This is a genomic window from Sphaerisporangium aureirubrum (assembly GCF_042658925.1).
GTDB classification, from domain to species: Bacteria; Actinomycetota; Actinomycetes; order Streptosporangiales; family Streptosporangiaceae; genus Sphaerisporangium; species Sphaerisporangium aureirubrum.
In genome coordinates, this window is sequence record NZ_JBHSRF010000035.1 from 1 (window position 1) to 84,785 (window position 84,785).

Consider the following 84,785-nt stretch of genomic DNA (forward strand, 5'->3'; position numbering starts at 1 on the left):
ACCACTACATCATGATCCACACCGAACAGATCTCCGGACGACGCCTCACCTGAGCGGCACACTCCAGGTGAGCACCGTCCCACCCCCCGCCGGGGACCGATCGGTCATGCGCATGGGCGGACGCCACGAGACCGGGATGTCGCCGGCCCGGCCGGGAGCCCGACGGCGGGGCTGCGGCGTTCGATCATGAGGACGTCGCGCCAGACGCCGTGATGGAAGCCGATGCGTTCGCGGGTGCCGACGACGCGGAAGCCGGCGGCCTGGTGCAAGGCCAGGCTGGCGGTGTTCTCGGGGAAGACGCCGGACTGGATGGTCCAGACGCCGGCGTCCTCGCTGGCGGTGATGAAGGCGTTCAGGAGGGCGCGGCCGATGCCGCGGGAGTGGTGGGCGGGGTGGACGTAGACGCTGTGCTCGATGACGCCGGCGTAGACGGGGCGCGCGGAGACGCGGGAGGCGGCCACCCAGGCGACCACCTGGCCGGTCCCGGTGTCGGTGACGACGTAGCGGAGGTGCGGGAGTCTGGCGGAGGTGAAGTTCTCCCAGGTGGGAACCGTGGTCTCGAAGCTGGCGTGGCCGGTGTCGAGGCCGATCCGGTAGACGTCCAGGACCTGCTCGGCGTCGGTGTCGCGCATGGGGCGGATTTCGAGGCCCTCGGCGATGGGGGGCTTGGTGGCCTGGACGATGGCCGAGTGGACGCCGTCGCCGTGGTGAGCGGTCAGGGTGATGGTGATGCCGGTGAAGCCGGCGTCCAGGAGCAGGGTGCGGTACTGGGTGACGGTCAGGGAGCCGGCGGTGCAGCCGATGCGGTCCTCGGTGCGGCGGCGGGGTTCGTCGTCGGTGGCGGTGTCCTCGGTGACGACGTCGCTGACGCCGAAACGGCCGCCGGGGCGTAGCACGCGGAACGCCTCGGCCAGGGTGGCGGGCTTGTCGTCGGACAGGTTGATGACGCAGTTGGAGATGATCACGTCGACCGTGCGGCCGGGCAGGGGCACGTGTTCGATGGTGCCGTGCAGGAACTCGGCGTTGGTGACACCGGCCTGCCCGGCGTTGCGGCGGGCGAGTTCCAGCATGTCGGGGCTGGCGTCCAGGCCGTAGGCCTTGCCGGTGGGGCCGACGCGGCGGGCCGACAGCAGGACGTCGATGCCGCCGCCGGAGCCGAGGTCCAGCACGGTGTCACCCTGGCGCAGGTCGGCGACGGCCACGGGGTTGCCGCAGCCCAGGCTGGCGCGCAGAGCGCCCTCGGGCAGGGCGGCGGTGTCGTCGTAGCCGACGGCGCCGAAGCAGCCCTCACCGAAGGAGCCGGGATCGCAGTCGGTGACGTCCTGGCCGGTCATCGCGGTCCTGGCGAGCCTGGAGTAGCGGTCGACGATCTCCTCATGCGCCACGAACGGCCTCCTCAGTCGCAGGTGGGGGCGGCGGGGACCGGGTTGCCCATCACCACGTCGGCGGCGGTGGGGAAGCAGCGCACGCAGGCGTCGTTGATCCGGTAGAACGACGCCGCGCCGCGCCGTTCGACCAGGACGAAGCGGACCTCGGCCAGGATCTTCAGGTGGTGGGACACGGTCGACTGCCCCACCCCGGACGCGGCCACGATCTCACCGACGCTCATCGGCTCCCGGCGCCTGGCCAGCAGCGACACGATCTGGATGCGGGTGGCGTCGGCCAGCGCCCGGAACCAGCTCGCGTACTCCTCGGCGTCGGGCCGCGCCAACGGCCCCTCCTCAGCTATCATCGATAATCGACGATATACGATGATAGCTGAGGAGTCCACACCTGGCCAGGTCACGGCGGCGTCATCGGCACAGGCGGCCCCACAGGGCCACCCACTGATCGGGGTGGACGTACCCGACGACGGCGTCGCGGGGGATCTGCGCGGCCCGCAGTGCCGCGTCGACCCCGTCGTAGCGGGTCCTCAGTGAGGCCCGTACCGAGCCACCGGTGCCGCCGAAGCACAGTTCGACCAGCTCACGGTAGGAGCGCGGGCCGTGCACGAGCGGCTCGGGTCTGCGCTCGATCCGCAGGATCGCCGAATCGACCGACGGCACGGGGCGGAACGCCTGCCTGCGGATCGTCTCGCCGAGCCGCCAGTGGAACCACGGCCACGACCGCACCGTGACCAGGCTCCACCGGCCGTAGTCGCCGCTGCGCTTGCGGGCGTACTCGCGCTGGGTGAGCAGCGTCGCCGAGGTCAGCGACGGCGCGTGCAGGCACCAGTCGACGATCTTCGACGTGATCGAGTACGGGATGTTCCCCACGACGGCGAACGGCTCGCGCGGGGCCCGGGCGCGGGTGAAGTCGCCCCTGACCACGTCGATCCGGGAATCGCCGCGGGTACGCGCGGCCAGGCGTCCGGCCGGCCGGGGGTCGATCTCGTACCCGACGACACGCGCGCCCGCCTCGGCCAGCGCGAGGGTGAGCACGCCCTCGCCCGCGCCGGGCTCCAGCACGAGCCCTTCCGGCGCGGCGGCCCTGACCATGAGTTCGACGGCATGCCTGTCGACCAGGAAGTTCTGCGAGAACGTACGCCGCGCCCGATCGGCGGGCGTGCGGCCGCCGCCGCTGCTGCTCCTGGCCTTCTTCTGGGTGTGTGAATAATTTCCGTGCGCGAGATTCTGCGCCACAGCACTGCCCTTCCGGGTCCTCGAGAATGTCGGGTCTCGAAGGGCCCTGGGCGCGCCGCAGACGCGCCGGCCTCAGATCAGGCCGGGATCAGGCTGGGATCACCGCGTCCACCGGCGGGCCAGAGCCCGGCCGCGGCGGATGCGGATGAAAGCGGGGCAGCAGAACATGGATGCCATGCGCGTCACTGTAGGCAGCGGCCGACCAGGCAGGCAAAGGATTAACGTGACGCGCGCGCACCGGACCACCGGCCTCACGGATCGGAAGTCAGAATATTAACCCGGAATCACCGTCGATGATCAACCGTGGTTCGGACCCGTTGACATATTCGTCAACCGCGCTCTCAGCCGGCGTATCAATCGCTCATTAGAGTCGCGCCGAAGGCCAAGAGCGCACGACGAGAGCGGGGGTCGGTCGAATGAGGTTCCGATTAGGGAACGTAATGCTCACGGCGACGATTGTCGCCGGGTCGGTGCTGGTGAGCGCCACGCCGGCCACGGCCGCGCTGGATACTACCGGACAATGGGGATCGCTGCTCCCCTGGCCGGTTGTTCCGATAAACAGCGCGTTGACGGCGGATGGCAAACTGATGACATTCGGCACGGACGGCGGCGGTGTTCAGGGCGGGCAATGGAACTTCGACGTCTGGAATCCGGCGACGAATACCCATGTCACACCCGCGAATACGACGTTCACGGATCTATTCTGTTCGGCGCAGGTGTACGACCCGATACGCGACGTGGTGTTCACCGTGGGCGGTGACGACAACCTCGATGTGAGCGTCGCCGGGCCGTCCGGTGTGACCAGTTACTCCGCCGCGACCGGCATCCTCGACGAGGCGCCGATGAACATGCCCCGGTGGTACCCCACCGCGACCGTGATGCCCAGCGGGGAGATCGTCGCCGAGGGCGGTTCGCTGCTGGGCCCGGACGGTCCGGGCGTGCCCACGCCGGAGAAGTACGCGCCGGGCGCGGGCTGGTACACGCTGGACGGCGCGACCAGCGCCTACGCGTACGGCGACGACCAGAACCGCTGGTGGTACCCGCGCTCGTGGGTCGCGCCCAACGGCAAGATCTTCGGCATCACGGGCTCGAACATGTACTACCTGGACCCGCGGGGAAACGGCGCGGTCACGGCGGCGGGCACCTTCCCGGGCGGCAACATCGGCGCCACGTCGACGGCCGTCATGTACCGGCCCGGGAAGATCCTCCAGGTCGGCGGCGGCGCGTACAGCAATGGAGGCGGCGGAGCCGGTTCGACGGCGGCCACCACGGTGGACATCAACGGCGCCACGCCGGTGGTGGCCGGTGCGGCGCCGCTGACGTTCGGGCGGCACTGGGCCACCTCGACCGTGCTGCCCACGGGCGACGTGCTGGTGACCGGTGGTTCGTCGGGCAACAACGAGGAGGTGGGGGTGGCGCATGAGCCGGAACTGTGGCACCCGGAGACCGGCAGCTGGAGCGTGCTCCCCGCCGAGACACAGATGCGGCTCTACCACTCCTCCGCCACCCTGCTGCCGGACGGGCGGGTCCTGGTCGGCGGCGGCGGCGCGCCGGGCCCGGTCACCAATCTCGACGCGCAGATCTACTCACCGCCGTACCTGTTCGACGGGAACACCCCGGCCCCCCGGCCGGTGATCTCCGCCGCGCCCGCCACGCTGACCTACGGCACGGCGTTCAGCGTCACGACCAGCGGGCTGCCGGCCTCGGGCGCCCGCGCGACGCTCGTCCGGGCCAGCGCGGTGACCCACTCGTTCAACAGCGGCCAGCGGTTCCTGGAACTCCCCATGACCGGCACCGGCGCCACCCGCAGCGTGACCGCGCCCGCAAGCGCCATCGTCGCGCCGCCCGGCCTGTACCTGCTGTTCGTGATGGACGCCACCGGTACGCCGTCGGTGGCCAAGCTGGTCAACATCAACCCTCCCGGCGGCAGCGGCGCCCCGGCGAAGGTGTTCGACCCGTTCGAGGACGGTGCCGTGGCCCCCTCCGGCGGCTCCATCGCTTACTCGACGGGCGGCACCTTCGGCCCGTGGACGGTGACGAACGGGCTCTCCCGCGACCAGGCGGCCGCGCACGGCGGCCTCGGCGGCACCGGTCACCACATCGACCTGGAGGACAACGGGCAGGTGCGGCGCACCGTCACCGGCCTCACGCCGGGCACCACGTACACGCTGACGCTCAGGTACGCGCGCTCCCGGGCGGTCACCGGCACGGTCTCGGCCAACGTGGCGATCGCGGACCTCGACAGCAACTGGTCGGCGGCGAACCAGTCCGGAAGCGGCTTCGGCCTGCTCTCCAAATCGTTCACCGCCACGGCCGCCTCGCACACGCTGACCGTGCGCGGAGTCTCCAGCCCCTCGGCGGCGGACGGCATGATCGTGGACGATCTGACGATCGTGCCGACCGGGGTCCCCGCGCTCGCGCCGCTGCTCGTCGACGGCATGGAGGGCGGCGACAAGGCCGACTACGGCGGCTGGATCGAGTACGCCCCCGGCGGCGGCTTCGGCCCCTGGTCGGTGACCGCCACCGTGTCCCGCGACCAGGCCGCCCACCACACGGGCTTCGGCTACGTGGGCCACCATCTGGACCTCGACGACGACGGCCAGGCGCAGCGCACCGTCTCCGGGCTGGTCCCGGGCACGACGTACCGCCTCTCACTGCGCTACGCCCGCCACATCGCCGTCACCGGTCCGGTCTCCGCCAACGTGTCCATCGCCGGCCTGAACCACACCTGGTCCGCGTCCAACCCGTCCGACGGACCATGGCAGACCCTCGCCCTGACCTTCACCGCGACCGCGTCCAGCCACCCGCTGACACTGCGGGGGGTCTCCAGTACGGACGGCTGCTGCGGCATGGTCACCGACAGCCTGGTGATCTGGCGCGGCCCCACCGCGTTCAGCGGCCAGTCGGCGCTCGCGCCTTCGAGCACCACCCGATCAGCCGCCCCGGCACAGCACCACCACTGAACGACGGCACCACGTCGCCCCGGACCATGCCCGGTCCGGGGCGACGTGGTCACCAGGCCATCGCCCCCTGACGGTCGCGGAAGGTGCCGGTCGGCCCGTCCGGCCCAATGGTGGCGAGTTCGACGATCGCGTCGGTTCCCTCGGTCACCGTCTGCGGGCCGCTGTGACCGTTGAAGTCGGTCGCGGTGTAGCCCGGGTCGGCCGCGTTCACCTTCACGTCCGGCCAGGCCTTCGCGTACTGGGTCGTCAGCATGGTCACGGCGGCCTTCGACGACGTGTAGAGCGGCGTGACGATCCTCGACTCGACGCGCGCGGCGTCGTGGGTCGCGGCGAACGACCCCATGCCGCTCGACACGTTGACGATGACCGGGTTGGCCGACCTCCGCAGCAGGGGCAGGAACGCGTGGGTCACCCGGACGATCCCCACGACGTTGACCTCGAACACCGCGCCGGCGTCGGCGGCCGTGATCTGGTCGGCGGGGTTGTGGGTCCCGTGGATGCCCGCGTTGTTGACGAGGACGTCGACGAGGCCTTCGTGAGCCTCGATGTCGGCGGCGGCCGCGGCCACGGACGCGTCGTCGGTCACGTCGATCTGGACGAAACGGGCACCGAGCGCGTCGGCCGCCGCCTGGCCGCGCTCGGGGTCGCGGGCGCCGACGAGGACGGTGTGGCCGGCCTCGATCAACCGGCGAGCGGTCTCGTACCCGAGGGATCTGTTGGCTCCTGTGATGAACGTCGTGGTCATGTGTCCACTCTCCGGCGGTGCGGAGAGCGGAACCAGTGCCCTCCGCGACGGTGGGACAGCCAGTACCAGGCACGACGGCGGCCCGGCGGGGCATGATGGTCTCGTGGACGAGACCCTTGGCACGGCGTTGCGCCGCTGGCGCGACCGGCTGTCTCCCCTCGACGTCGGGCGCACCGTGCGGCCCGGACGCCGGGCGGCGGGGTTGCGGCGCGAGGAACTGGCCGAGCTCGCGGGGCTGTCGGTCGACTATGTGGTGCGGCTGGAGCAGGGGCGCGCCACGAGCCCTTCGGCGCAGGTCGTCGCGAGCCTGGCCAGGGCGCTTCAGCTGGAACCCGTGGAGCGCGATCACGCCTTCCGGCTGGCCGGCCTCCTCCCGCCACGGGAGGGAACGATCTCCACGCATGTGCCGGCGGGAGTCCAGCGGGTGCTGGCGCGCCTCGGAGAGTTCCCGGTGGGCGTGTTCAGCGCCGACTGGACTCTGCTGTCCTGGACCCCCGCGTGGGCGGTGCTGCTCGGCGACCCCGGCGCGCGGACGCCGATCGAGCGGAACCTGGTGCGGGCGGTCTTCGACCTGGGGCCGAGAGGGCTCGCGTCCTGGCCCGTCCTCAACGAGGGCGACGCCCTGAAACCCGCCCTCGTCGCCGACCTGCGCACGGCCCTCGTCGACCACCCACGTGACCGCGGACTGATCGACCTCGTCACAGACCTGCGCTCCATCAGCGGGGAGTTCGCCCGGCTGTGGGACGAGGGCGCGGTCGGCCGGCACGTCTCGGCCCGCAAGACCATCGTGCATCCCCAGGTCGGCGAGGTGACATGCGACTGCGACGTGCTCACCGTCCCCGGCTGCGACGTCCGGCTCGTCGTCTACACAGTGGCCGCGGGTTCCGCCGACGCGGAAAAGCTGGAGTTCCTGCGGGTCACGAACGGCGTCCCCACCGAAGTCGATCGATAACCGGCCGCGTCAATGGCCGCGCGCCGGCCGTCCCACGAACAGTCACACGATCGGCGGGCGCCCCGCGACGGTCAGCCGCACCACCGTGCCCCAGGACATCGGCCGGCGCGCCCCGTGGCCACCCTTCATGCCCTCCCACAGCCCGGCGAACCAGACGGCGAGGTTCGCGCGCGACCGGATCCGGGCGACGCTGAGCAGGGTCCAGCTCACCAGGTAGACCGGGATCAACAGGGCAGGCAGGCGGCGGTACGCGAGCCAGACGCGGTTACGGGCGACGAGGCGGTAGAACGCGGCGTGCCGGGCGGGATCGGTGGCGGGGTGGTGGACGACGACGCCGGGCGCGTACCAGCCGGTGCGTCCGAGGTCCCACAGTCTCCAGCTCAGGTCGATGCCTTCGTGGAACAGGAAGAACCGGCCGGGCCAGCCGCCGGCCCGCTCGTAGTCGGAGCGGCGCACGAGCACCACGCCTTCGGCCATGACGGTGATGGTGCCGTGCCGGGTGGCGTCGCCCGCGCGCAGGCGCGGGACCCAGCGCCGCAGGGTGACGCCGCTGTGCGGGTCGGCGATGCGTGGCTGGATGTAGGCGGCTTCGGGGTGGTCCCGGGCTTCGGCGACGAGCCGGGCGAGGGTGTCCGCGGTGGGCAGGACGGCGTCGTTGTCGAAGAAGAAGAGGAACTCGCCGCGGCCCGGCCCGGCCAGCGCCTCCGCCCCGGCGTTACGGCCGGCGGGGATGCCTTCGTTGACGGCCAGCGTCACGGTGCGCACGCCCGCGGGCACGTGGTCGGGCTCGACACCGTTGCCGACGACGACCACGCGCAGTTCGACGTCCTGCTGGGCGAGGAGGGAGTCCATCGCGTGCCGGAAGGCGTCAGGCCGGTCGTTCATGGTGAGAACCACCACGTCGATGGTCGTCGTGCTGGTCATGATGTCTCACAGACGGATGTAGGACTCAACTGCGGGAGCGGCGCACCTGCCGGAGACGTGCGCGGTGGTCTCGCGGTGCGTCTCGTTCGCCTGACGGCCACCCTAGCGCCACACCGGGTTCACCTCTCCGGAATGGGGACCGAGCTCGGGGGCATGTCTCCAGCTGGTGATTCTCATGTCACACCGCGATCGCCGTGGCAGTATCGGGGGGTGCGGGAGCAGCGATACACCGCCGGTAGCCGGTCGGCTGGGCGGGGGCGCGTATTCGTGCCGGTGCCGTTCGATCCGGATGCGGTTTGGGCACCCAAGGCGGTGCATCGTGTGGCGGGCACGCTCAACGGCGTGGCCGTTCGTGCGGTGATCACCGAACATGACGGGGAACGCGGTTTTCTGCTCGGTCCCGCCTGGGTGCGGTGCGGGGTGGAGCCGGGTGTGCGGGTGACCGTGGTGCTGGCGCCGGAGGGCCCGCAGCGGGGCGATCTCGCCGAGGATGTGGCCGCCGCGCTGGAGGCCAGCCCGGCGGCGGGGGCGTTCTTCGATTCTCTCGCCCAGTTCTACCGGCGGGGGTATCTGCGCTGGATCGACGGCACGAAAGGCCGCCCTGAGACGCGGGCACGGCGGATCACCGAAATGGTCGGCCTACTGGAGGCCGGGAAGAAGCAGCGTCCCAGAACCTGAAGCGCGTGGACGAGGACGGGTCTAGGCGGGGCGGCGGTTCACCAGGGCGTGGGCGAGGACGACGGTGATGACGCCGGCGAGCACCACCGAGAGCAGTCCGACGCGCAGGCTGGTGAGGTCGGCGACGAAGCCGACGAGGGGTGGGGAGAGCAGGAATCCTCCGCGTAGGAGCCAGCTGACGATGGTCAGGCCGGTGCCGGAGGGTAGGCCGGGGAGTTCGTCGGCGGTGTGCATGGCGGCGGGGACCAGGGTGGCGAAGCCGAGGCCGGCCAGGGCGAAGCCTGCCAGGGCGGTCGGGACCGACGGGAAGGCGAGGGCGGCGCCCATGCCGGCGGCGGCCAGGGTGGCGCCGGCGCGGGCGACGGTGCGCTGGCCGAAGCGGTCCACGACGCGGTCGCCGGTGAGGCGTCCGATGGTCATGGCGGCCTGGAGTGCCACGACGGCCAGGCCGGCGGTGGCGGCGTCGGCGTGCAGATCGCCGCTGAGGTAGAGCGCGCCCCAGGAGGACCCGGCGTCCTCGACGAGCGCGCCGCAGGCGGCCAGCACGCCGAGCACGGCGAGCAGCCGCACGGCCGGGGCGGTGAACGAGCGGCGCGCGGCCGGGCGGCTGCCCGCGGCGGGGAGGCCCTGGGCCTCGGCGGTGCGCTCGGCGTCCTCGGGACCGGGCAGCAGGAAACGCAGGGCGACGACGGCGACGACGCTGAACAGTACCGCGGAGATGCTCAGGTGGACCGCGAGGGGGATGCGGAGGCCGGCGGCGGCCGAGCCCATCAGGCCGCCCAGGACCGCGCCGATGCTCCACACGCCGTGCAGCGAGTTGAGGATGGAGCGCCGGTAGAGCCGTTGGACGCGCAGGCCGTGGGCGTTCTGCGCCACGTCGACGACCGCGTCGAGGGCGCCCACGACGAACAGCGCGCAGCCGAACGCGATCCAGTTCGGCGCGAAGGGGATGACCAGCGTCGCGACGGTCATCACGACGATTCCGAAGGCCGCCACGCGCGCGGAGCGGAACCGGCGGATCGCGGCGCCGGCGAGCAGCCCCGCCAGCAGCGCGCCGATCGGGAATCCGGCCAGCGCGGTGCCGAAGACGGCGTTGCTCACCCCGAGGTCGGCCTTGATCTGCGGGTAGCGCGGGACGACGTTGAAGAACACGGCGCCGTTGGTGAGGAACAGAGCGGCGACGGCGGCGCGTGCCAGGCGTGCCTGGCGGGTGGGCGTGGTGAGGGGGACGGCGGCGGTGGGCATCGACTTCCGATCACGTGCGGGGGCGAGAGGATCGACGCGTTCACCGGAGACGGCGGGATCGTCCGCCGCGACGACGCTCACCGGGAGATCCCCGGTGACCACCGCGCCCGCGCCAAGCCCCCGCCGAACGCCAAATACCGCCGAGTTCGCGTAGAAAACCAGCTATCTGCGGCAAAAATACCACTTTGACCCCGACAAGGCCGCGATGCGCCCGGCGCTAGACGTGAGATCGGCCACGCCGTCCAGGGCTTGCAAATTTGGTTAGGCTAACCTAACTTAAGGGGCGATTTCCCCCTATTTGAGATAGGAACACCGCATGCGCACGTCGCGTCGGGTTCTCGTCGTGGCGGCTTTGGGCCTTGGGCTCGTCGGTTGCGGCGCGCAGAACTCCCCCGATACACAGCCCTCCCCCTCGTCCGGCGGGTGGTCGTTCACCGACGGGTCCGGTGAGACGGTCAAGGCCGACAAGATCCCCACCCGGATCATCGCGCACGCGGGTGAGGCGGCCGCGCTGATGTCGTTCGGCATCAAGCCGGTGGGCGTCTACGCCGACGAGCCGATCAAGACCGACGCCAACCTGAAGGACGCCGATCTCTCCGGGATCGAGATCCTCGGCCAGGAGTGGGGAAAGATCGACGTGGAGAAGGCGGCCGGGCTGCGGCCGGACCTGATCGTCGCGGACTGGTGGCCGGCGGAGAAGGCGCACAGCGGCCTGGAGGAAGGGGTCGACGAGAAGAGCAAGAAACTCGCCGAGCTGGCCCCGGTGGTGGGCGTCAGCCAGGGCAAGTCCATCGAGGACCTGGCCGAGGGGTACGAGAGCCTCGCCAAGAGCCTGGGCGCCAAGGTGGACGCTCCCGAGGTCGCCGCGAACAAGAAGCGCTTCGAGGAGTCCGTCGAGAAGTTCAAGGCGGCGGTCACCGCCAAGCCCGGCCTGACGGCCCTCGGCATGTCGCCCGCCGACGACAAGGTGTACGTCGCCAACCCGGAGTACGCCCCCGAGCTGCTGGACTTCCAGCGCTGGGGCCTGAAGGTGGTCAACCCGGACAAGCCGGACTCCGGTTTCCCGTACTGGGAGAGCCTCAGCTGGGAGAACGCCGACAAGTACCAGCCGGACCTGATCCTGTGGGACGGCAGGTCCTTCACCCCCACGGTCAACGCCGAGTGGGGCACGAAGCAGCCCACCTGGTTCAAGATCAAGGCGGCGAAGGCCGGTGCGGTGGCGGCCTGGCCGGCGTACTGGTTGCACACGTTCGGCGACTTCGCGACCGAGGTCGACAAGCTCACCGAGGCGATCAAGGTCGCCGACGAGAACCTCGGCGACTGATCCCTCTCCATGCCCAGCACGCTCTCACTACGACGGGCCCCGGTCCTCGGGCTCGGGCTCGCCGCGCTCTGCGTCCTGCTCGCCGCGGCGGCGTTCCTCAGCGTGACCCTCGGTTCGCGTGACATCGGCCTGCCCGACGTCCTGCGGGCACTCGGCGGCCTCGGCGGCGATGGGTCGATCACCAGCACGGTGACCCTGGAGCTGCGTGTGCCGCGCACGCTCCTCGGCATCCTGGTGGGCGCCGCCCTGGGCGTCGCGGGCGCGATCCTGCAGGGCGTCACGCGCAATCCGCTGGCCGACGCCGGGATCATGGGCATCAACTCCGGCGCGGCCGTCCTCGTGGTCTTCGCGATCACGGTCCTCGGGATCCGGGGCGTGGGCGTGTACGTGTGGTTCGCCTTCGCGGGCGCGATCATCGCGACCCTGCTGGTGTACGCGATCGCGTCGCTGGGCCGCGAGGGCGCCACCCCCGTCAAACTGGCCCTGGCCGGCGCGGCGGTCACCGCCGGCCTCGGCTCCGTCACCTCGGGCATCGTCATGACCAACGTCGACGCGCTGAACGAGCTGCGTTTCTGGCAGGTCGGCTCGCTCGCCGGCCGGTACGCGCCGATCCTGACCGGGGTCGCGCCGTTCCTGCTCGCGGGCCTGGTCGCGGCGCTGGGCCTCGGCAGGGCGCTCAACGGGCTCGCGCTCGGCGAGGACGTCGCGCGAGGGCTCGGCCAGCGGGTCGGGCTCACCAGGGCCGTCGCCTTCGGGATCGTCGCGGTGCTCGCCGGGGCGGCCACGGCGGCCTGCGGGCCGATCGTCTTCATCGGACTGGTGGTGCCGCACCTCGCGCGGGTGCTCTGCGGCCCGGACCACCGGTGGATCCTGCCGTACTCGATGCTGCTGGCGCCGATCGTGCTGCTGCTGTGCGACGTGCTCGGCAGGGTCGCGGGCGCCCCCGGGGAACTGCAGGTCGGTGTGGTCCTCGGGGTGCTCGGCGCGCCGGTCTTCGTCCTGATCGTGCGCTACAACCGGCTGTCGGAGGTGTGACCGGCATGGCCACAATGACCGTCTCCGACGCCCTCGGCGCCACGCGGCGCAGACGCACGGCACGGATCGCGGTGGTGACCTTCGCGCTGGCCGCGGCCGTCGCCACCCTGTTCGTGGTGACCATGATGGTGGGGAGCATCCGCCTCTCCGCCGCCGAGGTGATCGGATCGCTGCTGGGCACGATCGACGACCCGAGCGTCGACTTCGTCGTCCTCGGCCTGCGGCTCCCGACCGCCGCGAGCGCGCTGGCCGTCGGGCTCGCCCTCGGCGCGTCCGGCACGATCTTCCAGCACCTGCTCCGCAACCCCCTCGCCTCACCCGACTTCGTGGGCATCTCCTCCGGCGCGAGCCTGGCCGCCGTCACCGGAATCGTGTTCCTGCACGTCAGCGGGATCGCCGTCACCGGGCTCGCGCTGGGCGGGGCCGTCGTGGCCGCGCTGCTGATGTATCTGCTCGCCTGGCGCGACGGCGTGAGCGGCTACCGCTTCATCCTGATCGGCATCGGCGTGTCGGCCTTCTTCGAGGGCTTCACCGGGTTCGTGCTGACCCGTGCCCAGTTGTACGAGGCACGCCAGGCGATGCACTGGCTGACCGGCTCCGTCGGGCAGGCCGGAGACACCGAGCTGCGGCTCCTGCTCGGCGCGCTGGTCGTGCTGCTCCCCCTGGCCATGCTGCTGCAACGGCAGCTACGCGTGCTCGAACTCGGCGACGACGCCGCGCGCGGACTCGGCGCGCCCGCCGAGCTCGCCCGCGCCGGTCTGCTGGCCACCGCCGTGGTCCTGGTCGCGCTGGCCGTCGCGGTGGCCGGCCCTCTCGTCTTCGTCGCGCTCGTCGCGGGGCCGATCGCCAACCGGCTGCTGGGGCCCGCCACCGGAGGCGTCGTCGCCGCGGCCCTGGTGGGCGCGGCGGTCCTGCTGACCGCCGACCTCGTCGCCGTGCATCTGCTGCCGACCGCGCTGCCCACCGGTGTGGTCACCGGCGCGGTCGGCGCGCCGTACCTGTTGTGGCTGCTCGCCACCACGAACCGACAAGGAGCAGGCGGATGAGCCGTCTCCGCGCCGAAGGCCTGTCCCTGGGCTACGACGACCGGGCCGTCATCACCGACCTCGACGTCTCCGTGCTCGACGGGAAGTTCACCGCGATCGTGGGCGCCAACGCCTGCGGCAAGTCGACGCTGCTGCGCGGCCTCGCCCGGCTCCTCAAGCCACGCGAGGGGGCCGTGTATCTCGACGGCAGAGCCCTCGCCGAGCTGAGCACGCTGGACGTGGCCAAGGTGCTCGGCCTGCTGCCGCAGACCCCCGAGGCGCCCGACGGCATCACCGTCGCCGACCTGGTCTCCCGCGGCCGCTACCCGCACCAGGGCTGGTTCCGCCGGTGGACCGACCGTGACCACGAGGCGGTGACCCGTGCGCTGACCGCGACCGACACGGCCGATCTGATCGACCGCCCGCTGCGGGCCCTCTCCGGCGGGCAGCGGCAACGGGTCTGGGTCGCCATGGCACTGGCGCAGGACACCGATCTGCTGCTGCTGGACGAACCCACCACGTTCTTGGACATCAACCATCAGGTGGAGCTGCTACGGCTGTTGCGCAGGCTCAACGCCGAGTCCGGCAAGACCATCGTCGCCGTCCTGCACGACCTCAACCTCGCCTGCCGCTTCTGCGACCACATCATCGCCATGGACGGCGGCGCCGTCGTCGCCGAGGGTCCCCCCACCACGGTGGTCACCGCCGAACTGGTCGAAAAGGTCTTCGGCCTCTCCTGCCTGATCATCCCCGACCCGGTCGCCGGAACCCCCATCGTGGTGCCCGCCTAGCCTCAGCCGCCTGAGCCGGCCGGTTCTTCCGCACGTCCGGGCGGGGTGGGGTCACCGGCTGACACCACCCCGGCCCGGCGGAAGGGACGTCACGAGATGGTGAGGGTGCCGTTCGCGTTGCGGGCGCAGGTGACCGTCGTGCGGGGGGCGGCGTTGAGGGCGCCGGTCAGGCATTGGCCGAGGACGGTGTGGCCCGCGGCGCTGGGGTGCCATGACTCCTGGCAGGTCTGGAAGTAGGTGACGCAGGTGTTCGCCAGCCGCTGGATGCCGATCTTGTCCCAGCCGGACAGGCTCGTGATGAACGTGCCGGACGGGCCGTCCTGCACCCGGAGCGGCGTGGCGAGCGTGCCCGTCGGGCTGCCGGGGTTCTCGCAGAGCCGGGCCCCGTCGAAGGCCTTCTGGACGTCCAGCACGCGCAGGTCGGCCGCGGGGCGTTCGGCCGCCAGCGTGGTGTAGGCGTTCCTGACCAGGGAGCCGAGGTTCTGGGAGAACACGTGGCCGGGGGCGAGGCTCGCGCGGTGGATCGGGCAGCCGGCGGCGTACCGCTCGGCGCCGAGGGCGCGGAACTTGTCGCGGGTGTCGGTGCGGCTGTCCTCGTCGCGGTACTGCTCGGCGACGTCGAGCGGCATCGGGTTGGTGTAGGTCTGCAGGACCACACGGTGGACGCCGTCGGCGTCGACCTGGGCGAGGGTGTCGAGGATCTGGCGCAGGGCGGCGGTGGTCTCGGCGGTGGCGGCGGCGACCTCGGCGTCGGTGGCCAGGTCGGAGACGGTGCAGGGCTCCTGCGGCACCTCGCCGTTCAGGTAGGCCCAGAACTCCCACCAGCCCGTCCAGGCGTCGGCGATGAAGCGGTTGGCGCACAGCGAGGCCACGTCGCCGAAGGTGAACTGCGTGTTGTTGGAGCCGAGGCCGACGAGGACGACGTCGATGTCGTGGGTCTGGGCGACGGCGCGCAGCTGGTCGAGCTGCGAGGCGACGGAGCGGCCCGAGGCGCGGGCGCTAGAGGGGTTCGCGACGTCGGCGGGCTGGCCGCCGGAGCACGCGAGGTTGAAGCGGTCCTGGATGCCGGGGAGAGAGGCCTTGAACAACGAGGCGTTCGCCGACCGGTGACAGAAGTAGGCGTTGCTGTTGGGCGCCGACCAGCCGGGGAAGGCCTGCGCCGTCCCGGAGGCGTCGACGACGGGCTGGTAGTTCCCCGCGCCCTCTCCACTGACGAAGCTGTCGCCGAGCGCGACGGCGGCGGTGGGCAGTACCGCCTGCGCCGCTCCCCCCTGGACGATTTGGATGCCGGCCACGCTCACCAGGAGCGCGGTCATCGCGGCCACACGACGGAGAACCCTCACGACTCCCCATTTCCCACTAAACCTGCCTGAAATTATGGATAGCTAGACCACAACACGCCGCGCCGATGGCGTCAAGATCTCCATCGGGCCCGGCCGCTTCATCTAAGAGATCGCGGATCACGGTGATCGTCAAGCATGCGTTTGCTTGCTCACACTGAGCCACCCGTCGGAAGATCACATCGCGCCCGAAAAGGATCTCCATGACCTGAGTGTTCCGGTGGGCGCCACGGGGTACGGGACTTCGATGGGCTGAGCGGTGGCTCAAGAAACCCGCCTTTCCCGGTGGTGAGAGGCTTGATCGACGGATGCGGGTGGTCACATGCGGGCGGCGGCGTGGTAGGCGCCGGTACGGCGCGGATGCTCGCCGGGCTGCTCGAAGCCGGTCACGCCGCGGGACTGGAGCAGGTGCCGTCGCTGGCCGGCGAACACGCGGCCGAGGCCGGCATCCACGACGTGCGGGTGTACCTCGTCGACCTCCAGCAGGACGTGCTCCGCCTCCTGGCCGCGCCTGAGCTAGCCGGTGAGGGCGACCCCTTCGAACTGCGCATCGAGACGACGTCGGCCGGGCGGGCCTTCCAGGAGGCACGCATACTGGCCCTGCCCGGTGCCGGCGGCCGGCCGCACCAGTGGTGGGTGCCTCTGCTCGACGGCACCGAACGGCTCGGCGTACTGCGCGTCACGGCCTGGGACGCCGCCGAGCCGGCCGAGGAGGAACTGCGGGCCCTGGCGTCGCTGGTGGGGCTCCTGCTGGTGAGCAAGCGTGCCCGCAGCGACGCCTATGCCCAGCTCGTGCGCACCCGGCCGATGCACGTGGCCGCGGAGATGCAGTGGAACCTCATGCCACCGCTGACCTTCGCCGACGAACATCTGGCGATCAGCGCGATGCTCGAACCGGCTTACGAGATCGGCGGAGACACCTTCGACTACGCCGTCACCGATCAGCACGCGAACCTCGCGATCTTCGACGCGATGGGCCATGACGCCTCCGCCGGGCTGACCGCCTCCCTGGCGATGGCCGCGTGCCGCAACAACCGCCGCCGGGGCGTCGACCTGATCGAGACCAGCGAGGCGATCGAACGCGTCCTGATCGAGCAGTTCGGCCAGGCCACCCGCTTCGTCACCGCGATCCTGGCCGATCTCGACATCTCCACCGGCACGCTGAACTGGGTCAACCGCGGCCACCACCCCCCGGTGGTGATCCGGGGCGGCCGCTGGACCACTCCCCTGCGCTGCCCGCCCGCCCATCCGATGGGGCTCGACCTGGGCCTGCCCGTCACCTTGTGCCACGATCGGCTGGAGCCCGGCGACCGCGTGCTGTTCTACACCGACGGAATCACCGAGGCCCGCGACCCCACGGGCCGCGAATTCGGCCTCGACCGTTTCGTCGACTTCGTCATCCGCCACACCGCCGACTGCCTACCGATCTCGGAGACCCTCCGCCGGCTGATCCACAACATATTGGAGTACCACGGCGGCCACCTCCAGGACGACGCCACCGTCCTGCTCGCCGAATGGCACGGCCCCAGCCACGGGCCCTAGCGCAGCACAGGCAGCACCTTGGCGCCGAAGGTGTCGATGAACGGCAGCAGATCCTGGCCCACGTGGTGCAGGTAGATGCGGTCGAAGCCCAGAGCCGCGTAGCCGCGTAGCCAGTCGATGTGCCGGTCGAGGTCCGCCGAGACGTTCACCACACCGCGCACCTGCTCCATGGTCACGTGCTCGGAGACCACGTCGAAGTGCTCCACCAGCTCCAGGTCCCAGCAGATCGGCGGCCCGAAGACGTTGCTGCGCCACTGGTCGTGCGCGATCGCCTCCGCCTCGGCCTCCGTCGGCGCCCAGCTCAGGTGAACCTGCAGGCAGACCGGCCCGCGTCCCCCCGCGTCGCGGTACGCCGCGATCATCTGACGCAGGTGGTCCTCGGGCGCGTTGACCGTGATCAGGCCGTCCGCCCACTCCGCGCACCGGCCCGCCGTACCGGTGCTGACCGCCGCGCCGATCAACGGCGGCGGCGTCTCCGGCCGCGTCCACAGCCGGGCACGGTCCACCGTCACCAGCCCGTCACGGGTCACGTCCTTCCCGTCGAGCAGATCCCGGATGACGTCCACACACTCACGCAGCCGAGCGTCGCGAACCTCCTTACGCGGCCACGCCCCACCGGTGACGTGCTCGTTGCTGTACTCCCCACTACCGAGCGCGGCCCAGAACCGCCCCGGAAACATAGCCCCCAGGGTCCCGATCGCCTGCGCGATGATCGCCGGGTGATACCGCTGCCCCGGCGCGTTCACCACCCCAAACGTGAGCCCGGTCGCCTGCAACGCAGCCCCAAGCCACGCCCACGCGAAAGCCGACTCCCCCTGCCGCTCACTCCACGGCGAGAAGTGATCCGAACACATCGCAGTGCCGAACCCGGCCCGCTCCGCGGCAATCATCGCCCCGAGAAGCTCAGCCGGCGGGATCTGCTCGTGAGACGCATGAATTCCATACTCCGTCATGCACGCCGCGACTACCCCACACAACCACGACCAACCCCGACAGTGCCGACGACACCGTTGCGACGGCACGCTGTTCCAGGGTCACACAGCAGGTTTTCAGTCGAGGTCGGTGATGAATTCGGTGAGGATCTCGGCGAACTCCTGCGGGGCTTCCAGCTGGGGGGAGTGGCCGACTGCCGGGAGCACTTGTACGGCGTGGCGCCACAGGGTGGGGATGGTGAGGGTGCGTAGGTAGTCGAGGCTGACCAGTTGTTCGGCCTCGCCGTGGAGTACTGCGATCGGCTGGGGCAGGTGTGCCACGATGTCGATCTCGTCGGCGAAGTTTCCGGCGCCGATGCTGGCCAGCAGGGCGGCGCGGGCCGTGCCGTCGGTGGCGAGGATGTCGGTGACGAGTTCGTCGAGTGGGAGGGATGATCCTGGGGCGAGCTGGCTTTTGGCGAAGGACAGGGCCGACTCGGTGTCGATCTCGGCGGTGAACGTGACGTTCAGCGCCGGGTTCGGTAGGAACGCCTGGCCGAGTTGTTCCGCGCTGGCGACAGGTGGGGTGCCGAAGACGACGAATCCCGGGGTCTCGGGCAGGTTCGGGGCGGCTTCGAGGGCGATGTGCCCGCCCAGGCTCCAGCCGACTATCACCGCGTCATCGGCGCCCAGCTCTTTGATGAAGCCGGTGAGGATCGCCGCGTAGCCCGGCAAGGAGTAGACGTCGTCCCGCGCCGCGACGCTCGACCGCCCGTGCCCGGGCAGGTCAAGGGCCAGGCATCGGAACCGCTCCCCGAAGGCGCCTGTCAGCAACGCGTCCCAGGTCCGAGAGGACGCGGAATTGCCATGAACGAAGACGACAGACCGCCCGGCACCCCCGGACGCCACATAGGCGATGTCCTGCTCAGCGACTCTGACAACATCGTGCCCGCTCATCGCCAGCCTCCCGTACTCGGAATACCAGGCAGCAGTCTGTCATCCGACATCACGACATGGAACAACTGCAGTGTGACAGCGCGACCACGATGACTGCTTCTGGATCCATCAGTCGGGGAGATCAAGGTCGGAAAGGCGGGTGGGGCAGGTTGCTTGTTGTAGGAGTGGGTGGGTTTGGAGGATTTGGCGGGCTTGGGTGCGGGCTAGGTTCCAGCCGTTCCAGGAGTCGGGGGCGTTCAGGTTGTTCGCTGCTATCACGTCTCGGAGGACGCAGGTGCGGGTTGGTTCGGGGAGACGGTTCAGGGCGGGGACCGCTTCGGATCCCAGGGAGCCGAGGTAGTCGTGGTCCAGGCGGTCTACGCCGCGGACGGCCATCTGGGTTTCGGCTACCCGGGCGTCGGGGTTCCAGACGGCGAAAGCGAAGACGGTCAGGCCGGTGAGGAGGACCAGGGAGCGGAAGAACCAGTTCGCGTGGCCGATCATCAGGCGTGCGGCGCCTGCGGTCAGGACCAGGACGAAGACCGCGGCCAGCCACCAGATCGATACCTCTACGGTGGCGCGCAGGCGGGACAGGCCGTAGGCGTCGGTGTAGAGGGCCAGGCGGTGGAGTGCTGAGGCGAGGATGACCAGGGTGAAGGCGCAGAGGAGACCTAGGAGGGCGGCCGGGAGCCAGCGGTCGGCGGGGCGGGTGGGGCGTAGCAGGGCCGCTGTGGCCGTGACGATTCCCAGGACGAAGACGCTTACCGTGACCAGTTCGAAGAAGCCCGATCTGGCGTACTCGGCGTAGGTCAGGCCGGCCGTGGAGAGGACACGGCGGCTGCCGCCGAACAGCACGGTGATCTGTACGGCCACGAACGACGCGAAAAGGAGGTTCAGGGCCACCAGGGGGATCACCCATACGCCGCGGTCGATGCGGACCCGGAGGTCGGGGCTGGCCGGTTCGGCGACGGGGCGGAGCGCCACCAGGACGCCCGCGGCGGCCAGGGCGGCGAACACCAGGAAGAGGAAGATACGGAAGGGCAGGTTGTCCGCCCAGCCCGGCGTCTGCAGCAGGTCGCTCACGAACGACGAGAACACGGCGTCGGCCGAGCTGAACAGCAGGCCGAAGACGCTCAGGAAGATCACCGTGATGCCGGTGCCGGCGAGCACCGGAAGCACCTTGCCGCTCCTCCCCAGGCGCTTCAGCGGGATGGAGAGGAACCAGGGCAGCAGGAGCGTGGACACAGCGACGGAGGCTCCGCCCGTGATCACCCCCAGCCAGCCTCTCCCCGCGCCGGACACGGCCAGCGCCCCGATCGCGAACGCCAGCAGCAGCGCGGGAGCTACCAGCCAGTCTGCGTCCCGGAAGATCGTCACCGACACCAGGGCGTACGCCAGGAGGCCGGCACCCACCGTCCAGAGGTTGAGCCGGCCGCGTCGCACCGGGAGCATCGCGGGGAAGACCGCCGCTCCCATCGCGACCGCGGTCAGTACCAGACCCAGCCCTGTCGAGGGGTCCGGCACGGCCACGGCGGCGACGAGACCCACGAACGCCGCGGCCGGCAGGAGCCAGCGAGGCACGCCGGGCAGATCGGGACGGGGGAACAGGGGCGGTGGCACGTACACAGGCGGGGACGCGGAGTGGGCACCGGTGTGGAGCACCGGGGCGGCACCGGTCGCCACCGCGCCGGCCGGATGGCTCACGGCTGGATGGCTCACGGTCGGCTGACTCCCCGCTGGACCTCCAACCGGACTCCCCGCCGGACTACCAACCGGGCTTCCAACCGGAGGACTCCCTACCGGACTCCCGGCCGGAGCACTCCCAGCCGCAGCACTCCCTGCCGGACTCCCGGCCGGAGCACTCCCGGCCGGAGCGGTGGCTACCGGTGTGCTGGGGGTCGGCTCGTTCTGCGGTGGATCGGCGGCGGCCGAGTCGTCCTGTTCCGCCATGGGTCCTTTCATTGCGACTCCTGTCGTCGTATCCGGTCCTGGGGCCGGGGCCGAGACGGGTGGGCTCGTCGGGGCGGGCAGGGATGCGGTCTCTTCCGGCACGCTTGCCTCCCTCGGTGCGCTTGGCTCCGCGGTGCCGGAGTCGTGCGGCGCCATGTCCGGCCCGGAGCTCGCACGCATCTCGCCGGCGGCCGGCGGGGGGTTCAGGAGCGGGCTGTCCACGGGGGACCCCACCTCGTCGTCGTCGGCCGGAGCGGGGGGGAGGACGGTTCCCGCGATCGCGGCGGGCAGGGCGACGACCATCCGGCATCCCGGCGCGCCGGCGGCCCCCGCCGGCGTCGGTGCGTCGGTGACGTAGACGGAGCCGTCGTGGAGTTCCACGATCTCCTTGGCGATGGCGAGCCCGAGGCCGGCGCCTCCCGCGTCGGTCGCGCGGCCGGCGTCCAGGCGGGAGAAGCGCTCGAAGACCCGGGTCCGTTCGCCCACCGGAATGCCGGGGCCCTGATCGATCACGCTGATCTCAAGGGTCGGCCCCTTCAGCTGGGACTCCAGCCGGACCGTCCCCCGGGGAAGGCTGTGCCGTACGGCGTTGTCCAGCAGGTTGGCCAGGACCTGCGCGAGCAGGGCGGGATCGGCGGAGACGAACGTCTCGGAGACCTCGCTGACCACCGTGACGTCGTCCCGGCCGAGTGCGGCCTCGGACGCGGCCTGGCGGCACAGGGACGCGAGATCCAGCACCTCGGGCTCGATCAGCCGGACCCCGGAGTCGAGCCGGGACAGGTCGAGGAGCTGGGCGGTCAGGCGGCCGAGCCGCTGGGTCTGGGCGAGGGCGGTGCCCAAGGTGTCGAGGTCGGGCGGGGAGACGCCGTCCACGACGTTCTCCAGCACGGCCTGGAGGCCGGCGATCGGCGTCCTCAGCTCGTGGCTGACGTTCGCCACCAGGTCGCGGCGCTGCCTGTCCACCTCGCCGAGGTCGGCGGCCATCGCGTTGAACGCCCGGGCGAGCTCGCCCACCTCGTCCCTCGACGTGGCCGAGACGCGCAGGCCGTACCGGCCCTTGGCGATCGTCTGGGCGGCCGCGGCCATCTCGCGCAGTGGACGGGTCATGCCCATGGCGAGGAGCTGCACCATGATCAGCGCGAGCACGGCCGCGACGGCGATCCTGGCGTCGCGTGACCAGCCCGCGTTGATGCCGACCTCGTTCACGACGAACGCCGTCACCACGGCGAGCATGATCACGATGGCCAGCTTGACCTTGATCCGTCCGAGGAAGTCGAGCGGTCTCATCTAGCGTGCCTCCTTCCGGGCGGCGGCGATCACGAACGGACCAGCGCGTATCCGACTCCGTGCACCGTTCTGACCACATCGGGGCCGAGCTTGCGGCGCAGCGCGCGGACATGGCTGTCGACCGTCCTGGTCGCGGCGGCCTCCGAGAAGCCCCAGACGTCCGACAGCAGTTGCTCGCGCTCGAACACCTGGCCCGGCCGCTCGGCGAGCGTGCGGAGCAGGTCGAACTCGGTTCTGGTCAGCTGCGCCTCGATTCCCCGCACGAACACCCGCCGCTCCGCCGTGTCGATCTCGACGTCGCCCACACGGATCACCGTGTCCTCGTGCGCCAGCTGGCTGGCCCGCTCCACCCGCCGCAGCAGCGCGTGGATCCGGGCGACCAGTTCCCGCATGCTGAACGGCTTGATGATGTAGTCGTCCGCTCCCACGCCCAGGCCGACCAGCACGTCGGTCTCCTCGCCGAGCGCGGTCAGCATGAGCACGGGGACGGGACGGGCCGCCTGCATGCGCCGGCAGACCTCCAGCCCGTCCAGGCCGGGGAGCAGCCGGTCGAGGACCACGACGTCCGGCTCGGCCTTGGCGTACGCGGCTAATGCCTTCTCGCCGTCGCCGGCGACCCGCACGTCGAATCCTTCGGCGACCAGCCTGAGCTGGACTGCCTTCGCGATCGTCTGGTCGTCCTCGACGAGGAGGACGCGCCGCTGCTGGGGGGTGCCCATGGACGGAAGCGTAGGGCCCGGCCGTGCAGACGAACGGTACCGCTATGTGCAGATCTGGTGCATCGATGCGCGCGACGGCGACCAGGGCGGGCGGCCCGCGGCTCAGCGCGCGGGGCCGACCAGTGCCTGCACCACCGCTATGCCGACCCGAGAGCGGGTGGTCCGCCAGACGTGCCGGTACTCGTACGGCCAGGCGTAGACGGGGCACTGTTCGCTGGTGAGGGTGGACACCCGGGGCTCGTCGAGGTCGGTGGCGGCGTGGTGGTACAGCAGGCCGATGCGCGGGACGATGATGCCGTAGTCGAAGACGCGGCCGAGGGGGTTCTCCTCGGCGAGGACCGTCTCGATCGGCACGTCCTCCAGGGGGTATTTGTCGGGGAGGACGTTCTGGAGGGAGAGGAAGAGGTCGGCGCCCCGGCGGCGGGGATCGCCCAGGAGTGCGCCAAGGACGGCGAGCCGTCCTAATGCCAGTTTGGGGCGGATGAGCAGGCTGTGCGCGTAGAGGACGCGCAGTAGTGCGACGTCCATGAAGAAGCGTTCCAGCGGGGTCTCGAGCTGGACGAGTTCGCGGTGGTTCAGGTACCCGGCCACGATGCTGGCGTTGTGCGCGCGGTACCAGGCTTCGGGGGCCGGCCGTCGCAGGAACGCCGTCCAGTGCCGTACGGCGGTGGAGCTGGGCTCGCCGGGCGCGCCGTTGAACAGCAGGTCCGCTTCGGCGGCGTCGCGGAGCAGGGATTCGTTGACGGCACGCCACCATGGACTGCCGGGGGCCGGGGCGGTGGGGGGTGCCAGCAGGCCTCGCTGGAGCTGCCAGCGCATGAAGGCCACCTCGGCGCGCCGGTAGGAGCGGATGGTCCGCCCGGCGATGCGCTGGTCGTAGAACCTCGCCGCGAGGCGGAGGCGGCGGGCGGGGTCGTCGCGTACCTCGGCGACCATCTCATCCGCGCGGCGGGCGGCGCTCGCCGACGCCCCTCGGCTCGACATGCGAGGAGAATACCGAAGGCCGCCCCGCGCGCGAACGGTGCTCTCAGTGCTTGGCGGCGTCCACGGCGTCGCGGACGGTGGCGACGCCGGCGGGGGTGCCCGGGGACTCCCAGAAGTTCTCGGTGTCGGTGGGGCGGGCGAGGTTCTGCAGGTGGACGAAGTAGATGTTGTTGAAGGCCTTGACGACCCTGGACGTGGGCAGGTGCCGCTGGAGCAGGCCGCTGGACGTGGCCGAGTCGTCGTCCAGCTCGGGGAACCTCCCGTCCCGGTCGGGGTAGTAGTTGTTGGTGTCGATGACCGGCTTGCCGGCGAGCGGCTCCACGGGGACGTCGCGGTAGGCGCGCAGCGGGACGCTGACGACCACCAGGTCGCCCGCCGCGCCGGCCTCGGCGGCCGTCGCGGCGCGGGCCTTCGGGCCGAGCTCGGCGACCAGGTCCTTCAATGTCTCCGGGCCGCGCGAGTTGCTCAGTACCACGTCGTAGCCTGCGGCGATGGACAGCCGGGCGACGGTGCCGCCGATGTTCCCGCTGCCGATGAGAGCGATTGTCGTCATGAGGGGGGTAACCGGCGCTACCGGCCCGGCATGTCGCACCAGGGACGGGGGTCACGTCGCGGACGGCCGCCGCGGGCCTCTGTGGACCCCCGGCGGGCCGCCTGCCCGGCGGGGGTCCGGCGCTGGGGAGCCGTCAGAGTTCGGAGACCCAGTAGGGGGACACGTCCAGCCAGCCGTTGCCGCTCGCGCCGTTCAGGCGGCCGCCGCTGGAGGTGGACAGGGTGTACCAGGAGTCCACGTAGTCGGGGTCGTCGGTCCACCAGGACGTGGGGATGGCGGCGATGATCGCGTTGACCAGGGGGATGTAGACGCCGGCGTCGGCGATGGTCAGCAGGGCGGTGATGATGGCCTGGGCGAGCTGCTGGTAGTTGGTGTCGCCGTCGTCCTCCATCATCACGACGTCGGCCAGGTTGTACTTGTAGCCGTTGAAGTGGACCAGGAGCTGGTTCGGGTAGTAGGTCGTGCCGTCGTTGTCCAGGTACGGCATCTGGACGATGTTGACGGTGGCCTTGCCGTCCAGGCCGAAGCCGCTGACGATGCTGTAGATCTCGGCGGATCCCTTGATCCACGGCTCCTCGTCGTCCGACAGCCGGACGGCGTTGACCTTGGTGGCCCAGTACCCTCCGGCGGACCGGGCGGTCGCGAGCGGCCGGGCCGCGGTCACGCCCCTGGCGGACAGCGTCCTGCGCATGAGGTCGATCCCCAGGGTCAGCGCCCTGGCCACGTCGACCTCGACCACCAGTACCGGCCGTGCGGGGGCCTTGGCCGGGTCGAGGACGACCTTGCCGCCGAGCGGGTCGTAGGCGGTGATCGAGGCGGCCTCGTCGTCGGTGGGGGCGGCCGCGACCAGCGGCACCTCGCCGCGGGATAGGCCTGTGCGCATCGCGTCGGTGGCGACGCGCAGCCGCAGCAGCGAGCCGCCGTTCGCGGGGAGGCCCTTGGCGGCCAGCACGGCCTGGTTGGCCGTGCGGGTGGCCTGGGCGAGGCCGGTGTCCGCGGTGAGCGCCAGCAGGTCCGCGGGCGCCGAGGCGGTGGCCGACACGGCACGGTCGCGGACCTCGCGGCCGGCCAGGGCGGCGGCGACCTGGGCGGCGAGGCGTTCGGTGACGGCGGGCACCGTGTCCGCGGCGGCGGGGGCCACGGGTGCCGGATCGGCGGGAGAGGCCAGGGCGGTTCCGCTGGACAGGGCCAGTGCGACCACCGTGGCGACGGCGGCCGTGAGGACTCGGGTCACGAGTCTTCTCCTTCGGTCAGGGTTCCGGCCGGGTGGGTGTCCTGGCCGGAGCAGCGAGACAGATGGAGAGTGACAAGTACCGACAATTCGATACATGTAGAGACCTGTCGACGACCGAGCCGTCCTTTCGTATGGCTTTACGCTTTCCCGACCGGCTCAGTCAGCGAAAAATAGACAGTCAGTTCGCGCTACAGGTCAGTAGAAGACCGGCGGCCGCGTGTGGCCGGTCTCTCAGCCCGCCGGGGGGTGGGTTCGCTGGTAGTGGCGCCGGGCCTTCATCCGGTTGCCGCACGTGGCCATGGAGCACCAGCGGGCCTTGTTGGTCTTGCTGCGGTCGAGGAGGAAGAGCCTGCATTCGGGGTTGGCGCAGGGTCTGAGCCGTCCCGGCCTGGTCTTCTCCAGCGTGTCCCAGGCCAGGATGATCCTGACGCTCATCGCCTGCTCGGGGGGGACGTCGAGCGACCATTCGACACCCTGCCCGGCCATGGCCGGACGGTAGGCGGCGCCTTCCAGGAACGGGGCCAGGGCGCTCGCCGGGAGATCGCCGCGAAGGACCCCCTGTAACGCGTCCCTGGCCTGCCGCACGGTGTCGTGCTCCCGCGGGGACCCCTCGCCGCCGCGCGTCCGCAACCAGGTGTGCGCGGCGGCGGGATCGGCGAGGAGATCCTGCCGCGTGCCGTCGAGGACGGGGGTGCTGTTGAGCACGTCCAGCAGCAGGTCTTCGTCTTCCCGTGTGGCCTCCACGATCAACCCTAACCCCCTAGATATGTTTGACAGGTTAGCAACCCTTCTGGTTCAGTCTAACCACTGAAGCGGAGATAAGGGGTTAGCCATGGTCAACGTCCACCACCGTTACGCGACCGTGCAGGGCAGGCGGCTGTTCTACCGGGAGGCCGGACCCTCGGACGCGCCCACCCTCGTGCTGCTGCACGGCTTCCCGGCCAGTTCGTTCATGTTCCGCGACCTCATCCCGGCGCTGGCGGACCACTACCACGTCATCGCCCCCGACCACCTGGGCTTCGGGCTGTCCGACGCGCCTCCCGTGGAGGAGTTCGAGTACACCTTCGACGCCCTCACCGGACTGACCAAGGGCCTGCTGGACCAGCTCGGCGTCTCCCGCTACGCCGTCTACGTCCAGGACTACGGCGCTCCGATCGGCTGGCGGCTCGCGTTGAACGACCCGGACGCGATCACGGCGATCATCACCCAGAACGGCAACGGCTACGAGGCGGGCTTCGTGCCGAGCTTCTGGGCACCCATCTGGGACTACCACCGCGAGCAGACCCCCGAGACCGAGGGGGCGGTCAGGCAGGCGCTCACGCTGGACGCGATCAAATGGCAGTACGTCACCGGCGTACCCGACGAGACCCTCGTCAGCCCCGACACCTGGCACCACGACTTCGCCCTGGTGTCCCGCCCCGGCAACGACCGCGTCCAGCTGGCCCTGTTCCTGGACTACGCCACCAACCCTCCGCTCTACCCGCACCTGCACACGTACCTGCGCGAACGCCGGACGCCCCTGCTGGCCGTCTGGGGCGAGGGCGACGAGATCTTCGGCCCGGCCGGCGCCCTCGCCTTCGCCGACGACCTTCCCGGCGCCCGGATCCACCTCCTCGAGGGCGGCCATTTCCTCCTGGAGACCGCCCTCGACGAGGTGACCCGGCTGATCAAGGACTTCCTTGGAAAGAGCTAGGGGTCAGCGGCGGGTCAGCAGCGGATGCCAGCTGCCGGGGCGCTGGCTGTCGAGCATCTCGCCGGAGAGCCGGACGCTCTTCGAGCCGTCCAGAGTGACGACCACCAGGCGGGCGTCGAACTCGTCCCGGCACGTGCCGAGGCACTGCAGGGCGACGAGGTGGCCGTCGTCGGCCCACGCGCGCAGTTGCAGCATCTCCTGGCGGCCGACCACCTGGCCGGAGGCCACGTCGGTCACGAAGGTCTCCGGTCCCCTCGGTCCCTGTGCCCTCAGCTTTTCGAGGTCCTCCGGCGACAGCGTCCGGACGGCGTCGGGGATCTTCTGCTGGAGCACTCCGGCGTACAGCCTTCCGTCGGGGGAGTAGTCCACCTCGCTCGACGGATTCACGTCGCGCTCGGGCGCGTCGTGCGGGCGGCCGTCGAGGTCGTAGTAGAGCCTGTCCGGCTGCTCGGGCTTCGTGGGCCGCATGGCCCTCGTGAGGTTCGGCCCGCTGACCAGAGTGCCGTCCAGGTTCCACCGGAAGGGGGCGCTTTCGGGCTGGCCGATGGCCTCTCCGGCTACCGGGTGGAAGGTGGCCGTCGCCGACGCGGCGTCCACGATGTGGAAGCCCAGCCGACGGAACCGCGGCACGCTCCAGCTGTTGCCGCCGTCCCTGATGCCGGTGCGGATCGACGGGTCCTTGTCGAAGCTCGTGACCAGGATCCTGCTGCCGTCGGGGGACCAGGACACGTAGGTCGCGGGCTGCTCCAGGGCGACCCATCGGAGCTCCCGGGTCGTCATGTCGAGAATGCCCACGCGCCGGGCGGGCAGATCGCGCTCCAGTACCGCCGCGTACTTCATGCCGGGGGCGACGTCCAGGTTCGACCAGTCCGTCATCTCGTAGGTGCCGGTGCGGGGGTCGTACAGGTACCAGGTGTCGTGGCCGCGGTCGCTGTTCTTGCCGATCTTCTCGGTGCCGGAGACGTAGTAGGCGGAGACGGCGATCCGCCCGGCGGTGATCAGCCTCTTCGGCGGGGAGTTCTCGGGATCGGTCTGGATGTCCAGCGACGCCGGCAGGTCCGCGGGCGTCACCTCGGTGGGCGGCGACACCGGGGTGGTGACGTCGACCGGTGTGGGGACGGGGTACCGCGGGGACGCGGGGTCCGGCCTGGCGGGCGGCCCGTCGAGCAGGCGGGGGACGAGCATGCCGACGGTCACCACGACGACGGTGGCCGCGGCGGCGAGCATCATCGTGATCGAACGGCGGCGGGCGCGGGGGGCGCGGCCGGCCAGCGCCCGGTCGGCCAGGCCGTGCGGGACCTGAGCTTCGGCCGCCCAGTCCTCCAGCGTCTCAGGCAGCAAGGAGTCCGGGATCATGAGGTGACCTCCTTGAACGGGGGGCGGCGCGGGGCGTCGAGTTCGGCCAGTTCGGGGGCGAGGACGCGTAACCGGGCGAGCGAGCGGTGGACCGTGCTGCGGACGGTGCCGACCGAGCAGCCCATGACCTGGGCGACCTCGCCCTCCGGCAGATCCGCGAAGAAGCGGAGCACCAGCGCGGCGCGCTGGCGCGCGGTCAGTCTGGCGAGGGCGTGCCGGAGCACGAGCTTCAGCTCGGCGGCGTTCATGTCGTCGCGGGCCGGTATGTCCGGCGCCTCGGGGACCACGGTCTCCCGCCGCCGCGCGGCGAGGCGCCACCAGCTCACCTGCTGGCGGTACATGGCCCGGCGGACGTAGGGCTCTGGGTCGTCTATACGCGTCCACCGCGCCGCGGTGCGTATCAGCACCGTCTGCAGCAGGTCTTCCGCCGCGTGCTGGTCGCCGCCGGTCAGCAGGTAGCCGAGCCTCATCAGTGCCGGCGAGCGCGACGCCACGAACTCGCGGAAACGTCGCTCGTTGGCAACGTCCACGATCACCTCCGGAGGATTGGATGTCCTCCTTCTGACGCCACCATCCTCTCTTTTCTATGCCTCCCCGTCCCGCTTCCGCTCAGGGGTGAACCGTCTCAGTGCCGGGTCATGCCCGGGTCCACCTTTGGTTGGCGGATCCGTTGCAGGTGGCGACGGTGACGCCGGAGGTGTTGCCGGTACCGGTGACGTTGAGGCAGAGGTTGTTGGCGGGGGTGGTGACGGTGCCGTTGGAGTTGAAGGTCCAGCGCTGGTTGGCGTTGGTGTGGCAGTCGTAGAGCTGGACCCTGGTGCCCGAGCCGGCGTTGGTCGGGGAGTCCAGGCACTTGCCGAGGATCTGCAACTGGCTCGCCGAGGTGTAGGTGAACCTCTGGTTCGGGTTGGTGTGGCAGTCGTAGATCTGCAGCTGGGTGCCGTTGGCGCTGGCGCTGTTCGGGGAGTCCACACAGCGGCCGGCCCCCTCGTTACGCAGCCGGAACGTGGTCGCGGGCGTCACGGTCGGGGTCGGGGTGACGGTGGGCGTGACGGTCGGGGTCACCGTGGGCGTGACGGTCGGGGTGGGGGTCGGCGTCGGCTCGCCGCCCATCACGACGGTCGTGAGCGAGCGCGGCCTGAGGGAGACCACCCCACCCGTGATCGTGGCGGGCGTCATCGAGTTGGCGTTGTCGGTGACGTAGGCGGTGGTGCCGGGCGGCAGGCTGTCATAGGCGACGGCCGAGTTGCCGGTGTTGAGCACCGTGACGACCTTCGAGCCGTCGGCGTTGAGGAACGCCGACGCCCTCAGCGCCGAGTTGCTCGACGTCGCGCCGATCCGGACCGCGTCCGGCCGGATGAACCGGCTGTACGCCGCCATCGCCCACAGCCGCTTGGACACGCGGTACGTCCGCGCGGACGGATCGATCTGGATCAGCGCCCGGGTGGTTCCCTGCGAGCCTCCGAGCCAGTAGACATAGGCGCTGACGTTGCCGACGGTGAGCGCCTGGTGGACGGCCTGGGCGATGGCGAAGCCGTCGTTGCCGCTGCCGTCGTCCCAGTTCTCGTTCCAGGTGCTGCCGTCGGGGGTCCACTCCGACATCCAGGCGCGCTTGCTCCCGGGCTGCGGGCTCGTTATCTGGCTGGCGTAGGTGTGACCCGTGTAGGTCGTCACCCAGCGGCGGGCCTCGGCGTCGGCCTCGATGGCGTTGCTGTACGACTTGGCCTGGTCCCAGCCGAAGGCGTCACAGCAGGCGAGCTTCACGTCGGTGGCCAGCGGGCCGAGTATCTTGACGAAGGCGGCGGCCTGGGCCGGGGTGAAGCGCATGGACTCGTAGGTCGCCGTGTAGTCGGGTTCGTTGGTGAACCCCAGGTCCGTGATCGGGACGCCTTCCTGGGCGTAGAACTTCGTGAACTGCACCAGGTACCGGGCGTAGGCCGCGCGCCACTCGGACCTGAGGTTGCCGCCGTTGTTCTCGCTGTTGTTGTCCTTCATGTACCCGGGAGCGCTCCAGGCGTCGGCGTAGAACCGCTTCACGCCGTACGACTGCGCGGCCTTGGCCACCCACACCTGCGCGCCGTCGTCGCCGTCCCACACGTACCTCGGTGCCGCGTCGGGCCCGCCCGGGTTCTGCGGCTGAATGGAGATCATCTTGTCGTACGGAGCGCCGGCCGGCGAGGCGCCGATGCCCAGGCGCAGGATGCTGAGCCCGGCGCCGGTGGCGCGATCGAACCACAGGCGGAAGACGTCGTTCTGCTGCGCCGCCGAAAGGTTTCGGAGCAGCTCGCCCCGGCGGAACGCCGTGGAGACGCCGAAGCCGTCGATCGCTTGGTAGCGCACGCCGTCCGACACGGTGATGACCGGCGCGGCCGCGGCCTGCCCTGCCACCAGTGACGTGCCGAGAAGAACGGTTGCCATGGCGATCCGTATCACGGACCCTCCCGAAATCGTGCCATCCGGACACTGGTAGCGGGTGGAGCTGGTCTGGCCGAGCAGCGCCGGTCGCCGGTGATGACCACAGCGTGGTGCGCTGACAGACCGGGTGACCGGGCGGCGCGTCTCGCTTGGGGACCAAGTGTGGGAAGGGCCACGGAAAGCGTCAAGGCTGAGCCCCGAAAGTTGCGGTGCCCTGAATCCTCGCGCGCGCTGTGACGTGTGGAGATGCCATCCGGTGTCATTGAAAGTATCAGCGGCCACCCCGCCGGCATGGCGTGGAGGCCGGGTGGCTCACTCGCCGGTCAGCGACATCCCCGAGCGGGCGACGATGTCGCGCAGCGCGTCTATGTGGGCCTTGTACGCCCGGCGGCCCGCCAGGGAGAGCTTGAGCCAGGTCCTGGGGCGCTTGCCGACGTGCCCCTTGCGGATGACGACGTAGCCGGCCGTCTCCAGCGCGGCGGCGTGCTTGGACATCACCGAGTCGCTGACCTCGACCTCGTCGCGGACGAAGGCGAACTCGGCCTCCTCCACCGCCGCGAGCAGCGACATGATGCGCAGCCTGGCCGGAGCGTGGATCACCGGATCGAGCTCGCCCATCAGCCCGCCTCGATCGTCGCCGCCATGCGCCGCGTGATGCGCCGGGCGACCGGCGGCCCGGTGACCGCCATGTACACCGTCATGACGAGGGCGGCGAAGGTGCGAGCGTAGGGCACCTCGACGGCCGAGAGCGCCAGAGCGAGGACGAAGCACAAGACGAGCGCCGTCACCAACCAGGCCCCGAAGATCCCCAGAACCCTCCAGGTGACCAGCGCCCGATGCGGACGCTGATGCCCGAGCAGCACCAACGCCAGCACCAGCCCGATCAGCGCCACCGTCAACACCCCGATCCCCGTCCTCATCACCCCCACCGAGGTACCCGGCTCGGTGAAGAACTGAATCCCGGTGACGTAAAGCCCGACCCCCGTGGTGTACCAGGCCGGGAACCACGGCCGCGACCTGATCAGCCGAGCCTGCGAAGCACGAATCTCACTCAGCGTCCGCGCGGCGTCTTCCGGAGTGATATGCGCGGCATCTTCGGGGGTGGCGTCCATGCCAACTCCTCTCTTTCCACTCTCTTTCCACTTAGGAAAGTACTTTCCACTTTCCACCCCGTCAAGTACTTTCCACAAGCTTCCTCCGCGCGAAGCGCGGCCTGTACCTCACGCGCGTAGCGCGGCCTGTACCTCACGCGCGAAGCGCGCCCGCTACCTCCGCGCGTAGCGCGCCCTATACCTCCGCGCGTAGCGCGCCCTCTGCAAGGAGCATGCGGCGGCCGCCCCAACGGCCCGGGTCGGAGTTCGTCCCCTACCGGCGCCGGGACGGCGAGACGGTGTACGGCGAAGTCGGCGCCGTCGTACGGCGGGACACCGGCCCGCCGGTACGCGTCGCGGTGGGGCACGGTGAGCCCGGCAGGACCCGGGGGTGCGGGGGTGTCCCCCGCAGGAGAACAGCCCTTGCGTCCTTCCGCGCGAAGCGCGCCCTCGGCAAGGACCATTTCACCGGCGCCGCACATACGCGGGGTTGCCCGCCGTACGGCGGCGCCGACTTCGCCGTACAACGTCCCGCCGACCCGGCGCCGGTAAACACAACCACCAGACGGCGACGAGAACCGGAGTCGTGCGGCGGGTGTGGAGCCGGGCGGGCGATGTGAATGGAACAGCGGGCTACGGGGCGCGACACGTCGCGGTGGAGCTTGGTGAGCCAGGCAGGGGCCGGTTATTCGCTGTATGGCGGCGTGGTGGTTGGGCGGGTGGGGATCAGGGTTTCGATGCCGTCCAGGATGCGGTCTAGGCCGAAGGTGAAGTGGGGGGTGGGGGTTGTCGGGGAAGGGGGGGTGTCGGGGTCGCCGAAGACGCCGGCGGTGAGGAGTTCGGCGAGGGCGGGGAAGCGTGTGGGGTCGATCAGGCGGGTGAGCATGGCTTCGTACGCCGACGCTGGGGTCTCTCGCTGATCGGGGGTGGTGCGCAGGTCGTTGGTGGAGAGTTGCGCGTGGCCGCGGACGTAGTGCATGACCAGCAGCAGGACGGACATCTTCTCGTGGGGTGACAGGGCGGTGCCGCCGAGGGTGCGCAGGCCGGCGTCCATCCAGGCGAGCTGGCCCGGCTCCAGGGGCGGCGGGCCCACGGCGGTCGTCTGCAGGATCCACGGGTGACGGTGGTAGACGCCGGCCAGTTCCAGAGCCCACCGATGGAGCTGGCCGCGCCAGTCGGACGGCGCGACCGGGATGTCGGGCGGCGGGCCCGGGGCGGCGTCCAGCATGAACGTCCGCAGCTCGTCCTTGTTGGCGACGTGCCGGTACAGCGACATGGTGGCGCAGCCGAGCCGCTCGGCCAGGCGGGCCATGGACAGGGCGGGCAGGCCGTCGGTGTCGGCGATGGCGATGGCGGCGGCCACGATGCGGTCGAGGCTCAGCGGCTGGGCCGGGCCCCGCGCGCGGCGTTCGGCGCGGTGTCCCCACAGGACTTCCAGCGTGCGGGGCAGCTCGCCACCGGTCTTCTCGCTCATCGGCACGATCCTATCGCGGTGCGTATCACCCACGCTTTGCGTATTACATACGCACTGCGTATCAGATACGCTCCAGCGTATAACCTACGCATCCCCCTCCCGAACAGGAACCGAAATGGTCACCACCACGGAGAACCCACCCCCCTCATCCACCGAAGACCCGCCCGCCAGGCGCGTGCCTCCCCCGCGCTGGTGGCGGCGCCCCTGGATGGCGCCGCTCGGCTTCGTCGCCGTCATGTTCCTGGCGTTCTCCGTGCCGCCGTACCTCACCGGCGACCCGGCCGCCTCCCGCGTGCCGCAGCCGGCCGGGTTCACCGCGCACTACCCCCTGCTGGTGGCGCACGTCGTGTTCGCGTCGATCGCGATGCTGACCTGCTTCATGCAGGTATGGCCGTGGTTCCGGCAGCGGTACCAGGTGGCGCACCGGTACATCGGCAGGGTCTACGTCTTCGGCGGCGTGCTCCCGGCCGGCCTGGCGGGCCTGGTCGTCGGTGCGGGCACCCCGTACGGGCCGGCGATGGCGGCCAGCAACGTGATGCTGGCGCTGCTCTGGCTGACCTGCACCGTCGCGGGCTACCGGATGGCCCGGCAGCGGCGTTATGTCGACCACCGGCGCTGGATGCTGCGCAGCTTCGCGCTGACCTTCTCGATCATCACCAACCGCGTCTGGTCCGTCATCCTCTTCCTCGCCCTGAGCCCCCAGCTGGAGACGACCTTCAAGGGCGACGAGACCATGTTCACCTGGGCGATAGCCAGCACCGGCGGCTGGCTCGGGTGGACGGTGCCCCTGCTGATCGTGGAATGGTGGCTGGAGCGCGGCGACGCGTCCAGGCGCCGGGCCCGCTCCAGGCAGCGGGCGTAGATCCCGGCGCGACGGCCGCCGGTCCGGGCGCGCCCACTCCCGCCTAGCTCCCGCCCGCGCGGAGTACCTCCCCCAGGCGCCGGCGCCGGCGGCGTGCCGACTCGATGGGGACCACCACCGCGACCGCCACCAGCGGCGTGACGGTCAGCAGGCCGAGTGTCCACCACGACAGCACGGGAGCGGGGTCGGCGGCCTGGCCGGTGAGCAGGCGTAGTTCGAGCGGGGCGAACGTCAGGTTCGCGAGCAGCACCCCGAGCAGGGGGCCGGCCAGGGCGGCGACCACCACCGGCGGCAGCAGCTCCCCGGCGGCGACCCAGCGGGCGTCCCGTGGCCGCAGGCCGAGGGTACGGAGCCGGGTCAGGGTCTGCCACCGGTCCGGCGCGCTCGCGGCGGCACCGAGAGCGAGACCGAGCAGTCCGAGGGCCAGCAGGGTCGCGGCGGAGGCCCATGCCAGTTGGAGCAGGCCCGAGGTCAGCGGGGCCGCGCGGCGGGCGTCCAGCACGGCGGAGAGCAGCACGGGTTTCGCGTTGGCGGCGTTCGCGGCGGCGGCCCGGCCCGCTCCGGGGCCGGTCATCCACACCGTGTTGGGGACGACGGGCATGCCGGCGGCGGCGATGGTCGCGGCGTCCACGAGGACGACGTCGGCGGCGTCGCCGACGGAGGGTGCGGTGCCGACGGCGGTGAGCCGGATGGAGGGCAGGCCGGCCCGGAGCAGTTCCAGCCGCATACCGGGACGCAGGTCGCCGTCGCCGGAGAGCACGAGCGCGGGGACGGCGCCGTTCACGGCTCCGGTGAGCCGGGTGAGGGCGGGCGTGTCCGGCAGCGGGGTGGCGGCCAGCAGCCGCCGGTACGCGGGGACGTCCACGATCACCAGGCGCGGGGCGGCGATCGACGAGCCGGAGACGACGCGCGCGCTCTCGGTCACCTGCGCGGGCAGGACCTGCCGGACTCCCGGCGCGGCGGCGACGCGCCGGGCGAGCGCGGGTGTGGAGGCCGCGGCGGCGGGAGCGACGTCGAGGCGGGCGTCGGCGCCGACGGTGCGCCACGCGCCGTCCGCCAGGCCCTGATAGGCGGTGGCGCCGAGGGTGAACGCGAACGACGCCAGCGCGACGGAGGCCACCATGACCAGCAGCGGCAGCACGCGTGCGGACGTCGCGGCGGCGCGCGCGGCGCCGAACACCGCCAGCGGGCGGCGCGAGCGCAGGGACCGGGTCAGTGCGAGGCGCGTCCCGGCGGGCAGCAGCCGCAGCAGGACGAGCGCGCCGGCGAGGACGCCGAGAGCGGGCGCGCTCGCGGGCAGCGCCGCGCCGCCGTCGGGGTCGGGCACGGCACCGGCGGAAGGGGGCGGGAGGATCCCGCGCTGGTGCAGCGCCACGAAGGCGGCGGCCGCGGCGATCACAACCGCGGCCTCCAGAGTGGCACGGCGCAACCGGCCGGTGTGACGGGCCGAGCGGCGCGCGGACCGGTTGGCGGGGACACGCCGGTCACGGGTGGCACGAGCGGCGGCGAGCGTGCCGAACGCCGGGCCTGCGACGACCGCGGCGACCACCACGGGGACCACCCACCCGAGGGCGGCGCCCGGACCGAGCACGCCGGCCAGCGCGAGCCCGGCCGCGGCGGACAGCAGCGCCACCGCGGCGGACTCCAGCAGCAGCTCGGCGCCGAGGTCGGGCAGGGCCGCCCCCCGCTGCCTGGCGGCGGCCAGCGCCGGAGCGCGCCGGCCGACCAGCAGGTCGGCGGCGAGCAGCAGGACCAGGATCGCGACGACCAGGACGGCGGCGAGCAGGACGGACGCCTGCGCGGACGCCGCGTCGATCTGGACCGCGACGTCCCGCAGCACGGCGTCGAGCCCCGTCTGCCACTTCAACGTGCTGTCGAGGTCGGCGGAGGAGCCTGAGGCCGCCTTGCCCGCGACCACGGTCGCGGCGATCGCGCGGGCGGATTCCCAGGTGAGCACGCCGGGGTTGGGGGCGAACCACGCGGTGCGCTCCAGCTGGTCCTGCTCCATGGCGAGGCGGGCGTCGGGCAGGGAGTCGGGCGACAGCAGGCCGCCGAACCGGGTGATGCCGGGGCCGTCCATGCCGGCGGCCGGACGCAGCAGCCAGGGCGCGAGCCGCCAGGCGGGGTCGGTGGCGTCCGCCGCCCGGAAGATGCCGCTGACCGTGACGTCCTTGACGCGCCTCTGGTCGTCGACGAGCGGGATGCGGGCGCCGGGACGCACGTTGAGGGCACTGGCGCCCGCCTCCGACAGGCCGACCTGCACCGGCCAGGGCGGTCCCGCGTAGGGGATCTCGGTGCGGCTGTCCAAAGCGGACACCGAGGCGCGGGGTGGGCCGCCCGCGATCCAGGTCACGGCCGGGCCGCCGCCGGCGGCCTTGTCGTTCGCGAGGTAGGTGAGCCGGAAGCTGCGCGGCGCGTCACCGTTGGTGATCTTGAGGGTGGTGCTGTCGACGACGGCGACGGACGGGCGCAGCGCGGCGCGCAGGCGGGGGCCGAGCGCGTCCGCGGCTCTCTCGCGGAAGTCGTCGATGCCGCTCGCGAGGGCGGGATCGCGGACGCGACCGCCGAAGGGGCCGTCGTCGCGTTCCCAGCGGGCACGGACCAGGATGTCGGCGGCCCCGTCGGCACGGCGGACCGCGTCCCGGACGGCGTCGTCGGCGGTCGCGTGCAGCAAGGGCGGCACGGCCCCGGCGAGCAGGGTGACGACCGCGACGACGGCGCCGGCCAGCAGCAGGGACCCCGCGTCGGCGCGGGCACGGCCCCGGACGCTCGGCCAGTGCAGGGCGGGTGGCCGCAGGGCGGCGGGCCACCTCACGACGCCACCCGCAGGTGCGCGACGTCGGCGCGGCGCGCCTGGACGGTGACCACGGCGGTCACCGCGAGCGCGCACCCGGCCAGCAGCAGCGCGAGCAGGGCGGACTCGGCCGCCCACGGCCAGTTGGGCAGGACGGACGGGACGGGCGCGGCGCCGATGTCGGAGCGGATGAGCAGGGGAACGACGACGTGGGTGGCGAGCGCCCCGACGACCGCGCCCGCCGCGAGCAGGGGCAGCAGGATGCCGACGTGCTGGCTGAGCAGCACGGTGCGGATCTCCCGCCGGAACATCCCGAGGCCCCGCAGCCGCGCCACCTCGAGGGCGCGGATCTGGATGTCGCAGGTCACGTGCAGGACGACGCCGGCGAGCAGCAGCAGGGCCGCGGCGGGGACGAGCAGCCAGAGCACGGCGGGCAGTCCGGCGCGCAGCGGGTCGACGGTGAGGCGGGCGGTCTCGGCGGCGCGTGTGGTGACGGTGCCGAGGTGGAGGCCGTCGACGCGCGCGGCGGCGCCGGCGGTGGGATTGCCGACCCACCAGGCGTCCGCCGGGAAATCCAGGTTGCCGCTGAAGGCGAGGGACCGGGAAAGGGTGTCCAGGTCGGCCAGGACGGCGGCGGCGGCCGGGGCGGACGGGATCGCGGGAAGCACCTCGCTGACGGTGACCGGCACGGGCGTGGTGCCGACGGTGAGGCTGAGCTGCGAGCCGCGCTCGGCGCCGACCCCCTCGGCGAACCGGGTGGAGACGGCGACGGGTACCGGGCCGGGGTCGGGGAAGGCGGTGGCGACGAGGGTGCGGGCAGCGTCGGGTGGCCCGGTGAGCTCGATGGTCGTCGTCATCTTCAGCTGTGCGCCGGCGGGGGTGCCGGTGAGGGCGACGGCCGGTTGGCCGAGCTGCCCGGAGGCGGGTTCGATGGAGGTGGCGGTCCATGGCGCCGTGGCGGCGGAGGCCCCGGGCATGGTGAGCGTGACGGCGACACGGCTTTCGCCGACACTGATCGGGAACTCGTCGATGGCGCCGGAGGAACCGATGCCGACGTCCCGGCCCCCGGTCGGGTCCGCCGCGAACGGAAGGGACACCGCGACCACCCGCAGCCCTTCGGCCGTCGCGCAGTCCGGCAGCGGGTGCGCCCTGCCGTCGAGCGGGACGGGTATGCCTGCGCAGGTGGTCCGCAGGCCCGTGGCGTCCTGCAGCAGCAGCCGTGGGATCACGGCGAGCCGGGCCGGGCCGGTCGCCTTCCCGGTCAGGGTGAGCGCGGCGCCGGCCGGGACGGCGACGCCGGCGACGGGGGCCTTGGGCGCGAGGGTGGCGCCCACGGCCACCCAGTCGCGGCCGTCGTCCAGCCGCCCGCGCAGCAGTGCCTTCGCGCGGGCGGTGTCGACGGCGACCAGCCGCGGCGTGTCACCGGCGGTGCCGAGCCACTGCCCGACCGCGATGCCGCGGTCGGTGGCCGGGCTGACCGCTCCCCCGGTGGCCGCGACGACCGTCGCGCCCTGCCCGGTGACCGGCGGGGCGGCGAGGGCGACGGCGAGGTCCGTGCCGACGGACATGTCGGCCTGGTCGTGCTGCGAGCGCTGCCACGTGGCGTCGAAGCCGATCCCGAACGTGCCCGCCGCGCAGGCCAGGCCGATCAGCAGGCCCGCGGCGACCGCCTGCGGGCGGCGCGCGGCCTCGAACGCGGCCAGCGGGATCACCAGCCCGCGGGCGCGGCGGGCCAGCCGGTCGACGCCGCGCAGCGCGGGCAGCACCACGCGCAGCGCCAGCGCGGGGCCCGCGGTGAGGAGCAGCGCCGGAGCGAGCACGCGGACGACGTCGGCGCGGGAGCCGGAGCCGGAGGGCTGAGCGTTCAGTTGCCACCAGCCGGCGGCGGCGAACGCCACGAGCAGCAGGTCGGCGCCGGAGCGGGCCAGCAGCTCACGCCGGTCGCGACGGCCACTGGCCACGGGGGCGGGCCGGACCGCGAGGACGACGAGCAGCGCCGCGAGCGCCAGCGCCCCGCCGGCGACGGCGAGCACCTGGACGCCGGTCACGGCCGGGCCGGCGGTCAGCCCGGCGGCCGACATCGCCGGCAGGTGGGTCAGGGCGGCGTGCAGGGCGGACGAGGCGGGGATCGCGAGCGCGGCGGCGAGGGCGGCGAGCGCGACCGCCTCGACGGTCGCGGCGGCGGCGAGCTGGCGCCTGCTGGTGCCGAGGGCGGACAGCAGGGCGGTCTCGTCGGCGCGCACGCCGGCGGTGAGCCGCCCGGCGAGGGCGAGGGCGGTCGCGGTCAGGACGACGCCGAGGAGGGCGACGGCGAGCACGGTGGCGGCGGTGACCTGCTGCTGGTCGCGGGCGCTGAGCAGGGTCAGCGGCAGCCGGGAGGCGATGCGCTCGATCCGCACACGGTCGCCGAGGGTGCGCGCCAGCAGGCGGTCGGCACCGAGCATGGACGCGGCGACGGCGTCGAGGTCGCGGCGGGTGGGAGCGGACAGGTCGGGGTTGGCGACGACCTCCATCCGGTCGATGGTGGAGCCGCCGGCGAGCATGTCGGCGAGGTCGACGACGAACGGCCCGTAGGCGTGGACCGGCCCCGCGGAGCGGCCGTCGTTGAAGGCGAGGTCGTAACCGGCGCCGGCGAGGGGGTCGCGGTCCCAGCCGGTGCCGAGCAGCGGGCGGACGACGCCGACGACGGTCACGTCGACCGCCGGGGCCGGGTCGCGGGACAGCTCCGCGCCGAGCTGGACGCGGCTGCCGAGGGTGAGGCCGAGCAGCCGCGCGGTGGACTCCAGCACGACGGCCTCCATCGGCGCGGCCGGTCGCGCGGCGTCGGCCGTGGGCCGGGGCCAGCGCCCGGTGGTCAGCTGGGCGCGGGACGGCAGGTGTTCCAGCCCCGACAGGTAGGTCCTGACCGGGACGCCGCCGTCCACGGCACGCGACGGCAGCGACCGCAGCACCGACGACGCCTGCGCGGACGTCGTCACGGCGAACGGGGCGAGCGAGGAGGTCAGCACGCGGCGGGTGTCGCCGACGACGGATCGCGCGTTGGGGCCGAGGACGGTGACGTTGTAGGCGGTGACCCTGACGTCGTCGGGAGTGGCGCGGGACGCGGCGGCCTCCAGGGCGCGCTCGGCGGTGCGGGTGAGGAGAAGGGCGCAGGTGCCGAGCAGGGTGGGGCCGACCATGACGACCGCCAGGAGAGCCGCCAGCAGCGGCCACTGCGCGCGGGCGCGGCGGCCGAGCAGCCTCAGCACGGGCCGCTCGGGACGGTCACGAGGCTTCCCGCCCGTCGATCTGCCCATCGGACAGGTGCCCGTCGGCGATCCGGATGACCCGGTCGGCCAGCGCGATCATCACCGGGTCGTGCGTGGACACCAGCACCGTGACGCCCTCGGACTCCACCACGCCGCGCAGCAGCGCCATCACCGAAAGGCCCGTCTCGGCGTCCAGCTGCCCGGTCGGCTCGTCGGCGATCAGCAGCCGGGGCGACGCGGCCAGGGCCCTGGCGATCGCCACCCGCTGCTGCTGGCCGCCGGACAGCTCGCCCGGACGCTGCTCGGCGTGGTCGGCCAGGCCCACCAGGTCCAGCAGCAGCTCGACCCGGCGCTCGCGCTCCACCCGGGGGACGCGAGCCAGGCGCAACGGCGCGCCGACGTTCTCCGCGGCCGACAGCACCGGGATCAGCCCGAACGTCTGGAACACGTAGGAGACCTTCTCGCGCCGCAGCAGGGACAGGCTGTCCTCGTCGAGGGAGGTGACGTCGGTGCCGTCGACGTGGACGGTGCCGGCGTCCGGGCGGTCCAGGCCGCCGATGACGTTGAGCAGGGTGGTCTTGCCGGAACCCGACCGGCCGACGAGGGCGACCATGGTGCCGGCGGCGACGTCGAAGGACACGTCCCGCAGGGCGTGGACGGCGGTCGGGCCGCTGCCGAAGCGCCGGTGGACGCCGCGCACGGTGAGCAGCGGCCTGGTGATGGAGGCGGCGCTCATGCGCGGCCGTCGAGGTCGGGGCGGATCGCGACGTGGTCGGCCTCCAGCGCCAGCCGCACCCGCCTGGTCATCGCCAGCGCCTCGCGGTAGTCGCGCGGCACCTGTACCCGCCCGGCCCGGTCCATCACGGCGTACTCCTCGGCGATCACGTGGGTGCCGCCGTCGTCGCGGGTGGCGGTGCGGCGCAGCACCTCGCTGCTGGTGCGCCCGTCGCGGATCGCGACGGTCCGCTCGACCTGGCCGCTGACCTCGGGGTCGTGGGTCACCACGACGACCGTGACACCGAGCTGCTTGTTGACGTTGCGCAACGCCCCGAAGACCTCGGCGGAGGTGGCGGTGTCCAGCTCGCCGGTCGGCTCGTCGGCCAGCAGGACCCGGGGCTCGTTGGCGAGGGCCACCGCGATGGCGACCCGCATCTGCTGCCCGCCGGACAGCTGCGCGGGACGCCGGTCGGCGCAGTCGCCGACGCCGAGGGTGTCCAGCAGCTCGGCGGCGCGGGCGCGGCGGACGCGGGCCGGGGTGCGGGTCGCCGTCATCGGCAGGTCGACCATCTGCCGCGCGGTGAGGTAGGGCAGGAGGTTGGCGGCCGTCTGCTGCCGGACGAACCCGACGGTGTGCCGCCGGTAGTGCACGCGGTCGGCGCGGGACATCGCCAGGAGGTTCCACCGGTCGACGCGCGCCCGTCCCGCGGTGGGCGCGTCGATCCCGGCGAGGATGGACAACAACGTCGACTTGCCCGAGCCGGACGCCCCGACGATGGCGACCATCTCGCCGCCGTCCACCATCAGGTCCAGCCCCTGCAGCGCCTGCACCTCGACCGATCCGGACTGGTAGATGCGTACCAGGCTCTCGCAGACGATCAGCGAATCCCGTCCGAACTCAGGCGCCTTCTGAGGCGGCTGCGGCAGGGACAGCGGTGTTATGGACATCCCCCTCCTCCGGTCCGGCCTCGGGCCAGAACTGTATAGCCCTCGTCCGCGCGGGCGCTATCGGGCTTCCGTCCCGCGAAAGACCTCCCTGCCCGGAGCGCTCAACGCCGATTCGCGGGGTAGTCGTCGCGGTATGCCTACCAAGGTCGCGGTCATCGCGCATCAGAAGAAGACGCTCGGCGGCGGGCTCGACCGCCTCAGGGTGGCCCTATCCGAGTACGACGTGGGCGAGCTGCTCTGGTACGAGGTGCCGAAGAGCAAGAAGGCGCCGAAGAAGGCGAAGAAGGCGTTGAAGAAGGGCGCCGAGCTGGTCTTCGTCTGGGGCGGCGACGGGATGGTGCAGCGTTGCGCCGACGCCATGGCGGGGTCCGGGGTGCCGATGGCCATCCTCCCGGCGGGGACGGGGAACCTCTTCGCGGGGAACATGGGCGTCCCGGAGGATCTCGACGAGAGCGTGCGGATCGGCTTCGAGGGGCGGCACAGGAAGCTGGACCTCGGGGTGCTGAACGGTGAGCACTTCGCGGTCATGGCCGGTGCCGGGTTCGAGGCCGAGATGATGGCCGACGTCGACGGCGCCGCCAAGGGCAAGCTCGGCCGCCTCGCGTACTTCCGGGCCGCGGTCCGGCACGTCGGGGGGTCGCCGGTGCCGATGGAGATCGAGATCGACGGCGTGACGTGGTTCAAGGAGGAGGCGAGCTGCCTGATGCTCGGCAACGTCGGCACGATCACCGGCGGCATCGAGGCCTTCGACGACGCCCGTCCCGACGACGGCTGGCTGGAGGTGGGGGTCTCCACCGCCAAGGGCCCGATCCAGTGGGCGCGGGTGTTCGGCACGATGGCGACGGGCCGCTCCGAGGACTCCCCCTTCCTCCGGATCACCAGGGCGAGGGAGGTCACGGCGAGGTTCGCCACCGCGCTGACCTACGAGCTGGACGGCGGCGACCGCGACGCCACGACCGAGCTGAAGGCGACGGTCGCGCCGGGCGCGCTCACCCTTTGCGTCCCCGAGCACGCCGGGCCCCGGGACGCGCCGGAGGAGAGCACGGCCGGGTAGCGGCAAATCGAGTTGCGGGTCCGCCGCCCCGGCGGGTAGAACTCGGGCACCGGACACGAGCGTCCGTGCCACGCGGCACGCACCGAGCACGAAAGGAGGGCAGGCGATGACCAGTGAGTCCATCGAGCGCCGGCCCTCCCGGGCGGACCTGAACCGCTGACCCGGGGGCGGCCACTGCGCTAACTCGCAAGGAGAGCGTCTTGACCGCAGCAGTACCGCAGTACCCTCTCGGCCTGACCGTCCGCCCGATCACCGGGGCGGACGAGGCCGGGCTGTTCAACGAGCTTGCCTACGCATTCAACGACGAGATCGCCGACGACCTGAGCACCGGTCGCCGCAGGCCCGAGTGGCTCTGGGTCGCCCTGCACCAGGGGCGGGTCGTGGCCCGGGCCGGCTGGTGGTGCCGCCCCGGTGACCGGGAACCCCTCCTGTTCGACGTCTTCGACTGCGCCGAAGGCCACGAGGCCGCGGGCCGCGCGCTGCTGGAGACGGCACTGGCCGCGGTCGTCCCCGAGGGCGCCAGGCCGCCGCAGTACGTGCGTTTCGTCCCCGGCGGCTGGCGGGACGACCCCGCCGTACGGCCGGTCGTCGACACCTTGGTCACGCTCGTCGAGGGCCAGGGGGCCAAGCTCTTCGTGGAGCGCCTGCGCTACCAGTGGAACCCCGGCACGGCTCTCGCGGCCCCGGACGAGCGGCTGACGTTCCGGCCGGTCACCGGCCGGGAAGAGCTGGTCGCCCTGATGACCGAGATCCTCGACGGCACGCTGGACGCGCACAGCCGGCGCGACCTGCTGACCATGACACCCCGCCAGGCGGCGGAGGAGCAGTACGAGGACGAGATGACCAAGTACGCCACCCCCCGCGACTGGTGGCGCGTCGCCGTCCTGCCCGGCGGCGAGCCCGTGGGCTTCGTCATCGCCGCGAAGAACAGCTACAACGCGATCATCGCCTACATCGGCGTACGCCCCGCCCACCGCGGCCACGGCTACGTCGACGCGCTGCTCACCGAAGGCACCCGCATCCTCGCCGAGACCGGCGTCCCACGCATCCGCGCCGCCACCGACCTCGGCAACACCCCTATGGCGGCCGCCTTCGCACGCGCGGGCTACGACAACTACGAGCGCGAGATCCACTACGCCTGGTCCTGAACACGTCCCCGGCGCGGCGGCGTCCGCCGCCGCGCCGTTCCCCTGACACCGTGGGCACCCTCGCCGGGGGACGGTCCATAACACGGTAGTAGGGGAGAACTGGCGTATCCCCGGGGCGGCTCGCCGAGGTTACGTTGGCGGGAGCCCTACCCGAGGACTCCGTCGATCACCGGCACACCCCGCCGATGATCCTTTCGGCGCGCCTCGCGGTGGTCACCCCCGACCGAGGAGACCCCGATGCGCTTCCCAAGGTTCCTCCGCTCCCTCTCGGCCCTGCTTCTGGGACTGGCCTTCCTGGCCACCGTGTCGCCCGCGCCGGCGTCCGCGCACACCGCCGTCGCGGTGCGCGTGCTGCGGTACGACGCCAGCCGGGCCGCCGAGTTCCGCACCGTGGTGGACCAGGCCGCACAGGTCTGGAACGCGAGCGTCACCAACGTACGGCTCGTGGCGGGCACGCCCGCCGACTTCGTGGTGCTCGCCGACAACAACTGGCCCCGCGCGCAGGTCACCGGCCTGGGCCGCGGCACCATCTGGATGGGCAGGGAGGCGACCGCCCAGGGCTACTACCCCCTGCGCATCGCCACCCACGAAATGGGCCACATCCTCGGCCTCCCCGACCGCCGCACCGGCCGCTGCACCGACCTGATGTCCGGTTCCAGCGCCCCCGTCAGCTGCACCAACGCCAACCCCAGCTCCGCCGAGCGCACCCAGGTCAACGCGAACTTCGCCGACTCCGCCCCCTTCGCCGAGTTCGACAAGCTCTACGTCGACCGCCCGGACACCGCCGGCAGCCTGGTCCCGGCACCGTAACGGAGGTCACCGGCGCCCCCGGAGTTCCGTCCCGCGCGGCCGGGAGTCCGGGGGCGCCGCCATGGGCGGGGAAGGTCCCGCCGCGCTCGCCGGAGCTGAAACTTTCAGGTCGTTGGACCGTTTCCGAGCTGCCCCAATGCGGGTGGAGGAAGCGGGGAGGGGCGGCTGTTGACAGCGGGCGTGGGGCGGCTGACGATCCAGCTCAAGCCGCTCCGCTCCCGCCCGGTCGTCCGGGCAGGTGAGACGTGCGGTCCGGAACGTCGACCCGGACCCCGAGCGTCCACTTCCTCACGGCCGGAAGGGCAGACCATGCGACTTCTCAAGCGTCTCGCGGGCATCGGCACGGCGGGGCTGCTGGCGACCGCCCTGTGGGGTGGCACCGCGCACGCCATGGGGCCCCTGGCGAGGTTCTCCTGCGACGTGGACCTGACCACGGCCAGCTCGTGGCCCACGGGGTGGGTCGGGGGCATCACCATCAACAACACCGGGACCGAGCCTTTCTCCGGGTGGGTGCTCCAGTTCGAGCTCGCCGCCGGGCAGAGCGTGAGCTCGGCCTGGGTCGGAACCCTCACCCAGGCGCTGCCGATCGTGCAGGTGAGGGCCCCCGTCTGGGCCAGCGGCATCGCCGCGGGGAGCTGGGCCGAGATCGGCTACGTCCTCATCCACACCGGCGTGAGCGACCCGCCGCGGAACTTCACCCTGAACGGCGTGGCCTGCACCATCTGAGACGGCCCCACCTGGTACCGGCCGCCCGTGACGGGCGGCCGATGACTTCACGCGGCGTTCCCCAAAACCGCGGCTACACCCTTCCCGCTGAGTTTCCGCCTGCTTTCTGACGGGCGCAGGCCGGCGCCTCTCGGTGATCACAGCGGCGCGTCCGTGGAAGTTACATGCCCACGAGTCCCGGATAAGGCTCCCACGAGCCAGATCCGGCCCCTCATTTGACACTAGCGTTTACCGCCGTCATCAAATCGTCCTACGTTCCGCTACGGACCGCGAACGTCGACGGAGGGGGCCAGGCCCGCCCGCACCTCGCCAAGGCACGAATCCACGCCTCGAAATCCGAGAAAAGGAGTTCTCGCCTAAAACTCAGCCGAATGCCCTGAAACCGGCGTTGTTAGCGCCAACATCCGATCGTGAATCCATGGAAGTACACAGTTGAGGGAGAGGCGATGCGCCTATCTCGGTTACGTCTATTAGTCGCGGCCATTGTTTCGGTGGCGGCGGCCGTCACGGTCGGCGCGGTCCTGCCGGCCGTGCACGCCGCGGCGGCCGGGTGCCGGGTCACCTACACGGTGAGCTCGCAGTGGCAGGGGGGTTTCGGGGCCGACGTCAGCCTGACCAACACCGGACCTGCTTCCTGGCAGGCGCCACCGGCCCGCAGCTGACCGACGACCTCGCCAGGCAGGCCGCCGCCGACTCCACGCGGAACGTGACCTACGGCGGCACGTTCCGCCTCCGCCCCAACGAGGTTCAGGACGGCTGCCACGCCAACACGACGGGCCAGCAGTCGCTCGGCAGGCAGGTCATCGGGTTCTGGGGCTGACACTCGATCCCGCCGGCCGATCTGTTCGCAGGTGCGAACGCTCCCGCGGGGCGGAGGGCGTCACCGCACGCGGGCCGGGCTCGTCGATTCCCTGATGACGAGGTCGACGGCGAGGTCCAGCCGGATCGGCGCCAGGCTCGGGTCCTCGATGACGGTGTTGAGCACGCGGATGCTCTCGGCGGCCATCTCCTCGAGGGGCTGGTGGACGGTCGTCAGGGCGGGTGCCGCGGTGACGGCGGCGTCGAGGTCGTCGTAGCCGACGACCGAGACGTCCTCCGGGACGCGCAGGCCGCGCTCGACGCACGCCTCCAGGACTCCGAGCGCCTGGAGGTCGTTGCCGGCCACGAACGCGGTCGGCGGGTCCGGCAGGTCGAGCAGGGCGTGCGCGGCGCGGCGCGCCGGGGGGAACTGGAAGGGGAGCGAACGGCGGAGCGCGCGCTCGGGGCGGATCCCGGCGTCGCGCAAAGCGGCCAGGTAGCCGCCGAAGCGGGCCTGGCAGCAGGTCATGTGGAGCGGTCCCGACAGAAGCGCGATGCGTCTGTGGCCGAGGCCCGTGAGGTGGCCGGTCGCCATCGCTCCCCCGCGCCATTGGGTCGCGCCCACCGCGTTCATCTCCGGCGGGGAGTCGCCGATGGTGTCGACGACCACGGTCGGGATGCGGGCCAGCGCCAGCCGTCCGGCGACCTCCGGCGGGACGGGGGAGACCGCCAGGACGATGCCCCTCGGCCGGTGCGTGATCAGGTTTTCGAGCCAGCCGAGGTCCGCGCCGACGTGGTTCACCGTGAGGGAGAACGGGGAGTCGCGGATCATGCTCCAGAAGCCGCGCAGGAGCGGCGCGTTGACCGCGTTCACGATGGCGCCGAACACGACCTCGATCGCCTCCGTGCGCGGCCTGCGCCGGTGCCACTCGTATCCCGTCGCGCCCACCGCCGCGAGGACGCGCCGGCGAACCGCGTCCGACACCCCCGGCCGCTCGTTGAGAACCTTCGACACGACGCTCTGCGAGACGTTCGCGACCTCCGCCACCGTCACCATCCGCACGGCCGTCCCGGGGCGCGCCGCCTTCCCCCGGGGCCTGTCTACGCTCATGGCGTCCCGCCTTCCCTGGGTGGGGCGGTGCTCTCCCGCACGACGAGCGACGTCCCGAGCTCGACCCTGCGTGCCCGCGCCGATCCGCGCCGGGACTGCTCCTGGACGATGAGACGCACGGCCTCGGCCGCCATCTCCGCCATGGGCTGGCGGACCGTCGTGAGCGGAGGGGCGAGCATCGCGCAGATCGCCGCGTCGTCGAACCCGACGACGGAGAGGTCGTCAGGCACGCGTAACCCTCGCCGGAGAGCGGCTTGGTACACCCCCGCGGCCTGCACGTCCGAGCCGGCGAAGATGGCGGTGGGTGCGGCGGAGAGGTCGAGCAACGCTCCACCGTGCTCGGCGCCCGCCGCGACCGTGAAGTCGCCGTACCGGATGCAGGCCGGATACGGGGCGACCCGGAACTCCCGGTGCGCGGCCAGGTATCCCTCGTACCGCTCCCGCGTGCACCGCATGCCGCGCGGCCCGCCCACGAAGCCGATGCGCCGGTGGCCGATCTCGAGCAGGTGCCGGGTCCCCGCCGCGCCACCGGACCAGTTGGTCACGCCGACGGTCGGGATCGCCAGGTCGCTGGAGCCGACCGGATCGAGCAGCACGAGCGGCACCGGCAGCTCCGCCAGCACGGCGATCTCGTCGTGGCTCACCTTCGACAGGGCGAACAGGATGCCGTCCGACGGCCGGGAGCGCCGCGCGTGCGCCCACTCGCCGACCTGGAACCGCGGATGGCTCGTCACGGTGAGCGCCAGCGTGCACCCGGCGGCGAAGGCGGCACGCTCGGCGCCGGCGACGAGGTCCCCCGCCCACGCCGGGCCGGTGCTCGTGAGGAAGAGGTCGATGACCCTGCCGCGTCCCCGCCTGTGCTCCTTAGGGATCACGTATCCGGTGACGCGCACCGCCTCCGTGACGCGTCTGCGCGTCTCCTCGGAGATGTCGGGCTTTCCGGCGAGCACCCGGGAGACCGTCGGCACCGAGACGCCGGCGACCTTCGCGACCGTCGCCATGGTGGGTCCCGCCGCCATGCCCCACCTCCCTTCCGGAGATCGTCGCGACCCCGGCCCGGGTTCCGCAACTTACCGCAACTCCCGGCCGAATATTCTCCCGCGATTCCATGCAACAACGGCCTGAGCGGCTGACTCGCCCGCGTCTCATTGACGCTCGATATCGCCCTGCCTAGCATCCCAGGCAGCAACGCGAGGCAGACGTACACGGCCAGCCACGACCGCCCGACCATCACGCCCGGTCCTCCCCTGGGCATCGCCGATCGCTTCATCATCCCCGCTCGTCGTCCTTCGGCATGCGCAAGCACCCGCATCACCACAGGAGCGCTCACGTGACCACCCCTCGCATGCACGGCTTCACCCGCCGGGTCGGCGGCCTGGCGTTCGGCGGCGACTACAACCCCGAGCAGTGGGACCCCGCCGTCTGGTGGGAGGACGTGCGGCTCATGCGCGAGGCCGGGGTGAACGTGGTCTCGCTCGGTGTCTTCGCCTGGGCGTCCCTCGAACCCGAACCCGGCAAGTACGAGTTCGCCTGGCTGGACGTGGTCATGGACCTCCTGCACGACAACGACATCGCGGTCAACCTGGCCACCCCGACCGCGGCGCCGCCCGTCTGGCTGACGCACCGGCACCCCGAGATCTTCCCGATCATGGCGGACGGCGAGCGCTTCGGGTTCGGCAACCGCCTGCACTACGACCCCTCCTCGCCGATCTACCGGGAGTACGCGGCGAACATCACCACCCGGCTCGCCGAGCGCTACTCCTTCCACCCGGCGCTCGCCATGTGGCACATCAGCAACGAGTACGGCCCCACGGCGTACACCGAGGCCGCCTCGGCCGCCTTCCGCCGCTGGCTCAAGCGCAGGTACGGCGACCTCGGCACCCTCAACGAGGCGTGGACCACCCGCTTCTGGAGCCAGGTCTACACCGACTGGGACCAGATCGAGGTGCCGAACATCCCGCGCACCTGGATGAACCCCAGCCGCATCCTGGACTTCAAGCGCTTCACCTCCGACGCCCTGCTGGAGTGCTACGTCGCCGAGCGCGACATCGTCCGCTCCTACCGCGACGACATCCCGATCGCGACCAACTTCATGCGCTTCTACCGGCACGCCGACTACTGGCGATGGGCCGAGGAGGAGGACGCGGCGGCCCTGGACATCTACCCGGACCCCGCCCAGCCCGACTCGCACGTGTCCGCGGCCTTCCAGTACGACCTGTTCCGCTCGCTCAAGGGCGGCCAGCCGTGGATGCTCATGGAACAGGCGGCGAGCGCCGTCAGCCAGTGGAAGCTCAACGTCGTCAAGGAGCCGGGGCGGATGCGGCTCGGCTCGCTGCAGGCGGTGTCCCGCGGCGCAGACTCGGTCATGTTCTTCCAGTGGCGCGCCAGCCGCGGCGGCCAGGAGCGCTTCCACTCGGCGATGCTGCCGCACTCCGGCCCCGGCTCGCGGACCTTCCGCGAGATCACCGGCCTCGGCCGCGAGGCCGGGCTGCTGGCCCCCGTCGCGGGGACGACGTCGCGGGCCGAGGTCGCCGTCCTGTTCGACTGGAACGGCTGGTGGGGACTGGAGGAGGTCGCCGGGCTGCCCCGCAACGACTTCAGCTACGCCGACACCGTCATGCGCCACTACACACCCCTGTGGGAGCGGCACCACGCCGTCGACGTCGTGTCCCCGCACAGCGACCTCACGCCGTACAAGGTGCTGGTCGTCCCCAACGCCTACCTCATCGACGACCGGGGCGTGGAGGCCGTCACCGCCTTCGCCCGCGACGGCGGCACCGTCGTCATGTCCTTCTTCTCCGGCGTGGTGGACGAGTGCAACCGCGTCCGCCCCGACGGCTACCCGGGGGCGTTCCGCGGCCTCATCGGCGCCAGGATCGACGAGTACTGGCCGGCCCGCCCGGAAGAGGAGTTCACGGTCAGGTTCACCGGCGGGCGCACCGCGACCGCGACCTGGTGGCGCGACGACATCCACCTGGAGACCGGGACCGCGCTCGCGACCTACGCCGACGGGCTGCTCGAAGGTCGCGCCGCGGTCGTCGCCAACGCTTACGGCTCCGGCCGCGTCGTGTACTTCGCGACCCTGCTGGAGGAGGCTGCCTTCGCCGAGGTGCTGCTCGACGAGGTACGCGCCGCGGGAGTGGAGAGCCGCTTCCCCGGCGTGCCCGCTTACGTCGAGTGCGCCGTCCGGGAGAACGGGCGCCACGAGTACCTCTTCCTCCTCAACCACGACGCCGGCCTGCCGGCCACCGTCCCCCTGGCCGTCCCGGGGACCGACCTCCTCACCGGAACCCCCGCCGCCGGCGAGATCACCCTGGCCCCCCTCGGCGCGGCGGTGATCCAGACGGCACGGCAGGCGCCCGCCCGATCATCCTGATCGGCGAGAGGCGCGCGGCGCCGTCCCGAAACTTTCAGCGGCGACCACACGCCAGATCGACCGGTGTACCAGGGATCCGGGCCGGCCGGCACCCGGCGGCGCCGGAGGGGAGTTGACGGAATCCGGCGGTCTCGTATTTGCTCCACGAAACAAACCAGCGCCTCGCTCTCCGAGCATCCGGAATTGTCGGGCGCAAAATTGTGAGCGCTAACATCGGCGCCTCACCGTCCCCGGCCCTGGAGGCCTCATGAAACCTCGCTTACGGCTCTGGCTCGCCGCCGGGGTCGCCATCGCGGCCGCCGCGGTGACCGCGGTCACCGCACCCGTCGCCAATGCCGCGGCCGGATGCCGCGTCAGCTACACCGTGAGCAGCCAGTGGCAGGGTGGTTTCGGCGCGAACATCAACATCACCAACATCGGCGACCCGATCAACGGGTGGCGGCTGACCTGGTCGTTCGCCGCCGGACAGACGATCACCCAGCTGTGGAACGGCTCGGTGACACAGTCGGGAGCCCAGGTCACGGTCACCAACGCCGCGTACAACGGGACGCTCGGCACCGGCGCGAGCACGGCGATCGGCTTCAACGGCACCTGGAACGGCAGCAACCCGGTGCCGGCGGCCTTCGCCCTCAACGGCACGACCTGCACCGGCAGCGTGACCGGCTCGCCGAGCCCGTCGCAGACACCGACAGTGACACCCACCGTGACGCCGACGGTGACGCCGACGGTGACGCCGACGGTGACGCCGACGGTGACGCCGACGGTGACGCCGACACCGACACCGACGGCGTCCAGCAAGCCGTGCGACATCTACGGCGAAGGTGGCACGCCGTGCATCGCCGCGCACAGCACGGCGCGGGCCCTCTACCGGTCGTACACCGGCAACCTCTACCAGGTCAGGCGTTCGTCCGACAGCACGACCAGGAACATCGGCGTCCTGACCACGGGCGGCGTCGCCAACGCCGCGGCCCAGGACTCGTTCTGCGCCGGCACCTCGTGCGTCATCACCGTCCTCTACGACCAGTCCGGGCGCGGCAACAACCTCACCTATCAGGGGACCGGTGGCATCGGCGGCGCCGCCAGCCCGGCGAGCGCGACCACGGAGTCGCTGACGGTCGGCGGCAGCAAGGCCTACTCGCTCTACATCAATCCCGGGAACAGCTACTGGAGGGACGGCCACCTGACGGGCGTTCCCACCGGCAGCGCGCCCGAGGGCATGTACATGGTGACCAGCGGCACGCACTACAACAGCGGCTGCTGCTTCGACTACGGCAACAGCGAGACGACGAGAAGAGCCGACGGCGCCGGCGCCATGGACGCGATCTACTTCGGTTCGAGCTGCTGGTTCGGCGGGTGCTCCGGGTCCGGCCCCTGGGTCCAGGCGGACCTCGAATACGGGCTCTACCCCGGGGGCAGCTCCTCCTGGAACCCGAACCAGCGAGCCTTCAACAACAAGTTCGTCACCGCGATGCTCAAGAACAACGGGACCTCGCGATTCGCGATCAAGGGCGGCAACGCGCAGTCCGGCGGCGTGACCACCCTGTGGGACGGCGCGCTTCCCCGGGGATACAGCCCCATGCGGAAGCAGGGGGCCATCATCCTCGGCAGCGGCGGTGACTGCTGCATCGACAACAGGAACCAGAGCCAGGGGACCTTCTACGAAGGAGCCATGGTCTCCGGCTACCCGTCCGACGCGACCGAGAACGCGGTCCAGGCCAACGTCATCGCCGCCGGCTACCGCTGAGGCTGTGGCGGCGTCCTCACCTGGCCTCGGCTTCGAGGTCAGGTGAGGAGCCCGCGTGACGGTCCTCGTGTCTCCTCGGTCAGTGCGCGCAGCGCACCGACGACGGCGTCGCGGGCGAGCGGGACCTTGAAGGCGTTGCCGGGCGGCGGCCAGTTCGGCCTCGGCCGCCGCGCGGAAGCTGTCCCGCGTCGCGGGCGCGCCGCGCAGCTCCTGCTCCGCGATGGCCGCCCGCCAGGGCTTGTGCGCCACGCCGCCGAGAGCGAGGCGCACGTCGCGGACGACGCCGCCGCGGATGTCGGCCGCGGCGGCCACCGAGACCGGCGCGGACGACGCGGGGCCGCGCACCGTCCGGTAGCACGACGTGACCGCGAACGGGAGGGGCGGCAGATCGACGGCCGTGATCAGCTCGCCGTGGTCGAGCACGGTGTCGCGCTCGGGCGCGCGGCCCGGGAGCCGGTGCAGTCCGGTCACCGGTATCGCCCGGGACCCCGCCGGGCCGTGGGTGTGGACCACCGCGTCGAGCGCGGCCATGGCCCCGGCCACGCAGGACGGATGGGTGGCCGCGCACGCCTCGGAGGCGCCGAGGATCGCGAGGTCGCGCTCGTTCCCGTGCCGTGCGGAGCAACCCGATCCCGGCGCGCGCTTGTCGCACGAGGCGGCGAGGTCGCGGAAGCACACGCAGCGGGTGCGCTGCAGGAGGTCCCCGCCGGTGGTATCGAGGTGGCGGCGGTCGGAGGCCCCGGCCAGGACCGCCTGGGAGAGCATCGGGTAGCGGCGCCTGATCCGCCGGTCGGCGGCGAGCTCGCCGCCGACCATGCCCGCCCCGACCCGGAGGCCGCCGTCCGGCAGTTCCTCGATCCGGTCGGAGATCAGGTGACGGACGTCGACCACCGTGCCGGACGTCACCACCTCCATCTTCATCAGGTCCCCCAGGGTCGTCCCGCCCGCGAGGAAGAACGCACCCGGCTCCCCGGCGACTGCGGCGACGGCGGACGTCAGGCAGTCCGCGCGCAGGTAATGGAAGGGCTTCACGACCGTGCCACTTTCGCGACGGCGGGCACGGTGCCGGCCACCTCCGGCACGATCCTCACGGCCGTGGTCTGGGGCAGGGTGAAGGGACGCACGTTCTCAGGATGTCCGAGGACGCCGGGGCGTTCTGGCCGGCGATTGCGCGATATTGGCCCGGGATTGCGCGGTACGGCCGCGTCGCGATCAGTGGTGGAACCGGCGGCGGAACGCGGTGGGGGACACGCCGAAGTGGCGGCGGAAGGCGGCGGTGAACTGGCCGGGGCTGCGGTAACCGCAGGCCGTGGAGATGTGCAGCACCGGCTGGGCGGTGTCGCGGAGCAGGTCGGCGGCCCGGCTCATCCGCAGCCGCACGAGATAGCGGTACGGGGTGAACCCGGTCGCCTTGGCGAAGGCGCGCAGGAGGTGGTACTTGCTGATGTTCGTCTCCGCGGAGAGGTCGTCGAGACTCACGTCCTCGTGCAGGTGCTCGTGCATGTACGCGGTGACGCGCCGCAGCGCGGACTCGCCGAGCACGGCGGGCCGCACCTCGGCGGCGACCTCCGGCTCCGGGCCGCACAGCAGGTGCGTGGCGATCATCCGCGCGATCGAGTCGGCGTGCAGCGACTCCAGGCGCTGCGCGGACGTGGCCTGCCAGCGCAGCACGCTCACGTTGCCGGGCGCGGTCACCCCCACGCATCCCGGGTGGTAGTGCGCGCGATCCCAGCGGCGGCCCTTGCGGCTCTCGACGTCGTACGTCCCGCTGGTGACCAGCACGACCAGCAGGTCGCACGAATGCGCGGTGGTGAACTGCTCCGCGCGCGGGGGGTCGGCGTAGGCGCGGGCGAGCATCGTGCGCCAGCCCAGCCCGCCACTGCACAGCAGCCGCTCGGCGGGGAGCGACAGCTCGGCCGGCATGCTGCGCGCGAAGGGGACCTCCGCTCGCCGGCGCCCCTCCGAGTCGTGCTCAGACATGCCGGATATCATCGGTACCAATTTACGTTAGCGTTGATATTGCCAGGTCAGCGGGCCCCGGTCGCGCTTTTCCGCCCCGGCCATCGGAGGATTCGAGCCCTTCGAGCCCCGCCCGCGACGCGGGAACGGCCCTCATCGTCCTTGACCATGACCACGACACCGGGTTCGGTGACGTTTCGTGGAATTCATGGGCCATCGGTGACAGAGTGCGAGAAAAATGCCGCTCTCAATGCACATCGATATGCAATCTTCTCATTGTCGTCTTGAGGCACGTATGTCCCAGTAGGCATAGTGGGGCCGGTCAACCGGCGCACGAGCCGTGGGGGGCTCCCGGGGAAGGCGTCAGCCCACTGCCGCCCAGCGGCGCACAGCACACGCACATTGGACTTGATTGGATGAGCTCGCCCCGACCGATCCGCACGAAGCTGCTCAGGATTCTCGTGCTTCCCCTGGTCTCCATGGTCGCCCTGTGGGGGGTGATCGCGTACTCCGGTGTCCAGGAGATCGGCGAGATCTCCCGGACGCAGAGCCGCTGGCAGGCCATCGGGGCACCGGTGCTGCAGCTCGTCTACTACCTCCAGCGTGAACGTCAGGCCACCGTCCAGGTGCCCGTCTACGCCATCAGCGGCGACCCGGTACTGGCCGATCAGCGCCGGGTGACCGACGAACAGATCAACAGACTGCGCCAGCTGATCGTGTCGCCCCCGCCGAACCAGGACCCCGGGACCGCCGGCGACCTGCGCACCCTCGTGGGGACCCTGGACACGCTCCAGTCGATCCGGCATTCCGCCGACGGCGGCAGGCTCCTGCCGCCCCTGCGGATCATCCAGTCGTACAACAAGCTGATCGACGACGCGTACCGCCAGCTCAGTGACGGGGACACGCTGAGCGAGGTGTCGACCTACCGGGCACTGCGCGGCATGGCGGCCTACATCGCCGGCGCCGAATACCTCAGCCGGGAGAACGCGTTGCTCACCAGCGCGATGGTGCGCCAGCGGATGGCCCCGGCCGACCGCGCGGCGTTCGTCGCCGCGACGAGCAGCCGCCGCCTCGTCATGGCGGACGCCGGCCGCGACATGCGGCCCGCGCTGGGCATCCACTACGAGAACATGGTCCGCAGCCTGCCCTACAAGCGCGTGCAGGCGGTGGAGGACAAGCTCTTCAACTGGGGCACCAACGAGGCGCCCCCGGTGGAACCCGGCCTGTGGAAGAGCGACGCCGACCTGCTGCTGCAGAGCATCGTCCGCGACACCCAGTACGAGCTGTTCTGGTCGGAGGAGGGGCGGCAGGCGAGCAAGGTCAGCGCGTACTGGCGCATCGGGCTGATCCTGGGCATCGGTCTGCTGGCGATCTTCGCGTCGATCGTGCTGTCCTACCGGTTCGGCTTCTCCCTGATCCGCGAGCTGAGGCGGCTGCAGAAGTCGGCCGTCGAGCTGGCCGGGCGGCGGCTGCCGCGCCTGGTCGAGCGGCTGCGCACGGGCGAGGACGTGGACCCGGCCACCGAGGCCCCGGAGCTGGAGTCCGCCGGCACCGCCGAGGTGGAGCGGGTGGTGGAGGCCTTCTCGGCCGTCCAGCGGACCGCGATCGAGGCCACGGTCGACCAGGCGCGGCTCCGCAAGGGCGTCAGCCAGGTGTTCCTCAACCTCGCCTGGCGCAACCAGGCGCTGCTCCACCGCCAGCTCACGCTGCTGGACACCATGGAGCGCCGGGTGGAGGAGCCTGACATCCTCGAGGACCTCTTCCGGCTCGACCACCTGACCACCCGCATGCGGCGGCACGCGGAGAACCTCGTCATCCTGTCCGAGGCGACACCCGCCCGCCGCTGGCGCGACCCGGTGTCGATCTTCGACGTGGTCCGCAGCGCCGTACTGGAGGTCGAGGACTACACCCGGGTCGTCGTGCCGCCCATGCAGCAGGCCCCGCCGCTGCTCGGCGTCGCGGTCGCCGACGTGATCCACCTGGTCGCGGAGCTGGTGGAGAACGCCGCCGTCTTCTCTCCGCCGGACACCAGCGTGCAGGTGCGGGGCATGAAGGCGGCCAACGGCTTCGCCCTGGAGGTCGAGGACCGCGGTCTCGGGCTGAGCCAGACCGTGCTCGACGATCTCAACGCCAAGCTCGCCGACCCGCCGGAGTTCGACCTGGTGGACACCGACCGGCTCGGCCTGTTCGTGGTGGCCAGGCTCGCGGCCCGGCACGGCATCAAGGTCTCGCTGCGCCGCTCCCCGTACGAGGGCACGACGGCCATCGTCCTGCTGCCCATCTCCCTGCTCGCGACCCCGGCCGGCGACGCGGCCCAGCCGGGCCTCACCGACACCGCCGGCTGGGATCCCACCGCCGTCGCCGAGGCCCCCGCCTCGGCCGCCCGCCAGATGCGAGCGCTAACAACGGCGTCGCACGCGGCACCGCGGGCCCTGTCAAGCCCGGGCGACGATCCCGAGCCGCCCGGCTGGAACGGCACCTACGGCGGGCAGAACGGACCCGGCGGGAACGGGCCCGGCGGCGGACAGAGCGGTCCCGGCGGAAACGGACCGGTCGGCGCGCACAGCTCCCCCAGCGGGAACGGCCCCCTCACCGGACAGACCGCCGGCGGGAACGGACCCCTCACCGGACAGACCGCTCCCGGCGGGAACAGGCTCATCGGCGGGCACAGTGGCTCAGGCGGGAACGGACCCGTCGGCACGCACAGCGGCCAGGCCGGGAACGGGCCGATCGGCGCGCACGGCGCCCCAGGCGGACACGGACCGCTCGGCGCGCACAGCGGCTACGGCGGGAACCGCGCTCCCGTGGGACCGGATCGGCGTGGCCCGGTCCTGGAACCTCCGTCCGACTGGTTCGTGGCCGGACCACGGCCCGCCCCCGAGGCCTACGCCGCCCCGAGGACACGTCCGGCGCCGCCTTCCGCGGCACCGGCGGCCCCCCAGGGATCCCCACGGCCGGCCGGCGCGCTCACACCGAACGCGGCGTACATGCCGAGCACCGAAGAGGACGACCTGGACGGGCTGCCGATGCGGGTGCGGCAGGCCAACCTGGCCCCCCAGCTGCGCCACGCACAGGCCGCGGAGCAGCGAGAGGTCACCGTGCGCTCCCCAGAAGAGCTTCTCAACATCATGTCGTCCATGCAGCGCGGCTGGCGGCAGGGCCGCGGCGAGGCCGGACAGAAGTAGTAGAAGCGGAACCGAAAGGAGGGCCAACCCATGCCCGATACCCGACCCGAACTGAGCTGGCTGCTCGACGACCTGACGCAGCGCGTCCCCGGCATCCGGCACGCCATCGTGCTGTCCGCCGACGGTCTCGCCATGGGCGGCTCACGGAGCCTGACCCGGGAGGACGCCGAGCATCTGTCCGCCATATCCGCCGGCAGCCACAGCCTCGCCCTCGGCGCGGGGCGCCACTTCGGGCTCGGCGGCGTCCGGCAGACCATCATCGAGATGGAGGACGGCTTCCTGTTCGTGACCGCCGCCGGGCAGGGCGCGCGGCTCGCCGTGATCTCCACGGGCGACGCCGAGCTCGGCATGGTCACCTACGAGATGGCGCTGCTGGTCAAGCGCGTCGGCGAGCACCTGTCCACACTGCCGCGGTCCGCCGCTCCAGCTCCTGCCTGGAACGGTATAAGGCCGTGACGGGAGAGGATCCCGGGCCGCTGGTCAGGCTCTTCGGACTGACCGGCGGCCGTGCACGCCCACCTGGCGAATCCTTCAACCTGGTGGCAATCGTCACGACCGTCGGCATGCCCTTCGAGCAGGCGGACCTGACCCCCGAGTACCTGTCCGTCCTCTCGACGTGCCGCAACCCCACCCCGGTCGCGGACGTCGCCGCGCAGCTGCGCCTGCCGATCAACATCACCCGTGTGATCCTCGGCGACCTGCGGCGCGAGGGCCTCGTGACCATCGAACGACCTCAGCCTGCCGCGCAGGCGATCGACGAACGCATCTACAGGGAAGTGCTGCATGCGCTACGTAGCCTCTGATCGGGTCGCGGCCACCGGCGCCGCTCCGGCGATGGCCATCAAGATCCTCATCGCCGGAGGCTTCGGGGTCGGCAAGACGACCATGGTCGGCTCGATCAGCGAGATCCGCCCGCTGCACACCGAGGAACTGCTCAGCGAGCGCGGGGTCGGCGTGGACGACGTCTCCGGCGTGGAGGCCAAGACCACCACGACGGTCGCGCTGGACTTCGGGCGGATCACCGTCCGCGAAGGGCTGTGGCTCTACCTGTTCGGCACCCCCGGCCAGGACCGGTTCTGGTTCATGTGGGACGAGCTGGCCCTCGGCGCGCTCGGCGCCGTGGTGATCGCCGACACCCGCCGGCTCCAGGACTGCTTCCCCGCGGTCGACTACTTCGAGCAGCGCGGCCTGCCGTTCGTGGTCGCCGTCAACTGCTTCGACGGCGCCCGCCGCCACGACCCGCTCAAGATCCGCCGCGCCCTCGGCCTGGACGGCGTGGCCCCCATCCTGATGTGCGACGTCCGTGACCGGAACTCGGTCAGGGACGTCCTGACCACCCTGGTCACCTACGCGGTCGGCGGCTCGTTCCGCTGACCCCGGTGCCGTCCGCCCGGACGGCACGTTTCCCGCGCGTCCCGGACCCTGACCGTCGTCACCGCGTGGCGGGCGCCGGGCCTTCGCCGAGATGAGGCGCAGGCCCGGCGCCTTTTCGCCGTGTCCTCACACCGCTCGGGTGGGAGCGCGTCCCGCGTCGTGGGTATGCCGATGCGGGGCCGCCGGCCGGTGTGTGGAGTATTCCGCTCGGCCGCAAAACCGGTTGATCGGGGAGCAACAGGCTTGGAACGTGAAGACTACGCCTGCGACTGTGGCTTCTCGCGCCCCCTTCCGCGCGACCCCCCAGCCCCCTTCACCCGACCACCGCGCCGATCCGCGCTGACACGTAAGGAGTGCCCTTATTCATGCCTTCCGACGGTAAAGACGCCGACCCTGCCTCTGGTTTCCTGGAAAAGCCCCGCCGCGGCAGAGCCCGCTCGCTGCGGCGGCTCGCGCCCTACCTCCGTCCCTACGTCCCACGCCTGATCCTCATCTGGCTCGTCACCATGGCCGGTCTCGCCACCAGCGTCGCGATACCGCTGGTGGGCAAGGAGATCATCGACGGGCCGGTCGTGCACGGGGACGGCGACGCCCTCCTCGCGCTCGGGCTGCTCGCGCTGGCCCTCGGCGCCACCGAGGCGTTCCTGACCTTCGTGCGCCGCTGGTCGCAGACCAGGGCGGTGCTCGGGCTGGAGACGGCGATCCGCGACGATCTGTACCGGCATCTGCAGCGGCTGCCGATGAGCTTCCACGGTGACTGGCAGTCGGGGCAGCTGCTGTCCCGTGCGACGACCGACCTGTCCACCATCCGGAGGTTCTCGGGGTTCGGGCTGCTGTTCCTCGTCATGAACATCGTGCAGCTGATCGCGGTGACCGTGCTGCTGCTGCGGATGTACTGGCCGCTCGGGCTGCTCATCGTGGCGGCCGCGGTGCCCATCTTCGCCGTGTCGCTGCGGTTCGAGAAGAAGTACCGCCGCATCTCCCGCCAGGTGCAGGACATGCAGGGCGACATCGCCACCTACGTGGAGGAGGCGGCGCTCGGGATCCGCACCATCAAGGCGTTCGGCCGCAGGCCGCACGTGTTCGCCGAGTTCGACGACACCGCGCGCAAGATCTACGGCGTCTCGATGGACAAGGTGCGGCTGGCGTCCCGCTTCTTCACCTTCCTCGAGGTGATCCCGAACGTCACCCTGGCCCTGGTGCTCCTGCTCGGCGCCATGGCCGTCGGCGCGGGCACGTTGACGCTCGGCACCCTGGTGGCGTTCATCACGCTGATGCTCCAGCTCGTGTGGCCGATCGCGTCGCTCGGCTACATCCTGGCGATGGCGCAGGAGGCGATGACCTCCGCCGACCGGGTCATGGAGGTGCTCGACACCGAGCCGGACATCGTGGGCGGCACCGGCGTGATCGAGCGGCCGCGCGGGCACCTGCGGTTCGAGGGCGCCGGCTTCCGGTTCCCCGGCGCCGACCGGCCGGTGCTGCGGGACGTCTGGCTGGAGGTGCGGCCCGGCGAGACGGTCGCGATCGTCGGGGCCACCGGGTCGGGCAAGACGACGCTGACCGCGCTGGTGCCGAGGCTGGTCGACGTCACCGCGGGCCGCGTCACCATCGACGGGCGGGACATCCGCGACCTGACGCTGCCCGCGCTGCGCTCGATGGTCGCCACCGCCTTCGAGGAGCCGACGCTGTTCTCGATGAGCGTGCGGGAGAACCTCACCCTCGGCCGCGGCACGGTCACCGAGGAGGAACTGCGCGAGGCGCTGGAGACGGCCCAGGCCACCTTCGCCTACGACCTCCCGTGGGGCCTCGACACCCGGATCGGCGAGCAGGGCATGACGCTGTCCGGCGGCCAGCGGCAGCGGCTCGCCCTGGCCCGCGCGGTGCTCAGCAAGCCCAGGATCCTCGTGCTGGACGACACGCTCTCCGCCCTCGACGTCGAGACCGAGGCCCTGGTCGAGCAGGCGCTGCGCGGAGTGCTCGCCGACGCGACCGGCCTCATCGTGGCGCACCGCGCGTCCACCGTGCTGCTCGCCGACAAGGTCGCGCTGCTGCGCGACGGCACCGTCGCGCACCTAGGCGTGCACCAGGAGCTGCTGTCACGGGTCCCCGAGTACCGGGAACTGCTGGCCCAGGACGCCGACTTCGACCACGAGGAGGCGCTGCGATGACGAGCACGGCCCCCGAGGCGAAGGACCGCGCGACCGCCGAACCGGGGCGCTGGCGCGGCGTCGCCGCCGAGAAGCAGGACGAGCTGCCGGACAAGGTGTCGGAGCTGCTGCGGGAGCGGTCCCGGCGGCTGCTCGGCGACCTGCTGCGCCCGCACCGCCGGGCCATCACCCTGCTGATCGCGGTCATCGTGGTCTCGAACGCGGCCGGGCTCGCGATCCCGTACCTGGTGAAGGTCGGCATCGACTCCGGCATCCCGCCGATGATGCGGCACGAGGGCACCACGACGCTGTTCGCCGCCGTCGCGGCGATCCTGGCCGCGGCGCTGACCCAGGCGTTCACCCGCCAGGCGTTCCTCCAGATATCCGGACGGATCGGGCAGGACATCCTGCTGGAGATGCGGCGCCGCGTCTTCGACCACTTCCAGCGGCTGTCGCTGTCGTTCCACGAGCGGTACACCTCGGGGCGGGTCATCGCGCGGCTCACCTCCGACATCGACGCGATCGCCGAGATGCTTCAGTCGGGCTTCGACAGCATCGTCACCGCCGTCCTCACCATGGTCGGCACCGCGGTCCTGCTGCTCGTGCTCGACCTCCCGCTCGGCGCGGTCGCGCTGGTGCCCCTGCCGATCCTGTTGCTGTTCACCCGGTGGTTCCGCCGCCAGTCGAGCATCGCCTACCGCCGGTCCCGCGAGGCGGTGGCGCTGGTCATCGTGCACTTCGTGGAGTCGATGACCGGGATCAGGGCGGTCCAGGCGTTCCGCAGGGAGCCGCGCAACCAGGAGATCTTCCAGGAGCTCAACAACGACTACCGGGACGCCAGCGCGCGCAACATGCGCCTCGCCGCGGTGTTCATGCCGGGCATCAAGCTGATCGGCAACCTCACCGTCGCGGCCGTGCTGCTGTACGGCGGCTGGCTGGCGCTCCACCACGCGGTCACGGTGGGCGTGCTCGCCGCGTTCCTGCTGTACCTGCGGCAGTTCTACGAGCCGCTGCAGGAGATCTCCCAGTTCTACAACACGCTCCAGTCGGCCGGGGCGGCGCTGTCCAACCTCTCCGGCGTGCTGGAGGAGCGGCCCGCGGTGGCCGAGCCCGCCGACCCGGTGCCGCTCGCGCGCCCGCGTGGCGCGGTGCGGTTCGAGGGGGCCGAGTTCTCCTACCTCGACGGGGTGCCGGTCCTGCCCCGGCTGGACCTCGCGATACCCGCCGGGCAGATCGTCGCGCTGGTCGGCGCGACCGGCGCGGGCAAGACGACGGTGGCGAAGCTCATCGCGCGCTTCTACGACCCGACGGCGGGCCGCGTCCTGCTCGACGGCGTCGATCTGCGCGACCTCGACGAGGCCACGCTGCGCCGGGCCGTGGTGACGGTGACGCAGGAGAACTTCCTGTTCACCGGCACCGTGGCGGACAACATCAGGTTCGGCCGCCCGTCCGCCACCCCGGCCGAGATCGAGGAGGCGGCCCGCGCGATCGGCGCCCACGAGTTCATCGCCGGGCTGCCGGACGGGTACCGGACCCAGGTCGGCAAGCGCGGCGGGCGCATGTCGGCCGGGCAGCGGCAGCTCGTGGCGTTCGCGCGGGTCTTCCTCGCCGACCCGGCCCTGGTGATCCTCGACGAGGCCACGTCCAGCCTGGACGTCCCGAGCGAACGGCTCGTCCAGCGCGCCCTGCGGACCGTCCTCACCGGCCGCACCGCGCTGATCATCGCCCACCGCCTGTCCACCGTCGAGATCGCCGAACGGGTGCTCGTCATGGACTCCGGCCGCGTCGTCGAGGACGGCCCGCCGGAGCGCCTCATCACCGAGGCCGGCCACTACGCGGGCCTGCACCGCGCCTGGCTGGACAGCCTGTCGTAGGCGTCCGGCACACCCCGGGGGACGGTGTGGCGCCCTCCCCCGGGGTGTTGTGCGCTACGACGTGACGCGGAACGTCGCGTCCTGCCGCTCGGTGGCGCTGGAGGACGAGCTGAGCGGGTCGATGCGCAGCACGTAGTTGTAGTGCCGCAGGTAGCGGGTGGGGAAGTTGTAGGAGCGGAAGGAGGACCAGGACGAGTCGGCCAGCCCGGCGGTGCGGTAGAAGGTGGCGTCGGCGCGGAACGTCGCGGTGTTGTCGTTCTGCTCCAGGCGGATCGCGTAGTCCCAGTGGCGCAGGTAGTTGCCGGGGTAGTTCACCGACTCGAACGACACCCCGGCGGAGTCGGCGAGGCCGGCGACCATGCGCCACATCTGGTCCTGGTAGGGGTCGAAGGGGTACGGGTCGATCCGGCCGACGCGGTCGGCGTGCCGGACGAACCGGTCCGGGAGGTTGGAGGACTTCAGCCGCACCCAGTTCGGGGTGCCCCAGCGGGACGTCAGGGCGCTGTACTCCGCGTCGGAGATCCCGGTCATCGAGCCGTGCTTGGAGTTCAGCGGCGGGGTGTAGTCGCGCTGGTTGATCACCGACCAGGAACTGCCGGAGATGTTGGACGAGGACCAGGCGTAGTAGTCGTTGTTGACGGGGCTGTACGAATCGCCCCAGAGCCGCCACCCGCCCTCGTTGGTCCGCAGCAGCAGCGGCGCCTCGATGCCGTTCCCCTGCCTCAGCCCGCCGGTGTAGGTGGTGTAGCTGTTGGGGGCGCCCGTGGCGGACCGCGCGCCGTAGAGGTACCCGTCACCGAGGTTCTTGTAGTACATGTACGTGGTGGCACCGTCGACGACGATGTCGGCGTCGAGCACGCCGAAGCTCGGGCTGAAGTAGACCTGGGCGGCGGTCACGGTGCGGAAGTCGGTGGTGTAGTTCACCATGAACACGTCGCGGCCGTTGTTGGCGGAGTAGACGATGCCGTACTGCCCGCGGGAGGCGTCCCAGAAGGCCGTCGGGGCCCACGTGTGGGTGCTCATGGTGTGCATGCGGACGCGACGGTACCCGCTGAACGACGTGAGGTTGGTGGAGTCCCAGACGTGCAGGTACTGGCTGTAGTTGTTCCAGTCGGTGCCCTTGAGGTCGGTGGCGAGCACGACGAACGTGCCGTCCTGCTTGCGGAACACGAACGGGTCGCGCAGGCCCAGCTGACCGGCCGTCGGCGTGACCACCGGGTTGTTCTGGTTCAGCGGCGTCCAGTTCAGGCCGTCCCAGCTGACCGCGAGGTGCAGGCCGTAGTCGGCGGCCTGCATGCTCGGCGACTCGGTGAAGTAGGCCATCACGTAACCGGTGTTCGCGGCCGCCGCCGCGGCACGCGGGGGGCTCGCCACCCCCGTGGCGACGAGCGCGGCGGAGGCGAGCGCGCCCTGGGTGAACGCTCTGCGGCTGAGGGGCATGGGAGGCATGGGGCTGACCTTTCGCGAGATGGTTCGGCTTTCGCCGCTCAGACACGTTTCCGGCGCTGGTCGCCTCCGCCGTCGCAGGACCGGAGCTGACGAGGGAGGTGAGGCAGAGGGCACCGGCGGGGACGACGGCATGCCGCCGCCGGAAGGAGAGGACGTGGGTGAGCCGCGCGCGGCTCGACGCTCCGCCTGTCGCCGTACCGCGTCACGCGGTACGGCGATCCCCGCCGTTCACCACCGACTCCGGCAGGGGGGACGTCCCGGGGTCAGTGTGGAAACCCCGGCGAAACGTGTCAAGGCCGCGACCGGAGCGAACGGCCGCGGCGTGCCGTCACCGGTCCGGTGCCCGCGCCGATCACCCGGGTGGGGCGGCGGGGCCGCGCGGGTTCCGCCAGGTGAAAATTTCATCTCGCCGCATCGGGGCCGGCCTCGATCCGCGCACCCCAGACGTGCTCGGGCGCGCGGCGTCGTCGTGGCGGGAGGCGCCGGGCCGTTGACGAAAGCAGGCGGGTCGTATTGGCTCCGCCCACCACCGACTCCGGTCCCGCGACGGAAGGGGCGTTAGGAACGGGCGAATTATGTTAGCGCTCACACATTGAATACAGGCTGTTCCGGCGGCCTGGCTATCCTCTGCGTTGGATGGCGCTCACGATGACAGGTCGAACTAGGTCGACACGCACGGCGCCTTCGTGGCCGGGTCGCCTTCACCGGGCCGCCACACTCACGAGTTCGCGATCCGAACTCGGCTAGGCGGTGCCGTCCGAGCTCGCTTCGGGTTTCGTGTAGAGGACTTCGCGGACCTGCTCGGCGGCGCGGAGGATGCTCTCGCTGATGAAGTCGCTGAAGCGGGCGATGCTCTCCAGGCGGGCGGCGGCCGGGGAGCCGGGGCCGAGGACGCCGACGCCCTGCCGTGCGGTCTCGGCGACCTTGGCGATGCCCTGGGCGCTGGCGATCGTCGACTGGTACCAGACGTCGTTGTCGACGTAGTAACGCTCGCGGCGGCGTTCGTCGCGTTCCCGGCGGATGAGGCCCTGAGCTTCGAGGAACGTGATCGCCTTGGAGACGGACGCCGGGCTGACCTGGAGGTGCCGGACCAGCTCGGACGCGGTGAGGCTGCCCGCGTCGGCGACGAAGAGGCAGGTCAGCACCCGGGCCATCATCTTGGGCAGGCCCTGTTGCATCAGGAGGGTGGTGAACGCCTCCTCGTACTCACGCACGGCCTCGTCGTCGCGCCCGGGGCCCCGCGCCGGCGCCCCCTGCTCCCGGGGCGGGGCCTGCCTGCGCCGGTGGGCGCGGCGTTCGGTGGCGCGGTGGGCCAGGTCGGCGCGGTAGGCGGTGGGGCCGCCGTTGCGCATCACCTCACGCGTGATCGTCGAGGTGGGGCGGTCGAGACGCCGGGCGATCTCCGCGTAGGCGAGGCCGTCGGCCAGCCCCAGCGCGATCTGCTGACGTTGCTGATGGGTGAGTCTGCCTCCCGGCACAGCGATCTCCCTTCGTGCTTGCCGCCAGCGTAGCGTTCTCCTCCAGCCCAATGCAACGTGCGGGGCATCCGCCATTGCGTTAGATCCACATCCGTTGCAACGAAATCTTGGCTGTCACCTGTGGAGATGGCGATATAAAGCAACGAACTAGTTGCGGGATTCTTGAACGCAACGTAGCGTTTGCGGTGTCAGAAACAACGAGCTCACAAGGAGAGCACGATGCAGAAGTTCGACACCCCCGCCGCGATCTCCGCCGTCCTGGACATCCCCGCCGGGCGCATCCAGATCATCGCCGCCGACCGGGCCGACACCACCGTCGAGGTCCTGCCCGCCGACGCCGCCAAGGGCCGCGACGTGAAGGCGGCCGAGCAGACCAAGGTCGAGTTCGGCGACGGCGTCCTGCGGATCACGGCCCCGCCGGCGAAGAACCAGATCCTCGGCCAGACCGGATCCATCGAGGTGACGGTCCGGCTGCCCGCCGGTTCCCGTGTCGAGGCGAAGGCGGCCGCCGCCGAGTTCCGGGTCGTCGGACGGCTCGGCGAGGTCGCCTGCGAGGGCGCGCACGGCGTCGTCAAGATCGACGAGGCCGCGAGCGTGCGCCTGGCCGCCCACGCCGGTGACATCACGGTCGGCCGCCTCACCGGCCCCGCGGAGATCAGCAACCAGAAGGGTGACATCCACATCGCCGAGGCCACCTCCGGCACGGTCGTGCTGCGCACCCTGATGGGCGACGTGACGGTCTGCGCCGCCCCCGGAGTCTCCGCCTCCCTGGACGCCGGCACCGGTCTCGGCCGGATCCACAACACGCTGAAGAACACCGAGGGCGCCGCGGCCGGCCTGAACATCCACGCGACCACCCAGCACGGCGACATCACCGCCCGCAGCCTCTGAGAAACGACATCACGCCCGCAGCCCGCGAGAAGGAGTCATCCGGTGGACCACAACACAATGAAAAGCGCTTCCCCGGCGAAGTGGACCGGCATGGTGCCGGTCGACGACACGGCCCTGGCCGTCACCGACACCGGCGGCTCCGGTATCCCCGTGGTCTACCTCAACGGCCAGTTCGCCACCCAGGGGTACTGGCGGCGGGTCATCGCCGAGCTCGGGCCGGGGTGGCGGCACATCACCTACGACGAGCGGGCCCGCGGCAGATCGAAGCGTTCGGCGGACTATTCCTTCGAGGTGGCCGTCCGGGACGTCGACGCCGTCCTCGCGGCCAGGGGTGTGGACCGTGCGCTACTGGTGGGCTGGTCCTACGGAGCGCTCGTCGCGGCGCACTGGACCGGCCGGAACCCGGAGCGCACCCTGGGCGCGGTCCTGGTCGACGGCGCGTTCCCCTACGACTGGCTGGACGAGGCCATGGAGCAACGGATCCGGAAGCTGTTCCGCCGGTTGAGCTGGTTCCTGCCGCTGCTGCGCCCGACGGGCCTGGCCCCGCGGATGACCGCCGAGCAGCAGGCGGACAGCAACATCGAGGTCGGCGTGATCTCCCGCGAGCGCGAGCTGGCCCCCGTACTGGACGCCATCACCGTCCCGGCGCGGTACGTGGTCGCCTCGGGCACGTCCTTCGGAAGCCGCGGCGACGAGCAGGAGCGCATCCGCACCAGCCTCGACAAGGTGACGGCCCGCAACCCGAACATCGAGGTGAGCGCGAAGGTCGCGAGCAACCACGGCGCGATCTTGCGCAAGGACTTCCGCGCCGTCGCCGACGCCGCACGCGAGGTCGCCGCCCTCGACCGCGGGGGGCGCTGAAGACCAGACCGACGATCGACCCAGGCATCGGCCTTCGCGGGTGTCACGGTGAGAAGCTGTCTCCGGCCACGGGCCCGGAGGCAGCTTCTCCGCTGCCGGGAGGCGACCGTCCGCCGCGCACGGGACGGCGGGCGGCGGCACGGCACGGACGGGCCGGGAAATCAAGGGCCTCGTGGATCTAGCACAGGCGCGGTTCACACGGTAGAAACATTCCAACCCATCTTTCACGACCTGATCGAAGTTCGGGCGAGGTGGGAGAGCGCTCTCTCGGATCTGCCCTGCGGTGTCCGGCCGCACCCCTCCCCGAGCAGGCAGGTTGATGGCAACGGCCGATGGACCGGCGCGCGAGAGCGCTCACCCCCCCGGTCGGCGTGTTCCATCCCGACGCCCCGTGTCCAGCGAAAGGACGAACCACATGACGATCCAGCCTCCCGGCGACGGGGGTCTCGCGCGACGGCTCCGCCGCCCGCGTCTTGGCCGGGCGTTGACGCTCGGCATCGTGTTGATGAGCGCCGTCATGACGACCGGAACGACCGCCACGGCCGCCTCCTCCGGATCGGGGGGCTCCCACGGGTCCACGGATCTCGGCGGGAACGTGACCGTCTTCGATCCGGGCATGCCGGTCGGTGACATCCAGGCCGTCCTGGACGCCGCGCACGCCGCGCAGGTCGACAACGAGATGGGCACCACGCGCCACGCCTACCTCTTCAAGCCGGGCACGTACGGCACGGCGGAGCAGCCGCTGCAGATCAAGGTCGGGTACTACACCGAGATCGCCGGCCTCGGCGCCTCGCCTGCCGACGTGGTCATCAACGGCAAGGTCGAGGTCTACAACCGCTGCCTGGCGGACGGCGGCACCGGCAACTGCCTCGCGCTGGTGAACTTCTGGCGCACCCTGTCCAACCTGTCGATCAACATCAACGCGGCGGGGCAGGACGGCTGCCGGGGGTCGGCGAACTTCTGGGCCGTCTCCCAGGCCGTGTCCATGCGCCGCCTCAACGTCAGCGGCGGCACCCTGTCGCTGATGGACTACTGCACCGCCGGCCCGCAGTACGCCAGCGGCGGCTTCATCGCCGACTCCAGGCTGCCGGCCGTCACCAACGGCTCCCAGCAGCAGTGGCTGACCCGCAACAGCGAGATCGGCGGATGGTCCAACGCCGTGTGGAACCAGGTCTTCGCCGGCGTCGTCGGCGCCCCGGACGAAGCCGCGTTCCCCGACCCGCCCTACACCACCCTCGCCACCACACCGCTCAGCCGTGAGAAGCCGTACCTGTTCGTCGACGCGCGGGGCCGGTACAACGTGCGCGTGCCCTCCGCCCAGCGGAACACCAGTGGCATCACCTGGGCCAACGGCATGACGCCCGGCCGCACGGTGCCGATCTCCGACTTCTTCGTCGCCAAGCCGTCGGACTCGGTCCAGACCATCAACAGCCAGCTCGCGCGCGGCAAGAACCTGCTGCTCACGCCCGGCGTGTACGACGTGGCGCGCAGCATCGAGGTCAAGCGCGCAGGCACGGTCGTCCTCGGCCTCGGGCACGCCACGCTCACCGCCGTCAGAGGGGCCACTCCGCTGGACGTCGCCGACGTCTCCGGCGTCGTCGTCGCGGGTGTGACGATCGACGCCGGCCTGCAGAAGTCGCCGGTCCTGCTCCGGGTGGGCAAGAAGCACGACGGGCACGGGCACCGGACCTGGGCCACCGACCCGACGACCCTGTCCGACGTGTACTTCCGCGTCGGCGGCCCGCACGTCGGCAAGACCGACGTCGCGCTGGAGGTCAACAGCGACAACGTGCTCATCGACCACACGTGGGTGTGGCGCGCCGACCACGGCGTCGAGGGATTCACCGACACCGAGCGCTGGAACACCAACGTCGGCCGCAACGGCGCCGTCATCAACGGTGACCGCGTGACCGCGACCGGGCTGTTCGTCGAGCACTTCCAGCGCTACAACACCGTCTGGAACGGCGAGGACGGCACGACGATCCTGTACCAGAACGAACTGCCCTACGACCCGCCGACCCAGGCCGACTGGATGAACGGCACCGTCGAGGGCTGGGCGGGCTACAAGGTCGGCGACCGGGTGAAGAGGCACTCCCTCTACGGCGCCGGCGTCTACGTCTTCAACCAGAACAACCCGTCGATCCACACCGAGAACGGCTTCGAGGTGCCGCAGGCCCCCGGCGTCAAACTGCACCACATCATGACGGTCAACCTCAGCGCCGGCATCATCGACCACGTCGTCAACGGCCTGGGCGACCCGGCGGACACCACCAGGATCGGCGCCCCCGTCTACGTCACGGACTACCCGGCCCCCTGATCCCGCACCGGGGCGAGCGCCGGGCCGGAGTCCCCTTCCGGCCCGGCGTCTTCGTTCAGCGGCGTGGGGTGATCACGCGCAGGTCGGCCTCGATGCGCGCCGCGGTCGCCAGCAGCGGCGGGACCAGGTCCCGGCGCATCGCCTCGACGGTGTGGCGCGCCGCGTGGACGGGGATGTTCACGGCCGCGATCACGGAGCCGGTGCGGTCGCGGATGGGCGCCGCCACCGAGCGCAGGCCCTCCTCCAGTTCCTGGTCGACGATCGCGTATCCCTGGGCACGGGCGCGCCGCAGTTCCGCGCGCAGGGCCGGCCCCGAGGTGATGGTCCGCGAGGTGAGAGGTTCGAGGGCGACCTCGCCGAGGCGGTGGTCGAGCTCGTCGGCGGGCAGGTGGGCCAGGAGCACGCGGCCCATGGACGTGATGTACGCCGGGAACCGCGTGCCCACCATGATGGACACGCTCATGATGCGGCCGGCCGGCACCCGGGTCACGTAGACGATGTCGTCTCCGTCGAGCACCGACATGGACGCCGACTCCTTGACCTCGGTGACCAGGCGCTTCAGGTGCGGCTCGGCGATCTCGGGGAACGGCAGGCCGGAGAGGTAGGAGTAGCCGAGTTCGAGCACGCGCGGGCTGAGCCTGAACAGGCGGCCGTCGGTGTGCATGTAGCCCAGCTCGACCAGCGTGAGCAGGAAACGGCGGGCGGCGGCGCGGGTGAGGCCGGACCGGGCGGCCACTTCGCTGAGGGTGAGTTCGGCGTTGTCGGCGTCGAAGACGCGGATCACCGCGAGACCCCGCTCCAGGGACTGGACGAAGAACCTGTCGCGTCCCCCGTCGGCCATCGGTCCCTCCATGTTCCCCCAGTCGGCTTGCCAGCCTACTGGAGCACGAGCGGCACGATTGTTCGCCAGGCGCACGTTCGTGCGTCCTGCTCAGGAACCGATGAGCCCCTGTCGACGCCTCGTCCGGCCAGCTCTCTCGGGGTGAAATGCCGGTTTTTTGGCTATCTGTAACGACTTCGACATGTCGTTGACCCCCGAGAGGGCAAACCATATGTTCAACATGAGAAATCTTGTGCGTTCTGCGCACACGGTTGAATGGCGGCGGGGGCTTGGTCAGGGAGGATCTATGCGTCGTCTGCTCACCGGACTCGCCGTCGCCGCGGTACTCGTGGCCGCATCCACCGCCTGCGGGTCCCCGTCCCCGAACCCGCCGGCCGCGCCGGAAGGCGGCAAGCAGCCCGACAGCGTCAAGGTCGGGGTCATCCCGATCCTCGACGTCGCGCCCATCTATCTGGGCAAGGACAAGGGCTTCTTCAGCAGCAGAGGGATGGACCTCACGATGGAGAGCGGCCAGGGCGGCGCGGCGATCGTGCCCGGCGTGGTCAGCGGCCAGTTCCAGTTCGGGTTCAGCAACGTGACCTCGCTGATGGTGGCCCAGTCCAAGGGCGTGCCGATCAAGGGCGTGGCCAACGGCGTCGCCTCGACCGGCGTGGACGGCGAGGACTTCGGCGGCATCGTGGTGAAGGGCGACAGCCCGATCAGGTCGGCCAAGGACCTGGCCGGCAAGAAGGTCGCGGTGAACACCCTCAAGAACATCGGCGACACCTCGGTCCGCGCGTCGGTGCGCAAGGCCGGCGGCGATCCGGGCGCGGTGCGGTTCGTCGAGATCGCGTTCCCGCAGATGCCCGCCGCGCTGGACGCCGGGCAGGTCGACGCGGCGTGGGTGGTCGAGCCGTCCCTCACCGCGGTGAAGGCCAAGGGCGGCCGGGTCGTCGCGTCCAACTTCGTCGACACCGCGCCGGACCTGACCGTCGCGCTCTACTTCACCTCCGACAAGCTGCAGGCCGACAACCCGGACCTGGTCAAGCGGTTCCAGGAGGCGATGCGCGAGTCGCTCACCTACGCCGACGCCCACCCCGACGAGGTGCGCCAGATCCTCACCACGTACACGAAGATCGACGCCGCGAGCCTGCCCGGCCTGATCCTGCCGAAGTGGCCGGCCGAGCCCAACCGGGCCTCGCTGGAGGAACTGGCCAAGCTCAGCCGGCAGGACGGCCTCTTCGCGACGGCCCCCGATCTGGCCAAGCTCGTCCCGTGAGTGTGGACGACCAGGCACCCGGGGGCGGTCAGCCGGCCGCCCCCGCCCGCCGGGGCACCACGGCGTGGCTGGGCGTGGCCGGTCTGGCCACGCTTCTGGCGGCGCTGGAGATCGTGCCCCGCACCGGCCTGGTCTCACCCGACTTCTTCCCGCCGACCAGCCGGATCGCCCAGGCGCTCGCCACCGAGGTGACGGACCCCGCGTTCTGGGTCGCGCTGGCCGGCACGCTCAAGGGCTGGGCGCTCGGACTGCTGATCGCCACGTCCGCGGGGGTGGTGACCGGCGTGCTGATCGGCGCGGTCCCGGTGCTGCGCGAGCTCACCGCGTCCACCATCGAGTTCCTCCGCCCCATCCCGTCGGTCGCGCTGATCCCCCTCGCGGTCCTGCTGTTCGGCACGGACATCCGCTCCACGCTGCTGCTGGTGACCTACGCGGCGTTCTGGCAGGTGCTCCTGCAGGTCCTGTACGGAGTCCAGGACGTGGACCCGGTCGCCGAGGAGACGGCCCGCAGCTACGGGCTGCGCGCCCCGGCCAGGGTCCGGTACGTCCTGTGGCCGACCGCGCTGCCGTACGTGATGACCGGCGTGCGGCTGGCCGCGGCGGTCGCGCTGGTGCTGGCCATCACCGCGGAACTCGTCATCGGCGCCCCCGGGCTCGGCGCCCGCATCGCGGTGGCGCAGCAGTCCAACGCCGTCCCCGACATGTACGCGCTGGTGGCCGTCACCGGGCTGCTCGGCGTGCTGATCAACCTCGGCGCCCGCGCGGTGGAGCGCCGGACGCTGGCGTGGCACCAGTCGGTGCGCGGAGAGGTCGTGGCGTGATGCGCGTCGCCCGCCGTCTCCTCATGGCCCTCGCGCTGCCCGTCGTCCTCTTCGTCATCTGGTGGTTCGCCACCGCGAACAGCTCGAACTTCTACTTCCCCTCGCTGCGGACCATCCTGGGCGCGTTCGGCGAGGTGTGGACCGGCGAGCGGCTGACCGTCGACGTGCTGCCCAGCCTGCTGCGCCTGATCTGCGGTTACCTGGCCGCCGTGGTCGTCGCGGTGACCGCGGGCGTCGTCATCGGGTCCCACCGCCGGGTCCGCGCGTTCGCCGAGCCCGCGCTGGAGTTCGTGCGGGCGATCCCGCCGCCCGTCCTGGTGCCGGTCATCATGCTGTTCGCCGGGATCGGCGACGTGATGAAGATCGTGGTCATCGTCTTCGGCTGCGTCTGGCCGATCCTGCTGAACACCGTGGAGGGGGTACGCGCGGTCGACTCCGTCCTGCTGGACACCGCCCGCTCCTACGGCGTCCGCGGATCGGCCCGGCTGCGGCACCTGGTGCTGCGCGCGGCCAGCCCGCAGATCTTCACCGGCATGCGGCAGTCCCTGTCGCTCGGCATCATCCTGATGGTCATCAGCGAGATGTTCGCGGCCGGCAACGGGCTCGGCTTCACCATCGTCCAGTTCCAGCGCGGCTTCGCCATCCCCGAGATGTGGAGCGGCATCCTGCTGCTCGGCCTGCTCGGCTTCCTGCTGTCGCTGGTGTTCCGTGTCGTCGAGAACCGCGCGCTGAGCTGGTACCACGGCCTGCGCCGCTCGCAGCGGTCATGACCCGGGCCATGGTTCCTCGAAAGGAAACGCCCATGTTGGATGTGCGCGGGCTGAGGAAGGTCTACAGCGGCGGCGGGCGTCGGGTCGAGGCCGTGCGCGACCTCACCTTCACCCTCGGCGCCGGCGAACTCGTCTGCGTCGTGGGGCCCTCGGGGTGCGGCAAGACGACGCTGCTCAAGTGCGTCGCCGGCCTGCTCGCGCCGACCTCCGGCGAGGTGCTGCTGCACGGCAGGCAGGTCACCGCCCCGCCCCCGGCCATGGCCGTGGTCTTCCAGGAGTACGGCCGCAGCCTGTTCCCCTGGATGCGGGTCGGCGAGAACGTCGAGCTGCCGCTGCGGCAGAAGGGACTGCCGAGGGCACGCCGCCGCGAACTCGTCACCGACGCGCTCGCCGCGGTCGGGCTGTCCGACGCGGAGGCGGCGTACCCGTGGCAGCTGTCCGGCGGGATGCAGCAGCGGGTGGCCATCGCCCGCGCGGTCGCCTTCGAGCCCGAGGTGCTGCTCATGGACGAGCCCTTCGCCGCCGTCGACGCCCAGACCCGCGCCGACCTGGAGGACCTCGTCCGCGACCTGTGGCACAAGCTCGGCGTGACCATCCTTTTCGTCACCCACGACATCGACGAGGCCGTCTACCTCGGGCAGCGCGTCATCGTCCTGTCGTCCTCGCCCACCGTGGTGCGGGAGGAACTCACCGTCGACCTGCCCGATGCCCGCGACCAGCTGCACACCCGCGGCGACCCCCGGTTCACCGCGCTGCGCACCCACGTCCTGGAACAGGTGCGGGCCGCGAAGAAAGGCCTGCCCCTCCCCTCGCCGATCAGGGACGCGGGCACCTGACCGGCCCCGTCGCAGCCCGCCACACAGAGGTCACAGCGACCGGCACTGTTCGCACTCGGGACACTCGAGAAAGGAGTGACATGGGTTCGGCTTTCGTCTACGCCGCGGCGCGCACGCCGTTCGGCAGGTTCAACGGAGCGCTCGCCGGTGTCCGCCCGGACGACCTGGCGGCCGGCGCGTTGCGCGGCGTCCTCGCGAAGGTCCCCGCGCTGGATCCGGCGGAGATCGGCGACGTGGTGTGGGGCAACGCCAACGGCGCGGGCGAGGACAACCGCAACGTCGGCCGCATGGCGGTGCTGCTGGCCGGGCTGCCGGTCACCGTCCCCGCCACCACGGTGAACCGCTTGTGCGGTTCGAGCCTGGACGCGGCCATGATCGGCTCGCGTACCGTGGAGAGCGGTGACGCCGACGTCGTCGTGGCCGGCGGCGTGGAGTCGATGACCCGGGCGCCGTGGGTGTTGCCCAAGCCGTCACGGGCCTTCCCCGCCGGGGACACGACCGCCGTCTCCACCACGCTCGGCTGGCGCCTGGTGAACCCGCGGATGCCGAAGGAGTGGGCGATCTCCCTCGGCGAGGCAAGCGAGCGGCTCCAGGAGAAGTTCTCCGTCTCGCGGGAACGGCAGGACGCCTTCGCCGCGCGGTCGCACACGCTGGCCGCCACGGCCTGGGACGCCGGGTTCTACGACGACCTCGTCGTACCGGTCGAGGGTGCGGACCTCGCCCGCGACGAGGGCATCAGGCCCGGCACCACCCCGGAGATCCTCGCCGCGCTGAAGCCGGCCTTCCGCCCGGACGGCACCATCACCGCCGGCAACGCCTCGCCGCTGAACGACGGCGCCGCCGCGGTCGTGCTCGGCTCCGAGGCCGCCGCGGACCGCCTCGGCACCGGCCCGCTCGCCCGGATCGCGGGCCGCGGCGCCTCGGCGCTCGAACCCCGGATGTTCGGGTACGCCCCGGTCGAGGCCGCCGCCCAGGCGCTGCGGCGGGCGGGCATCGGCTGGGACGACGTCGGCGCGGTGGAGCTGAACGAGGCGTTCGCCGTCCAGTCGCTGGTGTGCCTGGACGCGTGGCGGATCGACCCCGGGATCGTCAACACCAGGGGCGGCGCCATCGCCATCGGCCATCCCCTCGGCGCCTCCGGCGGGCGCGTCCTCGGCACGCTCGCCCACGTGCTGCGCGAACGGCGGGAGCGGTGGGGCGTCGCGGCCGTCTGCATCGGCGTCGGCCAGGGCCTGGCCGTCGTCCTGGAGAACGTGAGCGCGCGATGACCCGCGTCTTGCGCGACACCGACGAGGCCGTGGCGGGGATCGAGGACGGCTCCACCGTCCTGATCGGCGGCTTCGGGATGGCCGGGATGCCGTCCACGCTCGTCGACGCGCTGATCCGGCAGGGCGCCACGGACCTGACCGTGGTCAGCAACAACGCGGGCAACGGCGACACCGGTCTGGCGGCGCTGCTCGCCGCCGGGCGGGTACGCAAGATGATCTGCTCCTTCCCCCGGCAGAGCGACTCCTGGGTCTTCGACGGCCTCTACCACGCGGGAAAGATCGAGCTGGAGGTCGTGCCGCAGGGCACCCTCGCCGAGCGCATGCGCGCGGCCGGCGCCGGGATCGGCGCCTTCTACTGCCCCACCGGGGTCGGCACGGCGCTGGCCGAGGGCAGGGAGACGCGCACCATCGACGGCCGCGACCACGTGCTGGAGTACCCCATCAAGGGCGACGTCGCCCTCATCGCCGCCCACGCCGGCGACCGGATGGGCAACCTCGTCTACCGCAAGACCGCCCGCAACTTCGGGCCCGTCATGGCGACCGCCGCGACGCTCACGATCGCGCAGGTGCGGCGGGTCGTCGAAGCCGGCGAGCTCGATCCCGAGGCCGTGGTCACGCCCTGCATCTACGTCGACCGGATCCTGGACCTGAGCGCCGTGGAGGCCACCCCATGACCGTCACCGGCCGCACCGTCGAACACCTCGGCCGCGGGCCGCTCGGCCCGGACGAGCTCGCCGCCCTCGTCGCCAGGGACATCCCGCCGGGCTCCTTCGTGAACCTCGGCATCGGCCGCCCGACGACGGTCGCCGACCACCTCCCGCCCGATTCCGGGATCGTCCTGCACACCGAGAACGGCATGCTCGGCATGGGCCCCGCCGCCCGGGGCGACGAGATCGACCACGACCTCGTCAACGCCGGCAAGATCCCCGTCACCGAGCTGCCGGGCGCGTCGTACTTCCACCAGGCCGACTCCTTCGCGATGATGCGCGGCGGCCACATCGACGTCTGCGTCCTCGGCGCCTACCAGGTCTCCGCGCGCGGCGACCTCGCCAACTGGCACACCGGCGCCCCCGGCGCCATCCCGGCGGTCGGCGGCGCCATGGACCTCGCGACGGGCGCCAAGGAGGTCTTCGTCATGATGACGCTGTTCACCAGGGACGGCGCCCCCAAGCTCGTCCCCGAGTGCACCTACCCGCTCACCGGCCTGGCCTGCGTGCGCCGCCTCTACACCGACCACGCGCTCTTCCACATCGGCCCGGACGGCGTGACGGTGACCGAGACCTTCGGCGTGACCGCACGTGAACTCGCGGACCGGCTGAAGGTCCCGGTGCTCGTCGGCCCATGACCCGGCGCCGGGCGCGAGCGTGATTCGCTCGCGTCCCGGCATCTCGCCGGACCATTAGGATCTGCGAGATGCGCCCAGATCGCACCCGCCGTGCCCCGTGGCGGTCCGGGCATGTCTGAGCCACCCGGGCCGTCCACCTCGTCCGGCAACGCGTCGGAGGGGCGATTCGTCATGTCCCGCCGGTACGCCGCGGGCACCGGCGGTGTGCGGGCGGTGGTGCTGGCCCGCGTCGCCGAGACCAACCGCGCCGGACGCCACCTGCTGCGCACCCGGCTGCGGTGGTCGGGCTTCGGCAACCCCGCGCCCGGCCGCGTCAGCGCGCAGGCGCGCTAGCCCGCGCCGCTCCCGGCAGGCGTCACCACGCCACGGAGGCGCCGAGCCCGTCGAGGGTGAGCTTGAGCTCCGGCGCGACCGTCCCGCCGAAGCCGGCCCGTGCCTCCGCCGCGCCGAGGGTCCCCACGGCCTCGCCGACGCGGGACCGGTAGTTGAGGAAGCTCACCACGCGCAGATCGGTCAGCACCAGCCAGGCGTACGCCTGGTCGGGGTGGGCGGGCGGGTTGCGGACCACGAGGCCGCTGCCGTTGAGCGGCCGGTAGGGGCCGGTCAGGGCGGGGGCGGCGAAGCCGTACAGGCCGGTGGGGGCGGAGCCGGGCGGGTGGAAGCCGTGACGCTGGGTCACGAAGAAGAGGTAGTACGTGGAGTCGTGGACCACGATGTGCGGGCGCTCGATCTCGTGGTTGACGCCGGTGGCCACCAGGAGCGGCGGGCACAGGGACCAGCCGCCGGGGCGGGCCTCGGCGAGGGCGACCGCGCCCTCGAACCGGTCGCGCCACGGGACGGACGCGGCGACCAGCAGGTACTCGCGCCCGTCGGCGGGGTCGCGGAACCAGCCGGGGTCGCGGAAGGCGCGGATCCGGCCGGGTCCCCCTTCGATCTCGTCGGCGGGCAGGTACATGTGGCCGTCCGAGCGCAGGACCTCGCGGTGTTCCACGTCCCGCTCCAGCGCGATCCGGCCGTCTCCGGTGAGCAGCCGCGGCCGGGCCTCGGCGACGCGCTGGAGGAACGTCGGACGCGCCTCCCCGCGCGTGCCCGCGACCGTGTAGAACACCGAGACCGTGCCGTCCGGCCTGCGCACCGCCGATCCGGACCACTCGCGGCTGCCCGCCGACGCGCCGTCGGCGAACACGTGCCCGAGGTCCTCCCATGCCTCGCCGCGGCGCGCGAGCAGCCGGAGGCGCGCGTGGTCGTGGCGGTCCTCGGGGTGCCCGTCGGCGGGCGCCGACAGCCCCATCCACAGCTCCCGGCCGAGCACCGTGGACGGCGAGCCGTCCTCCTCCTGCACCGGCCACAGGTCCCAGACGTCGTCATGGGGCAGCACGCGCGGCGCGGGCCAGCCGGTGACGACCGGCACCGTCGAAGCGGTGGTCTCACTGATCAGGTCGAGGTGCCGGCGCGTCCACCGCGCCGGCCGGATGTCGTTCACGCGGACTCCTTGGCGTCGCGCAGCGCGTCACGTGCGAGCTCGACCGCGCCGACGACCCCGGAGTGGTCGCCTAGGGACGGCGCGACGAGATACTCGTCCATCGCTCGCGGATCGGTGAGTGCCGGTACGGCCGGGTAGCCGGCGGCGAGGCCGGCCACGCGCGCCCGCACCAGCGCGATGAGAGGGGGGTGCTTGGCGACGCCGCCGCCGAGGACGACGCGCTCGGGTGACAGCGCGTAGGTCAGGTTGACGACGGCGAGGGCGAGGTAGCCCGCTTCGAGCTCCCAGGCCCGCGCGTCGTCCAGTTCCTCCGGCGGGCGTCCCCAGCGCCGCCGCATCGCCGCGCCGGACGCGAGCCCTTCGAGGCAGTCCCCGTGGAAGGGACAGCTCCCGGCGAACGGGTCGGCTTCGGCGTCGCGGGGGACGCGGATGTGCCCGAACTCGGGGTGGGAGAGGCCGTGCAGCGGCCGGCCGCGCACCACGACGCCCACGCCTATCCCGGTGCCGACGGTCATGTAGGCGAGCGTGCCGAGGCCGGCGCCGGCGCCCCGGCGCCACTCGCCGAGGGCGGCGGCGTTCACGTCCGTGTCCAGGCCGACCGGGACGTCCAGCGCCGCACGCAGCGGCGAGACGACGTCGGTGTACGCCCACCCCGGCTTGGGGGTGGTGGTGATGTGGCCGTACAGGGGGGAGTCCGGCCGCAGGTCGACCGGGCCGAAGGTCCCGACGCCGATCGCCGCGGGCGGCCCGTGCCGCCGGAAGAACCGCACCGCCGCGCCGACGGTGTCCGCCGGCGTCGTCGTGGGGATCACGCCGGTGGTCAGGAGCCGTCCTTCGGCGTCGGCGACCGCGCAGACCCACTTGGTGCCGCCCGCCTCGATCGCGCCGTACGTGGTGTCGCTCATCAGCCCTTCAGCGAACCTTGGAGCAGAGCCGTGACGAACCGGCGCTGGAAGAAGAGGAAGATCAGCAGGGTGGGGGTGAGGATCAGCAGCGATCCCGCGCACAACAGCGGGATGTCGGTCCCCCACTGTCCCTGGAAGGCGCCGAGGGCGCCGGACATGGTGCGGTTCAGCGGGTCGTCGACGAGGACGATCGCCAGCAGGAACTGGTTCCAGGTCCACAGGAACAGCAGGATGGCCAGGGACGAGATCGCCGGCATGGCCAGCGGCACGTGCACGCGCCAGAACAGCTGCCACACGTTCGCCCCGTCGATCCGCGCGCTCTCCGACAGCTCCTCGGGCATGTTCACGAAGTGGGCGCGCATCCAGAAGACCGAGAATGGCATGAACAACCCGATCAGCGGCAGGATGATCGCCCACCGGGTGTTCAGCAGGCCCATGTCGCGCACCTGGTAGTACAGCGGCGTGATGATGCCCTCGAACGGGAGCGTCAGGCCGAGCACGAACGCGAGGAACACCACGTGCCGCCCCGGCATCCGCAGATGGCCGATGGCGAAGCCCGCCATCGTGGCCAGCACGAGCGAGAGCGGGACCACGCCGAGCACGATGAGCGTGCTCGACTTCAGCAGCTCGCCCATGCGCGCCGCCTCGAACGCCGCGGCGAAGTTGCCCCAGTGCGGGTCGGCGGGCCAGTCCAGGCCGAGCGGGTAGGTGCCCGGCGGGTGCAGGGCCGTGACGAACAGGCTGACGAACGGCAGGAGGGTGATCGCCATCAGCAGGACGAGGAGCACCCTTCCTGTCCACGCCTCCCGGCGTGCTGTGATCATGAGGACCTGTCCCTGGTGAGCCACTGGATGGGAAGGGCGCAGGCGATGACGAGGACCATGAGCACCACGGCCAGCGCCGACGCCGTGCCCACCTGGCGTTCGGAGAAGGCCAGGTAGTAGATCTCCAGGCCGGGGACCATGGTCGTGTTGCCGGGGCCGCCCTGTGTCGAGATGTAGATGATGTCGAAGCTCGCGAGGGCCGCGATGACGGTGACGGTCACGCAGACGCCGATCTCCTGCCGCAGGCTGGGCACGGTGATCGAGACGAACTCACGCCACGGCCCGGCGCCGTCCAGCCGGGCGGCCTCGTACAGCGCCGGGTCGATCTTGCTCATGCCCGCGAGGAGCAGGAGCGTGCACAGGCCGAGCAGCACCCAGGCGCCGATCACGCCGACCGCAGGCAGGGCGGTCGAGAAGTCGCCCAGCCAGGCGCGGGTCACGTCGCCGAGGCCGATGAGCGAGAGCAGCTGGTTGACCAGCCCGGTGGAGGAGAGCAGCCAGCTCCAGGCGATGCCGGCCGCGACGAGCGGGATGACCTGCGGAAGGAAGATGACGGTCCTCGCCACGAGCGCGAGCCGGCTCGTGGCGATCCGCCGGATCGTCGAAGCGATCGCGAGGCCCAGCAGGACGGGGATCGCGCTGAAGAACACGATCAGCTTGACGGCGTTCAGGATGGAGTCGAACAGATCCGGGTCGGTGAAGACCTTCAGGTAGTTGCCGAGACCCGCCCACGCGGACGGCCCGATGCCGTCCCACGTGTACAGCGAGTACTGCAGCGTCAGGGCGATCGGACGCAGCACGAAGACCGCGTAGAAGGCGAGCGCGGGAAGGACGAACAGCCAGCCGATCCAGCTCCGGCCACGGAACCCCCCGCGCCGCAGGGGGTTCCGTGCCTTCGCCACGGCTGCCCGTCCGGGCCGACTCTCGGCGAGATCGACCGCTGTGTCGGGAGTCGGCCGTGTCATCGGTGCTCAGTTCCCCCCGACCTGGCTCTGGTAATCGCTCTGCACGGACTTCAGCAGCCCCTCGGGGGTCTGCTTGCCGGCGACCATCTTCTGCAGCTGAGGGGTCCAGCTCTTGGCGTAGATCGCGCCGGTCGCGTTGGCGATGAAGTCCATCGCGCCGTTGTCCTCACCGATCTTCGCGCCGGCCGCCAGCGTGCTCTCGGTGACCGTGCCCGGCGCCACCGCCGGCATGTACGCGTCGGCCGGGCCCATCGGGTGAGACCCGCCGATCTCGACGGCGATGTCCCGCGCCTTCTGGTCGGTCGCCACCCAGTTGAGGAAGTACGCCGCGCAGTCGGCGTTCTTCGCCCGCGAGCTGATGCCGAACGTCAGGGGGGCGGACATCGCGGCCAGCTTGCCGCCGTCCTGCGCGGACGGCATCAGGAAGAAGCCGGCGTCGCCCTTCATCTGCTTGTCGAGGTTGCCCGACTCCCAGTCGCCGTCGAACATGAACAGGCCCTGGCCGTCGATGAAGCGGCTCATCATCGTCGCGTAGTCGACGGCGTTGACGTCCTTCCAGAAGTACCCGGCCTTGATCCACTTTTCGAGGTGCTGCGCGGCCTGGAGGTTGGACGGCGTGTCGATCGTGGCGCCCGGCTTCTGGAAGATCCAGTCGTTGATCGGCGCGGCCGGGCCGTAGGCGGCCATGAGGTTCTGCAACGGGAACGCGAGCCCGCCGGTGGCCCCGCCGTTGAACTGGGCGATCGGCGCGATGCCGGCGGCCTTGGCCTTGGCGAGTGCGTCGTCGAGCTCCGCCAGGGTCGCCGGCGGGGCGGACAGCCCGATCTGGGCGGCGAGTTTCTTGTTGTAGAACACGCCGGTCATGCTGAAGTTGAGCCCCATCGCGTACAGCGAACCCTCGCCGCGCGTCTTGCCACCGGGGGCGAGGCGCATCTGCTGGAGCTGGGAGGCGGGCCACTGGTCCCACTTGAAGACCTTGGCGTAGTCGTCGAGGTTCTTCAGCAGGTTGTCCTTGACCAACTCGGAGACCTGCGGCAGCCGCATCAGGTCCGGCGGGTCGTCGGCGAGGACGCGCGGGGCGTTCTGCGTGATCACCGCGAACTGGTCCTCGCGGATGTCCCACTTCACGTTCTTGTGCTGTGCGGAGAACTCCGTGGTGAGGGCCTTCGTGATGGGGAAGCCGGTCTCGAAGTAGGCGTTGAGCGTGATCGGTGCCGTGCCGCAGGCCGGTGCCGTCGAGATGGGGGTGCCTGTGGCATCGGCCTGTGGGGCGTCGCCGCCGGGCGCGCCGCAGCCGGCGGCCAGCGCCCCTCCAATGACGACCGCAAGCGCAGCCCCATGCCAGCGGGGGCGAACTCGACGCGACATTTGCGTCTCCTCCGTTGATTGGGACCCTGCCGGCCAGGGGTCAGGTGTCCCGTACTCGGTTGCTAAATCGTATTAGCAATGCGATAGTCTCACCGTACGTCTCCGCCGATGTCAAGACCCTGTAACACGGACGAATGTTGGAGGTCCCCAGGTGAGCCCTCGACGGGTCACGCTGGCCGATGTCGCCAGGAGCGCCGGTGTGTCCCCGACCACCGCGTCGCTGGTGTTGTCGGGGCGCGGGCGGGAGATGCGCATCTCCCATGATGTCGAGCAGCGAGTCCTCAAAGCGGCGGACGAGTTACAGTACCGCCCCAATGCCGTGTCCGTGGGATTGCGTACGGGCACGACCAGGACGATCGGGTTCGTGTCCGACACCGTCGCGACCACGCGGCTCGCCGGTGACATGATCAAAGGAGCGCTCGAGGCGGCGCGGGACCGCGGCGTGATGTTGTTCATCGGTGAGACCGAGGGCGACGCCGAGCTGGAGCACCGCCTGCTGCAGGCCATGCACGACCGTCAGGTCGACGGCATCATCCTGGCCTCGATGTTCACCAGGACCATCAAGGTCCCCAAGGAGATCACGGCCGCCCCGGCCGTCCTGCTCAACGCGCTCCCCAAGCACCCGTCGCCGCTCTCGTCGGTCCTTCCCGACGAGGTCGAGGCGGGCCGCACCGCCGCCCGGGTGCTGCTGGACGCCGGTCACCGCGACGACATCTATCTGATCGGCGCCGGGCCGGGCATGCGCAACGTGCCCGCGGGCAGCGTCGCGGCCGTGGAACGGCTCGTCGGCATCCGAGAGGTGCTGGGCGAGGCGGGCGTCAAGATCGCGGGTGGCCGGGTGTGCCGCGACTGGCAGCCGGAGTACGGTCTCGACGCCACGCGCGCGATCCTTGCGAGCGGCCGCCCCCGTGCGCTGATCTGCTTCAACGACCGGATCGCCCTCGGCGCGTACCAGGCGCTCAGCGACCACGGCCTCAAGGTCCCGTCGGACGTCTCGGTGGTCTCGTTCGACGACCACCCTCTCGCCGCGTGGATGCGCCCCAAGCTCACGACGGTGGCCCTCCCGCACTACGACCTCGGCCGCAGGGCCGTCGACGTGCTGTTCGACGAGATAGGCCACCACCGTGACGGGACCGCCCGTACCGGCGAGGTGCACCGGGTTCCGATGCCGGTGCGCCACCGCGAGTCCGTCGCGTCACCCGGAGCCGTGTAGCGCGCGGCGGTCGCTCGCCGATCGGACGTCGCGGCGGGATGACCGCCGGCGAGCGGTCTCGACGGCCGGCGAGTTCGATCTCGCCGGCCGGGTGCCCGCGAGGGGCTTCCTCCGCCGCGACCTCCTCCGGGATCAGTACTGGCGGTTGGGGAGTGCTTCCTTGGCCTGGTCCTGGGTGAAGGTGGTCTCCTCGGTGACCACGCGCGCCGGGACCTCCTGGCCACCGACG

At 71.6% G+C, this 84,785-nt stretch carries 72 protein-coding genes and 1 pseudogene; 36 read left to right on the top strand and 37 right to left on the bottom strand.

The features are described 5' to 3' along the window. Positions 1-104 precede the first annotated feature (104 nt). The 3 genes from ACFP1K_RS22300 to erm form a co-directional block, all read right to left on the bottom strand. Positions 105-1,385 carry a GNAT family N-acetyltransferase gene (locus tag ACFP1K_RS22300; protein ID WP_380756410.1) on the bottom strand — a complete coding sequence of 427 codons (1,281 nt, stop codon included), beginning with the start codon at positions 1,383-1,385 and terminating at the stop codon, positions 105-107. Positions 1,386-1,396: 11 nt separating this feature from the next. Further along, positions 1,397-1,711, bottom strand: a complete 315-nt coding sequence (locus ACFP1K_RS22305; protein WP_380756412.1) for an ArsR/SmtB family transcription factor — start codon at positions 1,709-1,711, stop codon at positions 1,397-1,399. A gap of 82 nt (positions 1,712-1,793) precedes the next feature. Beyond that, complete coding sequence (erm, locus tag ACFP1K_RS22310; RefSeq protein WP_380756414.1) at positions 1,794-2,621, bottom strand: ErmE/ErmH/ErmO/ErmR family 23S rRNA (adenine(2058)-N(6))-methyltransferase; 828 nt, start codon at positions 2,619-2,621, stop codon at positions 1,794-1,796. 587 nt (positions 2,622-3,208) lie between these two features. On the opposite strand from erm, the gene ACFP1K_RS22315 reads away from it, so the two are divergent. After that, entirely contained in the window at positions 3,209-5,584 is a 2,376-nt protein-coding gene (locus ACFP1K_RS22315; protein ID WP_380756416.1) for a galactose oxidase-like domain-containing protein, read from the top strand. Positions 5,585-5,633: 49 nt separating this feature from the next. Here ACFP1K_RS22315 and ACFP1K_RS22320 read toward each other — a convergent pair whose 3' ends face one another. Further along, positions 5,634-6,329, bottom strand: coding sequence for an SDR family NAD(P)-dependent oxidoreductase (locus ACFP1K_RS22320; RefSeq protein WP_380756418.1), 696 nt, complete (start codon positions 6,327-6,329; stop codon positions 5,634-5,636). Positions 6,330-6,432: 103 nt separating this feature from the next. Between ACFP1K_RS22320 and ACFP1K_RS22325 the strand changes: the two genes are divergently transcribed. Next, positions 6,433-7,281 carry a helix-turn-helix transcriptional regulator gene (locus tag ACFP1K_RS22325; RefSeq protein ID WP_380756420.1) on the top strand — a complete coding sequence of 283 codons (849 nt, stop codon included), beginning with the start codon at positions 6,433-6,435 and terminating at the stop codon, positions 7,279-7,281. A 42-nt stretch (positions 7,282-7,323) separates the two neighbouring features. On the opposite strand, the gene ACFP1K_RS22330 is transcribed toward ACFP1K_RS22325, so the two are convergent. Then, complete coding sequence (locus tag ACFP1K_RS22330; RefSeq protein WP_380756422.1) at positions 7,324-8,205, bottom strand: glycosyltransferase family 2 protein; 882 nt, start codon at positions 8,203-8,205, stop codon at positions 7,324-7,326. 267 nt (positions 8,206-8,472) lie between these two features. Here ACFP1K_RS22330 and ACFP1K_RS22335 point away from each other — a divergent pair, with 267 nt between their 5' ends. Continuing rightward, a complete protein-coding gene (locus tag ACFP1K_RS22335) occupies positions 8,473-8,883 on the top strand; it encodes a YdeI/OmpD-associated family protein (RefSeq protein ID WP_380756424.1) in 411 nt (136 codons plus the stop codon). A 21-nt stretch (positions 8,884-8,904) separates the two neighbouring features. Here ACFP1K_RS22335 and ACFP1K_RS22340 read toward each other — a convergent pair whose 3' ends face one another. Further along, the gene (locus ACFP1K_RS22340; RefSeq protein ID WP_380756427.1) at positions 8,905-10,209 is read right to left on the bottom strand and encodes an MFS transporter; all 1,305 of its coding nucleotides are present in this window, start codon (positions 10,207-10,209) and stop codon (positions 8,905-8,907) included. 235 nt (positions 10,210-10,444) lie between these two features. Between ACFP1K_RS22340 and ACFP1K_RS22345 the strand changes: the two genes are divergently transcribed. The 4 genes from ACFP1K_RS22345 to ACFP1K_RS22360 are packed head-to-tail and all read left to right on the top strand — an operon-like array spanning position 10,445 to position 14,303. Continuing rightward, positions 10,445-11,452 (top strand): ABC transporter substrate-binding protein, encoded by a 1,008-nt coding sequence (locus ACFP1K_RS22345; RefSeq protein WP_380756429.1) that lies wholly within the window; start codon positions 10,445-10,447, stop codon positions 11,450-11,452. Between the two features lie 9 nt (positions 11,453-11,461). Further along, positions 11,462-12,487, top strand: coding sequence for a FecCD family ABC transporter permease (locus ACFP1K_RS22350; RefSeq protein ID WP_380756430.1), 1,026 nt, complete (start codon positions 11,462-11,464; stop codon positions 12,485-12,487). A 5-nt stretch (positions 12,488-12,492) separates the two neighbouring features. Then, positions 12,493-13,533, top strand: a complete 1,041-nt coding sequence (locus ACFP1K_RS22355; RefSeq protein WP_380756432.1) for a FecCD family ABC transporter permease — start codon at positions 12,493-12,495, stop codon at positions 13,531-13,533. After that, positions 13,530-14,303 carry an ABC transporter ATP-binding protein gene (locus tag ACFP1K_RS22360; protein ID WP_380756434.1) on the top strand — a complete coding sequence of 258 codons (774 nt, stop codon included), beginning with the start codon at positions 13,530-13,532 and terminating at the stop codon, positions 14,301-14,303. The genes ACFP1K_RS22355 and ACFP1K_RS22360 overlap by 4 nt, the downstream gene beginning before the upstream one ends. Before the next feature lie 89 nt (positions 14,304-14,392). Here ACFP1K_RS22360 and ACFP1K_RS22365 read toward each other — a convergent pair whose 3' ends face one another. Then, positions 14,393-15,619: a hypothetical protein gene (locus ACFP1K_RS22365; protein ID WP_380756436.1), complete on the bottom strand. Its 1,227-nt coding sequence runs from the start codon at positions 15,617-15,619 to the stop codon at positions 14,393-14,395. Between the two features lie 321 nt (positions 15,620-15,940). Here ACFP1K_RS22365 and ACFP1K_RS22370 point away from each other — a divergent pair, with 321 nt between their 5' ends. Further along, a complete protein-coding gene (locus ACFP1K_RS22370; RefSeq protein ID WP_380756438.1) occupies positions 15,941-17,185 on the top strand; it encodes a PP2C family protein-serine/threonine phosphatase in 1,245 nt (414 codons plus the stop codon). On the opposite strand, the gene ACFP1K_RS22375 is transcribed toward ACFP1K_RS22370, so the two are convergent. From ACFP1K_RS22375 to ACFP1K_RS22410, 8 genes are all read right to left on the bottom strand, one after another. Continuing rightward, the gene (locus ACFP1K_RS22375) at positions 17,182-18,138 is read right to left on the bottom strand and encodes a TIGR03885 family FMN-dependent LLM class oxidoreductase (protein ID WP_380756441.1); all 957 of its coding nucleotides are present in this window, start codon (positions 18,136-18,138) and stop codon (positions 17,182-17,184) included. The two genes, ACFP1K_RS22370 and ACFP1K_RS22375, sit on opposite strands and share 4 nt — an antisense overlap. A gap of 96 nt (positions 18,139-18,234) precedes the next feature. After that, positions 18,235-19,053: an alpha/beta fold hydrolase gene (locus ACFP1K_RS22380; protein WP_380756443.1), complete on the bottom strand. Its 819-nt coding sequence runs from the start codon at positions 19,051-19,053 to the stop codon at positions 18,235-18,237. Between the two features lie 108 nt (positions 19,054-19,161). Beyond that, on the bottom strand, positions 19,162-22,269 hold the full coding sequence (locus tag ACFP1K_RS22385) for a DUF4153 domain-containing protein (protein WP_380756445.1): 3,108 nt from the start codon (positions 22,267-22,269) through the stop codon (positions 19,162-19,164). Positions 22,270-22,298: 29 nt separating this feature from the next. Further along, positions 22,299-22,988, bottom strand: a complete 690-nt coding sequence (locus ACFP1K_RS22390; RefSeq protein ID WP_380756447.1) for a response regulator — start codon at positions 22,986-22,988, stop codon at positions 22,299-22,301. A 102-nt stretch (positions 22,989-23,090) separates the two neighbouring features. After that, entirely contained in the window at positions 23,091-23,972 is an 882-nt protein-coding gene (locus tag ACFP1K_RS22395) for a hypothetical protein (RefSeq protein WP_380756449.1), read from the bottom strand. Between the two features lie 43 nt (positions 23,973-24,015). Beyond that, entirely contained in the window at positions 24,016-24,525 is a 510-nt protein-coding gene (locus ACFP1K_RS22400) for an NADPH-dependent F420 reductase (protein ID WP_380756451.1), read from the bottom strand. A 133-nt stretch (positions 24,526-24,658) separates the two neighbouring features. Then, complete coding sequence (locus ACFP1K_RS22405) at positions 24,659-25,759, bottom strand: DUF3103 family protein (RefSeq protein ID WP_380756453.1); 1,101 nt, start codon at positions 25,757-25,759, stop codon at positions 24,659-24,661. Between the two features lie 231 nt (positions 25,760-25,990). Beyond that, a complete protein-coding gene (locus tag ACFP1K_RS22410; protein WP_380756455.1) occupies positions 25,991-26,503 on the bottom strand; it encodes a CGNR zinc finger domain-containing protein in 513 nt (170 codons plus the stop codon). Between the two features lie 88 nt (positions 26,504-26,591). On the opposite strand from ACFP1K_RS22410, the gene ACFP1K_RS22415 reads away from it, so the two are divergent. Beyond that, positions 26,592-27,452: an alpha/beta fold hydrolase gene (locus ACFP1K_RS22415; RefSeq protein ID WP_380756457.1), complete on the top strand. Its 861-nt coding sequence runs from the start codon at positions 26,592-26,594 to the stop codon at positions 27,450-27,452. A gap of 3 nt (positions 27,453-27,455) precedes the next feature. Here the strand turns inward: ACFP1K_RS22415 and ACFP1K_RS22420 are convergent, their stop codons facing one another. From ACFP1K_RS22420 to ACFP1K_RS22445, 6 genes are all read right to left on the bottom strand, one after another. Beyond that, the gene (locus ACFP1K_RS22420) at positions 27,456-28,808 is read right to left on the bottom strand and encodes a hypothetical protein (RefSeq protein WP_380756459.1); all 1,353 of its coding nucleotides are present in this window, start codon (positions 28,806-28,808) and stop codon (positions 27,456-27,458) included. Further along, a complete protein-coding gene (locus ACFP1K_RS22425) occupies positions 28,805-29,344 on the bottom strand; it encodes a SigE family RNA polymerase sigma factor (protein WP_380756461.1) in 540 nt (179 codons plus the stop codon). The genes ACFP1K_RS22420 and ACFP1K_RS22425 overlap by 4 nt, the downstream gene beginning before the upstream one ends. 100 nt (positions 29,345-29,444) lie before the next feature. Next, positions 29,445-31,226, bottom strand: coding sequence for a ricin-type beta-trefoil lectin domain protein (locus ACFP1K_RS22430; protein WP_380756463.1), 1,782 nt, complete (start codon positions 31,224-31,226; stop codon positions 29,445-29,447). Positions 31,227-31,535: 309 nt separating this feature from the next. After that, positions 31,536-31,841 carry a winged helix-turn-helix domain-containing protein gene (locus tag ACFP1K_RS22435; RefSeq protein ID WP_380756466.1) on the bottom strand — a complete coding sequence of 102 codons (306 nt, stop codon included), beginning with the start codon at positions 31,839-31,841 and terminating at the stop codon, positions 31,536-31,538. Then, positions 31,841-32,335, bottom strand: a complete 495-nt coding sequence (locus ACFP1K_RS22440; RefSeq protein ID WP_380756468.1) for a hypothetical protein — start codon at positions 32,333-32,335, stop codon at positions 31,841-31,843. The genes ACFP1K_RS22435 and ACFP1K_RS22440 overlap by 1 nt, the downstream gene beginning before the upstream one ends. Before the next feature lie 664 nt (positions 32,336-32,999). Then, a complete protein-coding gene (locus ACFP1K_RS22445; RefSeq protein WP_380756471.1) occupies positions 33,000-33,788 on the bottom strand; it encodes a TetR/AcrR family transcriptional regulator in 789 nt (262 codons plus the stop codon). A 115-nt stretch (positions 33,789-33,903) separates the two neighbouring features. Here ACFP1K_RS22445 and ACFP1K_RS22450 point away from each other — a divergent pair, with 115 nt between their 5' ends. After that, entirely contained in the window at positions 33,904-34,650 is a 747-nt protein-coding gene (locus ACFP1K_RS22450; protein ID WP_380756473.1) for a DUF2306 domain-containing protein, read from the top strand. Positions 34,651-34,693: 43 nt separating this feature from the next. Here the strand turns inward: ACFP1K_RS22450 and ACFP1K_RS22455 are convergent, their stop codons facing one another. The 4 genes from ACFP1K_RS22455 to ACFP1K_RS22470 are packed head-to-tail and all read right to left on the bottom strand — an operon-like array spanning position 34,694 to position 42,357. Next, complete coding sequence (locus tag ACFP1K_RS22455; protein ID WP_380756474.1) at positions 34,694-37,465, bottom strand: FtsX-like permease family protein; 2,772 nt, start codon at positions 37,463-37,465, stop codon at positions 34,694-34,696. Continuing rightward, on the bottom strand, positions 37,462-40,692 hold the full coding sequence (locus tag ACFP1K_RS22460; RefSeq protein ID WP_380756476.1) for a permease: 3,231 nt from the start codon (positions 40,690-40,692) through the stop codon (positions 37,462-37,464). Before ACFP1K_RS22460 ends, ACFP1K_RS22455 begins: the two co-directional genes overlap by 4 nt. Before the next feature lie 16 nt (positions 40,693-40,708). Beyond that, positions 40,709-41,428, bottom strand: a complete 720-nt coding sequence (locus tag ACFP1K_RS22465; protein WP_380756479.1) for an ABC transporter ATP-binding protein — start codon at positions 41,426-41,428, stop codon at positions 40,709-40,711. Further along, positions 41,425-42,357 carry an ABC transporter ATP-binding protein gene (locus tag ACFP1K_RS22470; protein ID WP_380756482.1) on the bottom strand — a complete coding sequence of 311 codons (933 nt, stop codon included), beginning with the start codon at positions 42,355-42,357 and terminating at the stop codon, positions 41,425-41,427. The genes ACFP1K_RS22465 and ACFP1K_RS22470 overlap by 4 nt, the downstream gene beginning before the upstream one ends. Before the next feature lie 133 nt (positions 42,358-42,490). On the opposite strand from ACFP1K_RS22470, the gene ACFP1K_RS22475 reads away from it, so the two are divergent. The 6 genes from ACFP1K_RS22475 to ACFP1K_RS22500 all read left to right on the top strand — a co-directional run bounded on the left by ACFP1K_RS22475 (position 42,491) and on the right by ACFP1K_RS22500 (position 46,915). Continuing rightward, positions 42,491-43,411 carry a diacylglycerol/lipid kinase family protein gene (locus ACFP1K_RS22475; protein ID WP_380756484.1) on the top strand — a complete coding sequence of 307 codons (921 nt, stop codon included), beginning with the start codon at positions 42,491-42,493 and terminating at the stop codon, positions 43,409-43,411. A 200-nt stretch (positions 43,412-43,611) separates the two neighbouring features. After that, the gene (locus ACFP1K_RS22480) at positions 43,612-44,559 is read left to right on the top strand and encodes a GNAT family N-acetyltransferase (protein ID WP_380756487.1); all 948 of its coding nucleotides are present in this window, start codon (positions 43,612-43,614) and stop codon (positions 44,557-44,559) included. Positions 44,560-44,796: 237 nt separating this feature from the next. Beyond that, a complete protein-coding gene (locus ACFP1K_RS22485) occupies positions 44,797-45,369 on the top strand; it encodes a snapalysin family zinc-dependent metalloprotease (protein ID WP_380756489.1) in 573 nt (190 codons plus the stop codon). A 309-nt stretch (positions 45,370-45,678) separates the two neighbouring features. Next, positions 45,679-46,095: a cellulose binding domain-containing protein gene (locus ACFP1K_RS22490; RefSeq protein WP_380756491.1), complete on the top strand. Its 417-nt coding sequence runs from the start codon at positions 45,679-45,681 to the stop codon at positions 46,093-46,095. A gap of 446 nt (positions 46,096-46,541) precedes the next feature. After that, positions 46,542-46,757: a cellulose binding domain-containing protein gene (locus tag ACFP1K_RS22495; RefSeq protein WP_380756493.1), complete on the top strand. Its 216-nt coding sequence runs from the start codon at positions 46,542-46,544 to the stop codon at positions 46,755-46,757. Next, complete coding sequence (locus ACFP1K_RS22500; RefSeq protein WP_380756557.1) at positions 46,676-46,915, top strand: hypothetical protein; 240 nt, start codon at positions 46,676-46,678, stop codon at positions 46,913-46,915. The genes ACFP1K_RS22495 and ACFP1K_RS22500 overlap by 82 nt, the downstream gene beginning before the upstream one ends. A 60-nt stretch (positions 46,916-46,975) precedes the next feature. Here ACFP1K_RS22500 and ACFP1K_RS22505 read toward each other — a convergent pair whose 3' ends face one another. Continuing rightward, positions 46,976-48,004, bottom strand: a complete 1,029-nt coding sequence (locus tag ACFP1K_RS22505) for a LacI family DNA-binding transcriptional regulator (protein ID WP_380756495.1) — start codon at positions 48,002-48,004, stop codon at positions 46,976-46,978. Further along, positions 48,001-49,023 (bottom strand): LacI family DNA-binding transcriptional regulator, encoded by a 1,023-nt coding sequence (locus ACFP1K_RS22510; protein WP_380756497.1) that lies wholly within the window; start codon positions 49,021-49,023, stop codon positions 48,001-48,003. Before ACFP1K_RS22510 ends, ACFP1K_RS22505 begins: the two co-directional genes overlap by 4 nt. A 311-nt stretch (positions 49,024-49,334) precedes the next feature. Between ACFP1K_RS22510 and ACFP1K_RS22515 the strand changes: the two genes are divergently transcribed. Both ACFP1K_RS22515 and ACFP1K_RS22520 read left to right on the top strand, forming a co-directional pair. Further along, a complete protein-coding gene (locus ACFP1K_RS22515) occupies positions 49,335-51,380 on the top strand; it encodes a beta-galactosidase (RefSeq protein WP_380756499.1) in 2,046 nt (681 codons plus the stop codon). A gap of 247 nt (positions 51,381-51,627) precedes the next feature. Next, positions 51,628-53,124 (top strand): arabinofuranosidase catalytic domain-containing protein, encoded by a 1,497-nt coding sequence (locus ACFP1K_RS22520; protein WP_380756501.1) that lies wholly within the window; start codon positions 51,628-51,630, stop codon positions 53,122-53,124. 198 nt (positions 53,125-53,322) lie between these two features. Here the strand turns inward: ACFP1K_RS22520 and ACFP1K_RS22525 are convergent. Both ACFP1K_RS22525 and ACFP1K_RS22530 read right to left on the bottom strand, forming a co-directional pair. Continuing rightward, positions 53,323-54,156: pseudogene (locus ACFP1K_RS22525) on the bottom strand (FAD binding domain-containing protein); the annotation flags it as partial. Positions 54,157-54,336: 180 nt separating this feature from the next. Further along, complete coding sequence (locus ACFP1K_RS22530; protein ID WP_380756503.1) at positions 54,337-55,104, bottom strand: helix-turn-helix domain-containing protein; 768 nt, start codon at positions 55,102-55,104, stop codon at positions 54,337-54,339. Between the two features lie 395 nt (positions 55,105-55,499). Here ACFP1K_RS22530 and ACFP1K_RS22535 point away from each other — a divergent pair, with 395 nt between their 5' ends. From ACFP1K_RS22535 to ACFP1K_RS22560, 6 genes are all read left to right on the top strand, one after another. Beyond that, the gene (locus ACFP1K_RS22535; RefSeq protein WP_380756505.1) at positions 55,500-58,268 is read left to right on the top strand and encodes a sensor histidine kinase; all 2,769 of its coding nucleotides are present in this window, start codon (positions 55,500-55,502) and stop codon (positions 58,266-58,268) included. 30 nt (positions 58,269-58,298) lie between these two features. Then, the gene (locus ACFP1K_RS22540; RefSeq protein ID WP_380756507.1) at positions 58,299-58,724 is read left to right on the top strand and encodes a roadblock/LC7 domain-containing protein; all 426 of its coding nucleotides are present in this window, start codon (positions 58,299-58,301) and stop codon (positions 58,722-58,724) included. Further along, on the top strand, positions 58,721-59,071 hold the full coding sequence (locus ACFP1K_RS22545) for a DUF742 domain-containing protein (protein WP_380756509.1): 351 nt from the start codon (positions 58,721-58,723) through the stop codon (positions 59,069-59,071). Before ACFP1K_RS22540 ends, ACFP1K_RS22545 begins: the two co-directional genes overlap by 4 nt. After that, positions 59,052-59,642 carry a GTP-binding protein gene (locus ACFP1K_RS22550; RefSeq protein ID WP_380756511.1) on the top strand — a complete coding sequence of 197 codons (591 nt, stop codon included), beginning with the start codon at positions 59,052-59,054 and terminating at the stop codon, positions 59,640-59,642. Before ACFP1K_RS22545 ends, ACFP1K_RS22550 begins: the two co-directional genes overlap by 20 nt. A 365-nt stretch (positions 59,643-60,007) precedes the next feature. Beyond that, complete coding sequence (locus tag ACFP1K_RS22555) at positions 60,008-61,810, top strand: ABC transporter ATP-binding protein (RefSeq protein ID WP_380756513.1); 1,803 nt, start codon at positions 60,008-60,010, stop codon at positions 61,808-61,810. Next, positions 61,807-63,663 carry an ABC transporter ATP-binding protein gene (locus ACFP1K_RS22560; protein WP_380756515.1) on the top strand — a complete coding sequence of 619 codons (1,857 nt, stop codon included), beginning with the start codon at positions 61,807-61,809 and terminating at the stop codon, positions 63,661-63,663. Before ACFP1K_RS22555 ends, ACFP1K_RS22560 begins: the two co-directional genes overlap by 4 nt. A gap of 54 nt (positions 63,664-63,717) precedes the next feature. Here the strand turns inward: ACFP1K_RS22560 and ACFP1K_RS22565 are convergent, their stop codons facing one another. After that, the gene (locus ACFP1K_RS22565) at positions 63,718-65,112 is read right to left on the bottom strand and encodes a glycoside hydrolase family 43 protein (RefSeq protein ID WP_380756517.1); all 1,395 of its coding nucleotides are present in this window, start codon (positions 65,110-65,112) and stop codon (positions 63,718-63,720) included. 743 nt (positions 65,113-65,855) lie between these two features. Then, complete coding sequence (locus tag ACFP1K_RS22570) at positions 65,856-66,590, bottom strand: GbsR/MarR family transcriptional regulator (protein ID WP_380756519.1); 735 nt, start codon at positions 66,588-66,590, stop codon at positions 65,856-65,858. Between the two features lie 219 nt (positions 66,591-66,809). Between ACFP1K_RS22570 and ACFP1K_RS22575 the strand changes: the two genes are divergently transcribed. The 3 genes from ACFP1K_RS22575 (at position 66,810) to ACFP1K_RS22585 (ending at position 70,659) form a co-directional block, all read left to right on the top strand. Continuing rightward, positions 66,810-67,481 (top strand): DUF4097 family beta strand repeat-containing protein, encoded by a 672-nt coding sequence (locus ACFP1K_RS22575; protein WP_380756521.1) that lies wholly within the window; start codon positions 66,810-66,812, stop codon positions 67,479-67,481. A gap of 57 nt (positions 67,482-67,538) precedes the next feature. Beyond that, positions 67,539-68,342 (top strand): alpha/beta fold hydrolase, encoded by an 804-nt coding sequence (locus ACFP1K_RS22580; protein ID WP_380756551.1) that lies wholly within the window; start codon positions 67,539-67,541, stop codon positions 68,340-68,342. A gap of 415 nt (positions 68,343-68,757) precedes the next feature. Next, a complete protein-coding gene (locus ACFP1K_RS22585) occupies positions 68,758-70,659 on the top strand; it encodes an adenylyl cyclase (RefSeq protein ID WP_380756523.1) in 1,902 nt (633 codons plus the stop codon). Between the two features lie 55 nt (positions 70,660-70,714). On the opposite strand, the gene ACFP1K_RS22590 is transcribed toward ACFP1K_RS22585, so the two are convergent. Next, positions 70,715-71,500, bottom strand: coding sequence for an IclR family transcriptional regulator domain-containing protein (locus tag ACFP1K_RS22590; RefSeq protein WP_380756525.1), 786 nt, complete (start codon positions 71,498-71,500; stop codon positions 70,715-70,717). 286 nt (positions 71,501-71,786) lie between these two features. Between ACFP1K_RS22590 and ACFP1K_RS22595 the strand changes: the two genes are divergently transcribed. From ACFP1K_RS22595 to ACFP1K_RS22630, 8 genes are all read left to right on the top strand, one after another. Further along, the gene (locus ACFP1K_RS22595) at positions 71,787-72,758 is read left to right on the top strand and encodes an ABC transporter substrate-binding protein (RefSeq protein ID WP_380756527.1); all 972 of its coding nucleotides are present in this window, start codon (positions 71,787-71,789) and stop codon (positions 72,756-72,758) included. 2 nt (positions 72,759-72,760) lie between these two features. Further along, the gene (locus ACFP1K_RS22600) at positions 72,761-73,579 is read left to right on the top strand and encodes an ABC transporter permease (protein WP_380756553.1); all 819 of its coding nucleotides are present in this window, start codon (positions 72,761-72,763) and stop codon (positions 73,577-73,579) included. Then, the gene (locus tag ACFP1K_RS22605; RefSeq protein WP_380756555.1) at positions 73,579-74,349 is read left to right on the top strand and encodes an ABC transporter permease; all 771 of its coding nucleotides are present in this window, start codon (positions 73,579-73,581) and stop codon (positions 74,347-74,349) included. Before ACFP1K_RS22600 ends, ACFP1K_RS22605 begins: the two co-directional genes overlap by 1 nt. 32 nt (positions 74,350-74,381) lie before the next feature. Further along, positions 74,382-75,185: an ABC transporter ATP-binding protein gene (locus tag ACFP1K_RS22610; protein ID WP_380756529.1), complete on the top strand. Its 804-nt coding sequence runs from the start codon at positions 74,382-74,384 to the stop codon at positions 75,183-75,185. Positions 75,186-75,265: 80 nt separating this feature from the next. After that, entirely contained in the window at positions 75,266-76,453 is a 1,188-nt protein-coding gene (locus ACFP1K_RS22615; protein ID WP_380756531.1) for a thiolase family protein, read from the top strand. Further along, entirely contained in the window at positions 76,450-77,127 is a 678-nt protein-coding gene (locus tag ACFP1K_RS22620) for a 3-oxoacid CoA-transferase subunit A (protein WP_380756533.1), read from the top strand. Before ACFP1K_RS22615 ends, ACFP1K_RS22620 begins: the two co-directional genes overlap by 4 nt. Beyond that, positions 77,124-77,798 (top strand): 3-oxoacid CoA-transferase subunit B, encoded by a 675-nt coding sequence (locus ACFP1K_RS22625; RefSeq protein ID WP_380756535.1) that lies wholly within the window; start codon positions 77,124-77,126, stop codon positions 77,796-77,798. The genes ACFP1K_RS22620 and ACFP1K_RS22625 overlap by 4 nt, the downstream gene beginning before the upstream one ends. A gap of 111 nt (positions 77,799-77,909) precedes the next feature. Beyond that, complete coding sequence (locus ACFP1K_RS22630; RefSeq protein ID WP_380756537.1) at positions 77,910-78,131, top strand: hypothetical protein; 222 nt, start codon at positions 77,910-77,912, stop codon at positions 78,129-78,131. Positions 78,132-78,153: 22 nt separating this feature from the next. Here ACFP1K_RS22630 and ACFP1K_RS22635 read toward each other — a convergent pair whose 3' ends face one another. From ACFP1K_RS22635 to ACFP1K_RS22655, 5 genes are all read right to left on the bottom strand, one after another. Next, complete coding sequence (locus tag ACFP1K_RS22635) at positions 78,154-79,281, bottom strand: glycoside hydrolase family 68 protein (protein WP_380756539.1); 1,128 nt, start codon at positions 79,279-79,281, stop codon at positions 78,154-78,156. Beyond that, positions 79,278-80,186, bottom strand: coding sequence for an ROK family protein (locus ACFP1K_RS22640; RefSeq protein WP_380756541.1), 909 nt, complete (start codon positions 80,184-80,186; stop codon positions 79,278-79,280). The genes ACFP1K_RS22635 and ACFP1K_RS22640 overlap by 4 nt, the downstream gene beginning before the upstream one ends. Beyond that, positions 80,186-81,010, bottom strand: a complete 825-nt coding sequence (locus tag ACFP1K_RS22645; protein ID WP_380756543.1) for a carbohydrate ABC transporter permease — start codon at positions 81,008-81,010, stop codon at positions 80,186-80,188. The genes ACFP1K_RS22640 and ACFP1K_RS22645 overlap by 1 nt, the downstream gene beginning before the upstream one ends. Beyond that, a complete protein-coding gene (locus tag ACFP1K_RS22650; protein ID WP_380756545.1) occupies positions 81,007-81,912 on the bottom strand; it encodes a carbohydrate ABC transporter permease in 906 nt (301 codons plus the stop codon). The genes ACFP1K_RS22645 and ACFP1K_RS22650 overlap by 4 nt, the downstream gene beginning before the upstream one ends. Before the next feature lie 69 nt (positions 81,913-81,981). Continuing rightward, on the bottom strand, positions 81,982-83,343 hold the full coding sequence (locus tag ACFP1K_RS22655; protein ID WP_380756547.1) for an ABC transporter substrate-binding protein: 1,362 nt from the start codon (positions 83,341-83,343) through the stop codon (positions 81,982-81,984). 151 nt (positions 83,344-83,494) lie between these two features. Between ACFP1K_RS22655 and ACFP1K_RS22660 the strand changes: the two genes are divergently transcribed. Continuing rightward, on the top strand, positions 83,495-84,556 hold the full coding sequence (locus tag ACFP1K_RS22660; RefSeq protein WP_380756549.1) for a LacI family DNA-binding transcriptional regulator: 1,062 nt from the start codon (positions 83,495-83,497) through the stop codon (positions 84,554-84,556). The last annotated feature ends 229 nt before the right edge of the window (positions 84,557-84,785 follow it).

What these genes read in the sequence shown, in the direction of transcription:
- ACFP1K_RS22610 (WP_380756529.1), top strand. Translation starts at nt 74,382, where the DNA reads ATGTTGGATGTGCGCGGGCTGAGGAAGGTCTACAGCGGCGGCGGGCGT.
- ACFP1K_RS22595 (WP_380756527.1), top strand. Translation starts at nt 71,787, where the DNA reads ATGCGTCGTCTGCTCACCGGACTCGCCGTCGCCGCGGTACTCGTGGCC.
- ACFP1K_RS22625 (WP_380756535.1), top strand. Translation starts at nt 77,124, where the DNA reads ATGACCGTCACCGGCCGCACCGTCGAACACCTCGGCCGCGGGCCGCTC.
- ACFP1K_RS22450 (WP_380756473.1), top strand. Translation starts at nt 33,904, where the DNA reads ATGGTCACCACCACGGAGAACCCACCCCCCTCATCCACCGAAGACCCG.
- ACFP1K_RS22440 (WP_380756468.1), bottom strand. Translation starts at nt 32,335, where the DNA reads ATGGACGCCACCCCCGAAGATGCCGCGCATATCACTCCGGAAGACGCC.
- ACFP1K_RS22315 (WP_380756416.1), top strand. Translation starts at nt 3,209, where the DNA reads ATGACATTCGGCACGGACGGCGGCGGTGTTCAGGGCGGGCAATGGAAC.
- ACFP1K_RS22550 (WP_380756511.1), top strand. Translation starts at nt 59,052, where the DNA reads ATGCGCTACGTAGCCTCTGATCGGGTCGCGGCCACCGGCGCCGCTCCG.
- ACFP1K_RS22445 (WP_380756471.1), bottom strand. Translation starts at nt 33,788, where the DNA reads ATGAGCGAGAAGACCGGTGGCGAGCTGCCCCGCACGCTGGAAGTCCTG.
- ACFP1K_RS22375 (WP_380756441.1), bottom strand. Translation starts at nt 18,138, where the DNA reads ATGACGGAGTATGGAATTCATGCGTCTCACGAGCAGATCCCGCCGGCT.
- ACFP1K_RS22350 (WP_380756430.1), top strand. Translation starts at nt 11,462, where the DNA reads ATGCCCAGCACGCTCTCACTACGACGGGCCCCGGTCCTCGGGCTCGGG.
- ACFP1K_RS22430 (WP_380756463.1), bottom strand. Translation starts at nt 31,226, where the DNA reads ATGGCAACCGTTCTTCTCGGCACGTCACTGGTGGCAGGGCAGGCCGCG.
- ACFP1K_RS22475 (WP_380756484.1), top strand. Translation starts at nt 42,491, where the DNA reads ATGCCTACCAAGGTCGCGGTCATCGCGCATCAGAAGAAGACGCTCGGC.
- ACFP1K_RS22355 (WP_380756432.1), top strand. Translation starts at nt 12,493, where the DNA reads ATGGCCACAATGACCGTCTCCGACGCCCTCGGCGCCACGCGGCGCAGA.
- ACFP1K_RS22345 (WP_380756429.1), top strand. Translation starts at nt 10,445, where the DNA reads ATGCGCACGTCGCGTCGGGTTCTCGTCGTGGCGGCTTTGGGCCTTGGG.
- ACFP1K_RS22380 (WP_380756443.1), bottom strand. Translation starts at nt 19,053, where the DNA reads ATGAGCGGGCACGATGTTGTCAGAGTCGCTGAGCAGGACATCGCCTAT.
- ACFP1K_RS22620 (WP_380756533.1), top strand. Translation starts at nt 76,450, where the DNA reads ATGACCCGCGTCTTGCGCGACACCGACGAGGCCGTGGCGGGGATCGAG.
- ACFP1K_RS22505 (WP_380756495.1), bottom strand. Translation starts at nt 48,004, where the DNA reads ATGAGCGTAGACAGGCCCCGGGGGAAGGCGGCGCGCCCCGGGACGGCC.
- ACFP1K_RS22645 (WP_380756543.1), bottom strand. Translation starts at nt 81,010, where the DNA reads ATGATCACAGCACGCCGGGAGGCGTGGACAGGAAGGGTGCTCCTCGTC.
- ACFP1K_RS22555 (WP_380756513.1), top strand. Translation starts at nt 60,008, where the DNA reads ATGCCTTCCGACGGTAAAGACGCCGACCCTGCCTCTGGTTTCCTGGAA.
- ACFP1K_RS22510 (WP_380756497.1), bottom strand. Translation starts at nt 49,023, where the DNA reads ATGGCGGCGGGACCCACCATGGCGACGGTCGCGAAGGTCGCCGGCGTC.
- ACFP1K_RS22585 (WP_380756523.1), top strand. Translation starts at nt 68,758, where the DNA reads ATGACGATCCAGCCTCCCGGCGACGGGGGTCTCGCGCGACGGCTCCGC.
- ACFP1K_RS22490 (WP_380756491.1), top strand. Translation starts at nt 45,679, where the DNA reads ATGCGACTTCTCAAGCGTCTCGCGGGCATCGGCACGGCGGGGCTGCTG.
- ACFP1K_RS22615 (WP_380756531.1), top strand. Translation starts at nt 75,266, where the DNA reads ATGGGTTCGGCTTTCGTCTACGCCGCGGCGCGCACGCCGTTCGGCAGG.
- ACFP1K_RS22435 (WP_380756466.1), bottom strand. Translation starts at nt 31,841, where the DNA reads ATGGGCGAGCTCGATCCGGTGATCCACGCTCCGGCCAGGCTGCGCATC.
- ACFP1K_RS22395 (WP_380756449.1), bottom strand. Translation starts at nt 23,972, where the DNA reads ATGTCGAGCCGAGGGGCGTCGGCGAGCGCCGCCCGCCGCGCGGATGAG.
- ACFP1K_RS22580 (WP_380756551.1), top strand. Translation starts at nt 67,539, where the DNA reads ATGAAAAGCGCTTCCCCGGCGAAGTGGACCGGCATGGTGCCGGTCGAC.
- ACFP1K_RS22415 (WP_380756457.1), top strand. Translation starts at nt 26,592, where the DNA reads ATGGTCAACGTCCACCACCGTTACGCGACCGTGCAGGGCAGGCGGCTG.
- ACFP1K_RS22590 (WP_380756525.1), bottom strand. Translation starts at nt 71,500, where the DNA reads ATGGCCGACGGGGGACGCGACAGGTTCTTCGTCCAGTCCCTGGAGCGG.
- ACFP1K_RS22655 (WP_380756547.1), bottom strand. Translation starts at nt 83,343, where the DNA reads ATGTCGCGTCGAGTTCGCCCCCGCTGGCATGGGGCTGCGCTTGCGGTC.
- ACFP1K_RS22420 (WP_380756459.1), bottom strand. Translation starts at nt 28,808, where the DNA reads ATGATCCCGGACTCCTTGCTGCCTGAGACGCTGGAGGACTGGGCGGCC.
- ACFP1K_RS22495 (WP_380756493.1), top strand. Translation starts at nt 46,542, where the DNA reads ATGCGCCTATCTCGGTTACGTCTATTAGTCGCGGCCATTGTTTCGGTG.
- ACFP1K_RS22540 (WP_380756507.1), top strand. Translation starts at nt 58,299, where the DNA reads ATGCCCGATACCCGACCCGAACTGAGCTGGCTGCTCGACGACCTGACG.
- ACFP1K_RS22560 (WP_380756515.1), top strand. Translation starts at nt 61,807, where the DNA reads ATGACGAGCACGGCCCCCGAGGCGAAGGACCGCGCGACCGCCGAACCG.
- ACFP1K_RS22390 (WP_380756447.1), bottom strand. Translation starts at nt 22,988, where the DNA reads ATGGGCACCCCCCAGCAGCGGCGCGTCCTCCTCGTCGAGGACGACCAG.
- ACFP1K_RS22605 (WP_380756555.1), top strand. Translation starts at nt 73,579, where the DNA reads ATGCGCGTCGCCCGCCGTCTCCTCATGGCCCTCGCGCTGCCCGTCGTC.
- ACFP1K_RS22365 (WP_380756436.1), bottom strand. Translation starts at nt 15,619, where the DNA reads ATGACCGCGCTCCTGGTGAGCGTGGCCGGCATCCAAATCGTCCAGGGG.
- ACFP1K_RS22330 (WP_380756422.1), bottom strand. Translation starts at nt 8,205, where the DNA reads ATGACCAGCACGACGACCATCGACGTGGTGGTTCTCACCATGAACGAC.
- ACFP1K_RS22640 (WP_380756541.1), bottom strand. Translation starts at nt 80,186, where the DNA reads ATGAGCGACACCACGTACGGCGCGATCGAGGCGGGCGGCACCAAGTGG.
- ACFP1K_RS22320 (WP_380756418.1), bottom strand. Translation starts at nt 6,329, where the DNA reads ATGACCACGACGTTCATCACAGGAGCCAACAGATCCCTCGGGTACGAG.
- ACFP1K_RS22630 (WP_380756537.1), top strand. Translation starts at nt 77,910, where the DNA reads ATGTCTGAGCCACCCGGGCCGTCCACCTCGTCCGGCAACGCGTCGGAG.
- ACFP1K_RS22470 (WP_380756482.1), bottom strand. Translation starts at nt 42,357, where the DNA reads ATGTCCATAACACCGCTGTCCCTGCCGCAGCCGCCTCAGAAGGCGCCT.
- ACFP1K_RS22400 (WP_380756451.1), bottom strand. Translation starts at nt 24,525, where the DNA reads ATGACGACAATCGCTCTCATCGGCAGCGGGAACATCGGCGGCACCGTC.
- ACFP1K_RS22535 (WP_380756505.1), top strand. Translation starts at nt 55,500, where the DNA reads ATGAGCTCGCCCCGACCGATCCGCACGAAGCTGCTCAGGATTCTCGTG.
- ACFP1K_RS22520 (WP_380756501.1), top strand. Translation starts at nt 51,628, where the DNA reads ATGAAACCTCGCTTACGGCTCTGGCTCGCCGCCGGGGTCGCCATCGCG.
- ACFP1K_RS22530 (WP_380756503.1), bottom strand. Translation starts at nt 55,104, where the DNA reads ATGTCTGAGCACGACTCGGAGGGGCGCCGGCGAGCGGAGGTCCCCTTC.
- ACFP1K_RS22575 (WP_380756521.1), top strand. Translation starts at nt 66,810, where the DNA reads ATGCAGAAGTTCGACACCCCCGCCGCGATCTCCGCCGTCCTGGACATC.
- ACFP1K_RS22385 (WP_380756445.1), bottom strand. Translation starts at nt 22,269, where the DNA reads ATGAGACCGCTCGACTTCCTCGGACGGATCAAGGTCAAGCTGGCCATC.
- ACFP1K_RS22360 (WP_380756434.1), top strand. Translation starts at nt 13,530, where the DNA reads ATGAGCCGTCTCCGCGCCGAAGGCCTGTCCCTGGGCTACGACGACCGG.
- ACFP1K_RS22565 (WP_380756517.1), bottom strand. Translation starts at nt 65,112, where the DNA reads ATGCCTCCCATGCCCCTCAGCCGCAGAGCGTTCACCCAGGGCGCGCTC.
- ACFP1K_RS22465 (WP_380756479.1), bottom strand. Translation starts at nt 41,428, where the DNA reads ATGAGCGCCGCCTCCATCACCAGGCCGCTGCTCACCGTGCGCGGCGTC.
- ACFP1K_RS22485 (WP_380756489.1), top strand. Translation starts at nt 44,797, where the DNA reads ATGCGCTTCCCAAGGTTCCTCCGCTCCCTCTCGGCCCTGCTTCTGGGA.